The sequence below is a fragment of the Stieleria magnilauensis genome (assembly GCA_007753675.1).
Taxonomy (GTDB): Bacteria; Planctomycetota; Planctomycetia; order Pirellulales; family Pirellulaceae; genus Stieleria; species Stieleria magnilauensis.
Window position 1 is genome coordinate 6,760,233 of the sequence record CP036432.1, and the last position, 115,343, is coordinate 6,875,575.

The 115,343-nt window shown below is 58.3% G+C and carries 95 protein-coding genes, 1 tRNA gene and 1 pseudogene (1 of these 97 only partly in view); 48 read left to right on the forward strand and 49 right to left on the reverse strand.

Going from position 1 to position 115,343, the window contains the following annotated elements; translation table 11 throughout:
* Positions 1 to 185 precede the first annotated feature (185 nt).
* A complete protein-coding gene (locus TBK1r_RS24140) occupies positions 186 to 1,736 on the forward strand; it encodes an anthranilate synthase component I family protein (protein WP_419580343.1) in 1,551 nt (516 codons plus the stop codon).
* Between the two features lie 58 nt (positions 1,737 to 1,794).
* Here the strand turns inward: TBK1r_RS24140 and TBK1r_RS24145 are convergent, their stop codons facing one another.
* From TBK1r_RS24145 to TBK1r_RS24170, 7 genes are all read right to left on the reverse strand, one after another.
* Positions 1,795 to 2,019 (reverse strand): hypothetical protein, encoded by a 225-nt coding sequence (locus tag TBK1r_RS24145; protein WP_145216600.1) that lies wholly within the window; start codon positions 2,017 to 2,019, stop codon positions 1,795 to 1,797.
* Between the two features lie 427 nt (positions 2,020 to 2,446).
* Positions 2,447 to 3,097 carry a hypothetical protein gene (locus tag TBK1r_RS24150; protein WP_145216603.1) on the reverse strand — a complete coding sequence of 217 codons (651 nt, stop codon included), beginning with the start codon at positions 3,095 to 3,097 and terminating at the stop codon, positions 2,447 to 2,449.
* Between the two features lie 1,779 nt (positions 3,098 to 4,876).
* A complete protein-coding gene (locus TBK1r_RS24155; protein ID WP_145216606.1) occupies positions 4,877 to 5,173 on the reverse strand; it encodes a hypothetical protein in 297 nt (98 codons plus the stop codon).
* A 339-nt stretch (positions 5,174 to 5,512) separates the two neighbouring features.
* Positions 5,513 to 5,917, reverse strand: a complete 405-nt coding sequence (locus TBK1r_RS39055) for a hypothetical protein (protein ID WP_419580344.1) — start codon at positions 5,915 to 5,917, stop codon at positions 5,513 to 5,515.
* A 1,249-nt stretch (positions 5,918 to 7,166) separates the two neighbouring features.
* A complete protein-coding gene (locus TBK1r_RS24160) occupies positions 7,167 to 7,541 on the reverse strand; it encodes a hypothetical protein (protein ID WP_145216609.1) in 375 nt (124 codons plus the stop codon).
* A 706-nt stretch (positions 7,542 to 8,247) separates the two neighbouring features.
* A complete protein-coding gene (locus tag TBK1r_RS24165) occupies positions 8,248 to 8,472 on the reverse strand; it encodes an RDD family protein (RefSeq protein ID WP_145216612.1) in 225 nt (74 codons plus the stop codon).
* A gap of 1,206 nt (positions 8,473 to 9,678) precedes the next feature.
* A complete protein-coding gene (locus TBK1r_RS24170) occupies positions 9,679 to 10,188 on the reverse strand; it encodes a chlorite dismutase family protein (RefSeq protein ID WP_473772453.1) in 510 nt (169 codons plus the stop codon).
* 1,388 nt (positions 10,189 to 11,576) lie between these two features.
* Here TBK1r_RS24170 and TBK1r_RS24175 point away from each other — a divergent pair.
* A tRNA-Lys gene (locus TBK1r_RS24175) sits at positions 11,577 to 11,649 on the forward strand.
* 196 nt (positions 11,650 to 11,845) lie between these two features.
* On the opposite strand, the pseudogene TBK1r_RS24180 reads toward TBK1r_RS24175, so the two are convergent.
* The 4 genes and pseudogenes from TBK1r_RS24180 to TBK1r_RS24195 all read right to left on the reverse strand — a co-directional run.
* Positions 11,846 to 12,910: pseudogene (locus TBK1r_RS24180) on the reverse strand (tyrosine-type recombinase/integrase); the annotation flags it as partial.
* Positions 12,911 to 13,085: 175 nt separating this feature from the next.
* The gene (locus TBK1r_RS24185) at positions 13,086 to 13,904 is read right to left on the reverse strand and encodes a hypothetical protein (protein WP_145216618.1); all 819 of its coding nucleotides are present in this window, start codon (positions 13,902 to 13,904) and stop codon (positions 13,086 to 13,088) included.
* Between the two features lie 503 nt (positions 13,905 to 14,407).
* Positions 14,408 to 14,680, reverse strand: coding sequence for an excisionase family DNA-binding protein (locus TBK1r_RS24190; RefSeq protein ID WP_419580345.1), 273 nt, complete (start codon positions 14,678 to 14,680; stop codon positions 14,408 to 14,410).
* Complete coding sequence (locus TBK1r_RS24195; RefSeq protein WP_145216621.1) at positions 14,677 to 14,895, reverse strand: helix-turn-helix domain-containing protein; 219 nt, start codon at positions 14,893 to 14,895, stop codon at positions 14,677 to 14,679. Before TBK1r_RS24195 ends, TBK1r_RS24190 begins: the two co-directional genes overlap by 4 nt.
* 282 nt (positions 14,896 to 15,177) lie before the next feature.
* Between TBK1r_RS24195 and TBK1r_RS39060 the strand changes: the two genes are divergently transcribed.
* Positions 15,178 to 15,993, forward strand: a complete 816-nt coding sequence (locus TBK1r_RS39060; RefSeq protein WP_419580346.1) for a hypothetical protein — start codon at positions 15,178 to 15,180, stop codon at positions 15,991 to 15,993.
* 83 nt (positions 15,994 to 16,076) lie between these two features.
* On the opposite strand, the gene TBK1r_RS24205 is transcribed toward TBK1r_RS39060, so the two are convergent.
* The 9 genes from TBK1r_RS24205 to TBK1r_RS24245 all read right to left on the reverse strand — a co-directional run bounded on the left by TBK1r_RS24205 (position 16,077) and on the right by TBK1r_RS24245 (position 21,983).
* Complete coding sequence (locus tag TBK1r_RS24205; RefSeq protein WP_145216627.1) at positions 16,077 to 16,370, reverse strand: helix-turn-helix domain-containing protein; 294 nt, start codon at positions 16,368 to 16,370, stop codon at positions 16,077 to 16,079.
* A 62-nt stretch (positions 16,371 to 16,432) separates the two neighbouring features.
* The gene (locus TBK1r_RS24210) at positions 16,433 to 16,735 is read right to left on the reverse strand and encodes a hypothetical protein (protein WP_145216630.1); all 303 of its coding nucleotides are present in this window, start codon (positions 16,733 to 16,735) and stop codon (positions 16,433 to 16,435) included.
* Positions 16,736 to 17,126: 391 nt separating this feature from the next.
* Positions 17,127 to 17,453, reverse strand: coding sequence for a hypothetical protein (locus tag TBK1r_RS24215; RefSeq protein WP_145216633.1), 327 nt, complete (start codon positions 17,451 to 17,453; stop codon positions 17,127 to 17,129).
* Between the two features lies 1 nt (position 17,454).
* Positions 17,455 to 17,772: a hypothetical protein gene (locus TBK1r_RS24220; protein WP_145216636.1), complete on the reverse strand. Its 318-nt coding sequence runs from the start codon at positions 17,770 to 17,772 to the stop codon at positions 17,455 to 17,457.
* 4 nt (positions 17,773 to 17,776) lie between these two features.
* Positions 17,777 to 18,082 (reverse strand): hypothetical protein, encoded by a 306-nt coding sequence (locus tag TBK1r_RS24225; protein WP_145216639.1) that lies wholly within the window; start codon positions 18,080 to 18,082, stop codon positions 17,777 to 17,779.
* Between the two features lie 121 nt (positions 18,083 to 18,203).
* Positions 18,204 to 20,642 carry a coiled-coil domain-containing protein gene (locus TBK1r_RS24230; protein WP_145216642.1) on the reverse strand — a complete coding sequence of 813 codons (2,439 nt, stop codon included), beginning with the start codon at positions 20,640 to 20,642 and terminating at the stop codon, positions 18,204 to 18,206.
* Between the two features lie 6 nt (positions 20,643 to 20,648).
* Positions 20,649 to 21,104 (reverse strand): hypothetical protein, encoded by a 456-nt coding sequence (locus TBK1r_RS24235; protein WP_145216645.1) that lies wholly within the window; start codon positions 21,102 to 21,104, stop codon positions 20,649 to 20,651.
* Positions 21,097 to 21,486, reverse strand: coding sequence for a hypothetical protein (locus tag TBK1r_RS24240; protein ID WP_145216648.1), 390 nt, complete (start codon positions 21,484 to 21,486; stop codon positions 21,097 to 21,099). The genes TBK1r_RS24235 and TBK1r_RS24240 overlap by 8 nt, the downstream gene beginning before the upstream one ends.
* 191 nt (positions 21,487 to 21,677) lie before the next feature.
* Complete coding sequence (locus TBK1r_RS24245; RefSeq protein WP_145216651.1) at positions 21,678 to 21,983, reverse strand: hypothetical protein; 306 nt, start codon at positions 21,981 to 21,983, stop codon at positions 21,678 to 21,680.
* 113 nt (positions 21,984 to 22,096) lie between these two features.
* On the opposite strand from TBK1r_RS24245, the gene TBK1r_RS24250 reads away from it, so the two are divergent.
* The 4 genes from TBK1r_RS24250 to TBK1r_RS24265 all read left to right on the forward strand — a co-directional run bounded on the left by TBK1r_RS24250 (position 22,097) and on the right by TBK1r_RS24265 (position 25,708).
* Positions 22,097 to 22,762, forward strand: coding sequence for an ion transporter (locus TBK1r_RS24250; RefSeq protein ID WP_473772454.1), 666 nt, complete (start codon positions 22,097 to 22,099; stop codon positions 22,760 to 22,762).
* Complete coding sequence (locus tag TBK1r_RS39065; RefSeq protein ID WP_419580347.1) at positions 22,759 to 22,905, forward strand: hypothetical protein; 147 nt, start codon at positions 22,759 to 22,761, stop codon at positions 22,903 to 22,905. Before TBK1r_RS24250 ends, TBK1r_RS39065 begins: the two co-directional genes overlap by 4 nt.
* Before the next feature lie 90 nt (positions 22,906 to 22,995).
* Positions 22,996 to 23,787 carry a PEP-CTERM sorting domain-containing protein gene (locus TBK1r_RS24255; RefSeq protein WP_145216654.1) on the forward strand — a complete coding sequence of 264 codons (792 nt, stop codon included), beginning with the start codon at positions 22,996 to 22,998 and terminating at the stop codon, positions 23,785 to 23,787.
* Positions 23,788 to 24,817: 1,030 nt separating this feature from the next.
* Positions 24,818 to 25,708: a hypothetical protein gene (locus tag TBK1r_RS24265; protein WP_145216660.1), complete on the forward strand. Its 891-nt coding sequence runs from the start codon at positions 24,818 to 24,820 to the stop codon at positions 25,706 to 25,708.
* A 251-nt stretch (positions 25,709 to 25,959) separates the two neighbouring features.
* On the opposite strand, the gene TBK1r_RS24270 is transcribed toward TBK1r_RS24265, so the two are convergent.
* Positions 25,960 to 29,697: a DUF4347 domain-containing protein gene (locus tag TBK1r_RS24270; protein ID WP_419580348.1), complete on the reverse strand. Its 3,738-nt coding sequence runs from the start codon at positions 29,695 to 29,697 to the stop codon at positions 25,960 to 25,962.
* A gap of 667 nt (positions 29,698 to 30,364) precedes the next feature.
* On the opposite strand from TBK1r_RS24270, the gene TBK1r_RS24275 reads away from it, so the two are divergent.
* Positions 30,365 to 31,288 carry a hypothetical protein gene (locus TBK1r_RS24275; RefSeq protein WP_145216666.1) on the forward strand — a complete coding sequence of 308 codons (924 nt, stop codon included), beginning with the start codon at positions 30,365 to 30,367 and terminating at the stop codon, positions 31,286 to 31,288.
* Positions 31,289 to 31,379: 91 nt separating this feature from the next.
* Positions 31,380 to 32,012, forward strand: a complete 633-nt coding sequence (locus TBK1r_RS24280) for a hypothetical protein (RefSeq protein WP_145216671.1) — start codon at positions 31,380 to 31,382, stop codon at positions 32,010 to 32,012.
* On the opposite strand, the gene TBK1r_RS24285 is transcribed toward TBK1r_RS24280, so the two are convergent.
* From TBK1r_RS24285 to TBK1r_RS24300, 4 genes are all read right to left on the reverse strand, one after another.
* Positions 32,009 to 32,743 carry a response regulator gene (locus TBK1r_RS24285; RefSeq protein WP_145216674.1) on the reverse strand — a complete coding sequence of 245 codons (735 nt, stop codon included), beginning with the start codon at positions 32,741 to 32,743 and terminating at the stop codon, positions 32,009 to 32,011. The genes TBK1r_RS24280 and TBK1r_RS24285 overlap by 4 nt on opposite strands.
* Positions 32,736 to 33,887 carry a two-component system sensor histidine kinase NtrB gene (locus TBK1r_RS24290; RefSeq protein WP_145216677.1) on the reverse strand — a complete coding sequence of 384 codons (1,152 nt, stop codon included), beginning with the start codon at positions 33,885 to 33,887 and terminating at the stop codon, positions 32,736 to 32,738. Before TBK1r_RS24290 ends, TBK1r_RS24285 begins: the two co-directional genes overlap by 8 nt.
* A gap of 26 nt (positions 33,888 to 33,913) precedes the next feature.
* Positions 33,914 to 35,371 (reverse strand): ATP-binding protein, encoded by a 1,458-nt coding sequence (locus TBK1r_RS24295; RefSeq protein WP_145216680.1) that lies wholly within the window; start codon positions 35,369 to 35,371, stop codon positions 33,914 to 33,916.
* A 138-nt stretch (positions 35,372 to 35,509) separates the two neighbouring features.
* Positions 35,510 to 35,947 carry a BON domain-containing protein gene (locus TBK1r_RS24300; protein ID WP_145216683.1) on the reverse strand — a complete coding sequence of 146 codons (438 nt, stop codon included), beginning with the start codon at positions 35,945 to 35,947 and terminating at the stop codon, positions 35,510 to 35,512.
* 249 nt (positions 35,948 to 36,196) lie between these two features.
* Between TBK1r_RS24300 and TBK1r_RS24305 the strand changes: the two genes are divergently transcribed.
* Positions 36,197 to 37,330, forward strand: coding sequence for an ATP-binding protein (locus tag TBK1r_RS24305; RefSeq protein WP_145216686.1), 1,134 nt, complete (start codon positions 36,197 to 36,199; stop codon positions 37,328 to 37,330).
* Positions 37,331 to 37,465: 135 nt separating this feature from the next.
* Here the strand turns inward: TBK1r_RS24305 and TBK1r_RS24310 are convergent, their stop codons facing one another.
* On the reverse strand, positions 37,466 to 37,825 hold the full coding sequence (locus TBK1r_RS24310) for a DUF952 domain-containing protein (RefSeq protein WP_419580349.1): 360 nt from the start codon (positions 37,823 to 37,825) through the stop codon (positions 37,466 to 37,468).
* Between the two features lie 16 nt (positions 37,826 to 37,841).
* Complete coding sequence (locus TBK1r_RS24315; RefSeq protein WP_145216689.1) at positions 37,842 to 38,261, reverse strand: GNAT family acetyltransferase; 420 nt, start codon at positions 38,259 to 38,261, stop codon at positions 37,842 to 37,844.
* An 86-nt stretch (positions 38,262 to 38,347) separates the two neighbouring features.
* Between TBK1r_RS24315 and TBK1r_RS24320 the strand changes: the two genes are divergently transcribed.
* The 6 genes from TBK1r_RS24320 to TBK1r_RS24345 all read left to right on the forward strand — a co-directional run bounded on the left by TBK1r_RS24320 (position 38,348) and on the right by TBK1r_RS24345 (position 42,761).
* Positions 38,348 to 38,554: a hypothetical protein gene (locus TBK1r_RS24320; RefSeq protein ID WP_145216692.1), complete on the forward strand. Its 207-nt coding sequence runs from the start codon at positions 38,348 to 38,350 to the stop codon at positions 38,552 to 38,554.
* 289 nt (positions 38,555 to 38,843) lie between these two features.
* Positions 38,844 to 39,572, forward strand: coding sequence for a WbqC family protein (locus TBK1r_RS24325; RefSeq protein WP_145216695.1), 729 nt, complete (start codon positions 38,844 to 38,846; stop codon positions 39,570 to 39,572).
* Positions 39,569 to 40,543, forward strand: a complete 975-nt coding sequence (locus TBK1r_RS24330; RefSeq protein WP_145216698.1) for a glycoside hydrolase family protein — start codon at positions 39,569 to 39,571, stop codon at positions 40,541 to 40,543. Before TBK1r_RS24325 ends, TBK1r_RS24330 begins: the two co-directional genes overlap by 4 nt.
* Positions 40,540 to 41,520 (forward strand): glycoside hydrolase family protein, encoded by a 981-nt coding sequence (locus TBK1r_RS24335; protein ID WP_145216701.1) that lies wholly within the window; start codon positions 40,540 to 40,542, stop codon positions 41,518 to 41,520. Before TBK1r_RS24330 ends, TBK1r_RS24335 begins: the two co-directional genes overlap by 4 nt.
* A 3-nt stretch (positions 41,521 to 41,523) precedes the next feature.
* Complete coding sequence (locus TBK1r_RS24340; RefSeq protein ID WP_145216704.1) at positions 41,524 to 42,000, forward strand: GNAT family N-acetyltransferase; 477 nt, start codon at positions 41,524 to 41,526, stop codon at positions 41,998 to 42,000.
* Positions 41,997 to 42,761, forward strand: a complete 765-nt coding sequence (locus TBK1r_RS24345; RefSeq protein ID WP_145216707.1) for a class I SAM-dependent methyltransferase — start codon at positions 41,997 to 41,999, stop codon at positions 42,759 to 42,761. The genes TBK1r_RS24340 and TBK1r_RS24345 overlap by 4 nt, the downstream gene beginning before the upstream one ends.
* Positions 42,762 to 42,779: 18 nt before the next feature.
* Here TBK1r_RS24345 and TBK1r_RS24350 read toward each other — a convergent pair whose 3' ends face one another.
* Positions 42,780 to 43,877: a DNA glycosylase AlkZ-like family protein gene (locus tag TBK1r_RS24350; RefSeq protein WP_145216710.1), complete on the reverse strand. Its 1,098-nt coding sequence runs from the start codon at positions 43,875 to 43,877 to the stop codon at positions 42,780 to 42,782.
* A 166-nt stretch (positions 43,878 to 44,043) separates the two neighbouring features.
* Here TBK1r_RS24350 and TBK1r_RS24355 point away from each other — a divergent pair, with 166 nt between their 5' ends.
* The 5 genes from TBK1r_RS24355 to TBK1r_RS24375 all read left to right on the forward strand — a co-directional run bounded on the left by TBK1r_RS24355 (position 44,044) and on the right by TBK1r_RS24375 (position 50,293).
* Positions 44,044 to 45,051: a DUF3500 domain-containing protein gene (locus TBK1r_RS24355; protein WP_145216713.1), complete on the forward strand. Its 1,008-nt coding sequence runs from the start codon at positions 44,044 to 44,046 to the stop codon at positions 45,049 to 45,051.
* A 99-nt stretch (positions 45,052 to 45,150) separates the two neighbouring features.
* Positions 45,151 to 45,861: a ZIP family metal transporter gene (locus TBK1r_RS24360; RefSeq protein WP_145216716.1), complete on the forward strand. Its 711-nt coding sequence runs from the start codon at positions 45,151 to 45,153 to the stop codon at positions 45,859 to 45,861.
* Positions 45,862 to 46,282: 421 nt separating this feature from the next.
* The gene (locus tag TBK1r_RS24365; protein ID WP_419580350.1) at positions 46,283 to 47,467 is read left to right on the forward strand and encodes a PQQ-binding-like beta-propeller repeat protein; all 1,185 of its coding nucleotides are present in this window, start codon (positions 46,283 to 46,285) and stop codon (positions 47,465 to 47,467) included.
* An 81-nt stretch (positions 47,468 to 47,548) separates the two neighbouring features.
* The gene (locus tag TBK1r_RS24370; protein WP_145216722.1) at positions 47,549 to 48,865 is read left to right on the forward strand and encodes a Gfo/Idh/MocA family protein; all 1,317 of its coding nucleotides are present in this window, start codon (positions 47,549 to 47,551) and stop codon (positions 48,863 to 48,865) included.
* A 246-nt stretch (positions 48,866 to 49,111) separates the two neighbouring features.
* Positions 49,112 to 50,293, forward strand: a complete 1,182-nt coding sequence (locus tag TBK1r_RS24375; RefSeq protein WP_145216724.1) for a GNAT family N-acetyltransferase — start codon at positions 49,112 to 49,114, stop codon at positions 50,291 to 50,293.
* A gap of 5 nt (positions 50,294 to 50,298) precedes the next feature.
* Here the strand turns inward: TBK1r_RS24375 and TBK1r_RS24380 are convergent, their stop codons facing one another.
* On the reverse strand, positions 50,299 to 52,734 hold the full coding sequence (locus tag TBK1r_RS24380) for a sulfatase-like hydrolase/transferase (RefSeq protein WP_145216727.1): 2,436 nt from the start codon (positions 52,732 to 52,734) through the stop codon (positions 50,299 to 50,301).
* A gap of 256 nt (positions 52,735 to 52,990) precedes the next feature.
* On the opposite strand from TBK1r_RS24380, the gene TBK1r_RS24385 reads away from it, so the two are divergent.
* The 4 genes from TBK1r_RS24385 (at position 52,991) to TBK1r_RS24400 (ending at position 56,879) form a co-directional block, all read left to right on the forward strand.
* Complete coding sequence (locus tag TBK1r_RS24385) at positions 52,991 to 54,421, forward strand: pectate lyase (protein WP_145216730.1); 1,431 nt, start codon at positions 52,991 to 52,993, stop codon at positions 54,419 to 54,421.
* Positions 54,399 to 55,046: a hypothetical protein gene (locus TBK1r_RS24390; protein ID WP_145216763.1), complete on the forward strand. Its 648-nt coding sequence runs from the start codon at positions 54,399 to 54,401 to the stop codon at positions 55,044 to 55,046. Before TBK1r_RS24385 ends, TBK1r_RS24390 begins: the two co-directional genes overlap by 23 nt.
* Positions 55,047 to 55,830: 784 nt before the next feature.
* On the forward strand, positions 55,831 to 56,244 hold the full coding sequence (locus TBK1r_RS24395) for a hypothetical protein (RefSeq protein WP_145216765.1): 414 nt from the start codon (positions 55,831 to 55,833) through the stop codon (positions 56,242 to 56,244).
* Between the two features lie 158 nt (positions 56,245 to 56,402).
* On the forward strand, positions 56,403 to 56,879 hold the full coding sequence (locus TBK1r_RS24400) for a hypothetical protein (RefSeq protein ID WP_145216768.1): 477 nt from the start codon (positions 56,403 to 56,405) through the stop codon (positions 56,877 to 56,879).
* 1,177 nt (positions 56,880 to 58,056) lie between these two features.
* On the opposite strand, the gene TBK1r_RS24405 is transcribed toward TBK1r_RS24400, so the two are convergent.
* Positions 58,057 to 58,392, reverse strand: coding sequence for a Rieske (2Fe-2S) protein (locus TBK1r_RS24405; RefSeq protein WP_145216771.1), 336 nt, complete (start codon positions 58,390 to 58,392; stop codon positions 58,057 to 58,059).
* A gap of 225 nt (positions 58,393 to 58,617) precedes the next feature.
* Here TBK1r_RS24405 and TBK1r_RS24410 point away from each other — a divergent pair, with 225 nt between their 5' ends.
* The 5 genes from TBK1r_RS24410 (at position 58,618) to TBK1r_RS24430 (ending at position 67,503) form a co-directional block, all read left to right on the forward strand.
* A complete protein-coding gene (locus TBK1r_RS24410) occupies positions 58,618 to 61,428 on the forward strand; it encodes a M16 family metallopeptidase (RefSeq protein WP_419580351.1) in 2,811 nt (936 codons plus the stop codon).
* 1,034 nt (positions 61,429 to 62,462) lie between these two features.
* Positions 62,463 to 63,341, forward strand: coding sequence for a glycosyltransferase family 2 protein (locus TBK1r_RS24415; protein WP_145216773.1), 879 nt, complete (start codon positions 62,463 to 62,465; stop codon positions 63,339 to 63,341).
* A 168-nt stretch (positions 63,342 to 63,509) separates the two neighbouring features.
* Entirely contained in the window at positions 63,510 to 64,802 is a 1,293-nt protein-coding gene (locus TBK1r_RS24420; RefSeq protein ID WP_145216776.1) for a PQQ-binding-like beta-propeller repeat protein, read from the forward strand.
* 211 nt (positions 64,803 to 65,013) lie between these two features.
* Complete coding sequence (locus TBK1r_RS24425; RefSeq protein ID WP_145216779.1) at positions 65,014 to 65,673, forward strand: hypothetical protein; 660 nt, start codon at positions 65,014 to 65,016, stop codon at positions 65,671 to 65,673.
* A gap of 3 nt (positions 65,674 to 65,676) precedes the next feature.
* Positions 65,677 to 67,503, forward strand: coding sequence for a hypothetical protein (locus TBK1r_RS24430; protein WP_145216782.1), 1,827 nt, complete (start codon positions 65,677 to 65,679; stop codon positions 67,501 to 67,503).
* A gap of 56 nt (positions 67,504 to 67,559) precedes the next feature.
* Here TBK1r_RS24430 and TBK1r_RS24435 read toward each other — a convergent pair whose 3' ends face one another.
* A complete protein-coding gene (locus tag TBK1r_RS24435; RefSeq protein ID WP_419580352.1) occupies positions 67,560 to 68,954 on the reverse strand; it encodes a sulfatase in 1,395 nt (464 codons plus the stop codon).
* A 456-nt stretch (positions 68,955 to 69,410) separates the two neighbouring features.
* Between TBK1r_RS24435 and TBK1r_RS24440 the strand changes: the two genes are divergently transcribed.
* The 6 genes from TBK1r_RS24440 to TBK1r_RS24465 all read left to right on the forward strand — a co-directional run bounded on the left by TBK1r_RS24440 (position 69,411) and on the right by TBK1r_RS24465 (position 80,483).
* Entirely contained in the window at positions 69,411 to 71,120 is a 1,710-nt protein-coding gene (locus TBK1r_RS24440) for an IS1182 family transposase (protein ID WP_419580133.1), read from the forward strand.
* A gap of 601 nt (positions 71,121 to 71,721) precedes the next feature.
* Positions 71,722 to 74,154, forward strand: a complete 2,433-nt coding sequence (locus TBK1r_RS24445; RefSeq protein ID WP_145216791.1) for a PSD1 and planctomycete cytochrome C domain-containing protein — start codon at positions 71,722 to 71,724, stop codon at positions 74,152 to 74,154.
* Between the two features lie 2 nt (positions 74,155 to 74,156).
* Positions 74,157 to 75,632: a DUF1501 domain-containing protein gene (locus TBK1r_RS24450; RefSeq protein WP_145216794.1), complete on the forward strand. Its 1,476-nt coding sequence runs from the start codon at positions 74,157 to 74,159 to the stop codon at positions 75,630 to 75,632.
* A 442-nt stretch (positions 75,633 to 76,074) separates the two neighbouring features.
* On the forward strand, positions 76,075 to 78,078 hold the full coding sequence (locus TBK1r_RS24455) for an arylsulfatase (RefSeq protein ID WP_145216797.1): 2,004 nt from the start codon (positions 76,075 to 76,077) through the stop codon (positions 78,076 to 78,078).
* Positions 78,079 to 78,279: 201 nt separating this feature from the next.
* On the forward strand, positions 78,280 to 79,149 hold the full coding sequence (locus TBK1r_RS24460; protein WP_145216800.1) for a hypothetical protein: 870 nt from the start codon (positions 78,280 to 78,282) through the stop codon (positions 79,147 to 79,149).
* A gap of 44 nt (positions 79,150 to 79,193) precedes the next feature.
* Positions 79,194 to 80,483: an ABC transporter permease gene (locus TBK1r_RS24465; protein WP_145216803.1), complete on the forward strand. Its 1,290-nt coding sequence runs from the start codon at positions 79,194 to 79,196 to the stop codon at positions 80,481 to 80,483.
* Positions 80,484 to 80,492: 9 nt separating this feature from the next.
* Here TBK1r_RS24465 and TBK1r_RS24470 read toward each other — a convergent pair whose 3' ends face one another.
* The 18 genes from TBK1r_RS24470 to TBK1r_RS24555 form a co-directional block, all read right to left on the reverse strand.
* Complete coding sequence (locus TBK1r_RS24470) at positions 80,493 to 82,103, reverse strand: FHA domain-containing protein (RefSeq protein WP_145216806.1); 1,611 nt, start codon at positions 82,101 to 82,103, stop codon at positions 80,493 to 80,495.
* Positions 82,104 to 82,187: 84 nt separating this feature from the next.
* Positions 82,188 to 82,709: a hypothetical protein gene (locus TBK1r_RS24475; protein ID WP_145216809.1), complete on the reverse strand. Its 522-nt coding sequence runs from the start codon at positions 82,707 to 82,709 to the stop codon at positions 82,188 to 82,190.
* A gap of 30 nt (positions 82,710 to 82,739) precedes the next feature.
* Positions 82,740 to 83,249 (reverse strand): hypothetical protein, encoded by a 510-nt coding sequence (locus TBK1r_RS24480; protein ID WP_145216812.1) that lies wholly within the window; start codon positions 83,247 to 83,249, stop codon positions 82,740 to 82,742.
* Between the two features lie 17 nt (positions 83,250 to 83,266).
* On the reverse strand, positions 83,267 to 83,839 hold the full coding sequence (locus TBK1r_RS24485; RefSeq protein WP_145216815.1) for an imm11 family protein: 573 nt from the start codon (positions 83,837 to 83,839) through the stop codon (positions 83,267 to 83,269).
* 51 nt (positions 83,840 to 83,890) lie between these two features.
* Positions 83,891 to 84,604: an AHH domain-containing protein gene (locus TBK1r_RS24490; protein WP_145216818.1), complete on the reverse strand. Its 714-nt coding sequence runs from the start codon at positions 84,602 to 84,604 to the stop codon at positions 83,891 to 83,893.
* Between the two features lie 10 nt (positions 84,605 to 84,614).
* On the reverse strand, positions 84,615 to 84,995 hold the full coding sequence (locus tag TBK1r_RS24495) for a DUF4150 domain-containing protein (protein ID WP_145216822.1): 381 nt from the start codon (positions 84,993 to 84,995) through the stop codon (positions 84,615 to 84,617).
* Positions 84,996 to 85,001: 6 nt separating this feature from the next.
* Positions 85,002 to 86,063: a hypothetical protein gene (locus tag TBK1r_RS24500; protein WP_145216825.1), complete on the reverse strand. Its 1,062-nt coding sequence runs from the start codon at positions 86,061 to 86,063 to the stop codon at positions 85,002 to 85,004.
* Positions 86,064 to 86,065: 2 nt separating this feature from the next.
* A complete protein-coding gene (locus TBK1r_RS24505; protein ID WP_145216828.1) occupies positions 86,066 to 87,088 on the reverse strand; it encodes a DUF2169 family type VI secretion system accessory protein in 1,023 nt (340 codons plus the stop codon).
* A gap of 28 nt (positions 87,089 to 87,116) precedes the next feature.
* Positions 87,117 to 89,207 (reverse strand): type VI secretion system Vgr family protein, encoded by a 2,091-nt coding sequence (locus tag TBK1r_RS24510; protein WP_145216831.1) that lies wholly within the window; start codon positions 89,205 to 89,207, stop codon positions 87,117 to 87,119.
* A gap of 176 nt (positions 89,208 to 89,383) precedes the next feature.
* Positions 89,384 to 89,866 carry an Hcp family type VI secretion system effector gene (locus tag TBK1r_RS24515; protein WP_095736244.1) on the reverse strand — a complete coding sequence of 161 codons (483 nt, stop codon included), beginning with the start codon at positions 89,864 to 89,866 and terminating at the stop codon, positions 89,384 to 89,386.
* A gap of 89 nt (positions 89,867 to 89,955) precedes the next feature.
* Complete coding sequence (locus TBK1r_RS24520; RefSeq protein ID WP_419580353.1) at positions 89,956 to 90,963, reverse strand: hypothetical protein; 1,008 nt, start codon at positions 90,961 to 90,963, stop codon at positions 89,956 to 89,958.
* Positions 90,963 to 92,141 (reverse strand): DUF2169 family type VI secretion system accessory protein, encoded by a 1,179-nt coding sequence (locus tag TBK1r_RS24525; RefSeq protein WP_145216838.1) that lies wholly within the window; start codon positions 92,139 to 92,141, stop codon positions 90,963 to 90,965. Before TBK1r_RS24525 ends, TBK1r_RS24520 begins: the two co-directional genes overlap by 1 nt.
* Positions 92,138 to 93,289 carry a hypothetical protein gene (locus TBK1r_RS39070; RefSeq protein ID WP_419580354.1) on the reverse strand — a complete coding sequence of 384 codons (1,152 nt, stop codon included), beginning with the start codon at positions 93,287 to 93,289 and terminating at the stop codon, positions 92,138 to 92,140. Before TBK1r_RS39070 ends, TBK1r_RS24525 begins: the two co-directional genes overlap by 4 nt.
* Entirely contained in the window at positions 93,277 to 94,311 is a 1,035-nt protein-coding gene (locus TBK1r_RS24535) for a DUF2169 family type VI secretion system accessory protein (protein WP_145216841.1), read from the reverse strand. Before TBK1r_RS24535 ends, TBK1r_RS39070 begins: the two co-directional genes overlap by 13 nt.
* Positions 94,312 to 94,319: 8 nt before the next feature.
* Positions 94,320 to 94,739 (reverse strand): hypothetical protein, encoded by a 420-nt coding sequence (locus TBK1r_RS24540; RefSeq protein WP_145216844.1) that lies wholly within the window; start codon positions 94,737 to 94,739, stop codon positions 94,320 to 94,322.
* 20 nt (positions 94,740 to 94,759) lie between these two features.
* Complete coding sequence (locus TBK1r_RS24545) at positions 94,760 to 96,745, reverse strand: type VI secretion system Vgr family protein (RefSeq protein ID WP_145216847.1); 1,986 nt, start codon at positions 96,743 to 96,745, stop codon at positions 94,760 to 94,762.
* Between the two features lie 184 nt (positions 96,746 to 96,929).
* Positions 96,930 to 97,412, reverse strand: a complete 483-nt coding sequence (locus tag TBK1r_RS24550; RefSeq protein WP_095736237.1) for an Hcp family type VI secretion system effector — start codon at positions 97,410 to 97,412, stop codon at positions 96,930 to 96,932.
* Positions 97,413 to 97,614: 202 nt separating this feature from the next.
* Positions 97,615 to 102,417 carry a hypothetical protein gene (locus TBK1r_RS24555; protein ID WP_145216855.1) on the reverse strand — a complete coding sequence of 1,601 codons (4,803 nt, stop codon included), beginning with the start codon at positions 102,415 to 102,417 and terminating at the stop codon, positions 97,615 to 97,617.
* Positions 102,418 to 102,599: 182 nt separating this feature from the next.
* Here TBK1r_RS24555 and tssK point away from each other — a divergent pair, with 182 nt between their 5' ends.
* The 12 genes from tssK to tssF form a co-directional block, all read left to right on the forward strand.
* Positions 102,600 to 104,060 carry a type VI secretion system baseplate subunit TssK gene (tssK, locus tag TBK1r_RS24560; protein ID WP_145216858.1) on the forward strand — a complete coding sequence of 487 codons (1,461 nt, stop codon included), beginning with the start codon at positions 102,600 to 102,602 and terminating at the stop codon, positions 104,058 to 104,060.
* Positions 104,061 to 104,116: 56 nt separating this feature from the next.
* Complete coding sequence (locus TBK1r_RS24565; protein WP_095736234.1) at positions 104,117 to 104,755, forward strand: DotU family type IV/VI secretion system protein; 639 nt, start codon at positions 104,117 to 104,119, stop codon at positions 104,753 to 104,755.
* Positions 104,756 to 104,988: 233 nt separating this feature from the next.
* Positions 104,989 to 106,671: a type VI secretion protein IcmF/TssM N-terminal domain-containing protein gene (locus TBK1r_RS24570; protein WP_145216861.1), complete on the forward strand. Its 1,683-nt coding sequence runs from the start codon at positions 104,989 to 104,991 to the stop codon at positions 106,669 to 106,671.
* A 10-nt stretch (positions 106,672 to 106,681) separates the two neighbouring features.
* Positions 106,682 to 107,089, forward strand: coding sequence for a hypothetical protein (locus TBK1r_RS24575; RefSeq protein WP_145216864.1), 408 nt, complete (start codon positions 106,682 to 106,684; stop codon positions 107,087 to 107,089).
* Positions 107,086 to 107,808, forward strand: coding sequence for a sigma-70 family RNA polymerase sigma factor (locus TBK1r_RS24580; RefSeq protein WP_145216867.1), 723 nt, complete (start codon positions 107,086 to 107,088; stop codon positions 107,806 to 107,808). The genes TBK1r_RS24575 and TBK1r_RS24580 overlap by 4 nt, the downstream gene beginning before the upstream one ends.
* Positions 107,809 to 107,855: 47 nt before the next feature.
* A complete protein-coding gene (tssA, locus tag TBK1r_RS24585; RefSeq protein WP_145216870.1) occupies positions 107,856 to 109,001 on the forward strand; it encodes a type VI secretion system protein TssA in 1,146 nt (381 codons plus the stop codon).
* 131 nt (positions 109,002 to 109,132) lie between these two features.
* Positions 109,133 to 109,651, forward strand: a complete 519-nt coding sequence (tssB, locus tag TBK1r_RS24590; RefSeq protein ID WP_145216873.1) for a type VI secretion system contractile sheath small subunit — start codon at positions 109,133 to 109,135, stop codon at positions 109,649 to 109,651.
* A gap of 66 nt (positions 109,652 to 109,717) precedes the next feature.
* Positions 109,718 to 111,217, forward strand: coding sequence for a type VI secretion system contractile sheath large subunit (gene tssC / locus TBK1r_RS24595; RefSeq protein WP_145216876.1), 1,500 nt, complete (start codon positions 109,718 to 109,720; stop codon positions 111,215 to 111,217).
* A gap of 277 nt (positions 111,218 to 111,494) precedes the next feature.
* Positions 111,495 to 113,066 carry a type VI secretion system contractile sheath large subunit gene (gene tssC, locus TBK1r_RS24600; protein WP_145216879.1) on the forward strand — a complete coding sequence of 524 codons (1,572 nt, stop codon included), beginning with the start codon at positions 111,495 to 111,497 and terminating at the stop codon, positions 113,064 to 113,066.
* A 74-nt stretch (positions 113,067 to 113,140) separates the two neighbouring features.
* Entirely contained in the window at positions 113,141 to 113,947 is an 807-nt protein-coding gene (locus tag TBK1r_RS24605) for a type VI secretion system accessory protein TagJ (RefSeq protein ID WP_145216882.1), read from the forward strand.
* Positions 113,948 to 114,442: a type VI secretion system baseplate subunit TssE gene (gene tssE, locus TBK1r_RS24610; RefSeq protein ID WP_145216886.1), complete on the forward strand. Its 495-nt coding sequence runs from the start codon at positions 113,948 to 113,950 to the stop codon at positions 114,440 to 114,442.
* Positions 114,439 to 115,343: the 5' end (the start) of a type VI secretion system baseplate subunit TssF gene (gene tssF / locus TBK1r_RS24615; RefSeq protein ID WP_145216889.1), read on the forward strand. Its footprint extends 937 nt past the window's final position; the window shows 905 of its 1,842 coding nt (coding positions 1-905); it begins with the start codon at positions 114,439 to 114,441; its stop codon lies off the right edge, out of view. The genes tssE and tssF overlap by 4 nt, the downstream gene beginning before the upstream one ends.

Below are 115,343 nucleotides of genomic sequence, written 5' to 3' on the forward strand. Positions count from 1 at the left end.
TCATTCTGCCCCCATCGTTTTGCCCCCATCGTTCTGCCCCCATCGTTCTGCCCCCATCGTTCTGCCTATCCCTCCAGCCGCCATTTGCGTCCCCAACCCACATTTGCGGTTGAGCGCCGCCCGACCGAGAGTCAAGCTACGATCCGCCCGCCTGTCCGTCTCCTTTCGTCCACCTCGCCATTTTCGTGACAACGCGTCCTGAACTGAGCCGTCCGCCCGTCGTGCGTCCGATCGCATCGGATCTCGACGTGGCCGATCTCTTCCAGGCGCTGTCCGGGCTGCCCGGACGCGTGTGGCTGGATTCGGCAACCGTGCAAGGGCCGGTCGACGAAGTGGTGCGGCGGCTGTCCCGGTACTCGTTCTTGTCCGCGGACCCGCTCAAGCGGCTGAGTGTGTTCCCGGACCAGCCGAACCCTTGGCCCGAGTTGTCGCGCTGGGTTGACGCCTTGCCCGACACCTTCGACGCTTCGTTGCCCCCGTTTCAAGGCGGGTTGGTGGGCGTGATCGGTTACGAAGCGGCCCGCTGGTTGGAGCCGGAGGAGTTGGCGGAGTGCCATCTGCATCAAGAAAACGACTTGCCGACCCCGGCGATGTCGTTCGGCGTGTTTGATTGGACCATCGCGATCGACCATTTCGAGAACCGGTCCTGGTTGATCTGCCAGGGTTTCACGGCGGAAGATTTAGCCCCTGGTGCCGCGTCGTCTCCGGCATCGGCCGCATCACGTCGGTTTCGATCCGCGAGCGAACGCGCCGACCAGATCTGTGACTTGATTTCCACGGTGGCGTCCGGTCGTCCGTCGCCGCCACCGGTTCACCGTTTCGACGCGTTGCCTGACGCCCCGGGCGACGTGATCAGTAATTTCACCGGTGAAGCGTTTCGGGCGTCGGTCGCGGACATCGTCGAGCGGATTCGCGGCGGCGATTCATTTCAAGTCAACTTGGCCCAGCGTCTGACGACGGCTTCGTCGCTCGACTCAGCCGCGTTGTACCTACGGCTCCGCAGCGCCAATCCGGCACCGTTTGCCGGGTACTACGACGGAGGTGACTTTCAGGTGCTCAGTTCGTCGCCGGAAGGGTTTTTACAGCTCCGCGATCGTCATGTCGAAACACGTCCGATCAAGGGGACCGTTCCCCGCACGGGCGACGAGGCCGCCGATGCGGACCTGGCCGCCACGTTGCTGGCCAGCGAAAAAGACCGCGCCGAAAACGTGATGATTGTCGACCTGATGCGGAACGATCTGTCTCGCGTCTGTCGGGACGAAAGCGTCGTCGTCAGTCGGCTCTGTGAGATCGAGCGATATCAATTTGTGCAACACCTCGTCTCGGTCGTCGAAGGCGACTTGGTGGACGGCGTCGACGCGGTGGATGTCGTGAGGGCCTGTTTTCCGGGCGGCAGCGTGACCGGGGCGCCGAAGATCGAAGCGATGAAAACGATTGCGGAACTGGAGCCGCATCCGCGTGGTCCGTATTGCGGATCGATGGGCTATTTCAGCTGCGGAGGCGCCGCGGACTTCAACATCCTGATCCGCACGATCACGGCAACGGCCGGCCGACTGCAGATCCCGGTGGGCGGAGGCATCACGGCGCGGAGTCAGCCGGCGGCCGAGGAGGCCGAGACGTGGGCCAAGGCGACGGGGATGCTCAACGCACTGCCATCACCACCGCCGCGGACCCGGGCAAAACGCACGCCACCGGTCAATCCTTCGGCAAACCCGAAAATCTCTGAAGCCGTCTGACGTGTGCGATCAAAAACTTCCCAATGTCTTGGAGGTCGTGCAATTTTTAAGTCGCTGATCACAAAGGGTTTTCGTCACTCTCCCCCAACATCATGAACGGCTGCGAGTACTCCACCGTGCCTTCAACGCCATCCAGTGCACCGGGCTCAATTTCCAGAGCCATCCAAGCATCACCCCCGCCGAACGCGATCCATTGGGCTGCTTCCCAAAGATCCCCGGCATGGAAAGCAGATAACTTGCTCCAACCATGCCAAACGAAAACGCCGGGTACAACAGGATCCATGACCAGGAACCCGTGCGAATTGCAAAGCCTGCAATCGCTACTGCCAGTAATGAGAATAGCAGGCTGTACTTCACACAGCCTCCTTAGGCTCGGTTTGCAGTGCAGTGGATGGCTTCTCGAAGTTCAGCACGTTGTTCCTCGGACCTGACGACGATTGTAAGTGTGATTGCTTGAAACAAGGACTCGTTCAACAGCGGCGAGACGGCTCGACCGAATGCAGCCAAGCTTGATGGGGTTTTTGAGCGGTGAAATTAACTCGGACGGGCTGTTACTGTTCAACAAGCATGTCACCAACGTCCAGTACACCTGGTCGTGCTTTTCCGGTGTGATCGTCAACCGGAGTGGCATTCGACTCGACTTGTGTTCGCCAGAGCCCCTCAACCAGCTTCCTGAAAGCTGATTCGATGTCAGCCATCACACGACAACATCATCGGCGATTGGAAGCAATTTCCTCCAGCCACTGGTCGACAACCAACACATCGATTCGGAGCGGTTCGCGGTTGGGACGAAAAAGTATGACCATTGGATATTTCGTGTGGCCAACGCGTTTGAAGACCGTACGGATCTCGTTGCCTTCCCAGTCAGAGTACTTAAGCGTCCGTGCAACGAATTCACCCTGGCTGTAGAGGCCTATCAATCGTGGATCATCGAATTCTTCAAACTGATAATCGTCGGGAACGGCAGACGTCGGATGGCAAAACAGAAGTACAGAATCTCCTTCGCCAACAAGACGTTCCATCTCTTTCCAGGTAAACGACTCCCACGCTATCGCTTGAATATCAGTTTGCTCGGATGAGGAAGTTGAGCAGGAACAACCGATCGACATGCAGAGCACAACGACAAACGTACGAAAGACGCTTTTGCTCATCGTTGTATCCTTGCAGCGTTTCGCATCACGGTGGAAACCATGCGGCGGTGACGAAAAACCAACCACTTCAACCAGTCTGCCCTCGCCGCTCGCATGCTTTTTATCATGCATTCGATTGTCATCCTGTCCTTCGCTCTGGAAGTATCGCTCTGATTGCAGCAAGAGCCCGGAGCCCTGGTCGCCATACAATTGGATGATGATCGGCGGCACATCGCTCTGCGTATTTCATTAGATTCGGATTCGGTTGGGAAATCATTCGCTGAGCGACACATTCACGATAAATGCCTTCCTCGTGGTCAACGAGCCGCCCAACGGGATCATTGTCCCCTAAGTCATCTCCCTGGACAAACAGAGGCACCAACTCTTCGTGTCCGGAGTTGAGCAAATCAACGATTGCATCGCGAAGTAACTCTTGGTCTGGGAAAGATGGCGAAGTGTCACGGTGAAAATCAGCGATGCATTCGTCCGTCAAAACGGCCGCTTCGGCCGCCTTGTAAAACTTGACAAGGGGCCGAAAAACAATCCTTTCTGAATCGTCATGCGGTAGATAAATTACACTTCTAAACTCTTGGGGATCGGCGTCTACGAAAACGAAGGGATATTGCGACCAGCGGATAGCCGATTGCGACCGCCGCACCGATTCCGCAAGACCATCGCGCAATCGAGTCCGCACGCTGACGGATCGGTGCCATAGGTGGTGGTCCGCCGGGATTGTGCAACGCAATCGCGTAGAAACAACCGCAGATAATTATTGCGGTTCCGATCAGAACAGCACATCCGGAGAAACGGTCCATCTGGAATCAATCAAAGGCTGGGTAGTCGAACGAACGTCCTGCGGTCACCGCGTCGGCGCGATGGACCGGAACTCAAATACAAACTCGACTCGCCGACTGAGGTACACCACTTGGTACACGCGGATCGGCCGCAACGACAGCTTGAGCGATCATCGCTGATTGCCAATGTAACCGATTGAAATCGCCGAGGGAAAAGGAGTCTTCCAATCAGAAGTCGGCGCGTCAGGCGTCGGTTTGCCTCGTTCGGCCAAGTCAACCGGGCAGCGATCGAACGATGCATATTAGGAGCGAACCCTAGGAAACAGAGGTCCGATGAATTCAGGTGGGCGTTTTCGGGCGCACCAATCCCAGGCGAGATCTCAGGCATTGAGCATTCACGGAACCAGCGGAGAAGGGTTCTGTCCACGAATGGCACGAATGGCACGAATGAATTTGCCGCGGCGCATCTGGCGTCGGTCGGCAGCGCAAACGACGGCGGCAACCGAGTCGCCGTCATAAATCTACGATTAGAGAAAACACGTCGTCGGCGGCTTCGGTTCACCGCCTGGTTCTGTCGCTCGGTGCGAGTCAAGGGGCAACGGCAATCGAAAATCCGTGTTCGGAAATGACATCAAGAGGAGCGTTCCGAAACGAAACGTATCGGACGACTGCAGACTTGGCACGTTCGTCTGGCTCTGCTGGCAATCGCTGCCCAAAGACGACGACAAACTCGTAAATGTCTCGATCACCCTCCGAGCCAATGTATCGCCAAAAGTAACCTCCGGACGATGCATCGCCCCATTCCTTTGGCCCACTCCAATGGGTCATCATCCGACGGTCGTGGTTCTCTAGGCGGGCTGATGTCATCTGCAACAATGGGCTTCCTCCTTGCCGACCATCCGGCATGGTTACCACGGCACGCGCCCTCGGATAACGCGGCATGGCCACTGCATAGAGAATCCTTTACGTTTCGGAAAGACGCTTTTCAACGTCACCCAACCTTCGTGACGAATGTGAACTCTGAACGGCGATCCCAATCGCGGCGGCCGGTAGTACGACTGCCAACATCAGATGACAGAGTGAAAAACGAAGTCGCTTCATCATGCACCTATAGGTACCTGGGGACAGAGTAGTGGCCGTTACCGAGGACAGACATTAGATTTTTCATTTGCAAAACCGCGCGAACCGCCCTTTGGTGCACGACATGGTTCCGCCTTCATTCAGCGGCTCCGATCTCGAATTGTCTATCCACGTCGGCAGGCAGGCTTTTCGCATACTCTCGCATCGCGTCCAACGCGGCCTCATCCGTTCCGTAACGGTCGCGCAAACCAGCAATCCAGTTCGCGTTTGCAGCCATCCCAGGAAGCGAAAACTCAGCGGTCAGCCAATCGAGAAGAGCCCTGGGTGAACCACCGTCGTAGGTATCGCCTTCGGGAGTGGCAACCCGCCTCGCATAATCGACGCCGGAAAGGAACGCGATCACTTCGGGAAGCGATTCTTCAACAGTCCACATCTGCGGTCGAGAACAGACAAACTCAGCGAAGTTTCTTTTCCGACGTTGCATCTGCTGTGGTCAAACAATCAATGGAAGAACGTCTGGGTTGACCGGGCGGCGACCCGAGACGAACCACTTGCCAAAGCGCTGCCGCCGCTCCGGCCCAACCATGGTTCGCTGAGTGCGTTTGAATCACCGAATCGGTGACGATCACCGACGACAAGCCATTGTACCCGTGCGAACCGGTTACGGCAAAACCTGCGATTGACCGTCGATCCGATTCGCGAAAGACAATGCGATTGAACGGGTTGGCACCGAATTTGTCATACAAGCGTGAGACGGAACATGAATGAATGTTCACAAGCAGCCTGCCACGATCCGCGACGTTATCAGTTTGGCGACAGGAATGGGCGTGGGGATGCTGCATCGTAGAGATGTCATCATCCGATACTCGGCAGCGAGATCGTCCTCTGGCACATCAACATAGCAACACGACCATCCGCCAGCCAAGCAGAACACGCTTAGCGCAAGCCCGAGTCCCTGTCTCACACCCGCATCGTAGTAACGCTTGACCTCGGTGAGATTCGCGAGCCGCGTTGCATCAATGAAAATCCGGCGATTTGCACGACGCTTCGTCCCTGAACCACGGCGAGAAATGATCGAGTCACGCCAGATCCATCGCAGTGTATCGGGGAGCCTCTCGCGGCCGAGGAATTCGCGAAGCGTAATCTCGGCATCGGTGAAAGGTGGCGAGAGTTGCATTCATTCGCACCTAAGCATCATTCTGGTTTCGACGAACGTCCTGTGGTCACCGGGGCAGCGCGATTGACCTGAACTCAAGCACAAACTCGACTCACCGACTGGGGTACACCACGTGGTTCACGCGGATCAGCCACGACGACAGTTTGAGCATCATCGCTGGTTGCCAATGTACCCGACTGGAATCGCAGAAGGAAATCGAGTCTCGCAATTAGCAATCGTCGCGTCAGGCGTCGGTTTGTCTACTTCGGCCGAATCGACCGAACGATGGACATCAGGAACGATCCCTAGAAAACAGAGGTCTGGTGAATTCCGGTGGGCCTGTTCGGGCGCACCAATGGCAGGCGAGATGTCAGGCGTTGAGCATTCACGGAACCTGCGGAGAAGGGTATTGTCCACGAACGGCACGAATGAATTTGCCGAACGGCGTGAATGAATCGTGCCACCCACCACGTGTGATCTGTGCGTCCCGCCTGCTGACTTGCTAGCGGGAGCGTTGGCCTTCGTTGTTGTCCCGGTTTGGTGGGTAGCACCAGATCACGAAACCGTGCAAGCCCGGCTCCGTTGGCCCCGATGGTTCGCACCTAATCCGTTACGGCGGCCCACAAAGAGCGCGACGTTTTGAGTATCTCGTACTCGGTCACGTTCGGTCCGCCAGAACATTGTATCGGTTTCCCATCCGCGATCCAAATCAGTGCCCCCGATCCCTGTGGAGTGTCGCAGTTGAAACGATCAGGGAACGCCTGTGCCAGGTATGCCCGTACTTTTGGTTCGTTTTCGTCCAGCAAAGCGAACCGTGGTCCGTAGTCAGACAGTCTTGGCAGAGATTTTTGAATGAGTGCTTCGGTCCGGCGCGGATAAACAGACCAAGTTATCCAGGGGAGGGCAATTCCAATATCCAATGACGTCAGCTGCTCCGTTGACGTGAAGATCGAGTGCCGATCATGTAGATCGAGATCGTCCAGTGAATCGCCGCCACAACTTGGACACCGCAGAAACGCGATGTGGTTGCCTAAGTCCTCGCTGACGACACAGAGTTCACAGGACTCCGTGTTGCATGTCTCGCAACGGAACCCGCGCCATCGGTCACTGCGAAGAAGCTCGCCGTAGCGAGTGCTGCAATGCTGGCAAAAAGGTTTCATTCTTCAGTGTGTAGAACGATAACGATCACGTGGTCGCCGCGAAAGACTGACCACTTCAGTTGACTCGACTCGGCGACGCACAGGCATCGTCTGGTTCGCCGTTCTTAGATTCATTCAACGTTGCTGGGTGGTTCATTGCGCGTTTCAACGCCCCGAACGTGTTCTCCAAAGAACGCAATTGCCAGAGCGTTGGCTATCGCGGCACCTATTAATACGATCGCGATGTAGGCAAACGGATGCAAGTTAGGAAAGAGGAAGATTGGAGGCAAACCGATTCCCGCTGCGATGAGAAAATACAAGGCGTCAAATGCCTCCGAATTCGGCTTGGTTTGTCGCCCCGTTCGCCGTTCTACCCAACTTTGGATGGCAATCGAACACTGGGTGAGCACTAAAACGAGTACGCCGGCGACTCCGATGTCGAGCCACGACACCCCGATCCCCCGTAGTATGGCGGCGAACACGGCGAACATGGCAATGCGTCTCATGATCGATGTCGGCGAACGAATCGCGATCTATCCGCGCGTGCGGAGGAACGGGGATAGATCGTGTGTCAGAACTTTGTCAGCCTTCACGTAGGCCTGTTTTGGGACTCGATTAGAACGGATCCTGGCCGTGCGTGCCAGCGTTTTCGTTCCAGGCGAACTCGAATTGGGTTGCGATACCAGCCCGGACACGCTTCACTGCTGGTGCGAAGAGCGTCCGTCCACGACGGTTTGCCAATCTCATCGATCGGTGTCAGCGAGTCGCTGCCACAGTGCTCGCAGAACAGGCCTAGCACCATCAGCCAACTCCCAGATTTGCCCACCAGCCATGCACATCCATCCCATGGTTCTGGGAACAAGCGAATCGGCTTGGTCTCACCCCGGGATGCGAAAGCCCAGCGGGCTGACAGAGTGCTTGCTGTGATCGCTGCCACTTTCTCCCCATCGTCCGCTTCCCGAATCTCCTGGCCGCAGTTCATCAGCGTTGTGCTGGTAACGGCGTCTCGATCTCATGGGTGCACTTCCAAGATCCAAAGCCGCTCGACTCCCGAGGAACCGCGCGTCGTGTGTTCGGTCGGATTCTTCTTTCAATAAAGAAAACACCGCGGACCACACGACGCAAATGACGGGGGAGTCATGCGTCTGCGGATCACTCGATGGACCACAAGAGATCAAGACGATGGTTCTGCGTATCTACAATCGGAAACCGTCAACGAAACACCACGACAGTGCCGTCAACACGGTCGCCAAATCGCTGTTTGTCTCGCGACCAAATGATTCTTGCTGCCGCCAACACTGCCAATAACATTGAAACAAGATTGTCGAGGATTGCGGAGAGATGACGGGGCATCGTTGTCCCCTGGGGTGAGTCCACGAGCTCATTCAACTGCCGCCCAACTGGCACCGCCTCTTCGGTGAAAGTTTCAGTATCCATTCAATTTCCTTTTCGAATGCAGAACGTTGGTGGTCACCGAGGACGAACGAAAAGGCCACCATCAGGAAAATTGTTTTTGAGTCCGTCGGTGCAACACATGGTTCGCCGATCCAGTCGCTATGGGCGAAAAAGTATGCGAAGGGAAAAACGGTGTATCCGCATAGCCGCAAAGGACAAAGCGACACCGGACAACCAGCATAGCATCGCGACGAGTGTGACTGCGAACCAATTGATCGGCAACGATCGCAAGAACCCAGTTGGAGCGACTCCAAACGCAACCTCAGCCGACAAGGCACCACACGATAGAATCGCCATGGCGGCCGCCCATACGCTCGAAGTACCGAGAGGATGTCGCATCCAGCCAAGGTAGCACGCCACCAACGAAGCGACTGCGAGTGGAATGAAGAGTTCGTATTCCGGTGAACCGTTTGCGATGCCAGAAGCCCTTCCCCCGAAGTGGACGGCGATCACGGCGGTAACGATGAGCAGATGTCGTGTCGAGAACTGCAGTAAGTCGCTTTGCATTGTTCGAAATGCCCCATGGGCGTAACGTCGGTGGTCAACGCCTCGGCGCGATGGACCGGAACTCAAATACAAACTCAACTCGCCGACTGCGGTGCACCACTCGGTTCACGCGGATCGGCCACGACGACAGTTTGAGCCATCATCGTTGGCTGCCAATGTACTCGATCGGAATCATCGAGGGAAATCGAGCTTCCCACTCAGCAGTCAACGCGTCAGGCGTCGGTTTTCAGTGTTGCATGCGACAGGCGTCGGTTTGCCGACTTCGGCCGAGTCGACGTGCACCAAGTGAGACAAGAATCACGCAAAGACGCCAAGCCGCAAAGGAGCGGGGGCAAATCTTTGCGGCTTGGCGACTTTGCGTGAGCCCCTTCCAGCAAGTACGTCAGCGCACCGATCAAATCGTAATACCAGACGCGGTCTCCAGGAAACAGAGGCCTGATGAAATCGGATGGGCGCAATTCGAGCGCACCAATCGCAGTCGAGATGTCAGGCGTTGGACGACGCTGAGAACCGGGGAAGAGAGGGAACCACGAAACAGGCCAATCACACGAAACAGAAATTGGCACTGTTGTCAGGCGTCGGTTAGCAGCGTGAACGACACGCGTCACCGGGTACGCGCAAACGGTTTTCCACTTCAATACCCTCTGACTCGCGTCTTCCGGTGCGCGCGCTGGTTCTGCCCTATTCTGTGGAAATACGGGTCAAACGTATGTCGACTTCTCGTTCGACAAAAGTCCATTCTGCGCTTTCGCGAAGTGCCGCCACCAAATCGTCGAACGCACTGGAGTCACTGGGCGCAAATTCAAACCAAGTCAGGAAATCAAATGGTTCTCCAAGATCACGACAATGATGCAACCGCCTAGCGACTGCTGGTAAGTATTTCATGCCAATCGTCGTGTGGCGCGATTGAGATTCAAAGATGTCTCGGCGGGTGTCCTGGGGCAGATCCCACCAGTCCGAACGTTTCTTGATTGGAATCAATGCGGCGCAGGTTGCGTGTTCGCGGTTCAGTTGCGGTTGCACCTGGCTCAACGATTCGAGTTCGTCTTTGGTGGTGTAACGATGGTTGCTTGTGACGCCTCGAAGGATCCATTCCGCACCTTCGGGTAGTTGAAGTGTGTTCGCGTTTTGGATGTTAAGCCGATCTACAGGCGAGATGGGTTCCCCCGCTACGTACGAGACGCCGGTCACGGACCAACGTCCAGTGCTGCCGCCGACAAAGGAATAAAAGCGACTCGACATAAAAGATCACAGTTACTCTGTAAGCAGAACGGCAGTGGCCACCGCGTCGGCGCGATCGACCGGAACTCAAATACGAACTCGACTCGCCGACTGCGGTGCACCACTTGGTTTACGCGGATCGGCCACGACGATAATTTGAACCATCATCGTTGGTTGCCAATGTACTCGATTGGAATCGCCGAGGGAAATCGAAGTGTCTGGCTCAGACCTGTCTTCGCTGGACAGTCACGATGAAGCCCGGAGGGCTGGCACAGTGTTTGCCGGTGGTGTCAGCCACCGGCGTTCAGTGCATTGAAGTACAAAGGCCTGAAGGGCCGGCACAATCGTTCTCTTGGCCGTCCGGGAGCGATCAAACCCCGAATACTGTGTCGGCCCGCTGGGCCTTGAGCGTTGTATGGAATCCATCCCCGGTGGCTGACACCACCGGCAGACACTCTACCGGCCCTCCGGGCCTAAGACACATTGCCCAACCAGCCAAATACGTTCCATCGATTCCGTTGGGATCGGCAAACACTGAGCGGCCACTCTTTCAGCCATCGGTTCTTTTCGTTCGGCCCGGTCGACCGCGAACCGATCGAACCATGACATCAGAAGCGAATCCCAGGAAACAGAGGTCGAACTAAATCCGTGGGGCGCGCTTCGAGCGCACCAATCGCAGCCTGAATGTCAGGTTTTGGACGATGCTGAGATCATCGCAGGAGAGGGAACCACGAAACAGGCTAAACACACGAAAAGGAAAATGGGTGCTGTCAACTGGCGTCGGTTTTCGCTCGATTGGGGCAGAACAAGGGAACGGACGCCGACGCAAAGCAACTCTTCTCTATCGGCTACAACCTGCGGAGGTTGGACCAACCGCGGCGAGTTTCTCTGTCCGCCAGGTCGCTGGGGTGGCGTTCACCGACGCGTCACAGGGGAGGTGCCTGATCGCATGAGGTGGGCAGGCCGTCTGGGATTTCAAAAGGGGTGGTGACAAACTTTTTCGCACATGCCAGCTCGAGGTGTTCGAGGCGGAACCCGCGACGGCCACCCCCGCCCCCTCGGAAGGCCCCGTCCGGTGCTTGGTGGGAATGGCCGGCACTGCTTGGGATTCGCCGCGTTTGACGCGGCGTGGGCGGTGAGAGGGAAATCCGGATACGGTTTTTCTGGTTTCGAAGGCTTTCGTTTCCGAGAACCATTTGCTACAACTTCCCTCGTCATCGCCGAGCTGCCCAAAAGCGAGGAGGTGACGGCCGAAAATGGCGAAAATGCGTCATCCAGGCTGTTTTCCATGTGTTTTGCGTGTTAAAACAGGCTAACCGTTGTAGTCCGGTTGTAGCAAGCACTTGAAAAACGCTTAAGCCCTTGTAGCTCAGTTGGTAGAGCAACGGACTCTTAATCCGTGGGTCGTAGGTTCGAGCCCTACCGGGGGTATAGGCCTAGGTATCTGAGAATGATTCCTAGGCCTCTTTCGTTGGTTTTTGCAAGGTTTCTCGCCCTCCTGATTCGTCTGGCAGTCCCTTGGATCTGCACCGATGACACCGCCCACGACACCGCCAGATTCGGCGGTGTCATTTTGTTGTGGGTGACTTGGTTCGGTAACGGCTCGTTGCCAGTGTGCGTCGGTCACTTGGAGGTAATGTTTTCGCGCTATGGTCGACGAATGGCCCAGCCACTTATCGATGACATGCCCGGCAAACCTCTCTTCAAGATCGGTCCGACAACTCGCCCTAAGATTCACGAACGTCTTGGGCCATGGTGCGAGCCCGGCGGCTTCGATGATTCGGCCTAACTGAGTGCGAAGATTCGTTTCGATGCCGCGGTATCGATTCACAACGTAGACCGCACTGTTGCCGCTCTTCTTCTGTGCGGCCTTAAGCAACGGTCGGAGCTCGGGGAAGATCGGACAGAAGCGAAGCCCGGTTTTGACGCTGTCGATTCGGAGACGCTGTTCGTCCCAGTGAACATCGCCCCAAGTCAACGCGAGCACCTCGGTAGGGCATCGGAAGCCGGCGTATCGGCAGAGGCCGAAAATCACTTTCCACTCGGTATCACACTTGGCCAGGACCGCGCGAGCGTCGGCCGGGGTGACGTAGTGCTGTCGATCGGCGTTGTGCTCCCCTCCGATCCGCGTCTCTTCCGCCGGACTCTCATACAAAAGCCTTGCCTTGACCGCCTCGCGAAACATCCGTTTGACTCGCTTGGCGTGTTTGTTGGCCGATGACTGTGACAGACGCCCATCGGTCATCCAGCGAAGCCACCCTTCGAAGTCCGCGGCTGTGATTGCGGATAGCCGGCGGTCGGCTCCAAACTTGGTTTTGAACCACTGGGCGGCCTGTCGGTATTTGTTGAGCGTCGGCGGCTTGAGGTCTGTGCGGCTCGAAATGTAGTGCTCGAAGAAAGCCCCACAGAGTTTGAGGTCTGCGGAAACCGGCTCGCGGCTCTCGACCAAGGCCCACTTGGCCAACGTTGCGTGGATCCGGTTATCGACGCCCTGGGCCCACTTCACGGACTCAGCGTCAGGGGCGACGTTTGCGTCCGACGCTCGGGAAAGCTCATCGACGTGTCGCTTGACACCCTCGGCCGCTCGTTTGCTCATCGGTCCCAGCCAAAGCGAACGGCGTTTGCCGTTCTGTCGAAACTGCAACCGCCAGCCGGTTCGGTTGCGGTCGGTCTCTTTTCTCAGACTTGCCATCGTGATTCATCCTTCACGTCATCAAGGTAGGAAAGGCGACGGCGGGCCGGGTGATGATGCCCGGTTTTCGGCTGTACGGGCCTAGCCGTCGCACGGTCAGTGTAGGGGATTCGGGGAAAGGTCGCATCGTTATCATGCCCCGATAGCGTGGGCGGACGCGTCGGCGGATTTCGATTCAACCAACTTTGAGTAGCTGCTGCTCGATTTCATTCCGGCGGCGGTTCATTTCCGTCTGGGAAGTTGACGCCCTTTCGATCGGTGGCGATTTGGGCGGCGACGTCGGGACCCGCGGCCGTTTCTTCCCTCCGATCTCCTTTTCGAGACGACTGTAAAAGGTTTTCGGAATGTTGACCTGTGCGGCGAGCTGGTCGAAGTCCTTAGAGTGCAGACGCTCAGCATGATCTCGGCAGCAAGTATGAAACTTGCCACATGGGTTCTTGGTGCTGGTCTTGGTTACCCCACCGAGCGCGACGCGAAACCAGTTTTCATCAAGGGAAGCGACCGCGATAACGGCCGCTTTCGCGATCAACTGGCGATCATTGAACTTGGCTGGCGACAATGCCTTCGATGCCTCTACGGCAAGTCGGAGTGCAGCCTCGTTTGTTTTGTTCATCTGGTCGGATTCCGGATTCCGACCAGAGTTGGTTGGGTTTGGTTTGGTTTGGTTGGGTAGGGTCGGGTTCGGTTGGGTAGGGGTCGACCGTCCGGGGACAGTCTGGGGACAGTCCCCGGACATGGTCCCGCGTGTCCCGTCCCCCACTCCTTTGCCCTTGGATCTCTGCTCGCGTTTTTTCACTCGCTCCTTCACGTAGTTGGGGCAGTGCTCCGCCCAGTCATGCACGGTTAACCGCCCTTCATCACGATCGAGCCATCGGCACTCAACCAGTACTTCGACGACGTTCACGTCGGCGTTGTCCCATTCAATACACCCAAGGATCTCATCATCGGAAAACCTCGAAAGATCGCCATCTTCGGCGTGTTGGGCGGCAAGCATCCAGACGGACTCAAGTAACCCGACGACCGCGTAGGCGGGCAGTCCGAGCCGGCGTTTCAGATTCTTGAACTTGGGGTTTGTGGGTGCCTGGGATTTCATCGTAGGCACTCCCGCAGAACGATGACCGCGGCCGCCCTTTGGTACTTCGTTTGGCGAGTCTCGCCGGGCTCCATGGCCTCCTCATCTTTCAGAAGCTTGTCAGCAAGCCCACATACCGATTGAACTGGCCAACCAAAGTGGTCCGCGATCTCTTCGCGTGTAGCCCCCACAGTGCCGCGTCGGCGTAACCACTCGACGACCATTTCGCGGCGCGAAGCTCGCGAGGGTTTCGCCGATTTGTGGGCGGCCGCGCGGCACCGGGCGGCAGTTTCGCCAAAGTCAAAAAGCGGGGTTGTTTGTTGTGTCGAATCTTGGATCATGATTTGTGTGGCGGGCGTATGGGTGACACTTCTCGACCTGTCCAAATGACGCTTGCCGGGTCGCACCGGCGAGCGTCTCTTTTTTCACTGTTCGCCGGCCATTGCGGCGATGACTTTTGCGGGTTCGAACCGACGCAGACGCCCGACGGTGAAGCTCGGGATTTTGCCCGCGGAGACGGCTCGATCGATCGTCACGCGAGACACGCCGGCAAGCCTTGCCATTTCGTCCCCATCGACCGCCAGCGGCGTAGCCGATTGTTCAAGCATCGGACGCAGCTCGTTGAGAACCTTTTCGGTGATCGCGTCGACCAGCTCGGAAGGGGCGACGGATTCAATAAGTGTGGCCTTGGTATTCACGACGCTTGCGCTCTGAGGTCGGGGCAACCATCGCTTTCCCAACGCTCGATTTCACCGAGCGGGAATCGACGGAGTCGGCCTAGCTTCACGCCGGACGGTGCGCGGCCAGAGTCGACCATGTGCCGCGCGTGCTGCTGGCTGCATTTCCAGCGTTCAGCAAGATCGGCAACGGTGAGCATCGCCGCGTTCTTTTCGATTGGCAATGTTGTTGTCATGTCGCTTGTCGTTCCTTAAATGCGTGTCACTTGAGACGCTTACGTGTGCGTCTAGAGTGCTCCAAGCATTCAGGGGAACGGTCGCCGTGTCCAATCGGGGAATCGGGGAATCCCCGATTATCAATCGGCGTCATCAGCTGGTGGGGTAATGGTGTCGCGTACGTAGAAGAGCGTCTTTGCCGTTACCGTACGCTTCCGCCAGATTTGCCCAGCCCCATCAATCCCAAGCGTTTTATCGGGCGACGTCCGCCCACCTGCCCGTCGTTTGCGAAGTTCCTTCAATTGGTCAAAGGTGCGTCCAAACATAGCCACGCAATTTCTATCCAGTTTTTCGAATTCCCCGATTCGCTCCTCGGTCAGCTTGCAAGTGGCTCTATCAATCTCGTCCCATTCGGTCGGAATTTCCGTCGCGACCGCGTCGAAGATGTCACACGGGGGCGGTGGAATCAGCCGATCTATGCCCCCTGCCAGCTTGTTCAGAATCAACACGCGCTCGCCTCTCAATCGATTTGCAATTGCTTGTTGAATTACAACCGGGAAAGGCGACGGCGACCGACTCAGAGCCTCCCAAGACTTCAATGTGCCAAGCTCATCGGCTTCACGCTCGGATTCCGTCTTTCTGGACACAGCAACCGCAGCCGCAAAATGGGCCGGGAGACTGTAGCCCCAATACTCGAGCGATTCAAAGGCGTCGCGGAGTGCATCCCAGCTGGTCGCAAACTGGCGCCCGTCACGCTCGCAACGCTCGGCACCGGTGTGGAACCAGTGTGGCGGGGTCTCGATCGGTGGAAGCTCAACCCGTGCAAATTCGATCAACGGCGCGAGGCGGTCAAAGTCAAAAGAGCATTGGCCAAACACCGCACGGGCGAGACTCCAATCACGGCGGATGATCGCGGCCCGTTCTTCGATCGCAAGCGGGTGCTTTTCGCCGGTGGTGGTGTTTTCCCGATACGCGTTGAATTGAACGCCTGGGACGCTGACGAGCCCAATCATCCGTTGAAGCAGTTCCGCAGCGTGCCCGAAAGCGTTTTCGACCAGTTGGGGCCACGTGTTGGCGGCGGCGTTGTAGGTTGCCATCGTTTGTTCCTGTTCGGGTGACGGGCCGGGCCGGCGGCCGGACGCAGGAACGACGCCCAGCCGGCGGACCGATCGGCGGGAGCTACCCGCCTACCCGTGGGCGATTATGCCCGACGTTTCACGCTTCGCTTAGGTGGGGCCGGCTCAAACTTCACAACAACCCGACCGCCGGCGGCCTGGGCCAACGCGGCGACGGCCCCAAGCGATGGCTTCGCGGTGCCGTTGAAGTAGTTCGAGACGCTCCCGCGGGGAAGTCCGGCCCGTTCGCCGATTTGCTCGTAAGTCATCCCCTCGACATGCGGGCGGATTTCCTCGATCAATCCGGGGAGGTCGATGCCGTAGGCGGACACGTCGATACGCTTGGCCGTTGGGGCCTTGGCGGCTTTCTTCTTGGCCATGTGGCAGCTCCAAAGGGAAAGCCCCCGGACCGCCAAGCGGCGGCCGGGGACGCGGTGGGAGGTTATCGGGCGATCTGGCGGGCGTCGGCGTTGACGCGTTCGACCGTGGCGACCGAAGCGATACCGAACCACGTAGCCGGCTGCTCGGGGGACCAAACTTTGACGGACACGGGGCCGCCAAAGTCAGCTTCGGTCAGCGTCTCGTCGCGAGTGGTTCGAACGGTGACCGATTCGAAGCAAACCGCGTTGCGGATGGTGCCACTGGGGACACCGAAGGATTCGACGCAACGGCCGTTCATTTCGTGGCCGGTCAGTTCAACACCGTTGCGGTAGAAGTAAGCTCGGGGGCGGGGACGATTGGACATAGTTTTGACTCCGGTGGGGTTCCTGTGATCGACATACTTATTGTGTCGTATGTCCCGGTCTGTGTCAACACAAAAACTATGTCGGAATCTATGTTTTCTCAGGATCGGCCGGCGTTGCCATTCTGCGACGCGTCGCGGTTCACTCGGGGACGGCTCGCGGAGTTTGCCCGCGGCCTCGGTCGCGGCGGTTTCGCCCGGGTCCAACAACACGCCCACCCAATCGCTGCGCGTGTCGCTGGCCAAGACTTGGCCGTGATGTTCGGCAATCGCTTCGGTGATCGCCAGGGACGCATCGTCGCGGCGGTCAGCGACGAAAACCCTATTCGGTGTCGCAATCGGAATCACGAACCAAGGAACGGCGGAGGGGACGTGGGAAACGATGGCGGATACTTCAGAACGGCCCGTCGTCATCATCGGCGGACGCATCGGTTGTTCCCATCGCATACGCGCCGCGGAGTTTGCCGGCGGCCTCGGTTGCGGCGGTCTCGCCTGGGTCCAACAACACGCCCACCCAATCGCCGCGCGTGTCGCTGGCCAAGACTTGGCCGTGATGTCCGGCAATCGCTTCGGTGATCGCCAGGGACGCATCGTCGCGGCGGTCAGCGACGAAAACCCTATTCGGTGTCGCAATCGGAATCACGAACCAAGGAACGGCGGAGGGGACGTGGGAAACAATGGCAAGCATCGTTTCAAGTTGGTGGGCGTCGCTGTCGGGCATGTTAATTTCGGGAATCCGCTTTGTCGGCGGACGTGTCCCGCGTTGTGTCGTCGGACGTGTCGGCGGATTGTAACGCCTGCCCCCGTATCGCTGCCACGTCGCGGCGAAGCTTTGACGCGGTGCGGCGGGCCAGTTCGCCGATTTGGTCCAATTCTGCGAGTCGTCGCCAGATGTCGGACTCCATGCCGCCTAATAGTTCGATGTCCAATTCTGCGGAAGCTTCAACCGAACGGGTAAACCGCTCGGCTTGCTCAGCCAGTTGTTCGACCGCTCGCAACTCAGCGTCGGCGCGGGTTCCTGCTGCGTTTGGCTTGCTCATGGCTCTATGGCTCATCGGGTTGGGGTTCGCCGCAGAGCGTTACGCGTAGCGGCTCGGGGGTGACGTTGTCGAATGAGGCGACGTCGGCCGCCGGCGGTAGGATGATTTCGACGTCGACGACGCGGGCGTTTCCGCCAGACGCGTTGATCGTCTCGGCCATCCGGGCGGCGTCATCGCTCGACATTGGACGCGGATACCAAAGGGGGCCGGCGATGTCGTCGATAAGCACGAACGGCACCCGGACCGATTGGGCGTTTGCATGGCAGTCGGGACCGATTGGGGCATCGTTCGGGATGGTTGCGGTTTTCATGTTGTCCTCGGATTCTCGGGGTAAATGGGGATCGATCCGGGGACGGTAGCACACCAAAAAACGGTTCCCAAACGGTTTGTTTTCTGTTTTCCGACGTTCGCTTTGTGTGTCGGCTTGTGTCTTAGATTGGGTCGGGAATCCGGCGACGTGACGCGGCGTTGATCCCGGCGGACGCGTCGGCCGGCTGCCGTTCGGTGTTGTCGGCCGTCCTCAAGACACCGTCGGCCGTGGTCCGGGTGGCGTCGGCGGTCGATTTGCTGGCGTCGGCGGTCTCGCGTTGCAGGGCGATCGCCTCACGCTGCAATTGGTTTTGCTCTCGAATCGCGGCGGTCAGTTCGTTGTTAGCAGACGCGGGGGACGATGCGGCCGCGCTGATCGCCTGGGGGGCGACGCTGGGAACCCCGAACGCAAACGCCTCTTCAAGGCTTGGAATCTGCTTCAATGCCGTCTGCCGCTCCACGTTGTTGAAGGGGACGGCACCTAGAAGCTTGTGGCTGAGCGACTGGACAATCGGATTGTTCAGGATCGCCGATCGGCCGCCGGTCTCAGACGCAGCGCTCGTGACCTGGTTGGTCACTTGCCGAATCACGTTGTCGTCGATTCGGCTTTGGTCGATCGTCTCCCCGCTGAGTGTCGAGAGGTAGGTTTGCGTTTCGTCTCGAGATAGCCGGACCTGTTCACCGGGGCGGGCCTGTGATCGCCGGCGGCCGAGTGCCGTGGCCCCAAACGTGAGAGCCTCAAGGCTTCGCTGAGATTCGATGTCGCCGAAGTTGCGTTTGTCGCGTCTTGCGTCGGCCGCGTCGGCCGCCAGGGCTTGGAAATCGCTTAACGCTGTCGACTCAATCAACCCGTCCAACGCATCCGCCGCGGTGTCGGTGGCGGTTCGTGCAGCTGCTCGCCCTTCGACGGTCACGGCGTTGTCGCCGCGGGCGTATTCTCTCGCCTTTTGCCGCTGCCGTTCGGCCTGTCGCTTGGCTTCGGTGGTTCCAAGTGCCCGCTCGGCTTCGATTTCGGCCTGGTTGTCGGCGGCGATCTTGTCGCGGGCGGCGACGATGTCGGGGCGTGCTTCTGCAATTGCTCGCTTGACCGCGGTTGCTGATCGGTCTGTACCCGTCGCGGCGCGGGCTGCATTGATTTCGCTTGTCCGCGTTTGGATCTCGCCAAGGTTCTCCGCAATCGCGTTGTAGGCTTCGTTCAGTTCCTTGGACTCACCCAAAAACGCGGCCCGCTGTTCGGCCGATAGGTCATTTTTGAGAGCCTGGACGGCTTCAATCAATCCACGGTCCGCAAGGGCTTTGCGTCCGTCGGTGTCGACCGTGTCGAGATTCAGTTTGGCGGCCAACGCGGCGATACGGTCGCCGGCGGTCTCGCCAGATTTGAATTTGCCGGCAAGTACGGAAAGCGTCGCCACCGATTCGTCAAACGATGCCTCGGTCGGGGCGGCGGACGCGGCGACGGCTGGCAGTGCTCGGGCGATCTCTTCGAAGTTGAGACGCGACTTGGCTGCACCGACAAGAACCGCGTTGATTGCCTCCTGTCCTCCGATACCCTCGTCTTGGAAAAGGGCGGGGACTTGCCCGGCAACCGTCGATTGAGCCTGTACGTCAATCACACGATTGCCGGCGTTGGCGGCGATAAAGTCGGTCAGCTCTTCAAACCCTTCCGAACGGGCGGAGAAAACCAGCTCGCGGGCGTGTTCGCGGAGGATTCCGTATTTGGCGGCGAGTTCGTCGGCCTTGCCGGTCAGCTTTTCGAAGTCCTCGGCGTCGGTCGCGACCTGCAAAAGCTTTTGATTGCCCGATGCCGTGTTGAGCAACGTTTCCACGGACTCGCGTTGTGCGTCGCGCGCGGCCTCAACGGTTCGTCGGTAGACGCTCGCGGCGGCGTTGATCGAGATGTAAGCCGTTGCCATTTGAGTCAGTTGGGACCGGATGCCGGATCCAAACGCAGATTGGCCGGCCTTGCCAGCTTTCGTGAAGTCGTCGCCGGCCTTTCTGGCGACTTTGCCGGCTTCGTCGTCAATCTTCCCGATTTCGCCAAGGATTTCTTTGATTGATCGCGAGCCGTCTTGCCCGGTTCGTTGGAGGTAGCCGCGGACGGCGGAAGCTTGTTTTCTGCCCTCGGGTCCCAGCTTTTCGAGTTCCGTTGCCAGGCGGGCGAGTTTGTTGGCGGAGGTGTTAGCGGCGGCGGCCACGTTGTCTTGAATTGCGGACGCACTCGCGGCGGCGGCCGGGTCGATCTTCTCCAACTCGCCGATGATTTCGCCGATCGATCGACGGCCGGCGGTTCCGGTCTCGCGTAGGTATTGCTCGACCGCCTTGGCTTGGGCCCGTCCCTCCGGACCCTGCTTTTTGAGTTCGCGGATGATTCGGTTGTAACTCGCGGCGCCCTTGTTCGCCGCGGCCTCTTGTGCGGCGGCGGTCTGTCGGGCGGTCTGCTGTGACGTCGCGGCGGTTTGCTTCGCGGCGTCCTCCTGCTGGTTCTGTTTGCGTGTCAGCTTGTCGTATTCCGCGGCGGCTTTTTGAGCGTCCGCGGTGATCTCGATTTTCGTTTGGGCCATGGGTGGCTACTCGGCGGGTTGGGTGGAAGCTTGCGACGCGTCGCAGATTGCGGACAGTCGATTGTCTTGGTTGGAGAGGTAGGCCCAGAGTTCACGGAACACTCGGACGCGGACCAACATTGCGGCCCAGCCGGCGGACGCGGGCATCGTCGGCGATGACAGATGGGAAACGACGTTTTCGACGCTCGCCAAGAACCTCGCTTGTTTGGTCGCGAAGTCCCCAAGGGCTTGAAAGTATTCGGGCCGGTCCGATTCGGTGACGTCGCCACCGTTCCAAGTCGCGGACGGGTCGCGTATGCCGATCGCGGCCATCCTGAATAGGGTTTCGGTTTCTGGCACGATGCCACCCGTACCACTGGATGCCACCAAGTTGTGGCAATCGACGTAAAGCTTGGCGGTATCCACGACGAACGCCCGAACGATGTCGGCCCGTTTCCGCGTTTGGTTTCTCAACTCAGTCACGAACGGCCCCCAATGCGGTACACGCGACGCACGGCCAGACGTTCACAAGTCCATGAACGGGGCACCGCTTGGGACGGGCCGCCTCGGTGAATCCAATGCGGTCACCCTCCGCGGCCTCATCCAGATAGACACGCCGCGAATACCGACCAATCTTCGATTTCGGCAAACCCATTTCGGCGGCGATCTCGCGAATCGATTGGCCGGCCTTTTCCCGTCGGCGTCGCACCTCTCGTTGCTGAGCGTCGCTGAGATGTTGGCCGGCGTAGTTCAAGCCACTTTCCGCTGCGACCGCTTGGACGAATGCATACGGCACCCGGTGTTCAACGGCGATGTCCATAAGCCGGCGGCCCTGCATCAACCGCTTCAAGATTGCCCGACGCATCCTTTCCCCTCGTGATGGGCGGCGGCCCTGGGGCGAGCGAACAAACAACCCACCCACCCCAAAAAAACACGCCGCGCGTACGAAAATGTCGACCGGTCGCCGGCAAATGCCTCCCTGGGGGCCCCCCTCGGAAGGACCCGCCCAACTTTCAGGGACCGCACCGGCGCGTCGACCTGGTTGTCTGCAACCCATCATCCCTGATCATCCCCCGGCGGCAATGCGGACGCGTGGGCCAACTCGGAAGCGAACGCCACCACAGAGGCCCAGTCGGAATCGGAAAGCTCCGCGGCGTGTCTGGCGATCTCCGCCAGCCTTTGGCGTTTCAGAATCAACCCGGCAAGATCGGTTCCGTCGTCATCGTCCAAAGCGTCGGCGGAAACTTCCGGCGCCGATGACACCGCCGGCGACACCGCGGACACGCCCCCGCGTTTGTCACGGCTGGAATCGGTCGGTTGTTCGAGCCCTACCGGGGGTACTGCGGAGCAGATGCTTTGCACTGGCAAGTTGCCGGGTCGATTCGACCCGGCTTTTTTTGTGCGATGAACGCAACGCACGACGAGACAGTGTGCGATCCGCAAGCATGACGTGATCATTGCCGACGGAAGGGACGTTGAAATCGAAGACCGTTCGAAAGCTGGATCTCGTCATGCAGGCTCTGATCTGCGTTTCGTTGGTGCTGTTTTCGATCGAGACACTTCCCGACCTGAAATCGAGTACGCGAGCATGGCTCCGATGCGCGGAAATCTTTGTCGTGGTGGTTTTCACGATCGAGTACATCGCTCGCTTCTACCTGGGCGGTATCCGGTTCGCGGCAAGCTTTCTTGGCATCATCGACCTGATGGCCATCATGCCGTTCTACCTGTCACTCGGGTTTGACCTGCGGGCGATTCGCGCGTTCCGTTTGATGCGGTTGGTCCGGGTGCTGAAATTGGCGCGGTACAACAGGGCGATCGCCCGTTTTCACCGAGCGTTTGTCATCGCGAGGGAAGAATTCATCTTGTTCGGATTCGTTGCCATGATTTTGTTGTACCTGGCGGCGGTCGGAATACATCACTTCGAACATGACGCCCAGCCCGAAGCGTTTGCTTCGGTATTTCATTCCCTGTGGTGGGCGGTGGCAACACTGACGACCGTCGGTTACGGGGACGTGTACCCGATCACGCCGGGCGGCAAAGTTTTCACGACCTTGTTACTCGTGATCGGCCTCGGCATCGTCTCGGTGCCTGCAGGGTTGATTGCGTCCGCATTGGGCAAGGCGAGGGAAATTGAGGAATGAGTGATCCGAATCCGTATAAACCGCCCACTGATTTTGAGATTGCGAAGAACGAGCGAAAGGGGCTCTTGGAGTTCTCACGCTTTGATACTTTCGTCGGCGATGCGTTTCGATTCATCCTTTCCGCGTTCGCGATGCCCCCATAGGTCCGACAGCCTGTTCTTGAGGAAATTTGTTAGGATGCGTCTGGCATTGGTTGTCTGCATTTTTTCCCGTTGTGATGGAGAGTCCTTCAGATGAAACTCAAGCTTCTTGCATTTGTTCCTGTTGTTTTATTCACCGTCAATACTGTCTCAATTGCGAACGCAAGCATCGTGTCGGTTGGCGTGTTTGACGAGAATGTGGTTCAGGCAAACAGCGTAGACATCAGTGCGACAGCTTACACAGCCGGGCAAGTCTCCGTTGACGTCGCATCCGCCTTTGCAGCCGGGCAAGGTGGCGTGATCGACTTTGACAATGGAACCATCACCGACTCGAATCGATTGGAGGCGACGTTTGCTGGAGGAACGAAGACGCTTCATGTGAGGAATGACGAACGGACTTGGTCGATCGGCAATCTAGGGACTGGCACGGCTGGCGCACTGTCCGGTGGGCGAGTCTTGTTCAACGGTGCACCTGACCCTTTTCCGACTCCGTACCTCAACCGGTTCGTTTTCGAAGATGTTACCGATCAGCTTGGGATGTCGACCGGCGATGCCGTGACCACGTTCGGGCTGATCGTGTTAGATCTCAATACAAGCCTGAATGGTGGCGACAACGATTTGGAATTCACGATCACGTTTTCAGATGATTCAACCATGTCGTTGATGCACACCGTTCCGGGGTCCTTCAATGCCAACGACACGTTCTTCGGATATCAAGCGCCGAGTGGACAGTCGATCAAGGAAGTCGCGATTTCCGCCACGAATAACTTGGCAACCGATGATTGGGCCTTCATCGTTTCGCCATCCGCCATCCCCGAGCCGGGTTCGGTTGCGATGCTAGCTCTGCTCGGCATGGTCACGGTCATGCGTCGCCGCAGTCGCTGATCGAAAGGCCTGATGTATGGTGTCAGCCACAAGTCGGCATTTGCGCGACCCGTCTGCGATTTGGTTCGTCGGCATCTTGCCGGCCGTTGCCCGCAGATTTGGTGAATGGAACCAACTTGAATCCGGTAAGTGCGCCGACCTATCGTGGGCAACGTGTTTGGCGTTTGATTTTTTGCATCCGAGGCTATTGGAAGGTATTTATTTTGGGGGCCCATTTTTAACCTTCCTGATTCGTTCGACCATTGCCACGCCGCACAACCAAAACGCCACCCCGGACTCACCAAACGCTCAAGAACGTTTCGTTCGAGAACATGGTTGCATGTTGGCTGATGAGTGATGGCTGGGAGGTCTACGCACCAATGCTGGACCATGGGCACAAGACGGACCTACTGATTTCTGACGGCCCCAATTTCCACCGTCTGCAAGTGAAGACCTTTACGTCAACTCGTGACAATCAGCACATTCAGAACTGCTGGCAGGGTAGCAACGTCGACTATTTGATCCTGTTCGCCCGAAATGGAGACTGGGGAATACTGGCACCTGCGTTTCAGTGCCGATCACGCAAGCTTCTCCACGAAACCCACCGAAAATTCAAATCCATGAAACGGGACTTCTTGCGACAGTTCCACCAGATCTAGAATCGACCTGTGCGTCCAGCCATAGGGGCGTGCCACAAATGACGGAAGGAACGAACCACAAGCGGGGGTTGGTGCGAACCGCCTGCAGATTCGTTCGCAGGCCGCCTGCCCGCCGCTGCTGGTATCATTCTGCCCCGAATCATTCTGCCATCCCTTCGTGTTCTCATGGAGGCAGACAGGGAAGGAGCAATGGCAGAACAATATGGGGCAGAATGAGGGCTCGGACACACAATTCCCGTCACATCATGGCCACCGAATCGTTAGCCCACATGCCTCCATTTTCCTGTCATCCATTTTCTTGTCGATCGAAGCCACCGTTTCCCGGTTGGCTCGATCGAGCTTGTCGCGGGCACCAAAGACTGTCTATGACAGCATGAACCCCGGAGAATGCAGTGAAGAGTTCAGTGACTCGACGATACCTTTTGGCTTTTGCGATCCTCTTCGGACTGCTGCTCTCAACGCGTGTCGCGTACGCATGGGCTACCGAACGAATTGGTCCAGATAGCCAGCATCCCCACGCGACGGTTGCTTCACCCGATTGGCCGACGAATCTGATTCGACTGTTTCGGCACCCTTCCCGTGTCTATTCACGCTGGGTGAACGGCTCGGAGGCGGTGTATTTCAACGCGAACCCACCCGAGACCATGGAGCTGATTGAGGCGTTTTCGGAGACGCAACTACGCGATCATGAGGTGTGGATTCTTCCTGCTGCAGACGAGCACATCGTCTCCTTTGAGAAGCAAGAAATCAGATACAACGTTCGTCTGGCAAAGCCCGGACGTCTGAAGAAATTAATCGACCGACTTGATGGAAAGGACCTCGCGACCTACGAGCCGGTTTTGTACGTCTGTCTCGATGCAACCGGGGCCGAAGCGGTGGCAAACTTCGGCTTTCCCGACCATCTCATTGTCCACAATCAATTTGCCGACCTGCAGCTTCCCGCCACGGCAACCAAACCGAAACGAACCGCTTGGCACGGACGGATGATTGGAGATGAATGGAAGACGGTCGCAACGGCTAATCGCAACGTCGCGTCTGAGCTGATGCTTTGGACGACGAACGAGGAGGCTGGAATCCGGCTTGGCAGCGCCAGTCGAGATGGATGGTTTGAGTCGCTGTTTTCGGATCAAGAGATCGCCGATCTCAAGTCTGGAAAGTCTTGGATCACAGTCGCGGTCGGAGACCGGCAACGAAAACCGAGATCAGATGATTCGAGAGTGCCCATCGACAAGCTGGTTCCCGGCCGCATGCCTGTTGAAGGCATTGCGAGGATCAATAAATGACGGATCGGGGGCGATGACCAGCTTATTCGTTAGCCGTCAGCCTGCCCGCCGCTGCTGGTATCATTCTGCCCCGAATCATTCTGCCATCCCTTCGTGTTCTCATGGAGGCAGACAGGGAAGGAGCAATGGCAGAACAATACGGGGCAGAATGAGGGCTCGGACGCACAATTTGCCGCCACCTCATGGCCGCCGCATCGCTAGCTCACATGCCTTCATTTTCCTGTCGACCGATTCGGAATACAACGTGCCGCTCAGGCGTTGTACTGGAAGTAACCGTTGGTGTGCAGGATCTCGCTCAGCCGGAAGCCGGGAGAAATGCCCACGCCATTGACGTACGTTCCCGTCGAATAAACTGTCGGCGCTTCGGTCTCGTACACCGTTCCCGAGATCTCGATGCGATCGATGGCGACGTTGGAATCAATTCCGTTGGCCGGATCGTAGCGGTCGTTGATAAAGCTGACTCGAACGTCCGCAGGGTCCACGGTCGTGTCCGTGACCCAACGCAATTCAACGAAGTTGCGGTTGAGCAGATCGTTGGCTTTGCCGCCGAACTTCGAAAGGTCGAAGATCGCGACCTGTTGACCGGCGACCTGCAACGTCACGATCTCGTCGCCCAGCGATCCAGCCGCGTAGATTTTCACGAGCGTCGAGACGTTCTGCGCGTCATTGGCCAGCCCCGGCGTGCCGTTGATTTGGTTACTGGGTGACCAGTTGGCCGCCACGCTGTTGTCCAGTGCCGGGTCGATCAGCGCGAGCGTGAACCCGTTGCCATCAGGTTCGGTCGGCCACGGTGCGACATCGTCATATTCGACTGAGTCGACGAGGTTTCCGGAGTCATCCGACAGCGTGATCAATTCGCCACCGCCACTGAGTCCGCCGGAATACTGTCCGCCGACGAAAAGATCGCCGGGATAAAGCGAACGGAAACTGGAAAAGTCGTCCGTGAAAACGACGTACTCGCCGGGAAGGATCACGGTGCCGTAGCCGATTTTCAGCCCGACGCCGTCGATGGTCCAGCCCGACAAATCAACCGATTCGGTGGCCGATGGGTTGTAAAGCTCGATGAACTCGGGGTCGCCATCGAGCGGGTTGTAATGCAATTCGTTGATCACGATGTCACTGTTGCCGCTGGCAGAACCTGGCATCCGGATTTCGTTTGCAAAGTCTGCACGACGAGTCTCGATCGCGGCTTCAAATTTGTTGGCCCAGTAGGGATTGGCATAGATGTCGTTACGGTTCCACTTGGCAAATTCAAGCGCAGAGTTTGTGGCACCGATCCCATCGACCAATTCATCGAACCGCGTGACCAGTCGATCGTCACTCAGGTAGGTGTCGACCAGGGTTTGCATGCGACGCCAATACATGTCCTGGAACTCGGGGATTTCAAAGATGGAATCGAGCAATTCATGTCCGATCGGCTCGGGCGTGGTAAAGGGCCCGAGACTGTCAGGTGTCCAGGTGCGGTCGACATCCCATTCGACGATCGACCACAATCCCGTTTCCTGATCCAACAGCATGTAGAAATTCTGGTTGCTTTGGTCATCGTGTCGCATCAACGTCGAAATCGCCATGTGGTTGATGACGTTGGGGACATCGACGTTGTCGTACAGATAAGCGGTTTTGGCGGCCGATGCCGGAGCGGTCAACACACTGTTGAGTTGGGCCAGCGACGTCAGGTCGCCGTCGTCAGGCGATTTCTTGTCGAATTTGGGAGAAGAACCGAAGCCCCCTTGTTCGGCTTTAAAGAATTCGTCCGCGTCACTGATGCCGTTTGCCGTGCGCCACGCCCCGTCGTACAGTTCTTGGAATCGGAACACGCCATGGAAATCGCCGTTCATTTCCGCGCGGACGAAGAAGGAACTGGTGAAGGAATCGGTTTCGGCATTGAAGACGTCCCAAGAGATATCCGGCGTCACCACCGACCAGTCTCCAAAGTCAGCGTTGATGCCGAACTCGTCGATCGGATAGCTGCCTTCGGCGCCGATGTCGATCGTGTGTCCCTTAGGCAACTCAAACTTCAAGCTCTTCTTAGGGAAGAACTCGCGTGAATAATCGCCGCCGCGAACGCGGACCGTTGCATTGTCGATCACTTCACCGTTGTAATAGACGACTGCGCCGATGGTCGTGTTGGTCAACGCAAGTTCGGTGGTCGTCAGCTCCGTGAACTCAGTCTCGTCGACGAAGAACTGAAACAGCGGCAGCGTGTTTCCGCTGATGTCGGTCGGCGAGACGACGATTCCGAAGTAGTTGATCGTGTCATTGAACGGCGCAACGGCGACCTCCGATTCGATTCGGTATCGAATCAAGGTTCCCGGTTCGGCTCCCGGTAGGGTGGCTCCCCAAGTGCTGCCGCCGGTGTTCGTCATCGCGACCGATTGCTCGTCGCCGAACATGACCTTGTAGACCAACGTCGCTTCGGTCGCACCTTCGATGGTGGCGTTGATCGAAAAGTCTTGGTTGGGAAGAACGACGCCGGGTGAGACGACGATGTCTGTGATCGGATCCACCTCGGGTTCGCCGAAGATCGAGTTTTCTGCCGCCGGCGTCGGGTCGCCGATACTGACGCCCCAACTTTCCGCCAGTGAATTGTCCAACGCCCAATCACGCAACTCCAATGACGGGCCGTTGCCGTCGGGCAGCGGCGACCAAGGGGCTTCGTCCAAGTAGCTGACTTCATCGAGAACCGTGACGCCATCGGCGGCCAACAGCTGGATCAATTCGCCCCCGCCGGACAAGCCGCCGGAGGTGAATTCGGCGATCGGCGTCACTCCCCACGTCGCTTCGGCGATCGCAATCGAAGGCGACACGATCGCATACTCACCGGGACTGATGGTCGTCCCCGATGCAAACGTCAAATTAAATCCGACGAACGACAGACCACCCAAGTCGACGGTCTGGTCGCCGGAATTGTACAGTTCCAAAAACTCGGCGTCGGAGTCAACCGCCCCGTCCGGCCCGGGGTTGTAATGGATCTCATTGATCACCAACAAACTCGGATCTCCGCCGGGATCAACGGTCGACCCGGCGTATTGGAAATACCCGTTGGAATGAAGTGTTTCGGAAAGGCGATAACCCGGCACAATGCCTTCGACCGGCTTCCACGTTCCCGTCGAGAAGACTTCGGGAGCTTCGGTCTCGTACGTGACACCATCGATGATGATCTTGTCGACGCGTAGATTGCGATCGATTCCGTTGGCTGGGTCATACAGGTCATTGGTAAAGACGACGCGAACTTGATCGGCATCGATCCCATCGACGTCGACGGTGTACGACTGCAAGGACCTGCCGACGTTATCGAACGTCGCAACGGTGGTCTGGTCGATCTGCACCAGCATCTGTTCTTCGCCCCGTGCTCCCGCAGCCTGGATCGTGATCGGTAAGATCGCTTGATAACTTTGGCGGGTCGCAGCATCGAAGGCCAAACCGGCTTCGATCGTACCCACGTGCCGTTCCAAATCCCAATCGGCATCGCCTGACGCGGATCCAGTCTTGTCTGTCGAAGCGGCAACATCAGCGCCCGTCCATTCCGCGAGTTTCTGAACAAGATTCAATCCGCGCGTCTCGGCACCGGTCTCGCAACCGTAGATCAAGATGTCGGCATTGGCGGTCAGGGCACGGCTCCAGCTTCGAATCTCGGATTCATAACGCCGGATCACTTCCGAGTCGACGCGCTGATTGCCCAACTGCAATTCACCGGATCGGCCATGGGCAAGAACATGCACGCTGTCAACGTTGTGTCGCGTTGCCAAGACTTCGGTGATTTGTTCCAAGCCACCGCGATCGGGTTGAAGCAAGACAAGCTCGTGATGTTTCGCCAGTCCTTTGACCAAGTGATCAATTTGGTCGACCGCGGAATCGATGAACACGATCTGTGACGTCTGTTGCGAGGCAGCGATGCGCGACGAGGTGACATGGCTTGGAGTGACTTCAGCGGATGCGGGCTCTCCGCCAAACTCGCCGATGGCCGCGCCACAATCGGCTGCCAGCATCACTCGTTGTTCCAGAGGCGATAGACGCCATTGATTCCGACGGCGCGAGCGGGAACGCTCTCGATTGGGTGCGCGCATGACTGCTTCTGCCTTGGTGCGGAATAAGAAGGCCATTTCGTTGCAAGCTCGCTGAAAGGTAACGGTGGTCAATCAATGCAAGGATATTAAGTGGTTGCCATGACCAACGCCAGAAACGACGCGCAATTTTGATTGTTTACGTTGATGTACTTAGGTGCACCGCGGCAGCGATTGGGTCGAGCCGACGGAGAAGGGAGACAAGAAAATGGGTGACAAGAAAATGTTGTCCGCGCGGTTCACGGCGATAGCGTTGAGGGCTTGGGGCGACCGTGAGCGGCTCCTGGAATTTCCCTGTCACCGTTTTTCCTGTCGCTCGATCCCCGGCGGCTCTGCACTGAATCATTCTGCACTGAATCATTCTGCCAATCGGGCGGCCCGCCTGCGCTTGGGAGCCGACGGTGTGGTGTGCGAGACAGCAATTGATCAATTGCGTCAAACAGTGCCCCCGCCCTCGATGCACCCTGGTACACTATTCCCGCCTCTTGGTCGCCGAATCGACTTCCATTGCATCGCTGTCAACTGGTTGAAAGTCGTGAGTCGGGTGAAGGGATGGCTGGTCGGTTCCCCTTTTCTCTCGCCGGACTCTGTGATGTCTCCACCGTTGATCAATCGGTTTGTCTTGGCTGCGTTGCTGTCGTTTGGGCTTTCTCAAATAGCCTGCTATGCCGACGTGGCGGTGAATTTCTCGACCAGTTATCGGTCATCGGAAGGCTATGTCGCTGGGTCGCCGACGGCACATCCGGATTGGACCGGCAGCACCAACATGCAGGTCACGCCGACAGGAGTGGGGACGCTGTCGAATCAGCTTTCAGGTGTGGATCCGATCTTCAGCACCACCGGTGCACTCGATGCATTTCCGAATCACAAGTTCGGCGTGGGCGATCGGATTGAGATCCGAGCTCAGTTGCGATTTGATTTGTCCGGCAGTCTCTCGACGCAAGAGATCGCACGGTTCGGCTTTTCCCGCGACTCGTCCTCTGGTGTGATCGAGCAAGGGTTTGGAGTGGCGTGGGATGAAGGCTTCAGCCAGCCGTCGGAAGAACGCGGCCACATTCGGTTCTTCCCCGACTTCAATGATTTCATTCTGGCCGACGGTGCAGCGCCGAGAAACGTCAACAACTCCTTTCAGATCCAAGGGCGGTTTGCCGGACTGGGAGCAAACGACCGCGAGTCGAATCCGTTTGACATCACGTACGCTGCTCGTCATACCGGCGATGATCTCTGGAACGTCGAAACTCTTTCGATCACCGATCAGTTCTCCAACGCAACCTTCTTTTACGATTTCAGTTTCCAGCCGGCGCAGACCTTTCAGTTCGATGGACAGAACGCCGTGCTCGGCCAGGACTTGGTCGTTCAGGGACGCAGTTCCAACGCCGTGACGGCGACGAGCGATTTTATTTCGTTTTCGTATCAAGGAAACCCTGTGTCGGCCGTGCCGGAGCCTGCCATGCCGTGCTTGGTTTTGGCGATCAGCGGGGCGATGTTTCTTCAGCGGCGCCCGAATCGTCGCTGAATGACCGCTGCTGTGCCACCCGTCGTATTATTGTTAGCACTCCCAACGATCCACTCCGCCCGGCTCGATCAAGAGAATCAAGATGAACACCGTGAAGCGAACTTGCTCGCTGCTCCTGCTTTCGACAATTGCGTGCTTGGCGGTTCGGCCGGCGGACGCGGCCGTCGTGATCCAGATGGACGAAGTGCCCTCCAATGGCAGTATTCGCTTGACCGGCAGCGGAACCATCAACCTGACCGATTTAAATTTTCGGTTCAACGGGTCGGTCGGTCGGTTTGTCATCCCGTCCAATGCGACGGTGGGTTTCGGGGGATTTGCGGCGGGCTATTCGGGAGTGACCGCACCGGGCTCTTTCGGAGCGGACCAGCTGTTTGGAATGTCGCAGTCCAGTGGCGACGCGTTTATGGTCACCACTGACATCAACCTCGGTGGGATGTTGTTTGTGCCGACCAATTATGTGTCCAAAGCACCGTTGGCTTTCACCGGCCGGATCGATCTGCAGAATTTCAGTTCGATGGGTGTCAGCAATGGGGATCAGTTTGTGTGGACCTGGGGTTCCGGGGAGAACGCCGACTCGGTGACGTTAAAGATCGGAACGACGGCGATCCCGGAACCGGATCTCTCGATCGCGATGCTGCTCTCCCTGGTCGTCCTGGCGATGTTCCGCTGGCGCCGCACGGGATCGACGGTGCCGTTGAGGGCGCCAGTTCATATTGCTCGCTAGTTTCGGCCGCTGTCGGTTTCGATCATGTTGAGCAGTTGATCGATGTCGATGGGTTTTTGGCAGACGGCGTTGACGACTTGGTCACCGAGTTCGTCGTAGGCATCGGCAGCGATTTTCCGGTCTCCGCTGACGATGATCGTGCGTGCTTTCGGGACCGCTTGATGGATCCGACGGATGACATTCCGCCCGTCACCGCTGCCGAGTTTCAAATCGACGATCGCAACTTGGCATTGCGAGTCACTGGCCTGCGAGATCCCTTCGGCTTCGCTGTGCGCCAATGCCACGCGAAAATGCCGCAGGTTCAGCACTTGCCAAAGCGACTGGCAGAAGTCTTCGTCATCGTCGACGACCAGCACGATCGGGGCGCTGGCGGCGCGGGCGAGTTTTTCCAGCAGGTCGTGAATGTCGACGGGTTTTCGTAGCACGTCCCACGTCCCTGCGTTTTTCGCTTGCTGGGCACCGTCGCTGCCGGCCCAGGCGGTGATCATGATGGCGGCCACCGAGGGCTGCAGTTTCTTGATTTCCCGATACAGCGATGCACCGTCCATGCCGGGCATTTGGTAGTCCAACAGGACGACGTCAAAGCGACTGTCGCGAACGCAACGCAGCGCCGCGGTGGCGTCTTCGGCCGTCGTGGTTTGGTAGCCGAGGTCGCTGAGGATATCGGCAAAGTTGGTTCGAATGTCCGCATCGTCGTCGACGATCAAGACCCTTGATCCGCTCTCATTCATCGTGGCCTGGTTCCTCCCCCGAGAACGGTTTCAGGTGCACCGAAAACGTCGTCCCTTTTCCGAGATGGCTTTCCACTTCCAGTCGCCCCTGGTTCTTTTTTAGGATCGCGACAGAGATGGCCAACCCGAGGCCCATCCCGCGAGCTTTGGTGGAAAAAAGTGGTTCGACCACGCGAGCCAAGTCGTCGGGTTTGATCCCGATGCCGGTGTCGGAAACCTGAACGACCAATTCATCGGGAGCGATCTGTCCGGCGATGGAGAGAGTGCCTCCATCGGGCATCGCGTCGCGGGCGTTGCGGATCAGGTTACGAAAAACGATGGAAACCTGATTCGGATCGATGGCAGCTTGAAATCCACTGTCTGGCAAATCCGTCTCGATTTGAATGTTCGCCGGCATCGAAACGGAGGACACAATTTTGCGGAGCATTTCTTTCACGTCGCAGGCAATCACGGCCGGTTCGGGCATCCGAGCGATATCCGAAAGCGCGGTGATCACATTGTCGATCATGGTGACCTGCCGATCAATCCTCTCCAAGTGTTCATGCACCTTTTCCGGCGATGGAGTTTGAACGTTTCTCAGATAGTATACCGATGTCCGGACGGCATTGAGTGGGTTTCGGATTTCGTGGGCGATGCCGCCGGAGACTTGACCGAGTGTGGCCATCCGCTCGGATTTCAGCAGATCCGCTTGTGCGGCACGTAATTCAGCGGTTCGTTCCTGCACGCGATGTTCAAGTTTTTCGTTGGCCAGAGCCAGTTGTCGCTGTGCATTTTTGATGTCGGTGATATCACGAACGATTCCGGCGAACAAGATTTGATCGCCGACGGCCATCCGGCTGACGGCCAAGTGCATCGGGAACGTGGAGCCGTCTTTTCGTTTTCCGATCACCTCACGACCGATCCCGATGATCTTCGCTTCGCCCGTCTTGAGGTAGTTGGCCAGATAACCGTCGTGCTGTTCCCGAAACGGGCTGGGCATCAGCATGTTGACGTTTTTTCCGAGCATCTCGCTTTTTTCAAAGCCGAACAACTGGGTCGTGGCCGGGTTGGCTGTCTGGATCGCGCCCCTGCTGTCGATGACGATGATGGCGTCCACGGCGGCTTCCAGGATCGCCAGCAGCACCGCTTGGTCTTGATTATGCATTCCGCTTGCTCCGCTGCGTCGGCCGGCTAGGGGTAGATTTCGACGTCGCAGGATTTTTGGCGGGGGAGTCTGATTTCAAAGGCGGCGCCGTTGGGATGGGTTCGAGCCGCGATGGAGCCGCGATGTGCTTCAATGATTCTCTGGCAGATCGATAGTCCGAGCCCGGTACCGCTTTGCTTGGTGGTGAAGAAGGGTTCAAAGAGTTTTTCCAATTGTTCCTCGGACATTCCCGGTCCATTATCCAGGACGGTGAGTTTGACGTGATCACGATCGCAAACGCAATTCAATTCAATGCGGACCGGATCGTGACAAGCCGCCAGCGCATTTTCGAACAAGTTTCGAAAGACCTGCTCCATTCGTAGCGTGTCGACATCGACCTTGATGTTGCACGACTCGAAATTTTCGATCAGCTGGACGTCACGCTGGGCGTGGGAGACGGCGAGATCGTCCCAGACCCGCCGCCAGATCTCGGGCAGCCCGACCGTCGTGGGACGCATCTGGATGGGTGCGGCAAACGACCGAACCTCCTCCAGCAAGCACTTGAGGTCGTCGGTGGCTCGTTGGATTTTCTTCAGGTCGTGGAGGGCATGTTCATTCCCGGCGATCTCCAGCCCCAGCAATTCGCTGGCGGCTTGGATACGTTGCAGGGCATTGCGGCTCTCGTGGGCCAGGGCGGTCATCGTCTGCCCGATCGCGGCGAGCCTTTCGGACTGCAACGCCCGGGTTTGTGCCGCCGTCAGGTCGCTGATGTCGACGCCGACGGCCAGTACGGACGTGACTTCGCCGTTATGGTTTTTGAGCGTCGTGTTGGACCATCGCACCTGGTACAGGCGACCGTCTTTGCCGACGACGGAGTTGACGACGCCACGCGTGTGCACGTCATGCGCGGTGCGAATGAAGACCTCTTTGACGCGTTCCCGATCCTCTTCGGTGATGCAGACTTCGAACCAATTCTTTCCCTTCAGGTCGCCCGGAGTCCAACCGGTGAGTTGTTCCAGGTACGGATTCAATTGAATCACCGTACCCTCCAGGTCCAAGACCAGCACGATCGCCTCGGCCGTGTCGAGAACCAGCTCGGCGAACGCATGCTCTTTGGCCAATTCCGCCTCGAGTCGCTTTTTGTCCGCGATCCGACGCACCGTACTGCGCAAGTCGTCCGGAATGATCGGCTTGATGACATAGTCGGTCACCCCCAACCGGAACGCCGTAATCGTGCTTTGCATGTCGGCAAACCCGGTGATCACGATGATGTCGGATCCCTTCACCGAATCGATCAGCTCCGGAAGCAGATCCTCGATCAATCCGTCAGGCAATTTGCGATCGGAAATCACGATTTGAAACGCGTCGCGATCGGCCCATGCCTTTGCTTCGGCCAACGAACAGGCACCGACGACATGATGTCCGTCCAGTTCGAGGATATCGCAGAGGTTGGTGAGCGTGTCAGCATCGTCTTCGATAATAAGAATGCTGAGTGATTCGTTCATGGGCACCGGCGACGAAAAAAGAACGACGTCATCTGGAGAAGCAGCCGCTGCATGGTACACCGAACGATGCCCCTAATTCTAGGGTATGCCGGACCCGTTCGTTCCACCCGACGCCCACACACTGACGAACCATCCGGCCTAGGGATCGACCTCCAGCTCGTTACAGATCTGCATTCCGATGGCCACGGGCAAAAGCGATTCCTGCGCCATCTGCTTTTGGTAGAAGCTTGAAACGCGACCGCGCAGAATGATCTGACCGTCCTGCACGTTCACCTCGATTTGCCGCAATTCGCCCGATCCGGATTGGGCGAGGATCTCGCGGAAAAAGGCATTCTTTTCACACGCGCTGGAGGAAGCGATCGGTTGCGACGGGCGATCCCCCGCCGGCTCGCAGTCCCCCGCCGGCTCGCAGTCCCCCGCCACCTCGCAGCCCCCCGCCGGCTCGCCGTCAGGTACGTCGCTGCGATCGGGCGAGTTCCTGATGCCGCCACCGGCAGCCTGGCCAGTCTGTTCCGTTTGGCGGACTTCACTCGATTCCGCATCCGAGTCTGAGGGGAAGGTTCGCACAGTTGACATCAGGATCAACTCCTTTGGGTCATCGCCCGCTGGCGACGGAGCACCCGGCGGCCAGGGACGCGCCCACGGGAAAACACGATTGGTTACGTCAGTCAAAATCCACATCCTGCGAAACTCATGCCCACTTGACAAAACCGTCTCAAATCCTGCGGTTTTTGGGATAAGAAAATTTGAGTTTTGGTCCGGTTCGGCACTCTGCGTGCGGGGTGGGGGTGTGTTCACGAGTCCTCTCACGTGGCAGTTCGAACCATGAATTCACTCGCAAAACTCTTTTCTCACTCGTCGCTCACACGTCAGGCCATGGAAGTTTCCCCTTCCGCGGTCGTGGTTGCGGACCATTCGGGGACCATTCTGTTTGCCAATGAGAATGCCCAGCATTGGTTCGGCTATGCACCTTCGGAGATCACCGGATCAACGCTTGATGGGTTGCTGCCGGAGATCAGCCAACGTGACGACCACGCACACTCGGCGCACGCAATGGCACAGACACCGATCGACATGGAACAGGGGGGGCCCCAGCGCGTTGTCTGTAAAGACGGCTCAGAGATGGTGGTCGACGTCACGTTGGTCCCGGTCGAAGAACAATCCGAGCCATTGATCCTGGCCAATTTTTCGAGGTCCGACTCGGGCACGCTCGATGGCCAACGGTTGGAATATGAACGGTTTGATGCGATCGCCAAGATGATTAGCGGTCTGGCGCACGAGAGCCGCAACGCGCTGCAGCGAGCCGTTGCCTGTCTGGACCTGCTCGAACTGGACTTCAGCGAAAGCGACCGCCACCTGGAATTGTCTCGCAAGATCCGCCGTTCCCTTTCCGATCTGCTGGAGAACTACGACGAGGTCAGGCGATTCGCCGCACCGATCACGTTGAGTCGAACCGCGACCCACTTGGCACCCCTGTGTCAAAGCGTGTTTGATGAGTTGCAAATGAAATGCGACGCCTGGGCGAACCGGATCGAGATCGTGGGGGACGACACCGACGATGATCTGGCGTGCGTCGACCGTGGCAAGTTCCAGGAAGTGTTCCATCAGATTCTGGACAATGCCTTTGACCAGCCACACGGTCGCGTCCACATCCGCGTGAGACATGAGCGAACCACGATCCGAAATCAGGCCGCCGTGCGGATCAGCATTCACAACGATGGGCAACCGTTTTACGCCGAAGCTCTGGTCCGTGCGTTCGAACCCTTTTACACGACCAAGCAACACGGGACGGGGCTGGGGCTGTCGATCAGTCGTCGCATCGTGGAAGCACATGGCGGCCAGATTCTCGCCCGCAACCCCGACGAGGGCGGCGCGGAGATCGAATTCGTGGTGCCGCGAGACGTGCCCCAGCTGGACCAGGCACAGCGCACCGCGATGGCCTTTCCCGTCGCCGATTGACGTAACCACAAACGAAGGCCGTTGATCGATCCGAATGTATCAAACGAATCGGAGCGAGGCTGTTCTAAACGTGGCGTACGCTTCCAGCTTGCGTCGGTCAGGCTTTGCCTGGCCGACATCAACACGTATCCCGCCCTACTGAGCCGGTCTGAACGAATCCGGAAACCGATGACTCCCGTCTTCACCCAGCGGCAGTGGATCGACCGAGATCACTGCGTCCAATGGAATGTCACCATAGACATGCGGGAAAAGGGCTCCGTCACGGGAGGCCTCCCACCGCAATGTCTCACCGAGTTGATCGGCGTCGACGGCAACCAACAGTAAATCCTCTCGTCCGGCAAAGTACAGTTTCGCCGTCGTCTCGACTTGGTTGTGACCGGACAGGTGGATAAAGCCGTCAGTCAAATCAATGCCGCAGCCTGAGAAAACGTTTGCGGAGCGCGCGTCGTCCCAATCGGCTTTGGCGAGGATTTTGTAAAGGGTTGGAGTGTTCAAAATAGGATTTCCTTGGTTACGGATCCTCAATCAACCGCTTTCCGAAACTAACCACATCGTCTTCGCAAAACCCGATCCTTTCATAGAACGCGATCGCGTCGGCGTTGTCTTTGCGGATTTGAAGATTGATTTTCGGGCAACCGGCTTCACGCAGCAAACGCTCGGCGTGTTGCATGATGGCCCGAGCGTGACCGCCTCTGCGATGATCGGGATCCACGGCCAGATAGTTGATCCAACCGCGGTGCCCATCGTATCCGGCCATCACCGTCGCGATCATCTGTCCGTCCAGTTCACCGACCAAGAACCACTCCGATTGCACGCTCATCTTGCGGGCAATGTCCTTGTGCGGATCATTCCACGGGCGAGTCAATCCTGATCGCCGCCACAGCGAAATGACTTCCGCCTCGTCGTCAGCGTGATAGTTTCGAATTTGCATTTGCGATGACTGTTGTCGCTGGACGTGTTTTGGGGGTTGACTATATTGGATGCTAGCATCAAACAACTGTCTCAACATGCTCCCCAGTGAAGAATCCCTATCGCTCTCCGATCGCCACGCACGATAACCAACAGCCGGGGCTCTTGTGGGGAGTTGTGTCGGTGTTCTGTTTCGGATGGGCGTTCGGGACGGCGACGCGCGCTGAATTGGACGGATTCGGCTGGTTCGGCATCGCAGTCTTCATCCTCGGCATTCTGCTTTGGACCAACTTTCGGGCTCAGTCCGGCGGCTGACTTCGCACTGGAGTTGGTCAAAAAATGAAGGCGAGGTGCAATTTGTTTACACGGGTGTCCCCATTTTTTGACCAACCCATTTTTTGACCCTCTCCCAGTCTGCCTCACGTCTGCCCCCCCCTTGTGACCTCGGACCTGCGTCACGCGTTGCTAGCAATGAATTGGCGTCGGCGTCGGCCCATTCAAGGTTCGCTCATGCAATGACGATATCCCAATGACGTGGGTGATGCCGCAACCGGCTCACCGATCGACGCTCGGATTCCGACCACTTCCATCACGGGGCAATGCAATGGGGGAGAAGCGGATCGCCATCATGCAGCCGTATTTCTTTCCCTATATCGGCTACTTTCACCTGCTTAACGCTGCCGACGCTTTGGTGCTCTACGACAATCTGCAGTACACCAAGAAAGGCTGGATCAATCGCAACAGGATGCTGGTCAACGGCAGCGATGTGTTGTTCTCGATCCCGCTGCGCAAGGCGTCTGACTACAGCACCATCGAACAGCGAGAAGTTTCGGAAGACTTCGATCGTCGCAAACTACTCAACCGAGTCCGATCCGCGTACCGAAAGGCGCCGCACTTCGCCGAAGCGATGAATTTGTTCACGACGGCGATCGAGTCCCCTGAAACCAATTTGTTTCGTTTCATCAAACATTCCCTCATCCTGCTTTGCGAGCACCTGGGGATCGGAACAACGATCATTGACTCGTCCACGATTTCGATCGACCACTCCGAGCGTGGTCAAGACAAGGTCTTGGCGATCTGTCGCGCTTTGGACGCGACGATGTATGTCAATGCGATTGGCGGGGCGGCGTTGTATGATCATACGGCGTTGAATGCGGTGGGAATTGACTTGAGATTTATCCAATCGGAAAACCGATCCTATCAACAGTTCAACCATCCCTTCGTCGCTTGGCTTTCCATCCTGGATGTGCTGATGTTCAATTCGACGGAAAGGGTTCGCCAGTGGGTAGAAAACGGATACACGCTGGTTGCCAATCCCACGCCGGTGCCATGACGGAGCCTTATCGCTGGACAAAGCTGGGCAAGGTATTTGACCCGACGGAATCGACCTGTCCCGGCGCTGGCTGGATTCAGGAGTTCGCTCAGGCGCCTTGCGTGGTGCCGCACGATGATTTTTTGCGAGTCTATTTTTCCTGTCGACCGGCGCCCGATTCCAACGGGCAATACACCAGCTACTCGACTTATCTGGACCTCGATCGATCCGACCTGCAAACCGTGCTCCGCGTCAGCGACCGTCCCGTGCTGCCGCTGGGCGAGATGGGGATGTTTGACCAATTCGGCATCTATCCCATCTCCGTGATCCGCTTCAACGATGTGTTTCGTGCGTACTACGCGGGATGGACGCGATGTGAGTCGGTTCCGTTCAACACGGCGATCGGTGTGGCGGAGAGTCATGACGGCGGCCAGAGCTTCACAAAGCTCGGTCCCGGCCCGGTGATTCCGTACACGCCGGACGAACCCTTCGTGATCAGCGGCCCCAAGATCCGCCGATTCAATGATCGATGGTATCTATTTTACATCGCGGGCAGAAAGTGGATCGACGACAACGGCCGCGCAGAACCCGTCTACAAAATTCGCCTTGCGACTTCCGACGACGGGCTCCACTGGCAGAAGCAAGGCGAAGATTTGCTGGAGAGCCGAATCGAACTCGACGAAGCCCAAGCCAGCCCCGATGTGATCTACTGCGACGGCAAGTACCACATGTTCTTCTGTTATCGCCACAGCCGAAACTATCGCGGCAAAAGCGGCGGCTACAGAATCGGCTATGCCTACTCCGACGATCTCTTTCATTGGACACGCGACGACGACCGCGCGGGCATCACGGTTTCCGACAGTGGCTGGGATAGCGAGATGGTCAGCTATCCCCATGTCTTCATGCACGACGGACGCACCTACCTGTTTTATCTCGGCAATCACGTCGGCAAACACGGGTTCGGCGTCGCGGTTTTGGAGGGGCAGCTGTGACGAACCAGGCACCGCGATGGCGAAAACGGGGACGCCTCTTCGACCCGACCGATTACGACTTGCCCGCCGACTGCACCGAGTTCGCTCAGTCCCCGCAGGCATTGGTCTGCGACGGCTTCGTGCGGATCTATTTTTCGTCGCGCCGACGTGACGCCGATAGCGGCAAATTCCTCAGCCACGTCTTGTTCGTCGACTTGAATTGGGAACTGCAACACGTGCTTCGGGTGGCCGAACAACCCGTCCTCTCGCTAGGCGGACTCGGCTGCTTCGACGAGCACGGGATCTTTCCATTGAGCCCGATTCGCGTTGGTGATCAGGTGTTTGCCTATACCTGCGGTTGGAGTCGACGGGTGGGCGTTTCGGTCGAAACGGGAATCGGCTTGGCGATCAGTGACGACGGCGGAACCACGTTCAAGCGTCACGGTGACGGCCCGATCCTCTCGGCGACCCTGCACGAGCCCTGTCTGGTCGGCGACGGATTTGTGCGGCGTTTCGGTGATGTCTTTCACATGTGGTATATCTTTGGTCTTCCGTGGCGACAGTTTGCCGGTCAATCCGAACCCGATCGGATCTACAAGATCGCACACGCGACCTCGCCCGACGGCATCCAATGGAAAAAAACCGGCGGAGACCAGCTGATCGCCGATGCGATCGGCGACGACGAATGCCAGGCTTTGCCGACGGTCATTGAGTCGGGCGGACGGTTTCACATGTATTTCTGCTACCGTTATGCCAGCGACTTCCGCACCAACCCCGAACGTGGCTACCGGATCGGCTATGCGTTTTCTGACGATCTTCAACAGTGGACACGCGACGATGACCAGGTCGGGATCGAGCGTTCTACGTCCGCGGATGCGTGGGACGGTCAGATGATGTGCTATCCCCACGTGTTTCATCACAACCAAAACACTTACCTGCTGTACAACGGAAACGAGTTCGGACGACGCGGGTTCGGAATCGCGGTGGCGGAGGCTTGATTGATGGAATCAACTCGGACACCACAATCGGTCCAGTACACGATCTCGCGAGCCACGCGTGTTGAAATCCTGGAGCATTTAGAAGCTTGCTCGGGACAGTTTCAACCGCCGCTTGCCGATCGTGTGGATCTGCCCAGCTACGCCGAGAAATTGTTTCGGCGGTCCGTCACGTGGGAAGCTTGGCACCGGGAAAAACTTGTCGGATTGGTCGCCTGTTATCTGGATCTCGAAACCCAGCCCGCGAAGGCATTCGTTTCCAACGTCAGTGTGCTGCAGGCGTATCGTTCACAAGGGATTGCGCGCCAACTGATGGCTTGCTGTCACCGTGAGGTGATGCAGCGTGGCGCTCAAGAGATCGCGTTGGAAGTTTCGGCGGGAAACGCACTCGCTATCTCGCTGTATTCAAAACTCGGATACCGTCGATCGGCCACCAAGGGTCAAAACGTGTTGATGCAACTTATTTTGGGGACGGATGGATGACTGGGTCGAATGAACCGCGCGACTACAACGCCGAATGGCGTGACACCCCCGAACACAAATACGCTTACAACTTTGACCTGGACGTGATGCATCGCTTCATGATCCGGTCGTTTGAACCGTTTTTTCGCTCGGGAAACTGCCTGGAATTGGGCAGCTTCCAGGGCAGCTTTACCAAGCGTCTGCTCGACCACTTTGACGACCTGACCTGTGTCGAAGCGTCTGATGCGGCGATCACCACGATGAACGAGACGCTCGGGGGCAAAGTCCAATGCATCCACGGCACGTTCGAAGAAGTGACGTTGCCGACTCGATACGACAACGTCGTCTTGACCCATGTTCTCGAACACCTCGATGATCCCGTCTTGGTTCTCAAACGCATCAACCAGGAATGGCTGAGCGATCGGGGCAGATTGTTGTTGGTGTGCCCCAATGCCAACGCACCGTCACGGCAAATCGCGGTGAAGATGGGGCTGATTTCGCATCACAGCGCGGTGACCGACGCTGAGTGCGAGCACGGCCACCGGATCACTTACTCCTTAGACACATTGGAACGGGACGCTCGAGCGGCCGGGCTCGACGTCGTCTATCGCACAGGCATTTTCTTTAAGGCCTTAGCGAATTTCCAGTGGGACAGGTTGTTGCAAACCGACATCATTTCCGATGACTACCTGGAAGGCTGTTATCAACTCGGGCAGGTCTATCCCGATCTCTGTGCGAGCATCTTTTTGGTTTGCCGTCGGGGTGATGCTCACGCGGATTGATTGACGGTGACGGTTGCGTCACAACGCGAGTTCCCACGCGCCGCTGTCCAAGCCCAAGAACTTCGCCGTCGCCTCCACTTCTGCTTCCGCCTGCATTCGAAACGCTTTCTCACGCGGTCGTTTGCTCACGTACCCCAATTGCACATCCAAGCGGTCGTCGTTCACGTTCGCGTTTGCCCAGCCGATCACTTGATCGCGCCACAGAACCGGCATCGCATAGTAGCCACGGATCCGTTTCGCCGCCGGGACATACGCCTCGAAACGATAGTCCCATCCCCACAGCTGCTGGAATCTCGCCCGATCCCGCACCAAGGGATCGAAGGGAGCCAGGATTCGAACCCGGTCGGGAACCTCATCATCCAACCAATGCTCTCGTCTCCACAGGTACGTGATACCCGCAACCTGCACTTCTTTCAAGTGTCCGTCCTCCATCAACGACTCGACGGCCGCCAATCGCTCCTGCCGCGATGGCAGCAGATGGTTGTGACTGCGCAATTCGGACACGACCATTTGTTTGGTCGAGGCGCCGAAAACATGAACCGTTGTCATGACGAGTCGACGATAGCGTCCGCGCGGGTCTGAATCCTGTCCATCGGACTGCTCGGGGACCTGATAGACACGAATCCCTTTCTCTCGGCGAACGACTCGCAAGTAGCCGTGATGGTGAAGATGCTCCAGAATCCGCTTGGTCTGTTGGGACTTGCCGCCCCAGTAGTTCTTCACCGTCTTGCGTCCGAACCGCTCGTCCAATCCGCGCGGATGAACTTCGCCCAATTCCGCCACCGCGTCGAGCACGTCGCGTTCCAACTTTTTTAGTTTCCGATTCGGACGCCAACGGAGTTCCCGCCAGACTTCGGGGGTCATGAACCCATACGCGAAAAGATAGCCTTCCTCCGCCTCCAGATCGGGAAACGTCGCTTCTAACTCACCCGCGACGTACCCATCCACGCGCTGCCGGAGCATCAAATCCTGAGCCCGCGCCGGCGACCGAATCGGGTCGGCCTGGACGAATTGCAGCCAACGGAGCGCATCGGCCAATCGCTGAAAATCGGGAAATGCACCGGCAACCACACGTCGCCTGAAATCGGTCAGTGCCAGTCGCTCAATCGTCGCCATTGCCCGCTCAGTTTACAACACAAAGAAGCTCCTGCCGCCCGATCAACAAAATACCATCCGGCGGCCGGTGATGAAATCTGTGGCTCAGTGATATTGCACGACCGGCTCTCAATTGGGTTAAACTTTTCCTCTCCATTACCGCCCACCGTCCCTTCCACATCCCATCATGAACACACGCATCACATCACTGCTCCTTCCGCTCCTGCTGGTGTCTGTCGCGTCGGCGCACCCAGGCCACGAATCGAACCCGGCCGACGAAATGGCCGCCGCGGCAAACGCGTTCATCCAGTGGCTCACGCCGGAACAAAAGGGCAAGGCCGTCCTGGAGTTCAAAGCCGACGAACGGGAGAACTGGCACTACGTCCCCTTTGACCGTCAGGGCATCAAACTCAGTGAACTGAGCCCCGTCCAAGATCACTACGCCTACGCGTTGCTGAACACCGGGCTCAGCCAAAAAGGATTCATGACAGCGACGACGATCATGAGTCTGGAACAGATCCTCCGTGAAAAAGAAAACCGTCCCGACGTACGCGACCCCGAAAAATACTACGTGACCATTTTCGGAAAACCCGGCAAGCAAGGTGCATGGGGTTGGCGATTCGAAGGTCACCACCTGTCGCTCAACTACACCATCGTGGACGGAAAGGTGGCGGTGACACCGGCATTCTTCGGTACCAATCCCGCCGAAGTTCGCGAAGGCCCGCGAAGCGGCATCCGTCCTCTCGGAGCCATGGAAGACATCGCCCGCAAGCTGGGCCAATCGCTCGGCAACGCCGCCGTGTTCAGCGACAAGCCACCCAAAGAGATCTTGTCGGGTCAAGATCGCACGGCCAGCCCGCCGGAAGAGCAAGGGGTGAAAGGAAGCGACATGAATTCGCAACAGCGGGAACTGCTGTTGGGTGTCTTGTCTGAATTCGCCAGCAACGGTCGGCAGGAAATCAGCGGTGAAGCGATGCAAAAGATCCGCGATGCCGCCGACAACCTCCGATTCGCCTGGGCCGGTAGCACGAAACGGGGCGAGGCACACTACTTCCGCATCGTCATGCCGCAAGCGTTCCTGGTCGAATATGCCAACACGCAAAACGACGCCAACCACGCCCACGCGACCTGGCGTCTGTTCAACGGCGACTTCGGCCGCGATCTGCTCGGCGAACACATCAGCCAAGCACATTGATGTTGGTGATCGTCGCGGCAGTGCGTCCGATTCGTGACGCCACCAGACATCGTTGAAGACGCCGACGCAATTGCGGGATTACAAGGAGTTCGCTTTCTGATGGAGCCCATCATTCAAATGATCGTCTTTACCGCTGTTGCCGGCGGGGCGATCCCACTGGGCGATGTGATTGCGTCGTTTGAGAAGATTCGCCCCGGATGGCTCGAGGAGGAATTTCGTCACACCGTGATTGCGTTCGGCGGCGGCGCGCTGTTTTCGGCGGTTGCCTTGGTGCTGATTCCCCACGGCACCGAACGGATCGCGACCTGGGAAGCGGTGGTCGCATTCACCGCCGGTGGGTTGTGCTTTTGGGGCTTGCAGGTGTTACTCGATCGAAGTCAATCCTCGGCGTCTCAGCTGGTCGCCATGCTGTCGGACTTCATTCCCGAAGTGATGGCGTTAGGTGCATTGATCTCGGCCGGCAAGGGTGGCGCAATGCTACTGGCCGGGATCATCACGCTGCAAAACCTGCCCGAAGGCTTCAATGCCTATCGCGAGCTTCGCAGCAGCGGCATGGCAAGCCGCAAAATCTTGTTTTGGTTCACCATCGCAGCCTTGCTCGGTCCACTGTTGGGCCTTGTGGGATACCAGGTGTTGGCCGATCACGAGGTGGCTCTCGGTTGGATGCAAGTCTTCGCCGCCGCAGGCATTCTCTACTTGGTCTTCGAAGACATCGCGCCTCAAGCGACATTGAAAAACAGCAGCTTTCCACCGCTCGGTGCTGTGTTCGGGTTCCTGCTCGGGCTGTTCGGAAAACTCTTGGAAGGGTGACCGGCGAAGCTCTGTTCAACCCCGTTGGGGTTGGCGGCCTGTTGGCGACAGGAACTTGGGGTGCGCGGGCGCGACCCCAAGCTTTGATGTGGCACGCCGCTGGCGTGCGGGCCGCAGGAGCGGGTGCCGCTTAACTTGATGCGTATGCCGCCAACTTCGCTCGACCTTCGTGTGCGAAACGTTTCGCGGCATGGCAAACGAGAACGCGTGTACGCGGTTGCGTTGCGGTGTTAAATTGACGGCCCGCCATTGACGCCTGCCCCCGATTGGACCGACCACGACGATGCCCTTGCCCCACCCGTTGTTGCTTCGCCACAAATTAGCATCTGTTTCCCGCCACTGCGTCGCTGCCGTCACAAGACGACGAAGGGTTCACGGTCTGGCGAGCGTCGCGACGTCCGTTTTTTCCCGCACGCTACTTGTGTTTGCCCTTCCCATCGGCGTTTCATGCTCTGTCGCCGAAGATTGGTATCGCTGGCGGGGACCCAATGGAGATGGAATCTCCACCGAAACGGAGTGGAACTGCGATTGGAAAAATGGGCAGCCGACCATCGCCTGGTCCCATTCGGTCGGCACCGGGTTTTCGTCGGTCGTGGTCAAGGACGGACGCGTCTTCACGCTCGGTCACGTCGATGACCAAGACGTCGTCTATTGCCTGAACGTCGCCGACGGAGAGGTGAGATGGACGTTCGGCTATCCTGCGGAATTGGATGCCCGCGACTTCGAAGGCGGTCCGATTTCGACACCGACCGTCGATGGTGATCGGGTCTACGTGATGGGGCGTGCCGGTGAACTGTTTTGCCTGCAGACTTCCGATGGGACCAAAGTGTGGGGCAAAAATGTCGCCGAGGAGGCGGATGTGCGATTGCCCGGCTGGGGATGTTCGGCCGCTCCGCTGGTGATCGGAGACAAACTGTTGTTGAACCTCGGCGAATCCGGTGTCGCGGTCGACAAGCACAGCGGCGAACTGTCATGGAGCTCTGACGACCGGGAATGTGGATACGCGTCGCCCGTGTTGATCCCCGATTCCGATCCGACGGCGGCCGTGATCGCATCGGGACGTGCCTACATCGGTGTCGACATCCAATCAGGCAAACAACTTTGGGCCGAGCGTTGGTTGACCAGCTTCAATTGCAACGCCGCTGATCCGATCTTTCATGACGGCAAGATGTTTCTCTGCTCCGGATACAATCGCGGCGCGGCACTGTTCGATCTGAACGACGCGACGCCGAGTCTGATTTGGAAATCGAAGGAGATGAAGAATCAGATCCACAGTTCGATCCTTTATCAGGGGCACCTTTACGGCATCGACGGCGACATGGAAACCGGTGCACGGTTGCGTTGCATGGATTGGGCGACCGGTGAGATCCGCTGGTCGGTCGACGACTTGCGACCGGGTGGCCTGGCGCTGGCCGGCGGTCGGTTGCTGTTACTGACCGAACCGGGAGAATTGATGATCGCACCGGCGACACCCGACGGCTGGGACCCCATCACTGAAGCGAAAGTCCTTGACGGAAAATCCTGGACCGCCCCCGTCCTGTCCGACGGCCGCATCTTCTGTCGAAGCATCCAAGGCCAACTCGTCTGCGTCGACTGCCGTGATTAGAATACCCACATGACAGGCCTCCAGCCTGTCGATCCCCTGACCTCCCCGGCCTCGCAATCTCCACCTCATCCAACGATGCCCATGCAACGTCGATCCTTCCTCGCCGGAACCGCTGCCGCCGCGACACTCGCCTCCGCTCCCAACATTCACGCGGCCTCCAAAGACAAAACATACCGCACGGCGCTGATCGGGGCCGGCTGGTGGGGCATGAACATCCTGCGTGAAGCGATGGCCGGCGGTCAAACCAAAGTAGTCGCACTGTGCGATGTCGATTCTGATCGGCTGGAGATCAACGCAGAAGAAGTAACGGATTTGTCCGGCGATACCCCACGAACCTACTCCGACTATCGCGAGCTGTTCGAAAAGGAAGACGTCGAGGTGGCGATCATCGCCACGCCGGACCACTGGCACGCCCTCAACGCACTGGCTGCGATCGAAGCCGGTGCGCACGTCTTTATCGAAAAACCGACCGGCCACACCATCGGCGAAAGCCAGGCCGTTCTTGCCGCCTCACGTGCAGCCAATCGCCTGGTCCAAGTCGGTCTACATCGACGCATCGGCCCCCACCATGTCTCGGGGATGAAATTCTTGAAGGACGGAGGTGCCGGAGAGATCGGGCTAGTTCGCATGTTTGTCCACAGCAGGGGCGGCGCGGAGAAACCGACACGCAACAGCGAACCACCGGAGAACCTTGACTGGGAGATGTATTGCGGCCCCGCGCCGCTGCGTCCTTATTGCCGACGGATCCATCCCGGCGGCTTTCGGCACTTCCTGGATTTTGCCAACGGAACACTCGGCGATTGGGGCGTCCACTGGCTGGACCAGATGCTTTGGTGGAGCGACCAGCAATCACCCCATAGCGTGCATTCGACCGGCGGACGACCGATTGCCGGAGCCCCCGTCTTGAATGACGAAGAACAAACGACCGACGCCCCCGATCATCAAACCGCAACCTACGAATTTGATTCCTTCACCGCGACCTGGGAACATCGCAAGTTTGCCGGGCAAGGCCCCGAGCAAACCAGCATCGGTTGCTACTTCTTCGGCACTCAGGGGACCTTCCATATCGGTTGGCGCGATGGTTGGACGTTCTATCCGGCCGACAGCAAGAAACAAGTGATCCACCAAGACGCCCAGTTGCAAGAACCCGACGGTCACAACCTGAAATTGCTCTATGCCGATTTCCTCCGCGGCATCGAAACGGGAAGCCGCCCCGTCGCGGACATCGAGGTCGGACACCAAGCCACCACGCTCGCCCTGTTGGGCATGCTCTCGATGAAACTCGGCCGCAGCGTCCGCTGGGACCCCGACACCCAATCCATCATCGGTGACGAAGAGGCCAACGGCATGCTGCGACGAAAGTACCGCCAGCCCTGGACGTATCCCGAAATCGGCTAATCCCGGCAGCGGCATTTGGCAGGAAAGCCGGGGCAGAACGATGACGCGCGCGGTGGAGACGCCGACAAGAAAAAAGGTGACAGGAAAAGAGGTATACTCGGTGCGATCCGTATCAGCGGTACGATCGACCAGAAGCTGATTTGAGCGGAAGCGGCGAAATGGATTCGCCGGAGGGAGCGTCGGCATCGTGGCGAGTTTGCGACGTAGGATTGGCCGTCATCTGCCTTCCGCCTCGCTGATTCCGCCATGATCACGCTTGCCTCTTCCAGTCCAACCGCCTGCAGCCAGTCCATCACGCCTTCGTTGCGGGGGCGGTTTGTGACCGATGCTTGTGAAATGGAATCCCTCGTCCCGGCTTGGCGACGGCTGGTCGAACGCTGTGCGTGGCGAAATCCCTGCTTCGAGCCGGAGTTTTTGATTCCGCTGATGAAGCACCGGTCGGACGCATCGGCGCGTTTGTTGGTCGTCGAGGGGACGCCTGCAAACGGCGACGCGTCAGAGGTCTACGGGGTGATGCCCCTGGTAACGCAAGCGTTTTATCGCTTGCCGATTCATTGCGTTCACGCCTGGCGGCCGGACGAAGCGTTCGAGTCGACTCCGTTGTTGGATCGCCAATACGCCAACGAAGCGCTCGCCGCGATCTTGACGTCACTCTCCGAAACGGGCGCCCGATTGCTGGCCTTCGACACCGTCTCGGCCGCGCCGGAATTTGATCAGTGCCTTCGCAGCACCGCAGCCCAAAACCGTCTTTCCACCTTCAGCCGCGATCGATTTACTCGGGCCGCGGTGGAACCAGACGCAGACGCCGAAGCGTATCTCCGTCAATGCATGTCAAAGAATCGTCGAAAGAAAGCCAAAAAACTTCTCACGAAGTTGCAAGGGAAGGGCGACGTCGCCTTTCAACACTCCGGCGGCGCGAACGATCTTCACCAGTGGGCACACCAATTCGTTGACCTGGAAGCCAGTGGCTGGAAGGGGCGCGAAGGCACCGCGTTGGCCTGTCAAAGTCAATCACTTGCCTTTTTCCTTGAAATGGTCGATCGCTTCGGCCAGCAGGACTCGATCCGATTCGGGCGACTCACACTCGACGGCGCCTCCATCGCCATGCTCGTCGACCTTCGCAGCGGCGGTCACGTCAGCGGATACAAGACCACGTACGATGAACGATTCGCCGAATTCTCACCCGGCTTTCTATTGGAACTGCAAAATGTTCGTTGGCTTCACGAATCGGGATGCACCGTTTGCGATTCATGCACCGATCCGAACAACGCATTGATCAACAGTTTCTATGCCCAACGTCTTCCCTTTCAAAGCATCGTGATCAGCTTGGAAGCGAAGATGAACTGGGCGGTCTCCACGCTGCTGCCGCTGATGCAATCGGGCGCACGCCTGGCAAAACGCGCCATTGGCAAAGCACGCAACGATTGATCGGCTCAGTCGCCTTTGGCCTCGGTGATCAGAAAATCGATCAATTTCTGGCTGCGAAAAAAGCCTTCCCAGAAATTGTGCCCCTGGCCATCGACGCGTTCCAAGGTGATGGCATCGGCGCTGCCGGCCGACTGGTAAGCGGATTCCAACTCGGCAGAGTTTCGATCGATCGGGACGACGCGGTCGTCGGTTCCGTGAATCACGTACGCGGGGATCCCGGCTTCAGCGATCACCTTCAGTTTCTTGACGGGATTCAACTCGTCCTGTCGTCGCTGCAGATCATCCGCCGAAACGCCATAGACCGCGGCGGCGCGTTCCACACCGGGATAGCTGGTGTAGTCGAGTACCGGATAGATGCCGCCGATCGCCGCAACACGTTCCGGACGCTCGATCGCAAACCGGCTGACGTACAAACCGCCTCGGCTGCGGCCCAGCAACGCCGGCTTGGTGCTGTAACCGCGTGACACCATTTCGTCATACAGGGCGTCAAAGAACGGTTGGCTGTGGGGGCTCCCGTAGGCTTCGCCGACGTCGATTCCCGCGACCGCGACCCCGGCGTCGAGGAACTGTTGGTGCATCCATGACTCATGCGTGTCGGGATAACGCGACAGGGCGGGGGCGTAGAAGATCCACGGTTTGCGCAGTTTCGCGTCGGCCGCCGAATCAGGCTTCATCAAGAAGGCATGCCGACCGGCGACGAAGAACGTTTCCCCGTTGGGTAGCACCTGACTGCGTTTGATGCGTCCGTCTTGCTGGGCTTTTGACATCATGTCCGATTGGCGAGTCGAGCGCACTTGCTTTCCTCGAACGTCTTCAGCAAGGTCCCCAGTGGCAAGTTCAATCGATTCTTCGAGCTGCTTTTCCCATGCGGCGACCAACTCGGCCAGTTTGTCGGCGCGCGGCAAGGCAAGATCCACCGACTCGATCCGATCGACGGACAGATCGTACAGTTCCCAGGGTTCGCCGATCGGAGAAACAGCTTTCCAGCGTCCGCGTCGGATCGCCCGGTGCCCGTCGTGGTACCACCAAAGCGTCCGCTCGTCAGCAGAAGACGCGTCGTCCAAGTCAGCGAGAAAACTTGTCCCCGGTGGCGGCGGGGCATCTTCGGGGTGCGTCGCGCCGGTCAAGTCCAGCAGCGTTGCGGCGACGTCGATCACGTGTTGGGGGTTGCGCCGAAACTGACCGTGATCCTTGATTCGATTCGGCCAAGAGATGATGAACGGGGTCGCGATGCCGCCTTCGTGCGTCCACGTCTTGTGGCGTCGAAACGGCGTGTTGGCGGTGGTCGACCAACCGGGGCCGAGGCACAGATAGGTCAGTGCCGATCCCGGCGGTTCGGCCGGATCGTGCCCGTCGCCGCGGACCATGATTTCGGCACTCGCGCCGTTGTCGGACAAGAACATGACGATCGTATCGTCCCAGCGATCCATCGCGCGGACTTGATCAAGGACACGTCCGATCGCAATGTCCATGCGGTGGATCATCGCCGCATGAATCGCCATCTTGGTCGTCTGGAATTGTTGCTGTTTGTCCGTCAACTGATTCCAGGCCACCGGACGGTTGGTTTCACCCTCGCCAAGGATCTCAAACGCCTCAGGGAAATGGTACGGTGGCCCCAAGTCTCGTTCGACTGCCGAAACACGATCAGCCGATTGGGGATCCAACAGCCCCATGGCTTGCATGCGTTGCCAACGTTGGCGGCGAATCGCTTCCCAGCCACTTTTGTAGGTTTCGGCATACAGCGCGATGTCTTCCGGTAGCGCGTGCAGCGGGAAATGCGGCGCGGTGAACGCCAGGTATTGAAAGAACGGTTGATCGGGATGTTGCTCGGCGTGTTCCTTCAAGTTCCGGATCGCATCATCAGCCATCGCGCTGGTCAAGTAAAATTCGTCGTCGAACTGCAGCGGCCGGATCGGTTTCCCGTTGGGGCCGTTCTTGGGCTTGAAATAACGCCCCGTCTGGTTCAGCGATGTCTTTTCGAAACCGCAGTTGGTAGGCGTGTCGTCGATGTGCCATTTACCGGTGTGATAGGATCGGTAGCCAACCTCAGACAACATCTCCGGTAGCAGCACGGCCCAATCGGGTCGCAGGCCACGGTTGCCGCCGCCGCTTGGAACTCCGGGCAAAAAGTCGCGACGAATTTGCTGGGCGTAATATCCCGTCATCAACGATCCGCGTGTCGGCCAGCAGCGTCCGGTGTTGTAGAACTGGGTGAACCGCAACCCGTTTTCAGCCAGTGCATCCAGGTTCGGCGTTTGAATCTCGCCGCCGTAACAGCCCAAGTCGGAAAACCCCAAGTCGTCGGCCAGGATGAGAACGATATTGGGTCGATTGGTTGACTCCGCCCTGAGATGCGTCGAAGACAGAAACCCCAAGAACAGGAATGCAGTCGCGAGTACTGCCAATGGAGCGTAGGGGCGTCGCAAGAGATGCGGATACATTCGGCTGCAACCGTGAAAATTGAAGAAAGAAATCGAAAGGAACACACCAGACCGTCAATCAGTCTGACGCGTCCCCACCCAATTCTCAAGTCATCACTGCGAGATCACCGAGTGATCGAACCAATTGACGAAAAAGGGGAAAGGGGTTTTAAACGGTTCTGTTTGGAGGTTGGCCAGAACAAGGGGAACCAGGTGCCGTGAGTGGTTACACTACGGATCGCTCGTGCAGCGCATCCGTCTCACAGAAGGTGTCTTCATGCGAATACAACTGTTTTGCCTTGGGCTGATCGCGTTGGCGATTCCCTCGTCGCTCATTGATGCGTCGGCGCAGGACGCGTTAAAGTCGAAGGCTGTCGAAGCGATGCGTGAAGCCGCCGGCTATTACGTTGAAAACGTCGCGAGCCACGGAGGCTATGTGTATCACTACTCGCTCGACCTGAAACAGCGGTGGGGCGAGGGCGTGGCGACCGACGATCAGATTTGGATCCAACCGCCGGGGACACCGACGGTGGGGATGGCGCTGCTGGAAGCCTACGCAGCAACGCGAGACGCGTTCTATCTCGATGCCGCGACGGCTGCGGCCGGCGCGGTCGCCTACGGTCAACTCAAGTCCGGAGGCTGGACAAACTGCGTCGACTTGAACCCCAGCGGTGAACGCCGGGCGGATTATCGCAACGGCAAGGGACGCGGGAAAAACAACTCGTCGCTGGACGACGGACAAACCCAATCGGCGCTTCGGTTCCTCGTACTCGCGGATCTGGCCAATCGCTTTCGCAACACGCAGATTCACCAGTCCGCGATCACGGGGCTGGACGCGCTGCTGGCGGCGCAATTTCCCAACGGCGGATTCCCTCAAGTCTGGACGGGACCGGTCAGCGACCAACCGATCAAGCCGGCGAACTATCCCGAGTATGACTGGCGGACCGAAGGCCGGGTCAAGAACTACTGGGACATGTACACGCTCAACGATAACGTGACCGGGTACGTCGCGGATCTGTTGATCGACGCCCACCGCGTTTACCGCGACGACCGCTACCTGGACGCGCTGAGAAGACTCGGTGACTTCTTGGTTCTCGCTCAAATGCCGATGCCGCAACCCGGATGGGCACAACAATACAACTACGACATGCAGCCGATCTGGGCACGCAAGTTTGAACCGCCCGGCGTATCCGGCGATGAAACTCAAGAGGTGTTGCAGACGCTGATGCGTATCGCCCATGTCACCGGTGACGACAAATACCTTGAACCGATCCCGGCCGCGGCGAAATGGCTACGCGGATCACTGCTTCCCGACGGCCGGATCGCCCGCTACTACGAACTGCAGACGAACCGTCCGCTCTACATGAAGCGTCGCGGCGACGTGTATGAATTGAGCTACGATGATTCCGATCTTCCCAGCCACTACGGCTGGAAGACGGAATCGCAATTGGCCCAACTCGGCAAACAATTCCAACGCGCCCGCGGCGGATTGGCGCCGGAACCGGAAGCTTCCCCACGGGACTTGGCAAAACAGGCTCAACAGATCATCGGTGCGCTCGACGCTCAGCGACGCTGGGTGAGCACGTTCGACGGCCAGCGGCTGGTGGGACAAGCAAAAATGCCACTCGGAACTCCGTACCTGTCCAGCGCCATTTTCAGCCAAAACCTTTCCGTGTTGGCCGCCTATGTCAAATCGCAATCTCGGTAGGTTCGAAAAAAAGGGAAAAGGAGTTTTACAAGACTTCGCGAGAAGAATGCATTCGACTGGCATGTGTAGAGAACCGTCGAAGATCTCCGGGGCTGGCGTATTGCGAACAATCCAGGCACTTCTTGTGGTGCTTTCATTCGTTCTGTTCGGAAAATGGTTTTGGAATCATCAGTACTACTCGGATCTTGAAATCCAAACAACCGTGTCGTATCAGCTGCCGAACTCTACGGAGATCCAGGAAGTAAGGATGCTGGTGGGGAACAAAGGCGTTGCCGAGTATTTGGAGATCCGAAGAGACGGTTGGTTGGCCTGTCTCAGTTTTTTCTACGACGACATCTCAGACCCGGACGAGTCAGGATTGCCGGTCTGGTCGCCAAAGCGAGAATTTGGTAGTCCACCATGGCAATACGGCTTACCCAAATACCTTGAGGAAGGAAACAAATTGGGTTGGAAACTTGGGGCGCGCCAATTGGAACAGGAGTTGTTGCACACGAGTGAAACAGAGTTACGGCAACGGATGAAATCGAGCGCTCATTTCGGGAGACAGATTTACCTAATACTTGGGTCCAGCACTGCTTTCTTGGCTTTGGGTCTGGGAGGCCATTTCACCCGACGCAAGAAATAGATTGGTCAAACAAAGTGCAAAGGGGTCAGAAACAACGTGCAAAGGAGTCAGGTGTTTGTTGAGCAATTTGAATCAAAGAGGCCTGACCCCTTTGTTTGAGCGTGACCCCTTTGTTTGAGCGCCGTATGCACGGCGGGTAGGATGCCCGTCGATTGAAATCCGAGGGGACAGTCGGCTCCGTTGGCGATCGGCCGAAAGCCTTGGCGACTTCCGCTACGGATTCAACCCTACGATTCAATCTTCACGAAGCACTCCGGCAGTTTTACCGGGCTAACCATCGAAATGAAAACCCACGGATGGCAGCGCGAACCCGCGGATTTTTTTGCACCCTGTCATCCGTGGGTTCGCGCTGCCATCCGTGGGCTCAGTGGTAATTTCATCGCTCCGCACGCTATGGCGTGGCCCCCTTTTTCTGCTCGACAAACCTAACCCTAAATTCAAATCTGGACGATGGACTAATGCTCTGGCCCCATTTAAATTACGGGTAGCGGGAAGAGAAAAAGGGGTAAGGAAGAGAAAAAGGGGAAAGGGGTTTTATACGGCATGTCCTATGCACTGCCCGAGTTTCGGTTCAGAAGATTGACGCAGAATTTGTTCGCAGTTGGTTGACAACATGGATTGCAGAAAGTGGGACTTTGACGCATTCAAATGTCGCTGGACCTACGACTACGAGACTACGTTCGCATATTGGGTCTGTGCGATTGCGAGGGATCTTGAGGATCTTCCTCCACTGAAGGACCTGAGTTCTGCTATGACGTCTCAGTGCGATATTGAGGAACAAGCTGTGCATACAGACCGCTTCGAGATGATTCATCAATTCTCTCCTGGCATCCTGCGTTCGGTCATTCCCGTAAGCCTAGCCTTTAAGTGGTCCCCATTTCCGGCAGCAACTGAGCTATTCGGAAAACCTATCAAGCAGAAGTTTCAGAAAGATGACAGCAGGGCATTCGCGTGTGCTGTATGGAGGCCGCGGATAGTCGATCGCCGAAGAAGGGCGATCTCGAATGTTCATGAAAGACACTTCCGTGAATTGGTTCCAAGGTTGGTTGAACGGATAGAGAAACTCGACAGCGACTTTTTTATGGCAGGGATGATTGGCTGGGACTACCAAACGGCGAAGAATTACCCGATGTCATCGGAAACAGAAAAAGCCATGCGTGACTATGGCTACGTATATACGCAGCGAGCAATGTCTTAGAGTGCAACAAAGGGGTCAGGTTTTCTTTGCTGAGCAATTTGAATCAGAAAGGCCTGCCCACTTTGTTTTGCCTAAGGCTTGGCCCCGGCGAAGGTGACTAAACACGAGCAGCAGGCATGTGCCCTAGTCCAATCAAAAATGCATTCGCGATCGGTGTCATGACCGTTGTTGGCTTCTCCGCGTCCGCGTGCAGCTCGCATTCACCAACAGACCGCAGCAACGCTTACTCGGGCGAGGCGTCATCCAATCTCAATTTCTCCGCCTACGACATAAGGGAACTAAATGCGCTAGAGGAAACGGACGCTCTGTTTTTCCTGCTTTTTGTCCCCGATCGTCATCCCGCAACGCAAATGCACAAAGCTGAACTGCGGAAAATGCAATCGACAGCGAGTGAGGGCCTGGGAGTTCCAGCTGTAGCTGTCAGCTATGTGTTTGCTGTTTCCTCGCCTGATACGGATCTGCTACGTGAGTGGTCACCAGACTTAAGGATTCCGAAGGATCCTACCCTGGTGGTTTTTAAGAACAGGGAAGAGCTTGCGAGAAGATGGCTCGGCCGGGAGCCGCTTTCTGAAGCAGCTGAAGAGCTGCTGAGTCAATTGGAACACAAGCGAATAGAGGAGCAATTGAGTCAATGAAGTGCCCCCCGCTTTCCGATACACGCTTTTGAAACGATGGCTTGAATAATCGTTTCTGCTCGGATGCAACAAGGGGGTCACTTGTGGAGCGGTTGCATGGGAGCCAGCCACTGTTCATGGACATCGCCAGAGACGTCTGACGCAGTCGATTTCGGTCAGGTCGCAGTGTTCGGTAACGACTATCCACCGCCCTCCATATTGGGGAAGCTAGATGCTCTCTACAGTTGGCTCGATACTTCAGGTAACCCCGTGGGACATTCTCTATACACTACGAGATCAATCTCACGCGGAGATAATCGACGATACCGCTTCCTTTTTCATGAGGGTGTCAAGACGATTGGAAGAGAAGAACGAACTCTACGGCGTCTGCGGTCCAGTACTCGGCGACCAGGGACGATTTGCAAACTTGCTATGCAATTTGGTTGTTCGCACCGACAATGCAGACTGGGACAACACTACCCGTTGCGTAGCCAATTTCAAAGTCGGCCCAGGGCAAGTCGTAAGGAACAGCAATTGGAGCTATCGGCACACTAACGGCACAAGCATTCAAGGCTTTCCTGTGTATTGTTCAGTTGGCGAAGTGCTGGAAACTCCCGATGACTGCGGCGTTGGGTAGAAAACGCATCAATGGGGAACGGGGCTTTAAACCGCAGCCAACGTCACTAAAGGGAAATTGAATGCGGAGGACAACAGACATGAACGCAGGACCGAGTCAACTTCCGCCGAAACGCTTGGCCGCTTTACTCTACCGATCGAACGACCGCGCACCTTACCGGGACCAACGAGCGACGAAGGCACAGCGGGTAGGATACCCGTCGACTGAAACCCGTCGGGGACACGATGTCCGCAGCAGAACGATTAGAGGAAGCGGGAGCACAGTTTCAGGTTTCGAATTCCAGGTTCCAAGTTGAAAGAGAAGAAGTTCGAAGTTGAAAACCTGAGCGGGCCATCGTTCCGCGACCGGAGTGAGGGAGAGATCGATCGAGCGGAGCCGGCGGTTGACGGAGGCGATTGGAAGCGACCGAAGATTGGGGGTAATGCCGAGCGAAGCGAGCATCACCGACGCCGAGGGCGGAGCCTGAGTAAAACAGACGCGGCAGGATGCCGAGTTCGTCACCGAGTAGGGCGAGAGTAACCGCACGGGAGCATCTGCGACGTAAGCCGGGAACGAGCGGGCTTAGATCTGGACTTCCACGCGGCCGTCTCGCTCGCGTACCGGGAAGGTGCGTTGCAGCGGCTGGCGGTTGACGGTCTGGATCCCGGTGGCCAGTTCGTATTGCCAGCCGTGCCAAGGACAGGTCACGCAAGTCTTGCCGGCATCGGTTTCGGAGAGTTCGCCTTTGGCGACCGGGCCGCCTTGATGGGCGCACAGGCCGTCGAGCGCGTAGAGCGAATCCGCGTCGCGAAAAATGGCGATCACGTGCTCCCCCACCACGACCTCCATCGCCTGGCCGGCGGGAAGATCAGCGGCACTGGCCACATCGATCCAATCGTTCTGAGACGCTGATTCCATTGTTTTTTCCTTTGCGGGAGTTGCCCCAGTCGACGAGCGCCTGGCAGCGGCCGATCCCGGTACGCCTTCTCCACCCGCGGTTTTCGTGATTGGACCGCTACACCGGCGACCCGACGCTGCCCCAGCTATGTCCGGGCGGTGCCTTCGATACAATACTGCCACTGACACTTCAATGCGATCGCGACCTGCCGGTCCCACAAAAACTGGAAAAGACGGAGTTTGAAAGTGAAGCGAATCACCTGCCCCATCGCTGCGTCCTGTGTTGTCGCACTGTCCCTGCTGTCCGTCCCGGCAGTCGGGCAAGAAAGTGCGGCCACCGAAACATCGACCCAACCCAACGAAAATGACGGTGATCAATCACCCCAGGAACTGATGAAAGTCACCGAAATCGAAGGCATCTCAGAATACAAGCTCGAAAACGGCGTCCGCGTGCTGCTGTTCCCCGACGACAGCAAGGAGGTCGTGACGGTCAATATGACAGTCTTTGTCGGCTCCCGCCACGAGGGTTACGGCGAAGCCGGCATGGCGCACTTGCTCGAACACATGCTCTTCAAGGGGACCCCGGCGCACCCCTCGATCCCCAAGGATCTGACCGAGCGGGGCGCCAATTTCAACGGCACCACGTGGGTCGACCGCACGAATTACTACGAGACCTTGCCGGCCAGCGAAGACAATTTGCAATTCGCCCTGTCGCTGGAAGCCGATCGACTGATGAATAGCTTCATCAAGGGCGAAGACTTGGAAAGCGAAATGACCGTGGTTCGCAATGAATTCGAGCGGGGCGAAAATTCGCCGTTCCGGGTTCTGATGCAGCGCATCCAGTCGGCGGCCTACGATTGGCACAACTATGGGCAATCGACGATCGGCAACCGCAGCGACATCGAACGGGTGCCGGTGGTGAACCTGCGACGCTTTTATCGCAAGTACTATCGCCCCGACAACATTCTATTGATCGTTGCGGGGAAGTTTGACGAGGCCAAAGCGATTGAAATGATCGGTGATTCCTTTGGCGGGCTCATCGCGCCGGACATCCCGATCGACCCGACCTACACCACCGAGCCGCCCCAGGATGGTGAGCGAACCGTGGTGTTGCGACGCGTCGGTGACGTGCAACTGGTCGGAGCCGCCTATCACATTCCATCGGGCAGCCACCCCGACTTCGCCGCCGTCAAAGCCCTTTCGATCGTGCTGGGAGACGAGCCCAGCGGCAGACTTTACAAGAACCTTGTCGAAGCCAAAGTCGCCAGCAACGTGTACTCGCTCGCCTACGCGTTCGCCGAACCGGGATTGTTGATGGCGATCGCCGAAGTCCCCGAAGACCAGTCGATCGAAGACGCTCGCGTCAAGCTGATCTCGATCTTGGAGGATTCGTTCGCAGAGAACCCGATCACCGAACAAGAAGTCGAGCGTGCCAAGCAGCAAATCCTAAAGCAACGCGAACTCGAAGCGGCCAACACCGACAAACTGGCCGTCTCGCTGAGCGAATGGGCCGCCCAAGGCGACTGGCGACTCTACTTCCTGTTCCGCGACATCGTTGAAGAACTCAATGCGGAAAAGGTTCAAGCGGCCGCGCAGAAGTACCTGGTCCGCAACAACCGCACGGTCGGACTGTTCATCCCCAGCGATGATTCCCAACGCGTTCAAATCCCCGAGTCGCCGGATCTGCTGGCCAAGCTGAAGGACTACAAGGGACGCGAAGTGATTCAAGCCGGCGAGCAATTCGATCCCGATCCCATGAAGATCGAAGCGCGGACGCTGCGTGGAACGCTCGACAATGGAATCGAATACGCCCTGCTGCCCAAGCAGACACGTGGAGGATCGGTTTCCTTGTACCTGACGCTTCGTTTCGGAACCGCGGAAACGATGATCGATCGCTTGGGCGCCGTCGAACTGCTGGGCATCCTGATGGCGCGTGGTACCGAGTCGCTCGATTACCAGGCCCTGCAAGATGAACTGACACGGCTGCGAGCCGACATGCAGCTCTACAGCACCCCCGGATTGCTGCAACTGTCGCTGAAGACCAAACGCGAATACCTGACCGAAGTGATCGCGCTGATCGGCGATGTCCTTCGACATCCGCGGCTCAGTGGCGAAGAACTGGAAGTGATCAAACGCCAAGTCGTCACGGGTTTGCAACAAAGCGCGAGCGAGCCCACCGCGGTGGCCGCCCGAGCGGTCAAGCGGGCGATTTCACCCTACGGTAAAGATGACATTCGCTACGTCCAAACGCTGGACGAAGAAATCGAAATGTACCAGTCCGTGACCGTCGAACAGGTCCAGTCGCTGTTCAACGAGCTTGTCGGCGGAAACGTCGGCGAACTGTCCGTCGTCGGCGATTTCGATGCCGACGAAGTGAAGTCTCAAGTCGAAGAAATGCTTGCCGGCTGGGAATCCGATGTGCCTTACGTCCGCGTCGATCGCCCGGCAAACGCCGATGCAGAAGGCTCGCTTACGACGCTCAACACGCCGGACAAAGCCAACGCGTTTTTCTACTCGTCGCTGCAGATGGAACTGGCCGACACCGATTCGGCCTACGCACCGCTCGTGTTAGGCAATTTCATCCTGGGCGGCGGTGGACTGAGCAGCCGCCTGGCCGATCGCGTCCGGCAACAAGAAGGCCTGTCGTACACGGTGCGAAGCGGCCTGAGCGCACGGGCCAAAGACGACCGGGTTGATATGACGATCTACGCGATCACGAATCCGGAAAACAAAGACCGTTTGATGGAAGTGATGCGTGAAGAGATCGATCGGTTGAGAAAAGACGGCGTGACGGAAGACGAATTGGCCAAGGCGAAGTCGGCTTACTTGCAGGCCGAGCGAGTCCGCCGAGCCAATGACGGATCGTTGGCGAGCGAATTGATCCAGACGATGTTCCTGGATCGAACGATGGAAGCGGCCGCCGAGCATGACGAACGGATCGAATCGGCCAGCGTTGAAAGCGTCAATGATGCGATTCGCAAGTACGTCGACTGGGACAAACTGGTCAAGGCGGTCGCAGGAGATTTCGAAGCGAAGGCGAAGAAAGAACAGGAGTAAACGCCGATCAACGGCTCGTATTCCTGGACAAACTCGATGAGAGGTTCCTGGGGCGGCGCAACCCTCGCAAAGGCTCGGTTTGCTTGCCCCAGGCTAGGGAGATGCTTGCCTTTTGGGCGCATGCCCCTCGCTTCGCTTGCCCCTGCCTGCCAAGAGGGTGAATCGCTTCGGCCACCCGTTGTGGCACCGATCTTGATTGACAACGATCTTGATTGACAACGGCGCACAAAAAAAGGCCTTCCCTCTTCCATGAGGGTCGGCCCAGTTTTTGTCATTTTGCCTTCCGGGACGGCTCATCCTGAGCCGAAATCCGGACGACAGATAATCAATGACAAAATTGGAAGTTACTTTCCCTGTCGCAAATCCGGGGTCTGACTTGCCGGCTATCCCTTTCGGTGCCGTCTTCCAGGAATCAACAGCCTCCACATCCAGTGAGGCTGCTCCGAAGCAAACGCGTCCTTCGTCAACTTCAGATGATTGTCTTATGCGCCATCGCTCGCGGTGGGTAATGAAACGTGAAGGGGACGTCCCGTTGGAGACGCCGGAACTTCGCTGTCGGCAGGCCGTAGAGACCGCACCATGGCGAAGCGACAATGGCTCAGGTTGGTAGCACAAAGCGAAATCAAATTTCGCAAACGTGTTTGCCGAGTCACGACAAAACGTCTCCTGTGCAAGTGGTGAAAAGTCAAAAAGCAAACGCCACGTCGCGAACGACTTTTCCACAACGTGAGCGTCAGAGAAATGTGGCGACCTTCGATTGGAATGTCAACAACAAAGTTTGACGTCTGTGCAGTGTAGTGAAGCAGACTCGTTGAAAGTCTCGCGAATTACGAGACGAAACAGATCGTTTTTTTTTTCGAAGCGGATGCAACTGAATTGCGCTGATGCTGATTCGTGTTGTGCGCGAGCCAGATTGAAATCCAAGCGACCACTTCCATTTCAATGGCTTGGTCAATGAGTCAGTGCGAAGCTTCGTTGGATCGACTAACATTGCTCAAGCTGTCCGGTTTGCTTCGCGTTTCTCAGTCAACTTCATGCACGATCCCGCCGATGATTCGCCGATCCATCCACCCAACCGGTTAGACGTGGTCGCTTCGAATGATACCGATGGCGAAACCAATGATGGCTCGTTTTGGGGGACTGACTATGTTCGCCGGATGCGCGCCGAACTGGGGAAAGACGCCTGTCGTAAACTCGCCATCTTTGAACTCCCCGAAGGATTCTTGTTGTCGGTTGTCGTTCCGGTGTTCAACGAAAGCGGGACGGTCACTTCGGTCGTCGATCGTCTTCGCGCGACCGGCTTGCCGATGCAAATCATTTTGATCGATGACGGCAGTAAGGACGGAACGCTCGAAGCGATGTCAACACTCGAGCACGATCCTGACGTCATCGTGATCGCACACGAAAGGAACCGTGGCAAAGGCGCGGCGATTCGCAGCGGCTTTGAACAAGCCACCGGAGACATCGTGGTGATTCAAGACGCGGACCGTGAATACGACCCGTCTGATTTTCGCTACCTGCTGCAACCGCTGATTGCCGGAGAGGCTGACGTGGCGTACGGGACCCGTTACGGTCACTACGATCGCCAGCTTTCCCCCTGGTGGCACCAGACGGTCAACGGGCTGATCACGCTGTTGGCCAGTATCGCCATCGGCATTCGCTTGAGTGATGTGGAGACCTGTTACAAGATGGTCCCGCGGAAGCACCTGCAGAAGATCATGCCCGATTTGCAGGAGTGTCGATTCGGGATCGAGATTGAATTGACCGCCAGGCTGGCGCGACTGGGGCTGCGTTTTACCGAGCGGCCGATCCGCTATCAGCACCGCTGGTACGACGAGGGCAAGAAGATCGGTTGGCGGGACGGGGTCGGGGCGTTGTGGTGCATCGTCAAATACGGCTTGTTTCGGCGTTAACGCCATTTGAACCGACCAGACGATGGCGACGATTGGCGAGCGCGGTCGTCGGTCAAGGATTTCGCAGAAGATGTGTCCCAGGGTTGCCCGCTGGGTGAAAATTCTGGTTAAAATCAGACTCCATCCACTCGGCCCCCCAGCCACCCAGTCCCACCGAACGGTCCCTCCATGCCAGCCTTTCCGCCTTCCCTGGTCGCGTCTGCCGGCGATCAGTCGCCTCGCCGTTTTGCCAAACATGTCCTCGCCAGCCTCTTCGGATTGGCCCTCGTGTGCAGCGCCGCGCCCTCGCACGCCGACGACTGGCCCGGCTTTCACGGCCTGGAGATCGCCGGAGTGCTTCCTGAGGCGAAACTTCCCGACGGCTGGGAGAAACAAGCGTATCGCTGGACCGTCGATTTGAAGACACGTGACGTCGGTTCGATGGCGATTCAAAACGGACGCGTTTATCTGCTCTCGATGTCTCCGGCCAAACAGACGATTCGATTGATGTCGTTCAATCTGCAGTCCGGTAAAGTCAACTGGTCGCGAGAGTTTCCTCAAGCGAAGAATCATCTGCACAACCGAAACACACTTGCCTCGAGCACGCCGGCGACTGATGGCCAATACGTCTACATCGCGCACAGCGATCGCCAGCACACGTGGCTGAGATGTTTGGACCATCAAGGCAACGAGATCTGGCAGCGTGACTTCGGCGTGGCGCAAAGCCAGCACGGGTTCGGTGTCTCGCCCACCGTTCACGGCGACATCGTCGTGCTGAATTTTTCACAACAGGCCGAACGGGTCGAAAACGGCCAGCCCGGCACCAGTCGTATCATCGCGGTCAATCGTTCGACCGGCGAAACGATTTGGCAAACGCCCGTGACCTCGACGCGTGTTTGTTACGGCACACCGGTGATCCGCGACGGCAAAGTGATCTGTGCCAACACGGGAGACGGCATTTATGCGTTGTCGCTTGAAACCGGCAAGATGCTTTGGCGACTGCCGGTGTTCAAGATGCGTTGCGTCAGTTCGCCGATCGTCGCCGGTGACTTGGCGATCGGATCGAGCGGCAGCGGCGGCGGCGGCAACCATCTGGTCGCCGTGCGGATGCCCGCAAACGATTCGGACGAGCCGCAAGAGGTTTACCGGATTGAAAAGGCCGCTCCCTACGTACCGACCTCGATCGTGCACGACGGCATGTTGTTCTCCATCGACGACAAGGGCATCGCGTCGTGTTTTGATGTGGCTACCGGCGACGTCCAGTGGACCAGTCGTATCGGCGGGACATTCAGCGCGTCGCCGATTCTATTGGGGGATAAGGTCCTGGTCATCAACCTGAACGGCGAGGCGACGGTACTTCGTGCGGCGCGACAATTTGAAAAACTGAGCGAAATTAATTTGGGCGGACCGGTCGGTGCGACGCCCGCGTATGCCAACGGACGCTTGCTGCTGCGTGTCGGTACCGAACTTCGCTGCTTGTAAGAACAGCTTGCAAAAACAGCGCGGCGCAATCACGTCAACTCGGCGGCGTCATCAACCGATGCGTTAAAGAATCCAAGCACCCTCCATTTCTGCTAATCTGTTAGGAACACTTTTCTTTGGGGCGCCTTTCCCGGGTCACTTCCGTTTGCCGCATTGCGAACGGGACGCCCGGCATGTGCTCAGACGCTGCTTGATTCCTCCGGTGCATTTCATGAACGTCACGTCTGCCCACCGCCGTCGCGGTTCGACGCGGGTTGCCAATCCCATCGTTTCGTGCGGACCGGCTCGCCGCGTCCCGTTGCTACTGCTGATGCTCTGCTTGCCGGCTCTATCGGCGTGCTCCAAAGAGAAACTCAAGGATCTTGCCGACACGGTGCAAAAGGAAGGCGAGAACCTGGTCAAGGAGAGCAAGAAGATGACCGATGCGTTGGTCGAAACGGCCAAGGAGGAATTGCCGGAAACAGGCAAGATGGTGATCAAGACAACCGAGCCGATTGAAATCGATCAAGCCGTCGTCACGATGCATGTGGTCGGCGACGGTCGGAAAAATTCGCTGCAAATCACCAGCTATCCGCCCGGGGCCGAGCACACCTCTGCTCCGGCCGTCTTTCTGCACTGCACCACAACGGTTGAAACAGTGGCGTTGCTCGCCGGGAAGTCGCTGCCGTGCAATCTGTTCATCGAACCCAAGGCCGGGGCGGCGATCGCGCGGAATGAAATCGGTCGCCCGGTCTCGGTCACCTTCGGGTCGATGAACATGCAGGAGAAAACGATGACGGCGACGATCGAGCCGTGCACGTTGATCGGTTCAGACGATCAACCGCTGGAGATTGCCGGTGGTGAAATCTTGGCCGTCGTGGAGGGGAACTGAGCGATGAAACAGAAACACTTACCGATCTGGCAATGGCAGCGAAACGTTGCAGCATCGGTTGTCGCGGTATGTCTGGCCTGCGGGTTCACCACGGGCGCTCGCGCCAACCCGAGCACCCAAGATCCCGAAAAGCCCCTCAAGGCGCACAACACCATTCAGGGTGCTGAAAAGCAAATCCAGGCGATGTACGGCAAGTTCGCCGAATGGGAGGAGTTGGTGATCCGCAGCACCGAAGCGGCCAACGCCGGACGACGCTTTCCGCATCAACAACTTTCCAGGATTTATCCCGAAGTCTATCGCGGCATTTGGTACGCCGACCACCTCATTGCGATGGGCGAACCAGCCGGCGAGGATCTGAAGCAGAAATTTGCAATGCTCCACAAGGCGATGCAAGTTTTCGCGCAACGGCTGATCGAGTTTCAGCCCAAAGAACTTGCAGTGCTGCAGAACCAGACCACGCAACGTCAAAAGACGATGGCCCGAGCCGCGGAACTGGCCGGAAAGGGAAAACTCGCCGAAGCCGAACGACAAATCCAACCGTTGCTGTTGAAACAGCTTTCGAGTGTTTTTTATCTCAACAGCTCCGTGAGCAGGCCGTTTCAGAATGAGGTCAACGTTCCGTACCAGGACATTCTGAACCGGCTCAATCGCGAGCGCCGCAAAGACTATCAAGCAAGAGCAGCCGCCAAGATCCAAACGTACGCCGAAGCCGTCGACATGCTGAAGTCCGAATCGACTCGTGTGGCATCGGAGCTGAAACAAGCGCCCACGGTGACACTGGCCGATGGCAAAAGCGGCGATGCGGCCGCGGCGATCGAGTACATCACGATGCTGTGGGGCAATGCGTCGGCCGCCGTCACACGCAGTGTTGCGACCGCATGGGCGTTCAGTGACGGGGATGTCCAAGCGACCGCCCAACCGTTTCAACAAATCATGGACCAAGTCGAAGCGACGGGCAACGCGGCAATCGTCAACGTTTTGAACTCCGCCGCCCAGTCGACTCCCCCAATTCAGCTCGCCGCGTTGTATCCGAACGTGCTTCGCGCCTTGTCCAAGCTCGACCGACGGCTGGTCGGTTCGCTGGACCCGAGCGTCGTGACTGCCGTTGAACAACTGGCTGCCAAGCATGCCCCGCTGGCCGAACACGTCAAACGGTATTCCCTCGCCACAGCAGAACCGACGCGTTGGATGCAACGCTATGCATCACAGCAGGTCCAACACGCTTCGGGTGGTTACCCGTTGGCGTCGAACCGATTGAATCGCGACGAGACGCCGGAGACGACGGTGGCACCGGCGATCTATGGGCCGCAATCGACACGGTCGCGGGTGCTCACACCCGGTGTACTCTCTTCCCCTGCCAGCTGGATCGTCGGCGATGCAAAGTCGATGTTGGGCATGAAGATGAAAGACGAGTCGACGGTGCGACTTTTGCCGACAGCCAAGATGACGATCGTTCCCCAGGATCCTCGGCATTACACGAGTGTGTCGGCTTCGATTCCGATTGACCCGTACGTGTCGGAGTTGCATGATTGTTTGTTGCTCGATGCTTCCCACGGGCCATTGGACTTATCCGCCGCCGACGCGCAGTCGTCCGCGGAACTTCAGGAGTTTCAAAACGTCGGCGGGCGGATCGCTCGGTTGACGCTGGAGCCGTTTGTTTCGCGTTTCGCGACGATGCCGGACCAGGCATCCGCGTTGGTGCCGCTGAACCGATTGCCCAGCATCGACGCTCGGGGCACGCCGATCGACAAGCTGATCTGGCGTGTCGATTTAGAACCGGACTGGGTCGCGCATCGAATGTTCGTCGCGGTCGGCGCATCACCGCAGTGATCGACGCCGGCGAGTCGTCGTAAGGTGCGAAACGTGTGTCGCCGTTGCCAGGGCTGCTATTTCCGCCGCTTCCACTGTGGTTTGGCTTCGGGCTGCTCGTCCAATTTGGCGCGCAGCTGCGCAACGATCTCAGCCGATGTCGCGGCGATGTTCTTTGTTTCCAAGGGATCGACCTGGTAGTCATAGAGTTCGATCTCGGCTTGTTCGCGTGGTCCTGCCACCGCCTTCCACTCCACCATTCGATAACGACTGTTTCGAATGGCACGTCCGAGTCGTCCGCCGCGCGGATAGACGTGTGTCACAAAGTCTCGAGCGGTCGCGTCGGCGTCTCGGATGACATCCGCAAAACTCTGACCGTCCAACCCGGCCGGCGTCGGCAATCCCGCCAACTCACTCAGTGTCGGATACAGGTCAACGGTTTCGATCATGGCCTGGGTCGCCGCACCGCGGACACCGTCCGGCGCCGCAACGATGATCGGAATGCGCGCCGCTTGCTCATAGTTTGTGTGTTTGCACCACATGCCATGGTCACCCAGATGCCAACCGTGGTCCCCCCACAGCACGACGATTGTTTCATCGGCGAGATTCAACCGATCGAGGGCATCGAGCAACTTGCCGATTTGCGCATCGGCGTAGCTGGTTGCGGCGTAGTAGCCGTGGATCAAATGACGCGTGGTGGCTTCGTCGATCTCGCCCCGGGCCGGCATATCGCTATAGTTGCGAAGCTCGCCAAACGTTGTCGAGGCGTAGCTGGGTGCGTCCCGCGGCGGTGTCTTGACCTTCGGCATCGGCAAGTCGCGTTTGTCGTACAGATCCCAGTAACGTTTGGGTGCGATGAAGGGCAGGTGTGGCTTGAGGAATCCGACGGCCAAGAAGAATGGTTGCTCGGTTCGTTTCTTGTAGACTTCCAGCCGGTGGACCGCTTCCTCGGCGATCAGGCCATCGGCGTAGGTCTCGTCAGACACATCGGCGGATTCGGTTGCCGGGCCGCGCACCCGTCCTTTGGCATCCGGCTTTCTCATCGCCAAGTTTTTTTCCAGGACGTACGCAGCGGCCTTGGGACGCCAAGACGCGATACTCCAAGAATCGGCGTCATCACGATTCCCGTGGCCGGTGTGATAGATCTTTCCGAGTCCCTCGGCGAGATAACCGTTGCGTTTAAAGTGTTGGCTGACCGTGACCGCATCGGGTGCCGCATCGCGAAAATGCGTGGCCAAATCGTAGACGCCGATGGTTTGAGGCCGCAAACCGGTCATCAGTGCATTCCGGCTCGGCGAGCAGACGGCCTGATTGCAGTACGCCATATCGAACCTCACTCCCCGGGCGGCCAGGGCATCGAGATTCGGCGTGACAGCGACCGGATCTCCGTAGCAGCCGATCGTCGGTTTAAGATCATCGACGCAAATCAGCAGGACATTCGGAGGTTTGCAGTGCGCTGGGGGCGAAGCCACGATGGCAAACAAGCACAGCAAAACAGTAGCGCAGATTCGTCCGAACATTGTGGTGGATCCAATCGGGTTTGGGGCGGCGGAGTTAAGGGGCGACGGGCAACGCTGTGAAGCATTTATTCCCTGCGTTTGACGAGGTGTTAGCGGCAGGGCGCAAGCCCTCCGGTCCCTCATCGTTCCCGAAACACCGGAGGGCTCGCGCCCTACCGCTAAAAAAATGCTTCACATGTTAGCGGCAGGGCGCAAGCCCTCCAGTCCCTCATCGTTCCCAAAATACCGGAGGGCTCGCGCCCTACCGCTATAAAAATGCTTTACATGTTAGCGGCAGGGCGCAAGCGGCCTGTCGGTTTAGTGTATCCACAAAACGAGGGGAGGTGGCTTAGTAGGCATCGTCACGATGTTTGCTATTCTTGGCGGATCGTCGTCGCGATTCACTTCTCACGCAGGGAGGCTTGCCCAGTGAGCCAGAGACAACCCAAGACCAGCTATTGGCAGGAAGCTCCTACACCACGCGGGCAACTGGTCCTCATTCCCACCGCCCTGGAGGAACTCATCCCTCAGGATCATCCCGTTCGCTTGGTCGACGAGATTCTCGATCAGATGGACTGGACTGATTGGGAGGCGGCCTACAACGGCGGATTCGGTCAGCCGCCGATCCATCCCAGCGTAATGGCAAAGATCCTGCTGTTTGCCATGATTCGGCGAATCCGATCCAGCCGGAACATTGAATACGAACTCAAGCATTCGATCGATTTTATCTGGCTTAGCAGCGGTCGCCGCATCGATCACAGCACGATCAGCGACTTCCGCCGAAACAATAGTGATGCAGTCAAAGGCATCTTCAAACAAATGGTCAAGCTGGCGATCAACCTGGGGATCGCCAATCTCTCGGAACTGTGCATCGACGGCACACGCATCCTGGCTGACGCCAACAAATACAAGACTTGGACGGCCAAACGATTAGCCAAAGCACTCGAAGAACTTGACGCGCAAATTGATGAGGCCCTGGAAACCTTCGAAGTCAACGACGCATGCGACGAAGATCTCATCGGCCAGGACGTTTCGGCGGACCGCCTCCCCGCCGCCGTCGCCAACTTGAAGTCACGCCGCTCACAACTGGCCGCTCATCTGGAGACGGTCAATGCGATGGACGAAGTCCGCAGGAAAAATGGGACGAAGGGCCCCGCCCAGTTACCCAAGACTGACACGGACAGTCGCATTCTTCCCAATAAGGAGGGTGGTTACGCAGCCAACTTTACTCCGATGGCGACGACCGAAACGCAGAGCGGCCTGATCGTTGCGGCGGACGTCTTGATCGGCAACGTCGAACACCACGAATTTGCCACCATCGTCGACTGTGTGGCCAACGACTTTGGAATTGACATTAAGCGAGTCATGGCTGACTCGGCTTACACGACGGGCAAAAACCTCACTGCGGCTGAGGAAAAACAGATCGAACTGATTGGCCCGCTTGCCGAAACCAATCGCGAGAACAACCCTGCCGAGCGTTCGGATTTGACTGAGCCCGTTGCCGCCGATCAGATTGATCAGTTGCCGGTTAATCCACAAACCAAACGATTTGACAAAGCAGCGTTTGTGTACGACGAAGCGAACGACTGCTATTACTGCCCGGCAGGCAAAGTGCTTTCACATCGGACGACCGAGAACACGACGCATGGCGACGGCTCTCCGGTGCAGCGAAAGGTTTACACCTGTTTTGAATGCGAGGGCTGCACGCTGGCTGGGCGTTGTCGCAAGAACGTGAAGCCAAAAGACGAGGCAAGCAGCAGCGAGGCATCGTCCCAGGAGTCCAGCGAAGCGACCTCGTCGGACAAGCGAGCGGGCAAGCGACGTGGTCGCAAGCCTGGCCCGCCACGTGGTCGCGAGACGATGCATGATGAGCATGAAGGAGCGCGACGTCGGCAGCGTGCGCGAATGGAAACGCCTGCAGCCAAAGAGGCTTACTCTCGTCGTCAGCATTTCGGTGAAACGCCTTTCGCCGTGATCAAGAGCACGCTTGATATGCGGCGATTCCTGCTTCGAGGTATCGCAGGTGTGAATCAAGAATGGCGCTGGGCGGCGACCGGATTCAATCTGAAGAAAATCATGAGTTACTTGGCGAAGCTGCGCGCCGCCGCGGCGACACAATCGCTCGGAACAGCAAACTAGGGGAGATAGGGGGCATTTCGAACGAAATCCGCCACAAGCGAACGCCACGATCCCGTCAACACGCTTACCAACGACTCTGGATGCCCCGCATAGCACCATAAAAGCCTCGTCCGGAACCAAAATCGAATCAACCGTCCCCAGGAACTAAATCGACAGGCCGCAAGCCCTCCGGTCCCTCATCGTTCCCGAAATACCGGAGGGCTCGCGCCCTACCGCTAAAAAAATGCTTTACATGTTAGCGGCAGGGCGCAAGCCCTCCGGTCCCTCATCGTCCCAGAAATACCGGAGGGCTCGCGCCCTACCGCTAAAAAAATGCTTTACAGCGTTGGGCGACGGGGTTGGGGGGCGACATAACGACCTGTTGATGGGATCGACGTTCCCAAGTCAACTCGACCATGGTAGCCCGAACACATCCGCGAGGGAGACCGCGAGGCTCATCGCACACGCGTGCGGGCGTGCGGGCGTCAATCGACAGGCCGGTGCGCTTCCAGCTGGCGTTTTTCAAGGTTCGTCTGCCATTCTGGAAGCAGCAGCCCTGTGGGCACTATAATACGATGCGTCGATAAGCTGGCCCCGCGTGACGATTCATTGGATTTTTTTGATGCGAGTATGTTGTTGTGTTCTCCTCTGTGTGCTGACCGGCTGGGCGGATTGCGGCGCGGCCGATTCGGCTGGTTCGCAGGAGCAGCCCGTTTCGTTCAACCACCAGATTCGACCGATTCTGTCGGACACCTGTTTTTTCTGCCACGGGCCGGACGAAGAGGACCGGCAGGCGGATGTTCGTTTGGATATCGCGGGGCAGGTTGATTTAACGGAACTCGTCTCGCGCATCACCTCGGATGACCCGGATATGGTCATGCCGCCGCCGGATTCGAACAAGTCGCTCTCGCCAGAGCAAATCGAGCTGTTGACCCGCTGGGTGAAATCCGGGGCACGCTATGAGAAACATTGGTCGTTTGCCCCGCCCGCCGAAGTCACGCCGCCGACGATTGCCGGGGCGGACGAATCCAAAGACGAGATCGATCCGTTTGTGATCGCGAAACTGCGGGAACGCGGATTGACGCTCAACGAGGCGGCGGATCAACGGACGCTGATTCGTCGCGTCACGATGGATTTGACCGGATTGCCTCCCACGCGGTCGGAGATTCACGCGTTCCTCAATGACCCGTCTCCGCATGCCTATGAGAACCTGGTGGACCGATTGTTGGACTCACCGCACTATGGCGAACACATGGCGCGCTACTGGTTGGACCTGGTACGTTTTGCCGACACCAACGGATTGCATCACGATCACTATCGCGAAATGACTCCCTATCGCGACTGGGTGATTCGTGCGTTCAACGAAAACCTCCCCTTCGATGAATTCACCGTCGCACAAATCGCCGGCGACCTCTATGAACAACCGACGACGGACCAGTTGATCGCTTCCGGATTCAATCGACTGCACTTGATCATCGATCGCGGTACCGCCCTGCCCGAAGAAAGTTTCATGCGGAATGTGGTGGACCGCGTGTCTGCCGTCGGCACCGCGTTCCTGGGACTGACACTCGAATGTGCCGTCTGTCATGACCACAAGTATGACCCGATCACGCAACGTGACTTCTATCAGTTCTACGCATTCTTCAATAACTTTGACGGCGATCCGGAAACCGGTGGACGTCGCGGTCTGGACTTTAAACGTGGTCTTCAACCGCCGTATTTGGAACTGCCCAGTGAGAGTCAACGCGAGGAACTGGCGCGATTGAATCAGCAGATCGCCGACGTCCAATCGAGTCTCAAGAAGCTTGAACGCAAGCAGAAGTCGAATGAACAAGCGGGGCAAGCTGCCGAGTCCAAAGAACAAGATCGCGCGGCGGAAGAATCACGAAAGCAACTGAACGATCAACTGGCGCGACTGCAAGCGTCCCGTGACCAGTTGATCGAATCGATTCCCGCGACATTGATCATGAAGGAGCGTGAGGAGGTCCGCCCGGCACATATTCTGGTTCGTGGCAATTACGACCAACCCGGCGAAGTGGTCACACGGGACACACCCGGTTTTCTGCCACCGCTGGAATCGGATCAGCCGACCAAGACGCGGATGGATTTAGCGAGATGGTTGGTTGATCCGGACAACCCGCTGACGGCGCGGGTGGCGGTCAATCGATTCTGGCAACAATTGTTTGGTGTTGGAATCGTCAAGACGTCAGAAGACTTTGGTGCCCAAGGTGAACCGCCCACCCATCCCAAGCTGCTGGACTACTTGACGAACCGATTCGTCGATTCGGGTTGGGATGTCAAAGCGTTGATCCGAAAGATTGTCCTCTCACAAACCTATCGCCAAAGTTCGGCAGCCCCGCAAGAACGATTCATCGCCGATCCGCAAAACCGGCTATTGGCGCGCGGCTCGCGTTACCGTTACGACGCCGAAGTGATTCGCGATCAGGTGTTGGCGGTCAGCGGGTTGCTGAACCCGACGCTGTATGGAAAAAGCGTCAAGCCACCACAACCCGAAGGGCTTTGGAAGATCGTGGCCATGCCGTACTCGTACCCGCGCGTCTTTGAACCCGATGAAGGCGGCAAGATCTATCGGCGAAGTGTGTATTCGTTTTGGAAACGCGGCTTACCGCCGCCGCAAATGACGATCTTTGACGCGCCGACACGGGAGAGTTGCTCGGCCCGGCGGGAACGGACCAACACACCCCTGCAAGCGTTGGTGTTGATGAACGAACAACAATACTTCGTCGCCGCCAGAACGCTCGCCTCGCGGTTGCTGCAGACCGAAGCGAGCGATCGACAAAGGATCGAGATTGCCTATGAAACGATCACGTCAAAGATCCCGAGTGAAGACGCGTTGAATCGAATGATCGACGCACTGCAACAATTCCGCGCGGTCTACCGTGACAACCCGGATGCAGCCCAAAAGATGGTCGCGCAAGACGGCCCCGCAATCCTGCCAGCCGATGGTCCCGAACCGTCCAACACCGACTTGGCGGCGATGACGATGTTGGTCCACTCGCTGTTGAACCTTGATGCCACAAAGACGAGAGAGTAAGCATGGACACGAATCAGTCAACCGATCATCGGCGTGGGTTCCTCAAGGATTGTCTGTTGCGCCACTGCGGCATGGGACTGGGTGCGACCGCGCTGGCGACGTTGCTTTCACAGACTCGCTCCGATGCCAATCCGGCCACGAGTAGCGGCGGTGATCTCTCCGGCGGCGGACTTCACTTTCCCGCCCGCGCCAAACGTGTGATCTTTTTATTCATGGCCGGTGCGCCCAGCCAGATCGATTTGTTCGACCACAAGCCGGAACTGCACCAACAGTTCGGCAAGCCGTTGCCACCGAGCGTCAGCAATGGCCAGCGTGTGACGGCGATGACCAAGGGGAAAGCCCAACTTGTCGCGCCGTCGATGTTCTCCTTTGCCCCGCAGGGACAAAGCGGGCTTGTGATGAGCGAGTTGCTGCCGCACCTGTCCAACGTTGCCGACGATTTGTGCATCGTGAAGTCGTTGAATACCGACGCGATCAATCACGACCCCGCCAAAACGCTTTTCTGCACCGGGTCGCAGATCCCCGGCAAAGCGAGTTTGGGGTCCTGGCTGAGCTACGGGCTGGGACGCATGAATGAAAACTTGCCCGATTTTGTGGTGATGAATTCGGCGTTCTGGACCGGCGGCACCGGCAACGTGCAAGCGCTTTACAGCCGACTCTGGGGATCCGGGTTCTTGCCCTCGAAGCACCAGGGCGTTTCGTTCCAACCGTCCGGCGACCCCGTGCTGTTTTTGTCCAACCCGCCCGGTGTGATCCCGCCCAGTCGACAACGCATGTTGGATCTGGTCACGGAGTTGAACCGAGAACACTTGGACGAAGTCGGTGATCCGGAAATCAAAACCACGATCGCCCAACAAGAGATGGCGTTTCGGATGCAAACGTCGGTTCCCGAATTGACCGACTTGAGCGACGAGCCTGAGCATGTGCTTGCCCAATACGGTCCCGAAGTGCACAAAAGCGGGTCGTTTGCGCGAAACTGTTTATTGGCGCGACGGATGGTCGAACGCGGGGTGCGGTTCGTACAACTGTTTCACCGCGGCTGGGACCACCACGTCGGATTGCCCAAAAAATTGCGTGGCCAAGCGTACGATGTGGACCAGGCGTCAGCGGGACTGATTTCGGATCTCAAACAACGCGGATTGCTGGACGATACCTTGATCGTCTTCGGCGGCGAATTCGGAAGGACCACGTTCTGCCAGGGCAAACTGACTCCGACCGATTACGGCCGCGACCACCATCCACGCTGCTTCAGTGTTTGGATGGCCGGCGGAGGCATCAAGGGTGGAATGGCGTACGGACAGACCGATGAGTTCAGTTACAACATCGTCGAAGATCCCGTCCACATCCGTGATCTGAATGCCACGATTTTGCACCAACTGGGGATCGACCACAGACGGCTGACCTTCCCGTTTCGGGGACTGGACCAACGGCTGACGGGCGTCGAAGAAGCACACGTGGTCAAGGATATCTTGACGTAGGGCGTTTGTGGTTTGATTGAATGTCAGACGTCGGCAGCGGGTGGCGTTCGCGTGCAACCGTCGGGGTGATGGTGAGGAGATGAAGGCAGAATGATTCGGGGCAGAATTATGGAGACAAGGAGACAAGGAGAGAGGGAGACAAGGAGATGAGGGCGGAGCCGTCGACCGGAACTAGACCTACGGAGCCCCTGTTGCCACCCCATCATTCTGCCACCCCATCATTCTGCCACCCCATCATTCTGCCACCCCATCGCGTTGCCCCCATCGCGTTGCCCCCATCGCGTTGCCCCCATCGCGTTGCCCCCATCGCGTTGCCCCCATCATTTTGCCCCCATCGATTTGCCCCCATCGATTTGCCCCCATCGTTTTGCCCCCATCGTTTTGCCCCCATCGTTTTGCCCCCATCGTTTTGCCCCTCTCACCGTGAACCACTGACTGCTTGATGCGCATTGCAACCACACTGATCACTTCATTGACGCTGCTATTGATCAACTCGGCGATCACTTCTGCCGCAGACCGTCCCAACGTGCTGATGATCATGGTCGATGATCTCGGGTTTTCTGACGTCGGGTGCTATGGCAGCGAAATCGAGACGCCGAATTTGGATGCACTTGCCGACGGCGGACTTCGATTCTCCCAGTTCTACAACACCGCAAAATGCCACTCGTCGCGGGTGTCTCTGTTGAGCGGACAATACTGCATCGCGGCCGGTGACACGGCGCTCAACCATGCCGTCACGAGCGCGGAAGTGCTTCGCGATTCCGGCTACTTCACCGCGATGACCGGAAAATGGCATCTGAAACAACAGCCCACCGATTTCGGGTTTGACCGCTACTTCGGCCATCTCAGCGGCGCCTGCAATTATTTCCGCGGAGACAACACGTTTCGTTTGAACGGCGACAAATGGGAGGTTCCCCCGCAGGACTTTTACACCACGGTCGCCAACGTCGACTTTGCGTTGCAGTTCTTGGACGACGCGCGGGAAAGCGGCAAGCCCTGGCATCTCTACGTCGCCTTCAACGCGCCCCACGCTCCGCTGCAGGCCTTGCCGCAGGACTACGCAAAGTACCAGGGGCGTTACGAAGCCGGCTGGGATCGCATTCGCCAATCCAGAGTCGCCAAACAAGCCGAACTGGGATTGTTGCCGGCCGACTGCCCACCGAGTCCACGTCCCGAGCACATCCCCGCGTGGAACAGTCTGTCCGAAGCCCGAAAACGTTTCGAAGTGAAGCGGATGACCACCCTGGCGGCGATGATCGATCGCGTGGATCAAGAGATCGGTCGGCTGGTCACGGATTTGAAGGAAGCCGGCGAGCTTGACAATACCTTGATCTGGTTTGTGTCCGACAACGGCGCCTGTCCGTATGATCGCCGCAGCAACAAACTCGACGCGTTGCCGACCGACGGGACCGTCACGTGGAGTGATTCGACCGGTTGGGCTTGGGCACGAAACAGTCCGTTCCGCTATTACAAACAGAACCAATTTGAAGGCGGGATTTGCACACCGGCGATCGTGCATTGGCCGGCGGGCATCGAGCGTGATGCCGGTTCGGTCGTTCGTCAGCCCGCCCACTTGATCGACATCATGCCGACGTTTGCCGACGTGACCGGTTCAAAGATCCCGACCGAATACCCGGGACGCTCCTTGCGACCGGTGTCGGGGCAATCATTGCGGCCGCTGTTCAAGGGCGAGACAATTCAACGCGAGCAACCGTTGCATTTCCTGTTCGCCTCCGATCGTGGGCTTCGTCTGGGTGACTGGAAAATTGTCAGTTTCCGAAGTGAAGCGTGGGAACTGTACAACCTGACGGAGGATCGGACCGAACGGATCGACCTGGCCGAGCAGGAGCCGGAGCGTGTCGAGACGATGGTCCAGCAGTGGACCCGAATGACCCGCGAACTGCTTCACGCCCCAGACAGAGCCTACGCGCCTGTGGGGCCAGCAAAACTGCCCCATCGTCATCCCGAATGGACCAACTTCGATGCCGACCCGAGTGAATCAGGACGCGGCAATCAAGCAAACACAAACACACGGTCGCCGAAAGCTGGAAAAGCGATTCGGGCGAGGAAGAACACCAAGCTGAAAATCGCCGGCGATGAGTTGCGGCTGGAATTCAGCGGCGAAGATTCGGGACTGGCATTTGACCGGTTGCCCGAGACGCTGCCCGCAGGCCCGTACCAATTGGCGTTTCAGCTGCTGCGTCGTGCCGAGGGCGGAGCCGAAGTGTTCTATACCACCGACGCCACGACAAGTTTGCCCAACGGAATGCACGAAACGTTTGAGTTGGGCGGCGAGGGGCAATGGCACGACCACACGATCCGACTTGAGACCGAGCAGCGAATTCACAAACTGCGGCTAGACGTGGGTGAAGGCTCCGGGACGGCGACCATCAAGGAGCTGCGATTGCTGGACGACCAGGGCAAAGTCCTGTTGCGTTGGCCGTAGGGAGTGCTGGCCGTAGGGTGCGGTGGCGGTAAGAGCCGTCGTGCATCAGGACGGGTGACAGCCAGTGAACGAAAATCAACCCGAACCGGCTGAAGTCTCCACGACTTTTTTTCAGAAACTTGGCAACTCCTGTCCCCTCGCCGCGATGATGGAGGCATACCGGTCGAAGCGTTTCGTCGTGCCCTTATTCCCAGTGGATTTATGTCCGAACACTCCATCCCTCCCAACCCTTTACCCAAGGGTGACGGGAGCGTGCAAGAATATCGTTTCAGCAAGCAACTTAAGAAGATTCGAACTCAATTCATTTATGTCAACGGGATCAACACGCCGCCGGACGTCCACCAGAACATCGCGATCCTGATTTCGTCGATCACCAAGACCTCCGTCACGGGCGTTTACAACGCGACCGACGGAATGTTGGGCGATTTGAAGCAATGTGTCGGGGACTGGGTTCGTATTTTCGGCAGTCAAATCGGAGAGGAAGGTTTTTTTCGCGATCGCTTGAGTGAATCGGCGATCAACAATCTGGCCAGCACGAGCGTGGCGGGCCGCATTTCAGCGCCGTACCTGCATGCCTTGCGGGAGGCCTGGATTGCCCCCAGCGATGTCAAACCGGCCAAGAAAACGGTCGACGAAGTTCGCAAGGGGCTCAGTCGCAACGCCGCCGCATTGTCGCTGTTTGATGAAGTCACGCGCAACCTGAATCGTCCCAAGATCATTGTCGCTCATTCGCAAGGCAACCTGGTGACCAGTTTTGCATTGTGGGCCGTTCAATCGCTGTACGGCACCAGCGGGATGAGCAACTTGCAGGTGCGATCGATCAGTTCACCGTCGCCGGCCTGGCCGCGGGGGATCAATCATCGCATCAAGGTGTATGGTCAAAAAGACGACTTGGTGACGTGGTGCGACCCGAAGAACTGGATCGGCGCGAGATCGGCTGGGTTTTGGCGGATTTATTTCGGCGACAACCCGAAAGACATCCGTGGCGGTAACGCGATCGCTCCTCACGATGTGAAATACAATATCGAAAGGACTTCTCTGGCCCAGCGTCTCCGCAGCGATGCGAAGTAACCGAACCTGTTTCAATCCACTTTCCTCGAACGAGCGTTTTCACGATGGCTGACCTACGCCTTCCCGGTCCTGTCGGAACGAGTGATACGACGCTGCCGAACGATTCGGGGACCAACCAGTGTCGGCTGATGCCGACGCCGGGAACCGTCGGGCGTGACGGAGGCGTGGAAGCGATGTCGCTGGACGATCGCTTCGTGAAAGTCCTGCATTTGACGGTTCCCAAATTGCCCGCCGAGATTCAGGAAGAGTTTGCGGCGATGCTGTCACCGGCCAGCATCGGAATTATTGTCGGCGTGTTGGTGGTCTGGGCGGGGTCACACTACTTCGGCGTCGGATTCATCGCCGATGCCCTGTTGTTGATCGTCGGGCTGGGATTTCTGGGGTGGCAGGTCTGGTCGGTCGGCAACGATTTCGTGACGTTTGTGGAACTGACGTATTCGGCGCGCACCGAGGCGGACCTGGAAAAAGCATCCAAGCACTTGGCGAACTTCCTGGCGGTGGTCGGCGTCGCGGCCTTCATGGCGCTGATTGCCAAGGGCGCCAAACGCTATGGCCCGAAGATCAAAAACATGCGTGGGATCATCAAGGCGGCGACCGCCGCCGACGCGGGAATGCCCCCCAATCACTTTCGCGCGTTCCTACGGGCGGCCGCCAACCCGAACCGGCCACGGATCATCCTGGTGCGTCAGACCAATCCGAAATCGGTTCGCTGGATCCAAAAAGGTTTCCCGGCGAAACCGAAAGAGATCAAGTTCAAAACCAGCAAGCAAACCGGCATCGTGACGTGCAAAGATATCTCGGAGGTCGCCAAGGCGCAGAAAACGGTTCGCTCGGGCAGCAACAAGCAGTATTTCGTCGTCGACCGAAACCGCCGCACCGCGACTAACGGCAAAGGGGAAACCATCGATGTCAGCAACGCCGATTGGCCGGTCGAGCCGGGTCAGGTCGTCGACCCGCTGTCACAGAAACCATTGGTCGGCGATTACGACTTGATGGGCGTGATTGATCCCAACGCCAAAGGGCGAAACATTGCCTTGGCCGTCGACAACACGGCCAACGCACGTGCAGGCAAACCGGCCGGGACTCTGACCGACGACTTCACCAACACCGACATCAAAAAAGTCGCCGCGGACGTCAACAAACAACTCGACCAGGATCGTGTGTTGCACGGATCGCAAGAAGCCTTCGATAGCCTGGACAACTTGGCGGCCGATGAACTGGTCGTCGGCTTCTTCCCGGACGGCCAGGCGATGTCGTTCAACCGCGAAGGGCTGAAGACGTTCTACCAATCGATCGGACGTTCGACGTTGGACCTGAAGAAGTTCATGGATTGATCAAACGTTCTAGATCAAACGCTCCAGCTCAAACGGGCCGCCGTTCCATTTGCCCTCGTACTTGCCCCGCAAGCACATCTCCCACCGCGACCGCATGTCAAGTTGTTGCAGCAACTCCGGCGTCGGCGTTCCGCTCGTCTCGATCCCCTGATGAAAGCGGTTGCCCGATGCAAACGACTCGGCCCGGTCAGCCCAGTGCCGCTCCGCTTTCGCCGCATCGGGGACCATGACCTCCTGCTCGTCAAACGCTTCATCGTCGCCGTCGCCGCTTTCGTTCGTCGTCACTGTGGCCCGCTGACCCGACGCAATGTCGACTCCCAGGATTCGCGAGAACGCCACCGCAGCCGCGACGGCGTCCTTGAGCTGATCGCCGTTGATGACTTGAATCAGGTCCGGCACGATGGCAGGGTGCGCGAACGAAGCGAGCAATTCAAATCGATTTGGGCCCAATTCAGCACGGCGACCTAAACCGCGTATCAACTCCAGGTCACTCGGCAGCCCCAGCACGGACAACATTTCCAGCGCGTCCCACTGGTCAGGACTGGGTGTCGTCGCACATCCACGGCAAAAGTCCAATAGCCATGGCTCCCTTGACCAGGCCGCCGCATGGATCGCCGCTCGGCGGACCTGCGGAACTTCGTCTCGTACGCCGACCTGGAAGGGAATCTTGGTCTGTTCGCGCCCTCCAGCAAGCGGAGCCGATTCGCCGATGGTGACCACGAAGTGGGTTTGCCCGGCAATGACCCGATCGCCGGTTTGGAGCAACGTGGTGGACACCCTGACGCCGTTGACCGTCGTGCCCGAGGTGCTATCGAGATCGGTCAGTTGCCAGCCGGATCGGTCATCGGCAAGTTGAAAGTGAATCGCAGATAGCTGGGGATCCGGAATCACGAAATCCGATTGCTCCGATCGACCGACGGTGATGGAGTGCCCGGAGCGAAGCATCGATTTGCGACCGTGGGCGTGATCGGAAACGACTTCGATGACCGCCCCTGTGAAGCGACGCGTGGAGGGATTGCTGACGTGAAACTCCGGTGTGCGTTCGGCGACACTGCCAGAATTCGCGTCCGTCACAACACCGTCCGTCTCGGCCCGGCCGATCCGTTCGGTTTGACGCAACACGTCGCTCATCGACACGGGCGGTGCCGGTGGTTGCGGTGTCTGCTGTGGAGACGCTGGTGCGGAAGCCGCTGGTGCAGAAGCCGCTGGTGCGGAAGCCGCTGGTGCAGAAACCGGTTGCCCAGGCGAGTCGGTGGCGGATTCGGGCGGGTGTCGATCGATTGACGATGGTTGCCCGGTGATCGGCGGCGACAGTGGCGCGCGGCGTGTCATCGAAACCCGAAAGACGGTCGATCCGGCGCGGATCTCATTCCCGTCGTCCAGCGGTCGCTGCGAAATCCGCTCACCGTCGACCGTCGTCCCGTTGGTGCTGTTCAGATCGGTGACGAAACAACCATCCTGGGTCACCGAAACTTCAAAGTGCCGCGACGACATCGTGGTGTCGTCGGACAGAATCCAGTCTGCCGACTCGCCGCGGCCGACCACCATAACCAGTGGGGCGCGTAACGCTTTCTTGCGGCCGGCGTAGGCACCGGCAATGATTTCCAGCACGATCTTCATCGCCGAACCCTTTGCGGGCGAGCGTGATTTAAACGAAGACTATGTCGGCGGACGGGCGATGTCATGATCGGTACGACGGTGGAGTTAATTGCGGCAGGACCTGCTGACGGTCTCCCACGCGCGGCGTCGCACTTGGGGATCGTCATGTTCAAAGAATTCGCTCAGCCGGCTGACGGGCGGCGATCGACGGTGTGATGCGAGGACCAGTCCGATCGCCGACGCAACGCTCGGCGGAGCGGACGAGTAGAGTTCGTTCAGTTTGCCTTCGAGGGCATCGATCTCGCAGTGACACAGCGCCTCGGTCACACCATCCAGGTTGCATTCGTCCAACTGGTCCAGCAACGGCTGATCAAGCCCCAACCGGGCCAGGCACCAAGCCCCGGCGAAGGCCATGAAGCGGTCTTCTTCGGCCAGTAAAGGAACCGCGAATTCGACGCAATGTTCTCCGCCGACGAGTAAACCTTGCAGGTGGGCGTCGATCCGAGCATCCAGTTCCCGGATTTCGTGACCAAAATACTCGGGCGAGCGAATCGCTTCGGTCCGCTGGGACCACAAGAACTCGATTTCTTCGAGGTGTTCGACCAGGATGTCAAGGATTATCGCCATCCGCTTTGCTCCTTCCCCGGCGAGAGATGTTCAATTGATGGCAACCGTCCCACCCTTGATGCGATGCGTCCGTTTGGCCCGCGCCAGGATGTCGACGCCCTTGATCAGAATCTTACCTTCTTTCGTGATCTTGATAGTTGTCTCGCCACAGCGTAGGGAAAGGGATTTCCCGGCTTGGACGACGACATGTTCCGGCAGCTCGGTGTCGGATGCGACGGGCGGGTCCGACGATGCCGGGTTGTAGCGTTTCTTGGCCCCCAGCACACAGCCGCGCCCGCCGGGCGGGCCGACGTGGACGAGCACTTCATCCCCCACCGCGAAAACGGGGCAATCGCTTGAGGAAGCTTGCAGAAAATCGCAGGCGGTCAATTGATCGCCGGCGCCTTCCACTTGGACCAAGATGTCACCGTCGGGTGCGATCGCGACAACTCTGCCGGAATGAACTCCCGTCAGCCCGGCCGCGGGGGCCGAGGCTGAGGCCGAAACGGGGGCAGCTGCCGGGTAGCGGGTCTTGTCGCTTTTGGAATCGATCGAGGACACCGGGACGCTCCATACCGTTAGGGTCTGTAGTCTTCGGGTTTAAAAAACTGAACGCCCGAAATGCCCGCCTTAGTGACAGCCTCTTTGACTTTTTCATGGACCAGAATGATCTGGTCGTACTCATGCAGTCGCAGCATCAGCAGGTCTTCGATTTTGGATTCGTCGATGCCAAGCTTGTTGATCATCATGATCTCTGTCGGATCCGACGGCATGTACATGAAATCCGACGTCGAATCGTCAACGCACGCCACTCGCCCCACGATGTTGGCGAGACGATAATCGGTGACATCTCGATTTTCGGCGGCAAAGTGGATCACACAATCAAAGTATTGCAGATTATCGACGCCGACGGACTGCAGGACCTTGCGCAGTTTTTCGGAGAACAGTAGACCCGTCGTCGCGTTGGCGACCAGATTCTCGGTGAGCACGCTACCAGAATCGGCGTCGATATCAATTTCGATCAGCGGCACTTCTTCGGTAATCGCCGAGCCGTCGTCGAACCTCAAGCGGCGTTCGGAGATCACCGCGGGGCGGCGGCTGACCGTGGCTTCGTCTTCTGATTCACGACGATTCGTCCAAACCCAATACATGTTCAATTCCAAAGTGACGGTGAATGACTTTTCATCGAAGTCGACAGGCCGCTAGGTCGGCACGGCCAAATTCTGACGTTCGAAACTTTCCTTTCGCTCACGAAGCGCTTTTTCTTTTGACCTCAGGAACCATTCCCAATAGAGCAGTTTGGTGAAACAAACCGCCGAGATCGCGTTGAGATTCTGGATCAGCCCCTGTTGGGGTGATGTATCGCAGTTGGAGTCTCGTTGGCAATAGGTGATGCATTTCTTCTCTAAATTGAGCAAGATCGGCATGATGTGGTCGTTGTACACCGCATTGGGGTGCGAACCGCGGTGGCACTGCATGTCGTGACGAAAGATATCGTACGCATAACTGGGAAAGCAGGAACCATTGTTGATGTGGTTGGCATCGTACCCGATCAGTTTGGCGTCATGCGCCAGGTCCGACACCTTGCCGAACAGGTTGACGGAGATCAAGTGGTGCTTCTGCGTGTGGTAATTGGGGTCCGTCATCGCGGCGGCATTGACGGCGTACTGGGCACTCTTGGTTTCTTTTCGATAGTCCGCAAGTTCAGCGCGTTTGCCTGTGTTGCCCGCGTTGCCGCTCATCACCCAGGGTTCATGTTCGCCCCATTGGTTGGAATAGTTGCTACTTCGATCGACCTTCCCGTCGCCGGGATAATTGATCTTTTTCTTGTGGTCTTCTTCGCATTGTTTCCAATCGCAGGCGTGCGTTTGTTCGGTGGGCGAAACGCCCGGCACATCGGCTCCTCCGGTATTCATGGCAGGCTCCTCACATCGCGATGTTTTTCTTGTTGTGCCACAGCGGATCGCCGAGTCGACCGACGTTTTTGCCTTCAACTTTGACGTCGAAGGAATACATCAGCAACTCGCAATTCTGTTTGAACACGTTGCTCTTGATACCTCCCACCGTGCCCGGTTCGTCGCCAGTGCTCATCATGTATTTCGCGCCCTTGTTCAGAATCATCTGTCCGTCGGCTTTGACTTTCTTGCTGCCGCTGGTCGTATCGGCGGCCTTGCCAAGATTCGGGTAGGGAATGGGGACCGGGCCGCCGGGCGTCGGTGTTTTGCAGACGTCGGGGAACGCAAAATTGATGGTCCCGGATCCTTTATGAATCACGCCGCGACAATTGGCGAAGACTGTTTGTGCCATGATGGATTAGCTCGCTGGTTGGAGAGAACTGGTGAGGGTGCAAGCGCCTCGCAAAGGACCGTCGGAAGCGCACCAAACGAGATGCTCCCCCGAGGCCTTTCCCGAGGCGAAAGCAAACGCGGATAACGCGGTCATCATCGCTCCGCTTGCGGCTCCGCTGTCGCCGAAGTGTTCGGCCGGGTGATGCACGCCGTGGCCCTGGACGAAGGAATCCGAGTGTCGCAAGAACGCGATGCTCCATTCCTGGGCCCAAAGGTGTTCGCCGTTGAAACTGAGATACACCTGATTGACCGCTTCACAATCCTTGAGCGCCCCGGCAAGGACTTCGGTTGAACCATCCCCCATGCAGGGATCGTCGCTCGTCAGGTGCCCCGGCTCGTCGGCCACCGCGACCGCATTGATCAGCGCGATCGGCTGCAAGTTCATCGACGCCGCACTTTCCGCGTCGACGCAAATCAGCATCGCCGCACCTTCGCCGGGAATCATCCCGTCCTGCACGCCGTCGGTCAGCAGACGTTCTTGCGCGCCCAGTTGACTCAACAGGATCGGGTCATGAAAGGAATCGATTCCCCCGACCACGGCAATCGCATTAGGTGACTGGCCCAAGAAGGTCTCTGCGGCGAGCAGTGCTTGAAAGGTCGATGCACGGCCGCCGGTGAAAACATGCGTGGCTGCAAACTTGAGCTTCGTTTTGGAATTGATGAGCGCGTTGCGGACCAGCGTCGCCGGGTCGCAGTGCGAATCGCCGCCGGGTTCAGGCATCGCGATGAATCCATGAACCGGTGCCGGATGTTCGGCCAGTTTTTCGGCGACGGCTTTCAAGGGAAGCGAGCCCAATCGAATCAACCGCTGCGCGTGTTGCGTCAGCGATTGATCTTGTGCGATTTCCTCGACCAGTGGCGGCAGCGCGTCGTTGGCGATCCGCCCCATCTTGATCGGATTGCCATTGGGCGCGATCCAGTTGGTTTCTTCAATCCGTGCGATGCCGGCGGCCACGGATGTTGCGGCTTGTTCGATACACAGACCGACCGGGCACGCGATGTCGACAGCGATGATTGCGATGGGCATGATCAAGCCCGCCGATTCGTAGATGACACTTCGTCGACGGCAATCCAATTCAGCTTCGTCGATTGTTTCGGACAGGGGACCGCGGCTCGCCAAACCATTACATATTCACGTTTGTCCGTATCGATCAGCAAGGTTTCGAGTCGATGCTCCGCTTCCGATTCCTGTCCGGCCAGCTGATAGCGAATGCGAAACTGCTTGGTCGGCAAGGCAAACTGAATCCACTGTTCCGGGTGGACACCACGAATGCTGACCGCTTCACCGCCTTGCAAATACGGGTCGCAGATCAAATCCGGATGAGCCGCGTTGAGGAAACTCGGGTTGAAATCGGTCGGTAAAAAAGGCGACCGACTCTTTTCCCAGTCTTCATCAAAGGTTCCCGCGAGGGTCGACCGGGGATTCCAATGAGCCGCGATTGCCCCGAACGCGGCTGGGGTGGGTCGGTCGGACCAACGCTTGAGTTCTTGCCCCGGCGTTTCCAAATTTGGCAACGGCGCCCCGTCGACGTTGCTGCTCTTGTCGGACGCGAGGAAGCCTCGGCCGACCGGATTTTCCATAGCCCAATCTTCACGCCCATCGGGATGGACGTCGGCGCCGCCGAAGGCGAGTTCGTAAACGAGCGGCATCGACACGAACTCGGCCGGCTTGGAAGGCGTGATGCCGACGAGTCCCTTTTGCCAGACACGGTCCCCAATGACCCGCACCGTTTTACTGTTGTCGCCGACCGACAGCTGAACATCGACCTGGGTGGTGGGGTTCGCGCCTGGGGCGTGGGCGGTTCCATTGAGGACCACGTCGGTCGCCGGTTTACTCAACGTCATGTCGGCGGGATATTTGACGCTGGTCGATTCCGGATCGCCCCAATGTTCGTCCACGTAAAAAATCGGCAACTGCGTCTCGGCGGGTTGATCAGGTTGATCGATCAACAGCGTGGCTTTGATGACGAGAAAGGCGGTCTCGATGCCGTCTTTGTCGAACAAAACGCTGAGCGCGGTTTCGTAATCGGTCTGATTGTGTACTTGTAACATGGCGATTTCTCGGCGCGGTTTCCCCGGTTTAGTTCTCCGCGATCTTGCTGCCCTTGAGCGTCATTTTCCCGCTCGCCTTGGCGGTGATTTTCCCGCTGCCGGTGATCGTGATGTCTTTGCCCGAGATTTTGATGGTGCCATCCTTTTTCATTTCGATCGATGCCTTGCCGGTTTTCAGCGTGATGGAATCACCGGCATTGATCAGGATGGCCTTGCCCGCGTCCAGAGACGCACTTTTACCGACGCCGATCGTTTGATTTCCATCGATGGAGATGTTCTCGTCCTTGCTGACACTTCGTGACCGCTCGCCTTTGACGCTCAGTGTTTCATTTTTTGCCGTGGTCTCGGTGCGTTTTCCGTCGATCACCAGCGTGTGGTCTTTCGAGATCGTCTCGCGTCGATTGCCTTTGACACTCAATTGCTCTTCGGCATGCACCGTTTCGGTTCGACTTCCATGAACGGTGATCGTTTCATTTTTTCTGACGACCTCTGTTCGGTTGCCTTTGACTTCGGTGTCTTCATCGCGATCAATGGTTTTCTTTCGATCTCGCCCGACCCAGTGGGTTTCATCGTTTTCGACTTCGATGTCTTGATTTTTTTCAGCGTGAATCCAAAGTTGTTCTTCGCCCTTGAGGTCTTCGAAACGGATCGCGTTGGCGTTGTCTTTGCCACCGCCCTTGCTGCTCCGTGACAGGTAGCCGCTTTGGGTCTTGTTGGCCGGCAAGTCCCAGGGCGGCATGTTTTGGGCGTGATAAACACGTCCGGTGATCAGTGGTCGATCCGGGTCGCCTTCGAGAAAACTGACGACGACTTCCTGGTCGATCCGCGGAATGTCGATGCCGCCGAAGCCGGATCCGGCGTGGACCTGCGAGACGCGGATCCAGCAGCTGCTCTTGTCGTCGTTCTGGCCATAGCGGTCCCAGTGAAACTGGCATTTCACGCGGCCGTATTCATCCGGATAGATTTCTTCGCCGGCCGGACCGGTCACGATTGCCGTTTGCACGCCACTGATGATCGGTTTGGCGGTGCTGCGTGGTGTCCGAAAGACGCGTGATGCGGGCAGACACGTGATCGAGTTGCGATACATGAACCCCTCGCCACCGCCGCCGGATTCATAGCCCATCGGTTCGCTGCCGGCGTGTTGGATCGCCGTGATCACCACTTCGGCGCCTTGTTCATCGCTGTCGCGATGTTGATCGACGGTAAAACGCCCGCCGGCCTGGAAGGTCTTGCACAGGCTGGTCGCCGAAACGATGTCGTGACGCGTTTCTTCGGCCTCGATTCGCAACCGGGTTTCGCCGCCGCCGACGCCTTTGTCGGGGTATTCGCCGGGATAGTCGTACATCTCGTAGTTGCTGACTTCGGGCAGGTCGACGACGGTTCCCGTGTCGGTCCCCAGCGTGTCGGTCGGTGTTTTGAAGTTATAGTCCCGTTGAGCCCATTTCCCAGGAACGAATTGGTACTTGCGTTCCCAACTGGTCAGATGGTCGTCGATCGCGCGGGTTCCGATGTCATCGGGGAAATCGACGTTGGCTTCCGGCAGGGTGAAGTAGCCGTCTTTATGATCGGTGATCACCATCTGGTGAGCACCCTCGGAGTGCTTGAAGTAATAGAAGATGCCTTCCTGTTCCATCAGCCGCGACAAGAAATTGAAATCGGTTTCGCGGTATTGAACGCAGTACTCCCACTCTTTGTGTTCGAGCTGAAAGTCGGGGTTGTAGTCGGCAAAGCCGTACTCACCGAGCACTTCGTCGATGATATCGGGGACTTTGGTGTCTTGAAAAATCTTGCAATCGCTGGTTTGAGTCAAGAACCAGAGCCACGGCACGACTTCGACGCGGTAGTTGCGACGGTCCTGCCCATCGACGTCGCCCCGCGAGAGACTTTTGACGAAGCCATGCCAGTGGCGTCTGGAATTGTCAGCCAGTTCGATGCTCCAACCGATCGGCGTGCCGACGATGTCTTGCGGCTTGATGCCGGGATCATCGCTGATCATCTCCAACTGATAGTGAAACAGCCGACCCATCTCTTCATTGCCGGTGAAGGACGTGAGCAAAAGCACATCGTCACCGAGAACCGTGGTCAGATTCAGGAGGCGGTTTTGCTGTTGAAGTGCCATGGCTCAATCGAGGTGAGGTGTGAGATCAGCAATCATAGGCGAAGTGAACAAGAGCCGCCGATACCAGATTGATTCCCAGGCAGCGTCCGGGAACGAGTTGTCCGTCGCCAACGCAAACGGGCCCGTTCACCGCAGCGGCAAACGGACCGTCGCAATCAAGACGTCGGGGCGATCGATCAGCTTTCGCCTTCTTCGACCTTCCAGGAGTACTCGACGTTGCCCTTCTTCTTGCCCTTGGAATCGTTTTCGGTGTAGGTCACCTTGATTTCTTCGAAGTTCAAGGAGAAGTCTTCCGTCGGCACCGATTCGCTTTGCCCCGCCCCGCCGATGCTGTAACTGGTCACCAGCACGTTGGTCAGTTCGTAACGGTAATACGTCACGCGTCCTGCATCGGTGTACGACGCGGTCACGTCGATTTCCACCTTGGGATAGACCTTGCCCTTGCAGACCGATTCGGCGATTTTCGGACTCGATTTGTCCAATTCCTTGGCACACGAGATGTCTTCCAGGATCACGTCGCCGCGGCGTCGCGTCGAACCGGTGGCCGAACCGCCGGGTTGATGAACTGCTTGGCTGAACGACAGCAGATCGCTCCATCCCTTGTGATCTTTATCTTTACATTCGCCGTCGACGCCATCAAATTTAATGTAAGCAGCCATCGTATGTTCCTTGAGTGGGGAAACGCAAAAAAGTAGTGATTCATTGCTGGGCGAGCTGTTTCGCCGCGATGCACACTACCGTTCTCGGGTCATCGGCGAGATTGTTGCGGCTCGAAATGGAAAAAACCAGAAAAGTCCGTTTTGACCAGGACAAAGTACTGCGGCGGATCTCCGCACTGGACCCAAACGAGATCAAATCCGTCCACCAAATTGTCGAGAAACGAAGCACTGCAATCGGCAAGCAACTGTGACAACTCGGCCGGATCCGCGCTGCAGAGCATCCACTCCGGGTGCGGCCGTTCCAGCGGGGCGCCACGGCCTTGCGCGGCCAACCCCAGAACACGCGCAATCGCGTCGTCGTCGCACCGTGTGATCCAGCCGACGATGCCCTGTAGGCGATCCGGGGGCAAATGCTCCAGTGGATCCAGGATTTGATGCAAGGACACAGACAACCGCTCCTGGTCTTCTCCGCGGAGATGTTGCGCGACAAAAATCCTCGTTGCCGCAGCATCAGCGTGCGCCGCGTCTTGCGATACCAATGCGTCCTGCGATATCAATGCACCCGGCGGCATCAATTGAAACACTCTGATCGACGCAGCGGGATCGGTCGCCGCGATCATCGATCGATAACGAGTCAGCGGATCGTTGTCGCCGGTCGGCGTCGCCTGTAGCAGCGTCGCCTGGTCGCTCGCCCGCACGATGTGCCACACGCCGCCGTCGTCGTTGTCGAGCTGTCCCTTCCCCGTGCGCGTGGTCGGACTTGCGGAGGCCCTTTGCACCGAATTGGCTGCTGCCGACGCTTTTTTTGCACCACTAATCTCGACGTCAAACTGCATTTGACCGGCTTCGATCCGATCACCGTCGGCGAGGGTGGATTGCCCCACCGGCACGCCGTTGCAGAGCGTCAGCCCACCGAGCGCGGTCAACGTACAATCGCTAAACCCACATTCCATACGGAAGTGATTGGGCAACAGCCCGGATCGCGGAAAAACCTTTTCGGCGGACTCGGCGCTACCCACATCGACTTTCTGTCCCGTTCGCAGCCAGAACCGACGACCGTGGTGCATGTCCGATGTTACGCGAACGATCATCCGCATCAGGGCCAAATCACCTCAAATGGCATGCGTTCTAATTCATCCGGCAGATACGGCCGCAGCGCTTTTGCCGAGCCTCGCCAAAGGATCGTCATTCGTTGTTTATCCGGATCGATCACGACGGTGTGAATGACCGGTTGGGTGTCGTTGAGTTTTCCTTGCCTGCCATCGGTTCGCAGCGTCGGCGTCTCGCCGGGCAAGTCAAACCGCCATTGTTCAAACTGAGGATGCATGTTGCGAAGTATCACCGATTCGCCGCCGGTCAGGTGGGGCAATTGCAACGGCAACGAAGCCCCGTTGAGGCCCGCGATGTAGGTCGACGGGTTGCCGTGAAAGTCTTCGTCCCAGATCTCTGCGGGCACATAGCCCGCCTGGATTTCAAGCACCGTGGTGATCTGCGGGTCAAACAACGGGACAAAGCCCATCAAGGCATTGCGGGGAAACGCGCCGTAATCGAGCCAATCGGTCGCGGCCGGCAGCGGCATCAAGGGCCACTGATCCACGTCGCCGTAAAGCAGCGTTTCGGGCGTCAGCAATTGAGAAGGGTTTTCGAGATTGGGTAGCGGAATGGGCTCGAACGACGCGGGATCAAACTCCATCAGGTAGCCCATACCGCCGCCGTTGCGCGGATAGCGAAACGGACTGGCCGCGTCCAGATCGATATCGGTACCACGATACTGGTCGGCGAGTTCCAGAAACGGGTTTCCATATTTCTTTTCCGACACCGTGTCGACACCGCCATAGGCGCGTGAATAGCAGAGCGGAATCTTGGCGACCGGCTGGGGCGAAGAAAACTGCAAACGGTCCGCCGGTGAACGATCCGCGATCCGGTCGCCGCTGACGTGAATCATCATCCGATGCTCGCCAACGGCAACGCCGGCCAAGAACGCGGTTCGGCCGTTCCCGTACGCGTGTCCTTTGATGATAACGTCGGTTTTTTCTTTCTGGGGATGAAGATCGGTGTCGCGCTGCATCAACGCGGGATGATCGGCATTGGCGAGCGGGTCGCCGAACAGCGGCTCCTGTTCTTCATCGACGTACCAGTGGTTGTCGACCATTCGATACGTGCGTTTGGCCAAGACGGAAAGGATGAAATCCCCGTTGGACGCCCTGCCAGAAACCTGTGTGGCCACGGGAAGCTCTTCGGTCGACGGCTCCGGTTGCGATGGACTTGGATTCATTCGTTCGCCCCCGGCGGGTCAGGTCCGCAGACGCCGCCATCGTCTGGCGGGTAGGACGCGTTGGGCGCATCGCTGCCGCCGTCGGCCGGCGGCCCAGCGTCCGGTGCCGGCGGCCCAGCGTCCGGTGCCGGCGGCCCAGCATCCGGTGCCGGCGGTACAGCATCCGGTGCCGGTGGCCCAGCGTCAGGTGCCGGCGGTCCAGCGTCGGGCGATGAACACGCCGGCGGCGAGGAGGGATGTTCGGGAACACTCGGTGTGTTCACGTAGTCGGCGGCGCCCTGGGCTAACGAGGTCGGAATGTCTCCGACGGGTGTTCCGCCGACGCCCACCTGGTCAACCAGCGTGGGACCGCCGATGGTCGCGTTGTCGGCGCCCATCGGTCCGCCGGTGAACCAACCGGTGATGTTGCCGGCCAGTTCACTGGTCAAGCTGGGCACCGCGTTGCGACCGGTTTGAACCCGCGCGTTGTGTGAATCGGCAAATTCGCGAGCCAAGCGGTTGATGTCACGCCCCTTGATGCTTCGTCCGGAAGACCGCAAGAACGCTTTGGCGGCGGCTTTGGACAACAACTGGGGACCGAAGCGGTACGTCAGGTACGCGATCTGCATTTCAAACCTTGCCGCAATCATTCCTCCGGCCCTGCCGCCGGCCCACTGCAAGAGCGACTGCAGTCCAAAATCAAGCAACATGTGCACGCTGCCGTAGATCATGTCGGCCAGCGACATTGCGACCATGTGCGTGTTCAACGCCAGCACCATCCCGGTCGGTGTGGGGATCGGTGTGCCACAGTTCAAATTCATGTTGACCATCAGCGACATCGCGACACAGATCGGTTTGCCTTCGATGGGATAGCGTGCCACGCCGAAATAGGACTTGGATGAACTGAGCGGAATCTCAATGGCCATTAACACACTTGGCGGACCGATATGCGGGATCAGAAAACCGATATCGGTGCCCTGTTGCATGGACATTCCATAGCCCATGCTCAGGTGGGTCGGCGCATACGAGGCGATCATGCTGGTGCCGATCAACACCATACCCGTGCGGTAGGGGACCGGCGAAGGGGCCGGCGCGGGCGAACCCGGCGGCCAGGGGATATGAAAATCAATGCCCATCATCGGGTGCCAGTGCTTCATCACGGCGTGCATTGATCTGCTCCTGAATCCGGCGTTGCGGTCGCCATCGGCTGTCGTTCACGGACGTCTTGCTGCCTGGATCGCAAGACACAGCGTCGTTTTTGCAGCGGGTAAAAGCGATAGCGAAACGGGTATCTCCATCCGATGAAGACACGTTTGCGTTCACACTCGATTCCGATCTGGTCGATTTGTAGCGGCGCGACGATTTCTTCCTCATCGAATTGCAGCATCACTTCCAGATCCAGATCGGGAACTTGAAACGCGATGGACCCGTGCGGAAAAATGCCTTCGACCACAACCGAATCACCGGGACGAACCGAATCGACGATCAAGTTGGGAAATGCACTGTTGAAGAACCGCGGATCGAGTTTCTTCATTTCACCGGTGACTTCGTCGATCACCATGAACCGTTTCAGCTTGGGACCGAACGCCATCGGCACCGTGCCGGTCGCAACGGGTTCGGGTTGGTCCTCCCAGTTCACGAGCGGGTTGGCGGGGTCTTCCAAATTCGGCAGCGGCGACCCGACCGCGCTGTCCCGCGAAAGGTAGTAGCCGCGGCCGTCGGGGTTGTCTGCAAAGGGGATGTCGAGTTCATCCCAAACGTCTTTTCCGCCGTAAGCTCGACTCAATTCCAGCGGCATGGATTGAAACCTTTCCGGTGGGCCGGGGACCAGTTCGCCTTCTCGCTCGACCCAGACACGATCACCAAACACGGCGACCGCGGATTGAAACGAATCTCCCACGCGAACGACCACCTGGCCGCGCGTCGGGTCGTTGCCGAAGGCGCATGCCTGGCCGAAGACCAAGACGTCCACACCGCCGCGATAAAACACTTCGTCGGAATCCATCGGCCCGCCATGTGGCCCTTCCCAGGGTTCGGCGGAAACGATCCAGGGTTGTTCCTCGGACAGCACCAACCCATTTGTGGTCAGATCGTAGGTCGCGCGACAGGTCACCGACGCGCAGAATCGGTCTTCGTCGATGGCGCCGCGAAACAACAGCGCCGGGAACCGGGTTGAGTTTTCTAGTTGCATTGGATCATCTAACAGTTCACGCGCACGCGTTCCCCCGTCAGCCGCACATCATCGTTGGCCGTCACTTGAACATCTCCACGCTGCGATTCGATGCATTGGGTGTGGCCGCTGGAGTGCATCTTGCCGGCGCTTTTCAGGCTTAAATCGCCGTCGGTCGACAACGACAGGGAATCGCGGCCATGGATCGCGACGTGGCCGGCATCGAAGGCCAGCGTTCCATCAACGGAGACCTGTAGCCCCGCGCCGCCGAGCATCAGCACCGGCCCGGCCTCGGTGATCTGGATTTCCAGCCGGCATTTGCCGTCGACGGACATCAGGTGCAAGGTCTGTTGGTCGCCGTCGGTTTGCACTTGAATCGACTGGCCGTGCCGCAGCGGCAGCGTCGTTGCCTCGGCGGCGGAATCCGTCTTCGTGGACGTCTGTGTCATCAATTTCGCTGCCTGTAATCCTAGGAGTTGACCTTCACGACGGCGCCGGTGATGGTGACCGGGCCGGCGCCCATGACGTCCACCATCGGCCCAGAGATTTTGATTCCACTCGGTCCGATCTCGATCGACGACCCGCCGACGATCAGCCTGATCGCGGAGCCGGCATTGATTTCCAGCGCGGCTCCGACATTGAGTGTGTCCGACGCTCCGACTGACGTCGATCGACTGGCGCCGGTGTTATCCTCTTGCGATCCGGTCACGTTCAACGTCCGGTTGCCTCCGACGGTCGTGTCCCGATTGGAACCGACACTGAGGGACGAATTGGACCCGATGGTGACTTCTTGATTGGCGCCCACGTTCACGGTGCGGTTGGCACCGACGTTGATTTCTTGGTTGCTGCCGATACTGACCGCTTCGTCGACCGACACATCTCGGGTGCGGTTGTTGAGCACGTGTTCGCGGAGATCGTTTTCGATGGTCGAATCTTTATCGAACTGAGCGTGCTCGCGGATCAGTTCGTTGCCTTTGGTGTCGTCCATGACGTACTCGTTGTATCCGCCGCCGCCCTTGGTGCTGTTTGATTTCAGCCCGCTGATGTTCTTGGAATCGGGCAATCCGAAAGGCGGCATGTTTTGGGCGTGATAAACACGACCGGTGACCAGCGGTCGATCGGGATCGCCTTCGAGGAAACTGACGACGACTTCCTCGTCGATGCGAGGAATGCTGATGCCGCCGAAACCGGAACCGGCATGGACCTGCGAAACGCGGATCCAGCAACTGCTCTTGTCGTCTTTCTGGCCGTAGCGGTCCCAGTGGAACTGGCATTTCACGCGGCCGAATTCGTCCGGATAAATCTCCTCGCCCGGCGGACCGGTGACGATCGCCGTTTGCACGCCGCTGATGATCGGTTTGGCGGTGCTGCGTGGCGTTCGAAAAACGCGTGAAGACGGCAGGCAGGTGATCGAGTTGCGATAGGCCATGCCGCCGTCGCCGCCGGTCTCATAGGCCATCGGCTCGCTGGCGGAGTGCTGGATCGCGGTGATCACCACTTCGGCACCTTGTTCCTCGCTGTCGCGATGTTGATCGACGGTGAAGCGACCGCCGGCCTGGAAGGTTTTGCACAGGCTGGTCGCCGACACGATGTCATGACGCGTCTCTTCGGCCTCGATCCGCAACCGGGTTTCGCCGCCGCCGACGCCCTTGTCGGGATATTCGCCCGGATAGTCGTACATTTCGTAGTTGCCGACTTCAGGCAGATCGACGACGGTCCCCGTGTCGGTGATCAAATCATCGCTGGGGGTTTTAAAGTTGTAGTCACGTTGCACCCATTTCCCGGGCACAAATTCGTACTTGCGTTCCCAGCTGGTCAGGTGGTCGTCGATCGCGCGCGAGCCGATGTCATCGGGAAAATCGACTTCGGCTTCCGGCAGCGTGTAGTAACCGTCTTTGTGATCGGTGATCACCATTTGGTGAGCACCTTCGGAGTGTTTGAAATAATAAAAGATCCCTTCCTGTTCCATCAGCCGCGACAAGAAATTGAAATCGGTCTCACGGTACTGAACGCAGTATTCCCATTCCTTGTGATCGAGCAGGAAGTCCGACTTGTAATCGGCAAAGCTGTATTCACCGAGGACTTCATCGAGGATGTCGGGGACCTTGGTGTCTTGAAAGATTTTGCAGTCGCTGGTCTGGGTCAAGAACCACAGCCAAGGGACGACTTCGACGCGATAGTTGCGGCGGTCTTGTCCGTCGACGTCGCCGCGGGAGAGGCTTTTGACGAAACCGTGCCAGTGCCGCCGCGAGTTGTCGGCCAGTTCGACGCTCCAGCCGATGGCCGTACCGACGATGTCTTGGGGCTTGATGCCGGGGTCGTCGCTGATCATTTCCAATTGGTAACGAAACAGCCGCCCCATTTCTTCGCTGCCGGTGAACGACGTGAGCAATAGCACATCGCCACCGAGAACCGTGTTGAGATTCAGGAGCCGATTTTGCTGTTGAAGTGCCATGGCTCGGTCAAGGTGTGGTGTGTGATCAGGATGCTGGGGCGAGTGCAAGGTGAGCCGCCGCTACCCATCATGTCCCGGGCTCCGCCAGGGAACGAGTTGTCAGTGCGATCGCTGTGAACGCCAACGGGCCCGTTCGTCGCCGGGGACGAACGGACCGTTGTTAATCCGAACTCGGGAAGAGCGATCAAGATTCGCCTTCTTCGACCTTCCACGAGTACTCGACGTTGCCTTTCTTCTTGCCCTTGGAATCGTTCTCGGTGTAGGTCACCTTGATTTCTTCGAAGTTCAAGGAGAAGTCTTCGGTCGGCACCGATTCGCTTTGGCCGGCACCGCCGATGCTGTAGCTGGTCACCAACACATTGGTCAGTTCGTAGCGGTAGTACGTCACGCGTCCTGCGTCGGTATACGACGCGGTGACATCGATTTCGACCTTCGGATAGACCTTGCCCTTGCACACCGATTCGGCGATTTTCGGGCTCGATTTGTCCAGTTCCTTGGTGCACGAGATGTCTTCCATGATAACGTCGCCGCGACGCCGTGTCGCACCGGTGGCCGAACCGCCGGGTTGATGAACCGCTTGGCTGAACGACAGCAAGTCGCTCCACCCTTTGTGGTCCTTGTCTTTGCATTCGCCGTCAACGCCATCAAACTTAATGTAAGCAGCCATGATCAGTTCCTTACGTGGAGAGGATGGAAACCGGAAGTGTTTTGCGTGGGCGAATTCTCTCGCCGCCATGCACACTACCGTTCTCGACCCACCACCGGATTTGTTGCTTGATTCTGAGTTGAAATCTTGAAAATCCGAAATCACGTGTCAATCGAGGCAACGCAGGGAAAGCGATGGCGCCGGCTTCGCCACGACGATTCCGTTATTCCGTTTCAGCCTGATCAAGATTCAGCGACAGCGGTTTCGACTTCTTGGGCGTGGTGTCGATCTCCAAGTCTTTCCAGGTCAACGTCACGCTGGTGTTTTGTTTGGTCCCCTTAAATTTCAAGCTGTACTTGCCTTCGGGCAACGGCCCGAAATCGAAACGCTTGTCCTGACCCAGGATCGTTTTTTCTTTGCTGTTGACCGGTGCCGGGGCGGGGCTCAGGAACAACGTCCCGTTCATTCCCGCGCGCGTGTCGAGCACCCCGTGCAGCCAGCCCATCTTGACCTTCGGCGCAACCGGCCCCCCGCCGGGTGTATCAGCCGGTGTCGGCTTTTTCACGACCGTGATCGGATACCGATTGCTGCTCTCATTACCGGCCGCGTCGATGGCGCGCACGACGACGGCGTATTCGCCGGCGACTTGGAATTTGAACTGCGACTTGCCGGCCGGCAGGACGGCGGGCGAGGCCGGTGGGTCAAAGACGTGTTCGACTTGCTTGGTATTCGCGTTGCCGTCCTGAGTCGTGTCGAGCCCGATTTCCAGGCGTGAAATCCCCGCGGCTTTCGCCCCCAAGTCGCTGGCGGTGACGGAAAATTCCAGCGTCGCCCCGTCGTAGTAGGGGCCGCGTTGTCGCGGGGTGATGGCGATCAGATTCTTGTCCGGGGGCGTGGAATCGAGCACCGCCGTGATCGATGCGCTCTCCTGTTCAATATTGTCCAGTTTGAGCGTGGCCTCGATCGGAATGCGTTCATCGCGATAGCGGCCCTGGCTGAGTTCGACCTGGATGTCACTGACCTGGGTGGTCAGCGTGATGACGCCATCGCCGGACAGCGGGCTGGCCGTCGTGCGAATGAATCGATCGGTCTTGTAGCCGGTGAACCGACGGCCTTCGACATCCACCGCGACCTCGGGATCGCTGGTCCGCGTCAGGAAACCGAAATCCGCCTTGATCGTGGCGATCAACTGGTCGCCGTCACCCTTGAAATAAACTTCGTTCTCCGGCCAGTGGTACGACGTCGTCGGCTGCTCGGTGTTTCCCTGCGGTCGCCGGGTCAACGCGATCGAGCCGAATTTGATCTGGTTCTTCAGCTTGGCCGCACCGATGGCGCCCGGTTGGTGCTGGACGACGTGCTGAATCGCACGCGGCCAACCGTCGACATCGAGTCGGCACCAGGTTTCTCGATTGCGGCGAACCACGGGCACACGAAAGAACGCCTGTTTTCTGCCGGCTTGTGGATTGAGATCCACAAACAGACTGCGCGGGGGATCGCTGGTTTCGGCGCTGAAGTCCGACCACTGGTCATCCTGGACCCAACGCACGTTGACCGGCACCTTTTCCAATTGGGGCAAGGCATCGCGTGAAGCGTCGCCGTCGATGTCAAACTCCAACTCCACGTTCACTTCGACTTCGCCGTCGTTGTAGGACACGCTGGTGGTGACGTAATCGCTCGGCGCCCACGGCTTGGCGACCAAGCAGATGATCTGATCTTTCTCGGGCATGACGTTGTCATTGGCGTCGACCAACCGACACACCAATGCCATGCCGTGACTGATGTCGGTTTGCGTGTCGCCCGGCGTCGCCGGGGCTGAAGCAGCGGCCGGGGCCGCCGCAGCATCGGTCGACGATGCCGGAGCCCGGAAGTTCAACGCGACACGCTCGCCGTCGGCGGGAATCGCCAGCGTGCTGGGGCCTTTCAAAATCTGAGTCGGCAGCAAGAATTTTTCCAAGATCCGGCCCTTCTCGTCCAAGATGCCTCCCTCGGGGCTGGCATACAGATTGGCCGCGAAATCGGGCCAGTAGGCGGCGACCGTGTCCGGCATCGGCTTGGGCAGCTTGATCAGCCAGACCTTTGCCATGCACGCCTTGCCGGATTCGTTAAACAACTCGAATCGAAACGGCGTCTTTCGACTGTTGAAGGTCCGCAACCAGAGCCCGCCCGGCAGACTGCCTTCGTCGCTGAGCACCTCGCGGGAGCAACCGATCCCCGGCGGCGACGAAGCGACCAGCCGCAATCGATTTTCGCGTGGCAATTCGATCGGCAGGGAATGGATGCCGACGACGCCTTCGATTTCATCGCTCACCCGATCGGCGCGGATTTGCAGTTGAAGTTTCAAATCCACTCCCCGCTCGGCCAGCGTCGCCGGGCGAATCTCCAGCGGCAGATCACGGTACGAGTCGCCGTCGATGGTGATCGCCACCGACTCTCCCGGACGACTGGTCGCCATGCCGGGGTCTTTCCACAGCACCTCGGCGCGGGGTGGCCCAAAGTCATTGGACGAGCTGCGCAGATCGGCGCTGACCAATAGCCGAACCGGTTGGTCGCGGCCGGGATCAATGCGGAGGGTCAAGTTGCGGCGGTCTTGCATCGTTTCCAATCGCAGCACCGCCGAATCCCCCAGTTTCTGACCGCTGTCATCCAAGATCGTCACACTGGCAATACGGACGATGGGCTTGGCCGTGATGGCGTGCAAGATCGGTTGCTGGTCAGCGACGACGTTGACGCGCGGATCGATCCGCAGCGACGCCGCGAACCGGTCGGCAAACGCACCCGACTGGTCCTTTCCCTGTTCCAGGATGGCTTTCCAGCCGGCGGGATCGGTGGGACCGGCCGCGCTGTCACGCGGCTTTTCAAATTGCGCCAGGTCGGACCGATACTTCATCGTCACGTCGCGGCTGCGTTGCGACGGAGTGGGCAGGGCGAACACGACGTCGCTGAAATTGACCGTTCGCTCTTCCGTGTCGGTCGGGTCGAGCCGCGCGCTGTTGATCGCCGCCCTTAACCGTCGCCGCTGGTCGCCGGTCGGCAGCGGGCTCCGCAGCCAGGCCCAGGCGTTGCGATTCAGTTCCCAGGTGCGCGGCGGATCGTCGAGGGCAAACCCGGCCAGCAATTGATTGACAGCGCCCTCGACATTGCGATCGAACACGTTGATCGCCGAATGCAATCGAGACAGCTGGCGATCGAGTGTCCCCTGATCGGGTCGCTCGGCTCCATCGCCCTCAGCCAGCACCCGTTCGGCTTGCAGTGCGGCGTCGGCGATCCCCTGGTCGGGAATCGGGCCGCCGGCGATGGCCGCTTGGCGTTGGAATTCCAGCCACGACCAGAGCCGGGACCGCGCGACGGCAACGGCATGCTGCAGGGCATCGGCGGTGCGAAGTCGCCGATCGGGGCGCGTCGCGTCGCGCGCCGCCCGATGATTCAAGACCAGCCGTTTCAGTCGGCTGACAATGTCATCGGAGATGTTGTCGTTGATTCCGCCGGACGACGATTGCCCTTTGACGATTCGCTGCAGTTCCCGCAAGTCCTCAGCGACTTGCCGCGGCGTGGGGGTGGGAGACGCCGGGTCGAAATCTTTGATCTGACCGGCGAGCACCACGACCAGCAAGCGTCGCCACAGGTGCGGCGCCAGCGCGACCGGGCTGACGTCGGGTTCGCCGTCGGAACTGGCCAGGGGAATCGACTCGAATTGGTCGCGTCGGTCCCAGAACGTCATCTCGACCGCTGCGTCAGCGACATTTCCGGACGTGTTGCTGGCCGCGGACGAGTCCGCCGGCGCTGCCGATGGGTTCGCCGGTTGGTTCGAGGCGGCGGAGGGTGTCCCAGTGGTAGCGGCTGCAGGCGAGCCGTCGGTGGTTTGGCCATCGGTTGCCTGACCACCGGTTGCCTGACCGCCGGCACTGCCCGCCGCGGGCGACGCGTTTTCAGCTTTCGCCGCGTCGCCGCCTGCGGACTGCAGCACGACGGGAGTGGCTGTGATGCCGGAAGATCGTGATTGAGAAATCTTGTCGGCAAGGTCATCAGCGACCGCGCCGGAATCCTCCGGCGTTTCCTCCTCGCCGTCTTCTTCGTCCGCCGCCGGTTCGACCCGCGCGATCCAGACGTCCAAATCGCCGCGGGCCAACGCGTTCGGTTCGACGCGCCCGACACCGCCCCGCAGCAGCATCACGCGAGGGCTGTCGGTTTCGTTGTTGCGCGGCATGCGTCCGTATCGATCGGAGAAAAACGCACACAGCTCGTCGAGTTCGATTTTCAGATCCCGGTTCAGATCCGCGCCGCCCTGAATGCCGTCCAACAGCGTCTGCGTCGAAAGTGGCAAGTGAGTGTTCGCATCCCAACCGACGTTTTGCATCGGTCCGCGCGTCAGCAATACCCACAAGCGATCGGCCGACTCGCCGGGCAATTGCCGGATCGTTTCATCGAGGTGCGCAAAGACATCATCATTCCATTGACCCAACGACGGTTGGGCGGCCAGCGGTTCGGCGTCGATCACCACCAGCCGCGTGCCACCGAAGGAGCTGGACGCGACGGCCGCGAGCGGTTCCAAGATCTCCGTCAGCGGCAACAGGCCGTTGGGGGATTCCGGCGATGATCCGATCGCCAGATCGCTGCACGCCAGCGACGGTCGTTTTTCTCCGTCCAGCATCAGGTAGCCACGCAGCACGACCATCACAGTGTCGTCGGGGTCACTCAAATACTTCGACACGAGTTCGGTTTGCTGAAAGCTGCTGCGGATGACGTCACAGCTGCCACGCAAGTCGTTGGCCTGGAGCTGGGATTTCAACGCCGCACGGGCATTGGCGGCGAACATCGGCGGCGTGACGACATCGGTGTCGTAGTCGTTGGAAACCAGAATCGTGATCAGTTGCCGATTCGGCCCCGGCAACAACAGGTACACGAACAGCAACGTCAGAGCGATCGCGACCAGGGTCAGCAAGGCTTTGATCGTTTTCCGTTTTCCTGCCTGACCGCTATCGGCACGCCGCCACGATTGTCGCTCGCCGTATTTGCCTGAGGTGCTCATTGTGATGCGATCCAACGGAAGAAGACTGAACCCTACGGGAAAAGTTTACCTAGTGGGAACGATACCCGACACCTGCTAGAGTATCATCGTTGAGTGGAAATGATGGCAACGATGCGATTACTGACGGCAGATTACTGACAGCCCCGGTTTCTGACAGCCACGGTGAGGAGAACACTACAGCGATGCACAACGAGAGTGTTGCTTGGTTAGAGGGGATGTTTTTACGGCCCCATCATATGCAGGCCGCCGAACGGAGTATCGACGAGAATGCCAGACAGCACGTTGCGCTCGATCACGGGTACAACTACGGCATTCGGCAGATCAGTTTCAGCCGTGAAGCGATCGCCAACGGCCAGTTCGAATTGAGCGAATGCCAAGCCCGGCTTCGCGACGGCACCGTCATCTGGATCGACTCGGCCCAACAACCCGATCGTGTGGATTTGGGTAAGACAGGTGGATCTGTCAAGCGAAATCTGTCCGATGCGTTTGATCAGGTCGAATCGATCGACGTCTTTCTGGCCGTGCCAAAACTGCGGCTGGGACGTCCCAACACGCTGCCCGAGCGCGGCGGCCAGCATCGTTTTGTGGGGCTGCCCGGAACCGTCGCAGATGAAAACGCCGGCGGCAACGAGCAAGAGATTTCGTTGCGGACCTTGAACGTCCAGATCCTGCTGGGCACGGACAATCTGGCCGGTTACGAAACGCTGCCGATCGCGCGGATCAAACGTTCCGGTGCCGCCGAGGCCGCGCCGGAGCTGGACAACGAATACATTCCACCGGTGCTCGGCTGTGACGCCTGGCCGGAATTAGCGCGCGATTATGTACGGGCGGTCTACGACATCATCGGTCAAAAGATCGAAGTGCTCAGCTCGCAAGTGATCACGCGGGGCATCATGCAGGGGGCGCCCGAAGCCGGTGACATGAACCGGTTGCTGATGTTGACGGCGCTCAACTCCGGCTACGGGTCGCTGCGATCGCTGGCGTTCGCCCGTGGCGTCCACCCCCACGTCGCCTACACCGACCTCTGCCGGATTGTCGGATCGCTTTCCATTTTCCGCTCCGATCGTCGGCCCGGTGAAATCCCGCTGTACGACCATGACGATCTGGCGCGCATCTTCCGCTGGGTGCTCGAAGAGATCCGCTCACTGATCACGGAAGTCCAGGAGTACAAATTCGAGCGACGCGATTTCATCGGCGCCGGAAAAGGACAAGAAGTCCAGCTGGACCAAAAATGGATGAGCAAGGGTTGGGAATGGTACATTGGAGTGCAGCACGAGCGGATCACGGCGGCACAGTGTCGTGAATTGCTGGAAATCGGCCGACTGGACTGGAAACTGGGCAAAAGCGAGAAGGTCGATTTCATGTTCCGCTTTCGCCAAGACGGATTGAAAATCACCGAGACAAAAGCCCCACGCGCCCTTCCGCAAGGCGACAATTGGCTGTTTTATAGCGTCAATAAAAGCGGACCGGCCTGGGAAGACCTGCGATCGGACGACTCACCGCGGTTGGGCGTCCGTTTCAAGGAAGCGTTGATTGCGAATTTGGCGACGCTGCAGGGAAAGAAGGAATTGCAAATCAACGTGGACGGAATCGAAGGCACGCTCAAACTGAGTTTGTTCGCCGTCCCCACCGCTGAAGACTGAGACCGTTTGCCGCTGTTACGCTTTTCACCTTCGCCTCGGATCAACCCTTCTCCTCCATGTCGCCAGAATTCGCCGCCGCCGTTGACCCCGTCTTCATGTACGTTTCGTCCGTCGTGGATGAAATCGAGGCGAATAAGAATCCGAGTCCGGAAGACACCAGCGCCAAGATCCGCGGCCTGCTCGACAACGCCGAAAACATGCTCGGACGGCGGCCCGATTGGGAACTGGCCAAATACGCACTGGTCGCCTGGGTCGACGATTTGCTGATCGAAGCCGCCTGGGACGGCAGCAAGTGGTGGGAGCAGAACCGGCTGGAATTTCAAATCTTTAAAAGCACCAGCGCGTTTTCCAAGTTCTACGAGCAGAGCCAAAAGGCCACCGAGCTGCCCCAGAAGGACGCGTTGGAAGTGTTTTACGTCTGCGTCGTGCTGGGGTTTCGCGGGCTTTACGCAGACCCCGAAGCGACCGCCCAACACGAACACTTCGGCGTGCCGGCGTCGCTGGACGAATGGGCGCGACGGACCGGCATGGCCATTCAATTGGGACAGGGCCGACCGCCGATCCTGGAACAAGGACGCCCCGGCCAAGGGGCTCCGCCGCTGGAAGGCAAGTACCTGTTGATCAGCTCGGTGATCTGTTGCGTGCTGTTGGCCGCTGTCGCCATCGGAATCGGAAAAATGTTAGTGTGGCCGTAGTGGGGAGTTGGGAGACAAGGAGACAAGGAGACAAGTAGGTAGGGCATGCTGTGCATGCCGATTGTCAGATGTAGGGCATGCTGTGCATGCCGATTGTCAGATGTAGGGCATGCTGTGCATGCCAATCGTCAGAGGTAGGGCATGCGGTGCATGCCAATCGTCACGCACCGCGTGACCGACAAATGTTTTTGAGGTTTACTCGTTTTGATGATTGAAGATCGGAGTCGATAACGATGGGCAGCGCGATACGAAGCTTCGTCGACGCGGTCTTGTACCCGTTTCGCATGTTGGCGCAGATCCCCAGCAGCGTGATCAGTTCGCCCAAGCGGATTCTCGGCCTGTCGTTGCAGGCGCGGGCCGCCTGGCTGCTGTTCTTCGGCTTGCTGCTGGTCGCGATCATCTGGGCCATTATTCGTTTTTATACCGACCAGACCGAGCAGAAGGCGAGCTTCTACTGGCGTGAGTTGCCGGCGATCTTTTTGCTGGTCATCGCGATTCCGATCGTCGTTTGGTTCGCACTCAAGCTGTGGCTCGAAGGCGAACCGTCGGCGTTTCCCGATATCGACCGCGCCTGGGAGACGGCGTTGACCGCGATGGAGGAACAATCGATTGATCCGTCCGAGACGCCGATCTTCTTGATCGCCGGACCGGGGACGGTCGAATCGGTCAACTCCTTCATGGCGACTTCCAACACACAGTTCCCCGTGCGGGCGCCGCTGGGACCGGCTCCGATCCATGTGTTCGCCAACCAGCAGGCGATCTATGTGGTGTGCACCGAGTGTTGTCAGCTGAGCAAATTGCTCGGTTCGCCGCGTGACTCGACGATCGTTCCCGGACAAATGCCCGGCGCCCCTCAGCCGTTCCAGGCCGATCGGACGATGGACGTCAGCACGATGGGACAGAATCCCGCCGCGCTGCGTCCGCCGATGCCGCCCGCCGGCGGCAACGCCTCGGCCTATTCGGCCGATGTTCGAAACACGATCGCCGGGCTGAACATTCCCGTGCCGCCCCAAAACCAGGGCGCCGACATGCGGGGCACGATGATGGTCGGTGACCTGTCCGGCGGCGTGAAAAACCCGATGCAACCGCAAGGCGGTGGAATCGCCAGCGCGATCCTGACGCCCAGCGACGCCAGTCTGGCGACGGCGCGGCTCGCTTACCTGTGTCGGCTGTTTCGCCGCTTGCGCGATCCACTGTGCCCGATCAATGGCGTCATCGTCTCGACACCGTTCCGGTTCCTGGCCGACGGATCACAAGACATCGTCAACCAGATCTTGATCGCATTGAAAGCCGATTTGGCGTGCCTGCGCGGGTCGTTGCGGATTCGCTGCAGTGTCACCCACGTCGTCGATTCGATGGAAATGGAAACCGGGTTCCGCGAACTGGTCCGACGCGTCGGCGCCGAACGGTCGTCGGTGCAACGATTCGGCAAGGGATACGGATTGTGGAACCTGCCGACGGCGCCGCAGCTGGATGCCGTCGTCAAACATGCCTGCGGGGCATTTGAGGATTGGTCGTACTTGCTATTTCGCGAAGGCGACGGGCTGAGCAAACCCGGCAACCGTCATCTGTATTCGCTGCTGTGCCGGATCCGGTCGACGTTTCAACCCCGTTTGGCGCACTTGATCAAATCGGCCTACGCCATCAACTCCGCCGGCCCGCATCTCAGTGACGGCGAACCGCTGCTGTTCAGCGGTTGTTACTTCGTCGCCACCGGCGCGATGCCGGACCGCCAAGCGTTTCTGGCCAGCGTGTTCAAAAAGGCGACCAACGAAGAAGAGGAATTGGAATGGGGCAGCGAAGCGCTCGCCGAGGAAGATCGGATGCAGACCGGGGTTCGCATCCTGATGGTGATCAACGGCGTCCTCGTGGCGACGATCGTGGGGCTGTTGATTTGGTACTTTAACGCGGAGTGAATGTGGTCCGATGCCTGCCCAGCCCTCCCCGTCGCGCCAGACTTACACGCAATATCGCGAGGCCGACGACGCATCGGGTGTCGCCCCGGATGGCGAGCGATCGACCGACGCCACCGCTACCAGCCAAAGCCAACGTTTGCTGCAAGAGGTGTTGGGGGAGACGCTGATTCGGCATCAAGAGAATTCGGATCAGTTGCTGGATGTGCTTCGCGCTGAGAAGGTTCGGCATGAGAACGCCCCGTGTGACGAGGCGTTGTTTGTGTCGATCGCCACCGCGGTTCTGCGACATCGGCTGGGGCCGCGGTCACGGCAGCTGCCCGCCGACCTGTATGATGAAGTCGGCCGGGCGTTGTGGACCAATGACTACAGCCGCGGCCGGATCGAGCGATTTTGGAATTCTTTAGGAGCGGAACCGTGAGTGCCCATCCGAGCGACGCGTCCTCCGGTGACGGCGAATCACCCGCCGACCTGATCAACGAAGCGCAGGGATTGGTGCGTTCGCTGGCGATGCGGGTGCACCGTTCGCTGCCGATCCCGATGGATCTGGACGACCTGATCGCCTACGGCCAACTGGGGCTGGCCGAAGCGGCACAGAAATACGACCCCGAATGCGGCGCCCGCTTCACGACGTTCGCCTATTACCGAGTCCGCGGGGCGATCTACGACGGGGTCTCGAAGATGAACTGGACCAGTCGCGCGCGGTTGCGGCGGATGCGGTTTCGCGACATGGCTGAGGATGTCCTGCACGCGGAATCCTCAAAGTCGGAATCCGCTAGCGATGGCACCAGTTCCAACGAGGATGCGGATTGGTTGGGTAAGATGGCCGAGCGGCTGGCGATCGTCTACCTGGCCAGCGGTGACGACGATTCGGAAACGAGTGTCTTGGCACAAGCGGCCGATCAGCACGAGATCCCCAGCAAGGTCGTTGCAAACCGCGAAATGCAAACAACGCTACGCAAATTGGTCAACGACCTGCCCAATGATGCCAAACGATTGATCATCGCCATCTATTTCGAAGGTTTTTCGCTGACCGAAGCGGCCGATCGCATTGGGATCAGCAAGAGTTGGGCGAGTCGAATACATGCGAAGAGTCTGGACCAGATGGCCCAGAGCCTGCGTCGCAGCGGCAACGATTAAACGTATTCCCGTGAGACGTCCACTACGCTGGGCACCGAGAGTTCATCATGGCATCTGAAACGACACTTGATTTTGATCAACTGCTGGCCCCGATTTCGGACGAATCCCCGAGCGGGCAGTATCTGCGTCGCAGCGATTTCGAGCGGTTCCAGCGCGCCAAGGACGCACGCGCCGAGGCGGTCAATGCGGAACGCAAGATTCGCGAATTCGCAATGTACGACGAGGACGAACTGGCGGCGTTGAGCGATCAGGGACAGGGCGTCGAAGTGCCCAGCTCGCCGGACTGGCGATCCGTGCTGGACCAATGCGTCGACATCATCGCGCATCATTCCAAAGACCTGTGGGTGGCGTCCTGGTTGGTCGAAGCCAACACGCGACGCAACGGTTACGCCGGCGCACGCGACGCCTTTCGATTGATCAGCAAGATTTGCGAGACGTATTGGGACGGGATTTATCCGCCACACGACGACGAGGACGGGTATCTGGACACCGTTTCGCAGCTGGCCAGTTTGAACGGTGTGGAAGGACCGGGGACATTGATCGCCCCGCTGGAGGAAATTCCGTTGCTGCCCGAGTACGGCGCGCTGACTTACGCGGCCTACCGCGAGGCGACCGTCGGGGGCGGTGGCGGCGAAGTCACCGAGAATGACTTCGACAATGCGGTCCGCCAGATCGATTTGGATCAATTGCGGCAACAAGAGGAAGACCTTGCCGAGGCGATCGAGGCTTACAAAGAAATGACCGCGGTGCTGGAATCCAAGTGCCGCGTCGAGGGCGAAGAGGACCACACGCCGCCGAGCAGTCAGATCCGACGGACATTGGAAACGATTCAGCAGGCGTTCTCAAACCTGACACGCAACCTGTTGTCCAGCAACGGTGACGCAGAACCCGAAGGCGACGGGGAGACCACGGCGACAGGATTGACGCCCAATGCGGGGCCCAAGGTCGATCTGGCACAGGCCCAGGTCAACAATCGCGAAGACGCGTTTCGGATGTTGATGAAGGCCAGCGAATTCTTTCGCAAGACCGAGCCGCATTCGCCGGTCAGTTACATGTTGCAACAGACCGTCGAATTCGGACGCATGGACCTGCCGACCTTGCTGCAAAAATTAATACAAGACTCAAGTGTGCTGAAGAACTTGTCCGAACGCACCGGGATTCCGGTCAAGGAGGATGAGTACGAGGATGATTGAGACACATTTTCACTAGTTTCTTGTCGCTCGGCCGCCCCGCAAAGCTTGCTTGGGGGGGGCCGGTGACTTAAAACCGAATGGTAGAGGGGCTCGTGTTCGAGCTCGCAAATCGCGCGTCTGGAGATAATGAGATGGCCGAAAGCCAACAACAAAAGTTGAACCGTGTCCGAAAGCCTCGCGTTCACATCACCTATGAGGTGGAAACCGAAGGGGCACAGGTCGTCAAAGAGCTGCCTTTTGTGGTCGGCGTGATGGGCGATTTCTCGGGGGACCCGACGAGCAAGTTGAAACCGTTGAAGGATCGAAAGTTTATCCAAATCGACCGCGACAACTTCAACGATGTGTTGCAACGCATGACACCGGGATTGAACATGCGTGTCGAAAACACGCTGGCCGGTGACGGCAGCGAAATGTCGGTCAACTTGGACTTCAAATCGATGGACGACTTCGAACCGGCGAACATCGTCGACAAGGTCGATCCGCTGAAGAAGTTGATGGCCACGCGAAACAAGCTGCGTGATCTGGCCACCAAAATCGATCGGAGCGACGATCTGGAAAACGTGCTGGAACAAGTGCTCAAAAACAGCGACCAGCTCAAGCAGCTTTCCGGAGAGCTTGGCATGGACAACGACGAACCGGCAGCGGAATAACCCCCGCCCCCGTTCGTCCTTCAAACTATTCTGAATCAATCCCCCGATGTGAGGAGTCAACTTGCCATGAGTACCGGTGAGACCGAAGGCCAAGCTGAACAGCAGTCAACGACCGAGACCGAAGAAAGTGTCAGTCTACTGGAAACCGCGATCGCGGCGACCAAAAAGACCGAACGCTCTCGTGCCGAAGAGCTGATCAAAACGCTGACCGAAGAAGCCCTGAAGGGGACCGTCACGTTTGACAAGGATGTCATGCGATCGATCAATGCCGCCATCGCCGGCATCGATGCCAAAATGAGCACCCAGCTCGCCGCGATCATGCATCACGAGAAATTCCAAAAACTGGAAGGCTCGTGGCGCGGACTGCATCACCTGGTCCAGAACAGCGAGACCGGTGACTCCTTGAAAATCCGCGTGCTCAACTGTGGCAAACGCGAGTTGTTCAAGGACATGGACCGAGCCGTCGAGTTCGACCAGAGCCAGTTGTTCAAAAAACTCTACGAAGACGAATTCGGCACTCCCGGTGGCGCCCCCTACGGCGCGCTGATCGGCGATTACGAGTTCACCAACCATCCCGAAGACGTCGATCTGCTGACCAGCGTCAGCGGTGTCGCCGCCTCGGCGTTCTGCCCCTTCATCTCCGCCACCGCGCCGCAACTGTTCGGGTTCGACGAGTGGACCGAACTTTCCAAACCGCGTGACTTGGCCCGCATCTTTGATTCGGCCGAATACACCAAGTGGAAAAGCTTCCGCGAGAGCGAAGACAGCCGGTTCTGTGTGTTGACGATGCCGCGAACCCTGGCCCGATTGCCCTACGGTGCCAACACCAAGACCATCGACGAATTCGCCTACGAAGAAGTCCCGGTGGGGAAAAAGGGCGAATCCATCCACGTCGCGCACGACGAATTCTGTTGGATGAACACGGCCTACGTGATGGGCACGAAATTGACCGACGCGTTCGCCAAGACCGGTTTCTGCACCACGATTCGCGGTGTCGAAAACGGCGGCAAGGTCGAAGGTCTGCCCTCGTATATCTTCAAGGCCGATGACGGCGACATGGACTTGAAATGTCCGACCGAAATCGCCATCACCGATCGCCGTGAAAAAGAACTCAGCGATCTCGGGTTCCTGCCCCTATGCCACTTCAAGAACACCGACTACTCGGTCTTCTTTGGCGCCCAAACGACCCAGAAACCCAAGCTCTACGATCGCCCCGAAGCGACCGCCAACGCGGCGATCAGCGCCCGGTTGCCGTACATTATGGCCACCAGCCGCTTCTCGCACTACTTGAAGGTCCTCGGACGCGACAAGATCGGCTCCTTCATGGAAGCGAGCGATTGCGAAGCATGGCTGGATCGCTGGATCCACAACTACGTGACCAGCGACCCCAATCCGCCGTCGGACGTGAGGGCCCGTTATCCGCTGGCCGAAGCACGCGTCGAGGTCAAGGAGATCCCCGGCAAACCGGGCTCCTACAACGCCGTGGCGTGGATGAGACCCTGGCTGCAAATGGAAGAGTTGACGACCAGCATGCGAATGGTCGCCAGCATTCCCAAGCTCGGCTGATCCGGAACCAGAGTTATCGAAGTGCCCGTCGCCGATGGCGCGGGCAAAAGCCGTTGGTGTCTAGGCTTTAGCCGATCCCTCTGCACCAACGCTGTGAAGCATTTATTCCCCGCGATTTACGAGAAGTTAGCGGCAGGACGCAAGCCCTCCGGTTCCTCATCGTTCCCGAAACACCGGAGGGCTCGCGCCCTACCGCTAAGAAATGCTTCACAGCGTTGCCTCTGCACCCTGGAATGCCTGAAGGCTGCACGCCAACCATTGCCAAGAGCAAGCCACGATGTCGCCTGCCGAGTTCCACTCCGATGGATCGTTTCACACCGAAGTACTCGCGGAGTCTCTGCTTCAGCGAGTCCTGTCGGCTGTCGCAGTGGACAGTCACGACGACCGCGCGGCGCCGACTTCGCCATCCGCTTCGACGCCTCTGGCGAAGTTTCTTGCCGCTGACGGTGTCGAAGAGTCGCTGGAATGCTGGTTCGGCAAAAGCTGGAGCCAAGATCGGCGGCTGCGAGACAAGGAATCGGTGCTCGCCCGCCTGGCCGCCGACATCGCCGAGATCGATCGGTTGCTCAACGACCAGATCAACGCGATTTTGCATCACCCCAAGTTCCAGCGTTTGGAATCCTCCTGGCGCGGGCTCGCGTTTCTGGTCCGCCGAGCGGACATCGAAAGCGATCCGATGATCAAGGTCCGCGTGTTGTCGGCACGCTGGAAAGAACTCGAAAAAGACTTTGAACGCAACGTCGAATTCGATCAGAGCGCCCTGTTCAAAAAGGTCTACGAGGAAGAACTGGGGATGCCCGGCGGGGAACCGTTCGGCGTGCTGATCGGAGACTACGACATCCATCCCCGCGTGTCGGCAGAACACCCGACCGATGACCTCTCGATCCTGAGAGCGTTGTCGGGTGTGGCGGCCAGCTCGTTTTGCCCGGTGCTGTTAGCGGCCAGCCCAGAGCTACTGGACCTGGAGAGCTTTTCGGAGCTGCAGGTGACACGCGACCATGAGGCCCGTCTGTCGCGAACGGATTATCTGAAATGGAACGCCCTGCGTGACGATGAAGACGCCCGATTCGTCGGCGTCGTGCTGCCGCGAATCCTGATGCGTGGGCCCTACGAAGACGACGGTAGCCGGATCGATCGATTTGTTTTCCGCGAAGACGTCTTCAGCCCCGACGGAAAAAGTTATTTGTGGGGCAACCCCGGCTATGCCTACGCGGCGGTGTTGATGCGTTCGTTTGCGACCAGCGGTTGGCTGGCCGACATCCGCGGACTCCGCCAAGACGTCGAAGGCGGCGGACTGGTCTCCGATCTGCCCGCGCTGAGTTTTCCCACCGACGCGCCCGGTGTGGTCCCGCGACCGATGACCGAAATCGCGGTCACCGATTCCCTGGAACGACAACTCAGCGATTTGGGCCTGCTGCCGATCTGCGATTGCAAAGACACGCCGATGGCGGTGTTCGCCAGCGGCCAATCGCTACAACGTCCCAAGAAGTACGACACCGCCGACGCCAACACCAACGCAAAAATCAGTGCGATGCTGCCTTACATGTTGACGGTTTCCCGGTTCGCCCACTACATCAAAGTGATCGGCAGAACCAAAATGGGCTCGTTTACCACGGCCGAAGAATTGCAACGCTTGCTGCACGACTGGATCATCGAATACGTCACCGCCGACCGGGAAGCCAGCGCCGACGTGAAAAGCCGCAAACCACTTCGCGAAGCCAGCATCACCGTTCAACCCGACCCCGGTAAGCCGGGATCGTTTTACTGTATCATGCGGTTGGCGCCGCATTACGAACTCGACGAAATGGTCGGAAGCGTTCGCCTGCAGACCCGGATCGGACGCTCGTAGGATCCGGCGGATACCCATCAATCCCTTTCATTCACTCCAACGCGCGTTCAACCGTCTAACCGAGGCATTCAACGATGACAAACACTCCGATGGAGCTGTACGAAGCGGGACGGCTGGACGAAGCGGTGGACGCGTCTCTGGCGGCGGTCAAAGCCAAACCGGCCGACGTCGGATTGCGGTTTCAACTCGCCGAACTCTCCTGCATCGCCGGCAACTTTGAGCGTGCCGACAAACAACTCGACACCGTCACCAACCAAGACCCGCAAGCGGCCATCGGTGCGGCGCTGTTGCGACAATTGGTGCGAGCGGAACTGGCCCGGCGAGAATGTTTTTTCAAAGGCCGGGTGCCGGAATTTTTGGGCGAACCGTCGGACAAACTCAAAGCACACCTTCAAGCGTTGACCCTGTATCGTTCCGGCGACGTCGCCGCCGCCGCGGCGGCCCTGGAGCCGATGGCCGAAACCGCCAACCTGAATCAGCCGATTGAAGTCGACGGCAACGAAGTCGACGAGATCCGCGACTTGGACGACCTGTTGTCGCCGGTCTTGGAAGTGCACACGACGACCGGAAAGTATTTTTGGGTCGACTGGAACCAGATCCTGGAGATGGAAATCCATCCGCCCAAGCGTCCCTTTGACCTGCTCTGGCGGCAAGCGTCTCTGTCGATCGAATCCGGCCCCGACGGCGAAGTGTACCTGCCGGCAATCTACTTGGAGCCGGCAGAAGACGGCCCGACCGACGCCAATCTGCAACTCGGCCGCGGCACCGATTGGGTCGATTCGGGCCAGGGAATCATTCGCGGCCGCGGCCAAAAAATGCTGCTCGCGGGCGACCAAGATTTGCCGATCATGGAACTGCAAACGATTCGGCGTGGTGAGTAAATGTCTCGCGTTCCCAACGACCGCCCCCTGATTCCCAGCGTGCTCGATCGGCTGATCGACTTGGACCCTCACAATCGGACCGAAGCGCCGCTGAACCGGACCCAGGTGCTACAGCAGATGAAAGAAAGCGTGGGACGCGACCTGCAAGCACTACTCAACACCCGCTGTCGCGCCACCAGTTGGCCGGACGATCTGAAAGAGCTGGACCGCTCGTTGTTCGCCTACGGCATTCCCGATTGCGTGGGCATCAACACGGGCTCTCGCGAACAACAGGAAATGCTGCGTCGGATGATGCTGCGTTCGATCGAAGCCTTTGAGCCGCGATTGATCAACGTGCACGTCCGACTGGCCGACACCAGCGATCCGACCGATCGGGCACTCCGCTTTCGTATCGACGGAATGTTGAAGGTCGACCCTGCGCCCGAGCCGGTGATTTACGACAGCAAGTTGGACGCGACCAGCGGAGACTTTTTAGTGCGTGGAGTTCGCCGATGACGGATCGATTGCTGCCCTACTACAACCAGGAACTTCAATACCTCCGCCGCTTCGGTTCGGAGTTCGCGCAGGAGCATCCCAAGATCGCCGCGCGGCTGCGGTTGGGCGATGATTTGAGCGAAGATCCGCACGTGTCGCGGATCATCGAGTCGTTCGCACTGCTTTCGGCCCGCACCCGACTGAAGCTGGACGATGATTTTCCCGAAATCACGCACGCGATGTTGGGCGTGCTCTACCCGCACTATCTCGCCCCGATCCCGTCGACGGCAGTCGTCGAGTTCGCACTCGATCCGCGGCAAGCGGAATTGGTCGGCGGCTACAAGATCGCGGCCGGCGAAGGCGTGGAAACCGAGTCGACCGAAGACGGAGCCTGCCAATATCGAACCGTCTATCCGGTCAAACTGTTTCCCTACAAAGTCGCCGCGGCAGGGTACAAGGGCCAGCCCTTTCAATGTCCCCCTTCGCCGCTGTTGCCCAAGGCCGAATCGGTCTTGCATGTGGAATTACGAAGCTTTCGCGAAGCCATCACCTTCGAAACGATGGAGATGACTTCGCTGCGGTTTTTCATCCGCGGGATCTCGCATGCCGCGATGGACTTTTACGAATTGATTCAGAACGACTCGATCGAAGTCTTGCTGGCGCGTTCTCCCACCGATCCGAAACCGATTCGATTGTCGGCCGGTGCAATCCATCCGATCGGGTTCGAGGCCGACGAGTGCATCTTTCCTTCGCAACCGAGAACGTTCAGCGGATACCGATTGTTGTCGGAATACTTTGCAGCGCCCGAGAAATTCATGTTCTTCGACGTCAAAGGGATTTCACAGGAATCGCTCAAAGGATTCGGCGGGTCGCTGCACCTGTACGTCTTGATGAAACGCCATGTCGGCGCGGTGGAACAATT

Coding starts and splice junctions, on each gene's coding strand:
- TBK1r_RS24355 (WP_145216713.1), top strand. CDS start 44,044: ATGAACACACGCATCACATCACTGCTCCTTCCGCTCCTGCTGGTGTCT.
- TBK1r_RS24475 (WP_145216809.1), bottom strand. CDS start 82,709: ATGGCGATAATCCTTGACATCCTGGTCGAACACCTCGAAGAAATCGAG.
- TBK1r_RS24325 (WP_145216695.1), top strand. CDS start 38,844: ATGGGGGAGAAGCGGATCGCCATCATGCAGCCGTATTTCTTTCCCTAT.
- TBK1r_RS24565 (WP_095736234.1), top strand. CDS start 104,117: ATGTCGCCAGAATTCGCCGCCGCCGTTGACCCCGTCTTCATGTACGTT.
- TBK1r_RS24270 (WP_419580348.1), bottom strand. CDS start 29,697: ATGCTGGCAGCCGATTGTGGCGCGGCCATCGGCGAGTTTGGCGGAGAG.
- TBK1r_RS24195 (WP_145216621.1), bottom strand. CDS start 14,895: ATGACAACAACATTGCCAATCGAAAAGAACGCGGCGATGCTCACCGTT.
- TBK1r_RS24345 (WP_145216707.1), top strand. CDS start 41,997: ATGACTGGGTCGAATGAACCGCGCGACTACAACGCCGAATGGCGTGAC.
- TBK1r_RS24155 (WP_145216606.1), bottom strand. CDS start 5,173: ATGTGGACTGTTGAAGAATCGCTTCCCGAAGTGATCGCGTTCCTTTCC.
- TBK1r_RS24290 (WP_145216677.1), bottom strand. CDS start 33,887: ATGCATAATCAAGACCAAGCGGTGCTGCTGGCGATCCTGGAAGCCGCC.
- TBK1r_RS24215 (WP_145216633.1), bottom strand. CDS start 17,453: ATGCCCGACAGCGACGCCCACCAACTTGAAACGATGCTTGCCATTGTT.
- tssE (WP_145216886.1), top strand. CDS start 113,948: ATGTCTCGCGTTCCCAACGACCGCCCCCTGATTCCCAGCGTGCTCGAT.
- TBK1r_RS24160 (WP_145216609.1), bottom strand. CDS start 7,541: ATGAGACGCATTGCCATGTTCGCCGTGTTCGCCGCCATACTACGGGGG.
- TBK1r_RS24605 (WP_145216882.1), top strand. CDS start 113,141: ATGACAAACACTCCGATGGAGCTGTACGAAGCGGGACGGCTGGACGAA.
- TBK1r_RS24385 (WP_145216730.1), top strand. CDS start 52,991: ATGCGAATACAACTGTTTTGCCTTGGGCTGATCGCGTTGGCGATTCCC.
- tssK (WP_145216858.1), top strand. CDS start 102,600: ATGCACAACGAGAGTGTTGCTTGGTTAGAGGGGATGTTTTTACGGCCC.
- TBK1r_RS24375 (WP_145216724.1), top strand. CDS start 49,112: ATGATCACGCTTGCCTCTTCCAGTCCAACCGCCTGCAGCCAGTCCATC.
- TBK1r_RS24405 (WP_145216771.1), bottom strand. CDS start 58,392: ATGGAATCAGCGTCTCAGAACGATTGGATCGATGTGGCCAGTGCCGCT.
- TBK1r_RS24145 (WP_145216600.1), bottom strand. CDS start 2,019: ATGGATCCTGTTGTACCCGGCGTTTTCGTTTGGCATGGTTGGAGCAAG.
- tssA (WP_145216870.1), top strand. CDS start 107,856: ATGGCATCTGAAACGACACTTGATTTTGATCAACTGCTGGCCCCGATT.
- TBK1r_RS24225 (WP_145216639.1), bottom strand. CDS start 18,082: ATGAAAACCGCAACCATCCCGAACGATGCCCCAATCGGTCCCGACTGC.
- TBK1r_RS24330 (WP_145216698.1), top strand. CDS start 39,569: ATGACGGAGCCTTATCGCTGGACAAAGCTGGGCAAGGTATTTGACCCG.
- TBK1r_RS24525 (WP_145216838.1), bottom strand. CDS start 92,141: ATGAATCCAAGTCCATCGCAACCGGAGCCGTCGACCGAAGAGCTTCCC.
- TBK1r_RS24540 (WP_145216844.1), bottom strand. CDS start 94,739: ATGACACAGACGTCCACGAAGACGGATTCCGCCGCCGAGGCAACGACG.
- TBK1r_RS24255 (WP_145216654.1), top strand. CDS start 22,996: ATGAAACTCAAGCTTCTTGCATTTGTTCCTGTTGTTTTATTCACCGTC.
- TBK1r_RS24285 (WP_145216674.1), bottom strand. CDS start 32,743: ATGAATGAGAGCGGATCAAGGGTCTTGATCGTCGACGACGATGCGGAC.
- TBK1r_RS24570 (WP_145216861.1), top strand. CDS start 104,989: ATGGGCAGCGCGATACGAAGCTTCGTCGACGCGGTCTTGTACCCGTTT.
- TBK1r_RS24490 (WP_145216818.1), bottom strand. CDS start 84,604: ATGAATACCGGAGGAGCCGATGTGCCGGGCGTTTCGCCCACCGAACAA.
- TBK1r_RS24515 (WP_095736244.1), bottom strand. CDS start 89,866: ATGGCTGCTTACATTAAATTTGATGGCGTCGACGGCGAATGTAAAGAT.
- TBK1r_RS24455 (WP_145216797.1), top strand. CDS start 76,075: ATGCGCATTGCAACCACACTGATCACTTCATTGACGCTGCTATTGATC.
- TBK1r_RS24415 (WP_145216773.1), top strand. CDS start 62,463: ATGCACGATCCCGCCGATGATTCGCCGATCCATCCACCCAACCGGTTA.
- TBK1r_RS39065 (WP_419580347.1), top strand. CDS start 22,759: ATGAGTGATCCGAATCCGTATAAACCGCCCACTGATTTTGAGATTGCG.
- TBK1r_RS24430 (WP_145216782.1), top strand. CDS start 65,677: ATGAAACAGAAACACTTACCGATCTGGCAATGGCAGCGAAACGTTGCA.
- TBK1r_RS24550 (WP_095736237.1), bottom strand. CDS start 97,412: ATGGCTGCTTACATTAAGTTTGATGGCGTTGACGGCGAATGCAAAGAC.
- TBK1r_RS24165 (WP_145216612.1), bottom strand. CDS start 8,472: ATGGATACTGAAACTTTCACCGAAGAGGCGGTGCCAGTTGGGCGGCAG.
- TBK1r_RS24390 (WP_145216763.1), top strand. CDS start 54,399: ATGTCAAATCGCAATCTCGGTAGGTTCGAAAAAAAGGGAAAAGGAGTT.
- TBK1r_RS24465 (WP_145216803.1), top strand. CDS start 79,194: ATGGCTGACCTACGCCTTCCCGGTCCTGTCGGAACGAGTGATACGACG.
- TBK1r_RS24300 (WP_145216683.1), bottom strand. CDS start 35,947: ATGTCAACTGTGCGAACCTTCCCCTCAGACTCGGATGCGGAATCGAGT.
- TBK1r_RS24470 (WP_145216806.1), bottom strand. CDS start 82,103: ATGAAGATCGTGCTGGAAATCATTGCCGGTGCCTACGCCGGCCGCAAG.
- TBK1r_RS24485 (WP_145216815.1), bottom strand. CDS start 83,839: ATGTATTGGGTTTGGACGAATCGTCGTGAATCAGAAGACGAAGCCACG.
- TBK1r_RS24370 (WP_145216722.1), top strand. CDS start 47,549: ATGCAACGTCGATCCTTCCTCGCCGGAACCGCTGCCGCCGCGACACTC.
- TBK1r_RS24500 (WP_145216825.1), bottom strand. CDS start 86,063: ATGCCCATCGCAATCATCGCTGTCGACATCGCGTGCCCGGTCGGTCTG.
- TBK1r_RS24380 (WP_145216727.1), bottom strand. CDS start 52,734: ATGTATCCGCATCTCTTGCGACGCCCCTACGCTCCATTGGCAGTACTC.
- TBK1r_RS24555 (WP_145216855.1), bottom strand. CDS start 102,417: ATGAGCACCTCAGGCAAATACGGCGAGCGACAATCGTGGCGGCGTGCC.
- TBK1r_RS24295 (WP_145216680.1), bottom strand. CDS start 35,371: ATGAACGAATCACTCAGCATTCTTATTATCGAAGACGATGCTGACACG.
- TBK1r_RS24535 (WP_145216841.1), bottom strand. CDS start 94,311: ATGCAACTAGAAAACTCAACCCGGTTCCCGGCGCTGTTGTTTCGCGGC.
- TBK1r_RS24350 (WP_145216710.1), bottom strand. CDS start 43,877: ATGGCGACGATTGAGCGACTGGCACTGACCGATTTCAGGCGACGTGTG.
- TBK1r_RS24275 (WP_145216666.1), top strand. CDS start 30,365: ATGTCTCCACCGTTGATCAATCGGTTTGTCTTGGCTGCGTTGCTGTCG.
- TBK1r_RS24505 (WP_145216828.1), bottom strand. CDS start 87,088: ATGTTACAAGTACACAATCAGACCGATTACGAAACCGCGCTCAGCGTT.
- TBK1r_RS24545 (WP_145216847.1), bottom strand. CDS start 96,745: ATGGCACTTCAACAGCAAAATCGGCTCCTGAATCTCAACACGGTTCTC.
- TBK1r_RS24460 (WP_145216800.1), top strand. CDS start 78,280: ATGTCCGAACACTCCATCCCTCCCAACCCTTTACCCAAGGGTGACGGG.
- TBK1r_RS24205 (WP_145216627.1), bottom strand. CDS start 16,370: ATGGCCAAGAAGAAAGCCGCCAAGGCCCCAACGGCCAAGCGTATCGAC.
- TBK1r_RS24520 (WP_419580353.1), bottom strand. CDS start 90,963: ATGCGGATGATCGTTCGCGTAACATCGGACATGCACCACGGTCGTCGG.
- TBK1r_RS39055 (WP_419580344.1), bottom strand. CDS start 5,917: ATGCAACTCTCGCCACCTTTCACCGATGCCGAGATTACGCTTCGCGAA.
- TBK1r_RS24305 (WP_145216686.1), top strand. CDS start 36,197: ATGAATTCACTCGCAAAACTCTTTTCTCACTCGTCGCTCACACGTCAG.
- TBK1r_RS24575 (WP_145216864.1), top strand. CDS start 106,682: ATGCCTGCCCAGCCCTCCCCGTCGCGCCAGACTTACACGCAATATCGC.
- TBK1r_RS24185 (WP_145216618.1), bottom strand. CDS start 13,904: ATGCTTGCCGCCCAACACGCCGAAGATGGCGATCTTTCGAGGTTTTCC.
- TBK1r_RS24240 (WP_145216648.1), bottom strand. CDS start 21,486: ATGCGTCGGGCAATCTTGAAGCGGTTGATGCAGGGCCGCCGGCTTATG.
- TBK1r_RS24230 (WP_145216642.1), bottom strand. CDS start 20,642: ATGGCCCAAACGAAAATCGAGATCACCGCGGACGCTCAAAAAGCCGCC.
- TBK1r_RS24220 (WP_145216636.1), bottom strand. CDS start 17,772: ATGAGCAAGCCAAACGCAGCAGGAACCCGCGCCGACGCTGAGTTGCGA.
- TBK1r_RS24340 (WP_145216704.1), top strand. CDS start 41,524: ATGGAATCAACTCGGACACCACAATCGGTCCAGTACACGATCTCGCGA.
- TBK1r_RS24400 (WP_145216768.1), top strand. CDS start 56,403: ATGACCGTTGTTGGCTTCTCCGCGTCCGCGTGCAGCTCGCATTCACCA.
- TBK1r_RS24360 (WP_145216716.1), top strand. CDS start 45,151: ATGGAGCCCATCATTCAAATGATCGTCTTTACCGCTGTTGCCGGCGGG.
- TBK1r_RS24450 (WP_145216794.1), top strand. CDS start 74,157: ATGGACACGAATCAGTCAACCGATCATCGGCGTGGGTTCCTCAAGGAT.
- TBK1r_RS24425 (WP_145216779.1), top strand. CDS start 65,014: ATGAACGTCACGTCTGCCCACCGCCGTCGCGGTTCGACGCGGGTTGCC.
- tssB (WP_145216873.1), top strand. CDS start 109,133: ATGGCCGAAAGCCAACAACAAAAGTTGAACCGTGTCCGAAAGCCTCGC.
- TBK1r_RS24315 (WP_145216689.1), bottom strand. CDS start 38,261: ATGCAAATTCGAAACTATCACGCTGACGACGAGGCGGAAGTCATTTCG.
- TBK1r_RS39070 (WP_419580354.1), bottom strand. CDS start 93,289: ATGCACGCCGTGATGAAGCACTGGCACCCGATGATGGGCATTGATTTT.
- tssC (WP_145216876.1), top strand. CDS start 109,718: ATGAGTACCGGTGAGACCGAAGGCCAAGCTGAACAGCAGTCAACGACC.
- TBK1r_RS24445 (WP_145216791.1), top strand. CDS start 71,722: ATGCGAGTATGTTGTTGTGTTCTCCTCTGTGTGCTGACCGGCTGGGCG.
- TBK1r_RS24510 (WP_145216831.1), bottom strand. CDS start 89,207: ATGGCACTTCAACAGCAAAACCGCCTCCTGAATCTGACCACGGTTCTC.
- TBK1r_RS24495 (WP_145216822.1), bottom strand. CDS start 84,995: ATGGCACAAACAGTCTTCGCCAATTGTCGCGGCGTGATTCATAAAGGA.
- tssC (WP_145216879.1), top strand. CDS start 111,495: ATGTCGCCTGCCGAGTTCCACTCCGATGGATCGTTTCACACCGAAGTA.
- TBK1r_RS24420 (WP_145216776.1), top strand. CDS start 63,510: ATGCCAGCCTTTCCGCCTTCCCTGGTCGCGTCTGCCGGCGATCAGTCG.
- TBK1r_RS24210 (WP_145216630.1), bottom strand. CDS start 16,735: ATGTCCAATCGTCCCCGCCCCCGAGCTTACTTCTACCGCAACGGTGTT.